92 protein-coding genes and 2 tRNA genes (2 of these 94 cut by a window edge) are annotated in these 115,343 nt (G+C 61.2%); 43 read left to right on the top strand and 51 right to left on the bottom strand.

Features of this window, described 5'->3' with window-relative positions:
* From HU730_RS10635 to HU730_RS10620, 4 genes are all read right to left on the bottom strand, one after another.
* Positions 1-754, bottom strand: partial view of an iron ABC transporter permease gene (locus HU730_RS10635; protein WP_186526794.1) — the start only. Its footprint begins 800 nt before the window's first position; 754 of the gene's 1,554 nt are visible here — the first part of the coding sequence; the start codon lies at positions 752-754; its stop codon lies beyond the left edge, outside the window.
* Entirely contained in the window at positions 754-1,779 is a 1,026-nt protein-coding gene (locus HU730_RS10630; RefSeq protein WP_034125652.1) for an extracellular solute-binding protein, read from the bottom strand. Before HU730_RS10630 ends, HU730_RS10635 begins: the two co-directional genes overlap by 1 nt.
* A 144-nt stretch (positions 1,780-1,923) precedes the next feature.
* Positions 1,924-2,010 (bottom strand) — tRNA-Leu (locus HU730_RS10625).
* A gap of 154 nt (positions 2,011-2,164) precedes the next feature.
* Positions 2,165-2,251: transfer RNA gene (locus HU730_RS10620), tRNA-Leu, on the bottom strand.
* A gap of 225 nt (positions 2,252-2,476) precedes the next feature.
* On the opposite strand from HU730_RS10620, the gene rnr reads away from it, so the two are divergent.
* From rnr to HU730_RS10545, 15 genes are all read left to right on the top strand, one after another.
* Entirely contained in the window at positions 2,477-5,104 is a 2,628-nt protein-coding gene (gene rnr / locus HU730_RS10615) for a ribonuclease R (protein ID WP_186527899.1), read from the top strand.
* The gene (rlmB, locus tag HU730_RS10610) at positions 5,101-5,862 is read left to right on the top strand and encodes a 23S rRNA (guanosine(2251)-2'-O)-methyltransferase RlmB (RefSeq protein ID WP_003188074.1); all 762 of its coding nucleotides are present in this window, start codon (positions 5,101-5,103) and stop codon (positions 5,860-5,862) included. Before rnr ends, rlmB begins: the two co-directional genes overlap by 4 nt.
* A 324-nt stretch (positions 5,863-6,186) precedes the next feature.
* Positions 6,187-6,609 (top strand): 30S ribosomal protein S6, encoded by a 423-nt coding sequence (gene rpsF / locus HU730_RS10605; RefSeq protein ID WP_003236224.1) that lies wholly within the window; start codon positions 6,187-6,189, stop codon positions 6,607-6,609.
* Between the two features lie 28 nt (positions 6,610-6,637).
* Positions 6,638-6,868, top strand: a complete 231-nt coding sequence (gene rpsR / locus HU730_RS10600; RefSeq protein WP_002551829.1) for a 30S ribosomal protein S18 — start codon at positions 6,638-6,640, stop codon at positions 6,866-6,868.
* A 36-nt stretch (positions 6,869-6,904) separates the two neighbouring features.
* The gene (locus HU730_RS10595) at positions 6,905-7,798 is read left to right on the top strand and encodes a hypothetical protein (RefSeq protein ID WP_034125655.1); all 894 of its coding nucleotides are present in this window, start codon (positions 6,905-6,907) and stop codon (positions 7,796-7,798) included.
* A gap of 18 nt (positions 7,799-7,816) precedes the next feature.
* Positions 7,817-8,263 (top strand): 50S ribosomal protein L9, encoded by a 447-nt coding sequence (gene rplI, locus HU730_RS10590; RefSeq protein WP_003171376.1) that lies wholly within the window; start codon positions 7,817-7,819, stop codon positions 8,261-8,263.
* Positions 8,264-8,373: 110 nt separating this feature from the next.
* A complete protein-coding gene (gene dnaB / locus HU730_RS10585; protein ID WP_003188079.1) occupies positions 8,374-9,771 on the top strand; it encodes a replicative DNA helicase in 1,398 nt (465 codons plus the stop codon).
* A gap of 184 nt (positions 9,772-9,955) precedes the next feature.
* Positions 9,956-12,259: a YgiQ family radical SAM protein gene (locus HU730_RS10580; RefSeq protein WP_034125867.1), complete on the top strand. Its 2,304-nt coding sequence runs from the start codon at positions 9,956-9,958 to the stop codon at positions 12,257-12,259.
* A gap of 202 nt (positions 12,260-12,461) precedes the next feature.
* The gene (locus HU730_RS10575) at positions 12,462-13,394 is read left to right on the top strand and encodes a hypothetical protein (protein ID WP_014716676.1); all 933 of its coding nucleotides are present in this window, start codon (positions 12,462-12,464) and stop codon (positions 13,392-13,394) included.
* Entirely contained in the window at positions 13,391-13,840 is a 450-nt protein-coding gene (locus tag HU730_RS10570) for a hypothetical protein (protein WP_186527414.1), read from the top strand. Before HU730_RS10575 ends, HU730_RS10570 begins: the two co-directional genes overlap by 4 nt.
* Positions 13,841-14,006: 166 nt before the next feature.
* Positions 14,007-14,927 carry a hypothetical protein gene (locus tag HU730_RS10565; protein ID WP_034125657.1) on the top strand — a complete coding sequence of 307 codons (921 nt, stop codon included), beginning with the start codon at positions 14,007-14,009 and terminating at the stop codon, positions 14,925-14,927.
* Positions 14,924-15,373, top strand: a complete 450-nt coding sequence (locus tag HU730_RS10560) for a hypothetical protein (protein ID WP_060764588.1) — start codon at positions 14,924-14,926, stop codon at positions 15,371-15,373. Before HU730_RS10565 ends, HU730_RS10560 begins: the two co-directional genes overlap by 4 nt.
* A gap of 187 nt (positions 15,374-15,560) precedes the next feature.
* Positions 15,561-18,851, top strand: a complete 3,291-nt coding sequence (locus HU730_RS10555; RefSeq protein WP_186527415.1) for a transglutaminase family protein — start codon at positions 15,561-15,563, stop codon at positions 18,849-18,851.
* A 194-nt stretch (positions 18,852-19,045) separates the two neighbouring features.
* Positions 19,046-21,532, top strand: a complete 2,487-nt coding sequence (locus HU730_RS10550; RefSeq protein ID WP_186527416.1) for a circularly permuted type 2 ATP-grasp protein — start codon at positions 19,046-19,048, stop codon at positions 21,530-21,532.
* Entirely contained in the window at positions 21,532-22,422 is an 891-nt protein-coding gene (locus HU730_RS10545; protein WP_054896366.1) for a transglutaminase family protein, read from the top strand. Before HU730_RS10550 ends, HU730_RS10545 begins: the two co-directional genes overlap by 1 nt.
* A gap of 131 nt (positions 22,423-22,553) precedes the next feature.
* Here the strand turns inward: HU730_RS10545 and HU730_RS10540 are convergent, their stop codons facing one another.
* Positions 22,554-22,736, bottom strand: coding sequence for a hypothetical protein (locus tag HU730_RS10540; RefSeq protein WP_034125662.1), 183 nt, complete (start codon positions 22,734-22,736; stop codon positions 22,554-22,556).
* A 333-nt stretch (positions 22,737-23,069) separates the two neighbouring features.
* Between HU730_RS10540 and azu the strand changes: the two genes are divergently transcribed.
* On the top strand, positions 23,070-23,516 hold the full coding sequence (azu, locus tag HU730_RS10535; RefSeq protein ID WP_003188091.1) for an azurin: 447 nt from the start codon (positions 23,070-23,072) through the stop codon (positions 23,514-23,516).
* A 136-nt stretch (positions 23,517-23,652) separates the two neighbouring features.
* Here azu and nadE read toward each other — a convergent pair whose 3' ends face one another.
* The 3 genes from nadE to HU730_RS10520 all read right to left on the bottom strand — a co-directional run bounded on the left by nadE (position 23,653) and on the right by HU730_RS10520 (position 26,737).
* A complete protein-coding gene (nadE, locus tag HU730_RS10530) occupies positions 23,653-24,480 on the bottom strand; it encodes an ammonia-dependent NAD(+) synthetase (protein WP_014716685.1) in 828 nt (275 codons plus the stop codon).
* Between the two features lie 3 nt (positions 24,481-24,483).
* The gene (gene pncB / locus HU730_RS10525) at positions 24,484-25,698 is read right to left on the bottom strand and encodes a nicotinate phosphoribosyltransferase (RefSeq protein WP_003188094.1); all 1,215 of its coding nucleotides are present in this window, start codon (positions 25,696-25,698) and stop codon (positions 24,484-24,486) included.
* 148 nt (positions 25,699-25,846) lie between these two features.
* Positions 25,847-26,737, bottom strand: coding sequence for a LysR substrate-binding domain-containing protein (locus HU730_RS10520; protein WP_186527417.1), 891 nt, complete (start codon positions 26,735-26,737; stop codon positions 25,847-25,849).
* Between the two features lie 153 nt (positions 26,738-26,890).
* Here HU730_RS10520 and HU730_RS10515 point away from each other — a divergent pair, with 153 nt between their 5' ends.
* From HU730_RS10515 to HU730_RS10475, 9 genes are all read left to right on the top strand, one after another.
* Positions 26,891-28,381 carry an aldehyde dehydrogenase family protein gene (locus HU730_RS10515; protein ID WP_019818294.1) on the top strand — a complete coding sequence of 497 codons (1,491 nt, stop codon included), beginning with the start codon at positions 26,891-26,893 and terminating at the stop codon, positions 28,379-28,381.
* Positions 28,382-28,525: 144 nt separating this feature from the next.
* The gene (locus tag HU730_RS10510) at positions 28,526-29,809 is read left to right on the top strand and encodes an FAD-binding oxidoreductase (protein WP_034125664.1); all 1,284 of its coding nucleotides are present in this window, start codon (positions 28,526-28,528) and stop codon (positions 29,807-29,809) included.
* A gap of 374 nt (positions 29,810-30,183) precedes the next feature.
* A complete protein-coding gene (locus tag HU730_RS10505) occupies positions 30,184-31,320 on the top strand; it encodes a branched-chain amino acid ABC transporter substrate-binding protein (RefSeq protein WP_057702608.1) in 1,137 nt (378 codons plus the stop codon).
* 284 nt (positions 31,321-31,604) lie between these two features.
* Entirely contained in the window at positions 31,605-32,519 is a 915-nt protein-coding gene (locus tag HU730_RS10500; RefSeq protein WP_034125666.1) for a branched-chain amino acid ABC transporter permease, read from the top strand.
* A gap of 2 nt (positions 32,520-32,521) precedes the next feature.
* Positions 32,522-33,799 (top strand): high-affinity branched-chain amino acid ABC transporter permease LivM, encoded by a 1,278-nt coding sequence (gene livM, locus HU730_RS10495; protein WP_003188100.1) that lies wholly within the window; start codon positions 32,522-32,524, stop codon positions 33,797-33,799.
* Positions 33,796-34,671, top strand: coding sequence for an ATP-binding cassette domain-containing protein (locus HU730_RS10490; RefSeq protein WP_186527418.1), 876 nt, complete (start codon positions 33,796-33,798; stop codon positions 34,669-34,671). Before livM ends, HU730_RS10490 begins: the two co-directional genes overlap by 4 nt.
* Positions 34,668-35,384 carry an ABC transporter ATP-binding protein gene (locus HU730_RS10485; protein ID WP_005784287.1) on the top strand — a complete coding sequence of 239 codons (717 nt, stop codon included), beginning with the start codon at positions 34,668-34,670 and terminating at the stop codon, positions 35,382-35,384. The genes HU730_RS10490 and HU730_RS10485 overlap by 4 nt, the downstream gene beginning before the upstream one ends.
* 823 nt (positions 35,385-36,207) lie before the next feature.
* The gene (locus HU730_RS10480; protein WP_034125868.1) at positions 36,208-36,975 is read left to right on the top strand and encodes an SDR family oxidoreductase; all 768 of its coding nucleotides are present in this window, start codon (positions 36,208-36,210) and stop codon (positions 36,973-36,975) included.
* Positions 36,976-37,204: 229 nt separating this feature from the next.
* Positions 37,205-38,110, top strand: coding sequence for a cation diffusion facilitator family transporter (locus tag HU730_RS10475; RefSeq protein WP_003188105.1), 906 nt, complete (start codon positions 37,205-37,207; stop codon positions 38,108-38,110).
* 109 nt (positions 38,111-38,219) lie between these two features.
* Here HU730_RS10475 and HU730_RS10470 read toward each other — a convergent pair whose 3' ends face one another.
* The 5 genes from HU730_RS10470 to ureE form a co-directional block, all read right to left on the bottom strand.
* Positions 38,220-39,329 carry an AGE family epimerase/isomerase gene (locus HU730_RS10470; RefSeq protein ID WP_186527419.1) on the bottom strand — a complete coding sequence of 370 codons (1,110 nt, stop codon included), beginning with the start codon at positions 39,327-39,329 and terminating at the stop codon, positions 38,220-38,222.
* A gap of 161 nt (positions 39,330-39,490) precedes the next feature.
* Positions 39,491-40,063, bottom strand: a complete 573-nt coding sequence (locus tag HU730_RS10465; protein WP_034125669.1) for a HupE/UreJ family protein — start codon at positions 40,061-40,063, stop codon at positions 39,491-39,493.
* A gap of 22 nt (positions 40,064-40,085) precedes the next feature.
* On the bottom strand, positions 40,086-40,700 hold the full coding sequence (gene ureG / locus HU730_RS10460; protein ID WP_003188109.1) for an urease accessory protein UreG: 615 nt from the start codon (positions 40,698-40,700) through the stop codon (positions 40,086-40,088).
* 14 nt (positions 40,701-40,714) lie between these two features.
* Positions 40,715-41,389: an urease accessory protein UreF gene (locus HU730_RS10455; protein ID WP_127880448.1), complete on the bottom strand. Its 675-nt coding sequence runs from the start codon at positions 41,387-41,389 to the stop codon at positions 40,715-40,717.
* On the bottom strand, positions 41,386-41,886 hold the full coding sequence (gene ureE, locus HU730_RS10450) for an urease accessory protein UreE (protein WP_054896372.1): 501 nt from the start codon (positions 41,884-41,886) through the stop codon (positions 41,386-41,388). The genes HU730_RS10455 and ureE overlap by 4 nt, the downstream gene beginning before the upstream one ends.
* A 340-nt stretch (positions 41,887-42,226) precedes the next feature.
* Here ureE and HU730_RS10445 point away from each other — a divergent pair, with 340 nt between their 5' ends.
* Complete coding sequence (locus HU730_RS10445; protein ID WP_034125672.1) at positions 42,227-42,733, top strand: C40 family peptidase; 507 nt, start codon at positions 42,227-42,229, stop codon at positions 42,731-42,733.
* Between the two features lie 5 nt (positions 42,734-42,738).
* Here HU730_RS10445 and HU730_RS10440 read toward each other — a convergent pair whose 3' ends face one another.
* Positions 42,739-43,371 carry a TetR family transcriptional regulator gene (locus tag HU730_RS10440; RefSeq protein WP_003188114.1) on the bottom strand — a complete coding sequence of 211 codons (633 nt, stop codon included), beginning with the start codon at positions 43,369-43,371 and terminating at the stop codon, positions 42,739-42,741.
* Between the two features lie 151 nt (positions 43,372-43,522).
* Positions 43,523-43,843 (bottom strand): hypothetical protein, encoded by a 321-nt coding sequence (locus HU730_RS10435; protein ID WP_003188116.1) that lies wholly within the window; start codon positions 43,841-43,843, stop codon positions 43,523-43,525.
* 357 nt (positions 43,844-44,200) lie between these two features.
* On the opposite strand from HU730_RS10435, the gene HU730_RS10430 reads away from it, so the two are divergent.
* Complete coding sequence (locus HU730_RS10430) at positions 44,201-46,267, top strand: AsmA family protein (RefSeq protein WP_034125673.1); 2,067 nt, start codon at positions 44,201-44,203, stop codon at positions 46,265-46,267.
* 113 nt (positions 46,268-46,380) lie between these two features.
* On the opposite strand, the gene HU730_RS10425 is transcribed toward HU730_RS10430, so the two are convergent.
* Positions 46,381-46,911: a ferritin-like domain-containing protein gene (locus tag HU730_RS10425; RefSeq protein ID WP_186527420.1), complete on the bottom strand. Its 531-nt coding sequence runs from the start codon at positions 46,909-46,911 to the stop codon at positions 46,381-46,383.
* A gap of 97 nt (positions 46,912-47,008) precedes the next feature.
* A complete protein-coding gene (locus HU730_RS10420) occupies positions 47,009-47,899 on the bottom strand; it encodes a DMT family transporter (RefSeq protein WP_034125675.1) in 891 nt (296 codons plus the stop codon).
* 98 nt (positions 47,900-47,997) lie between these two features.
* Here HU730_RS10420 and HU730_RS10415 point away from each other — a divergent pair, with 98 nt between their 5' ends.
* The 3 genes from HU730_RS10415 (at position 47,998) to HU730_RS10405 (ending at position 50,376) form a co-directional block, all read left to right on the top strand.
* Positions 47,998-48,786 (top strand): helix-turn-helix transcriptional regulator, encoded by a 789-nt coding sequence (locus tag HU730_RS10415; protein WP_034125676.1) that lies wholly within the window; start codon positions 47,998-48,000, stop codon positions 48,784-48,786.
* A 71-nt stretch (positions 48,787-48,857) separates the two neighbouring features.
* Complete coding sequence (locus tag HU730_RS10410; RefSeq protein WP_014716700.1) at positions 48,858-49,157, top strand: PsiF family protein; 300 nt, start codon at positions 48,858-48,860, stop codon at positions 49,155-49,157.
* A 205-nt stretch (positions 49,158-49,362) separates the two neighbouring features.
* Complete coding sequence (locus HU730_RS10405; RefSeq protein WP_186527421.1) at positions 49,363-50,376, top strand: AI-2E family transporter; 1,014 nt, start codon at positions 49,363-49,365, stop codon at positions 50,374-50,376.
* A gap of 620 nt (positions 50,377-50,996) precedes the next feature.
* On the opposite strand, the gene HU730_RS10400 is transcribed toward HU730_RS10405, so the two are convergent.
* Positions 50,997-52,265, bottom strand: coding sequence for an Hsp70 family protein (locus tag HU730_RS10400; RefSeq protein ID WP_054896375.1), 1,269 nt, complete (start codon positions 52,263-52,265; stop codon positions 50,997-50,999).
* A 158-nt stretch (positions 52,266-52,423) separates the two neighbouring features.
* Here HU730_RS10400 and HU730_RS10395 point away from each other — a divergent pair, with 158 nt between their 5' ends.
* From HU730_RS10395 to HU730_RS10385, 3 genes are all read left to right on the top strand, one after another.
* Positions 52,424-59,365, top strand: a complete 6,942-nt coding sequence (locus HU730_RS10395; RefSeq protein WP_186527422.1) for a DUF6543 domain-containing protein — start codon at positions 52,424-52,426, stop codon at positions 59,363-59,365.
* A gap of 230 nt (positions 59,366-59,595) precedes the next feature.
* Complete coding sequence (locus tag HU730_RS10390; protein ID WP_034126393.1) at positions 59,596-60,534, top strand: DnaJ C-terminal domain-containing protein; 939 nt, start codon at positions 59,596-59,598, stop codon at positions 60,532-60,534.
* A gap of 83 nt (positions 60,535-60,617) precedes the next feature.
* Positions 60,618-65,789: a DUF6543 domain-containing protein gene (locus HU730_RS10385; protein WP_186527423.1), complete on the top strand. Its 5,172-nt coding sequence runs from the start codon at positions 60,618-60,620 to the stop codon at positions 65,787-65,789.
* On the opposite strand, the gene ureC is transcribed toward HU730_RS10385, so the two are convergent.
* From ureC to cbiE, 18 genes are all read right to left on the bottom strand, one after another.
* Complete coding sequence (ureC, locus tag HU730_RS10380) at positions 65,786-67,486, bottom strand: urease subunit alpha (RefSeq protein ID WP_054896378.1); 1,701 nt, start codon at positions 67,484-67,486, stop codon at positions 65,786-65,788. The two genes, HU730_RS10385 and ureC, sit on opposite strands and share 4 nt — an antisense overlap.
* Before the next feature lie 170 nt (positions 67,487-67,656).
* A complete protein-coding gene (locus tag HU730_RS10375) occupies positions 67,657-67,962 on the bottom strand; it encodes an urease subunit beta (RefSeq protein WP_054896379.1) in 306 nt (101 codons plus the stop codon).
* The gene (locus tag HU730_RS10370) at positions 67,959-68,492 is read right to left on the bottom strand and encodes a GNAT family N-acetyltransferase (protein WP_186527424.1); all 534 of its coding nucleotides are present in this window, start codon (positions 68,490-68,492) and stop codon (positions 67,959-67,961) included. The genes HU730_RS10375 and HU730_RS10370 overlap by 4 nt, the downstream gene beginning before the upstream one ends.
* Before the next feature lie 5 nt (positions 68,493-68,497).
* Positions 68,498-69,010 carry a GNAT family N-acetyltransferase gene (locus HU730_RS10365; protein WP_054896381.1) on the bottom strand — a complete coding sequence of 171 codons (513 nt, stop codon included), beginning with the start codon at positions 69,008-69,010 and terminating at the stop codon, positions 68,498-68,500.
* 9 nt (positions 69,011-69,019) lie between these two features.
* Positions 69,020-69,322: an urease subunit gamma gene (gene ureA / locus HU730_RS10360; protein WP_003171437.1), complete on the bottom strand. Its 303-nt coding sequence runs from the start codon at positions 69,320-69,322 to the stop codon at positions 69,020-69,022.
* A 158-nt stretch (positions 69,323-69,480) separates the two neighbouring features.
* Positions 69,481-70,320 carry an urease accessory protein UreD gene (locus HU730_RS10355; protein WP_186527425.1) on the bottom strand — a complete coding sequence of 280 codons (840 nt, stop codon included), beginning with the start codon at positions 70,318-70,320 and terminating at the stop codon, positions 69,481-69,483.
* Positions 70,321-70,350: 30 nt separating this feature from the next.
* Complete coding sequence (gene urtE / locus HU730_RS10350) at positions 70,351-71,049, bottom strand: urea ABC transporter ATP-binding subunit UrtE (RefSeq protein WP_186527426.1); 699 nt, start codon at positions 71,047-71,049, stop codon at positions 70,351-70,353.
* Positions 71,050-71,196: 147 nt separating this feature from the next.
* A complete protein-coding gene (urtD, locus tag HU730_RS10345) occupies positions 71,197-72,030 on the bottom strand; it encodes an urea ABC transporter ATP-binding protein UrtD (RefSeq protein ID WP_014716710.1) in 834 nt (277 codons plus the stop codon).
* On the bottom strand, positions 72,027-73,094 hold the full coding sequence (urtC, locus tag HU730_RS10340) for an urea ABC transporter permease subunit UrtC (RefSeq protein WP_034126400.1): 1,068 nt from the start codon (positions 73,092-73,094) through the stop codon (positions 72,027-72,029). Before urtC ends, urtD begins: the two co-directional genes overlap by 4 nt.
* Positions 73,094-74,596, bottom strand: coding sequence for an urea ABC transporter permease subunit UrtB (gene urtB / locus HU730_RS10335; protein WP_060764605.1), 1,503 nt, complete (start codon positions 74,594-74,596; stop codon positions 73,094-73,096). The genes urtC and urtB overlap by 1 nt, the downstream gene beginning before the upstream one ends.
* 166 nt (positions 74,597-74,762) lie before the next feature.
* Positions 74,763-76,028 carry an urea ABC transporter substrate-binding protein gene (gene urtA / locus HU730_RS10330; protein ID WP_186527427.1) on the bottom strand — a complete coding sequence of 422 codons (1,266 nt, stop codon included), beginning with the start codon at positions 76,026-76,028 and terminating at the stop codon, positions 74,763-74,765.
* 193 nt (positions 76,029-76,221) lie between these two features.
* Positions 76,222-77,583: a PepSY domain-containing protein gene (locus HU730_RS10325; protein ID WP_057977768.1), complete on the bottom strand. Its 1,362-nt coding sequence runs from the start codon at positions 77,581-77,583 to the stop codon at positions 76,222-76,224.
* Between the two features lie 118 nt (positions 77,584-77,701).
* The gene (locus HU730_RS10320) at positions 77,702-79,762 is read right to left on the bottom strand and encodes a TonB-dependent copper receptor (protein WP_186527428.1); all 2,061 of its coding nucleotides are present in this window, start codon (positions 79,760-79,762) and stop codon (positions 77,702-77,704) included.
* 93 nt (positions 79,763-79,855) lie between these two features.
* A complete protein-coding gene (locus tag HU730_RS10315; RefSeq protein WP_072445925.1) occupies positions 79,856-80,254 on the bottom strand; it encodes a DUF2946 domain-containing protein in 399 nt (132 codons plus the stop codon).
* Between the two features lie 10 nt (positions 80,255-80,264).
* Complete coding sequence (locus tag HU730_RS10310) at positions 80,265-80,747, bottom strand: copper chaperone PCu(A)C (RefSeq protein ID WP_186527429.1); 483 nt, start codon at positions 80,745-80,747, stop codon at positions 80,265-80,267.
* A 47-nt stretch (positions 80,748-80,794) separates the two neighbouring features.
* Positions 80,795-81,187, bottom strand: coding sequence for a DUF2946 domain-containing protein (locus tag HU730_RS10305; RefSeq protein ID WP_034126406.1), 393 nt, complete (start codon positions 81,185-81,187; stop codon positions 80,795-80,797).
* Positions 81,188-81,611: 424 nt separating this feature from the next.
* Positions 81,612-82,331 (bottom strand): cobalt-precorrin-6A reductase, encoded by a 720-nt coding sequence (locus tag HU730_RS10300; RefSeq protein WP_034126407.1) that lies wholly within the window; start codon positions 82,329-82,331, stop codon positions 81,612-81,614.
* Positions 82,328-83,533 carry a precorrin-6y C5,15-methyltransferase (decarboxylating) subunit CbiE gene (cbiE, locus tag HU730_RS10295; RefSeq protein ID WP_186527430.1) on the bottom strand — a complete coding sequence of 402 codons (1,206 nt, stop codon included), beginning with the start codon at positions 83,531-83,533 and terminating at the stop codon, positions 82,328-82,330. Before cbiE ends, HU730_RS10300 begins: the two co-directional genes overlap by 4 nt.
* Positions 83,534-83,571: 38 nt before the next feature.
* On the opposite strand from cbiE, the gene cobG reads away from it, so the two are divergent.
* The 5 genes from cobG (at position 83,572) to HU730_RS10270 (ending at position 88,922) form a co-directional block, all read left to right on the top strand.
* A complete protein-coding gene (cobG, locus tag HU730_RS10290) occupies positions 83,572-84,918 on the top strand; it encodes a precorrin-3B synthase (RefSeq protein ID WP_186527431.1) in 1,347 nt (448 codons plus the stop codon).
* Positions 84,911-85,537 carry a precorrin-8X methylmutase gene (locus HU730_RS10285; protein WP_034126410.1) on the top strand — a complete coding sequence of 209 codons (627 nt, stop codon included), beginning with the start codon at positions 84,911-84,913 and terminating at the stop codon, positions 85,535-85,537. The genes cobG and HU730_RS10285 overlap by 8 nt, the downstream gene beginning before the upstream one ends.
* Entirely contained in the window at positions 85,537-86,268 is a 732-nt protein-coding gene (locus HU730_RS10280; RefSeq protein WP_003188163.1) for a precorrin-2 C(20)-methyltransferase, read from the top strand. Before HU730_RS10285 ends, HU730_RS10280 begins: the two co-directional genes overlap by 1 nt.
* A complete protein-coding gene (gene cobJ / locus HU730_RS10275) occupies positions 86,268-87,905 on the top strand; it encodes a precorrin-3B C(17)-methyltransferase (protein WP_186527432.1) in 1,638 nt (545 codons plus the stop codon). Before HU730_RS10280 ends, cobJ begins: the two co-directional genes overlap by 1 nt.
* Before the next feature lie 237 nt (positions 87,906-88,142).
* Complete coding sequence (locus HU730_RS10270; protein WP_054918794.1) at positions 88,143-88,922, top strand: hypothetical protein; 780 nt, start codon at positions 88,143-88,145, stop codon at positions 88,920-88,922.
* On the opposite strand, the gene HU730_RS10265 is transcribed toward HU730_RS10270, so the two are convergent.
* The 13 genes from HU730_RS10265 to HU730_RS10205 form a co-directional block, all read right to left on the bottom strand.
* Complete coding sequence (locus HU730_RS10265) at positions 88,919-89,515, bottom strand: MarC family protein (protein WP_003171467.1); 597 nt, start codon at positions 89,513-89,515, stop codon at positions 88,919-88,921. The genes HU730_RS10270 and HU730_RS10265 overlap by 4 nt on opposite strands.
* Before the next feature lie 936 nt (positions 89,516-90,451).
* Positions 90,452-93,226 carry a hybrid sensor histidine kinase/response regulator gene (locus HU730_RS10260; RefSeq protein WP_034126413.1) on the bottom strand — a complete coding sequence of 925 codons (2,775 nt, stop codon included), beginning with the start codon at positions 93,224-93,226 and terminating at the stop codon, positions 90,452-90,454.
* A gap of 116 nt (positions 93,227-93,342) precedes the next feature.
* Positions 93,343-94,635 (bottom strand): phosphoribosylamine--glycine ligase, encoded by a 1,293-nt coding sequence (gene purD, locus HU730_RS10255; RefSeq protein WP_014716727.1) that lies wholly within the window; start codon positions 94,633-94,635, stop codon positions 93,343-93,345.
* 129 nt (positions 94,636-94,764) lie between these two features.
* The gene (gene purH, locus HU730_RS10250) at positions 94,765-96,372 is read right to left on the bottom strand and encodes a bifunctional phosphoribosylaminoimidazolecarboxamide formyltransferase/IMP cyclohydrolase (protein WP_034126415.1); all 1,608 of its coding nucleotides are present in this window, start codon (positions 96,370-96,372) and stop codon (positions 94,765-94,767) included.
* Between the two features lie 82 nt (positions 96,373-96,454).
* The gene (fis, locus tag HU730_RS10245; protein ID WP_002555375.1) at positions 96,455-96,775 is read right to left on the bottom strand and encodes a DNA-binding transcriptional regulator Fis; all 321 of its coding nucleotides are present in this window, start codon (positions 96,773-96,775) and stop codon (positions 96,455-96,457) included.
* Positions 96,772-97,785: a tRNA dihydrouridine synthase DusB gene (dusB, locus tag HU730_RS10240; RefSeq protein WP_034126416.1), complete on the bottom strand. Its 1,014-nt coding sequence runs from the start codon at positions 97,783-97,785 to the stop codon at positions 96,772-96,774. Before dusB ends, fis begins: the two co-directional genes overlap by 4 nt.
* Before the next feature lie 185 nt (positions 97,786-97,970).
* Positions 97,971-99,218, bottom strand: coding sequence for a DUF3426 domain-containing protein (locus HU730_RS10235; protein WP_034126417.1), 1,248 nt, complete (start codon positions 99,216-99,218; stop codon positions 97,971-97,973).
* Between the two features lie 30 nt (positions 99,219-99,248).
* A complete protein-coding gene (gene prmA / locus HU730_RS10230; protein ID WP_186527433.1) occupies positions 99,249-100,127 on the bottom strand; it encodes a 50S ribosomal protein L11 methyltransferase in 879 nt (292 codons plus the stop codon).
* Positions 100,128-100,393: 266 nt separating this feature from the next.
* Positions 100,394-101,755 carry an acetyl-CoA carboxylase biotin carboxylase subunit gene (gene accC, locus HU730_RS10225; protein WP_003188188.1) on the bottom strand — a complete coding sequence of 454 codons (1,362 nt, stop codon included), beginning with the start codon at positions 101,753-101,755 and terminating at the stop codon, positions 100,394-100,396.
* Between the two features lie 17 nt (positions 101,756-101,772).
* The gene (gene accB, locus HU730_RS10220) at positions 101,773-102,237 is read right to left on the bottom strand and encodes an acetyl-CoA carboxylase biotin carboxyl carrier protein (protein ID WP_003188191.1); all 465 of its coding nucleotides are present in this window, start codon (positions 102,235-102,237) and stop codon (positions 101,773-101,775) included.
* 24 nt (positions 102,238-102,261) lie between these two features.
* Positions 102,262-102,717 (bottom strand): type II 3-dehydroquinate dehydratase, encoded by a 456-nt coding sequence (aroQ, locus tag HU730_RS10215; RefSeq protein ID WP_003188192.1) that lies wholly within the window; start codon positions 102,715-102,717, stop codon positions 102,262-102,264.
* Positions 102,718-103,021: 304 nt separating this feature from the next.
* Positions 103,022-104,983 carry a methyl-accepting chemotaxis protein gene (locus HU730_RS10210; protein ID WP_054918784.1) on the bottom strand — a complete coding sequence of 654 codons (1,962 nt, stop codon included), beginning with the start codon at positions 104,981-104,983 and terminating at the stop codon, positions 103,022-103,024.
* A 53-nt stretch (positions 104,984-105,036) separates the two neighbouring features.
* Positions 105,037-106,707, bottom strand: a complete 1,671-nt coding sequence (locus tag HU730_RS10205; RefSeq protein ID WP_034126420.1) for a PleD family two-component system response regulator — start codon at positions 106,705-106,707, stop codon at positions 105,037-105,039.
* A 298-nt stretch (positions 106,708-107,005) separates the two neighbouring features.
* On the opposite strand from HU730_RS10205, the gene HU730_RS10200 reads away from it, so the two are divergent.
* From HU730_RS10200 to speA, 4 genes are all read left to right on the top strand, one after another.
* A complete protein-coding gene (locus tag HU730_RS10200; RefSeq protein ID WP_105225602.1) occupies positions 107,006-108,073 on the top strand; it encodes a DUF2333 family protein in 1,068 nt (355 codons plus the stop codon).
* Between the two features lie 2 nt (positions 108,074-108,075).
* Positions 108,076-108,612 carry an NUDIX hydrolase gene (locus HU730_RS10195; RefSeq protein WP_034126422.1) on the top strand — a complete coding sequence of 179 codons (537 nt, stop codon included), beginning with the start codon at positions 108,076-108,078 and terminating at the stop codon, positions 108,610-108,612.
* A gap of 306 nt (positions 108,613-108,918) precedes the next feature.
* Entirely contained in the window at positions 108,919-109,290 is a 372-nt protein-coding gene (locus tag HU730_RS10190; protein WP_032893757.1) for a translation initiation factor Sui1, read from the top strand.
* Between the two features lie 142 nt (positions 109,291-109,432).
* Positions 109,433-111,346, top strand: coding sequence for an arginine decarboxylase (gene speA, locus HU730_RS10185; protein WP_034126423.1), 1,914 nt, complete (start codon positions 109,433-109,435; stop codon positions 111,344-111,346).
* A gap of 80 nt (positions 111,347-111,426) precedes the next feature.
* Here speA and HU730_RS10180 read toward each other — a convergent pair whose 3' ends face one another.
* On the bottom strand, positions 111,427-111,753 hold the full coding sequence (locus tag HU730_RS10180) for a hypothetical protein (protein ID WP_034126424.1): 327 nt from the start codon (positions 111,751-111,753) through the stop codon (positions 111,427-111,429).
* A gap of 100 nt (positions 111,754-111,853) precedes the next feature.
* A complete protein-coding gene (locus HU730_RS10175) occupies positions 111,854-113,200 on the bottom strand; it encodes an MATE family efflux transporter (RefSeq protein WP_186527434.1) in 1,347 nt (448 codons plus the stop codon).
* 299 nt (positions 113,201-113,499) lie between these two features.
* On the opposite strand from HU730_RS10175, the gene HU730_RS10170 reads away from it, so the two are divergent.
* On the top strand, positions 113,500-115,343 hold the start of the coding sequence (locus HU730_RS10170; protein ID WP_034126426.1) for an alpha-2-macroglobulin. Its footprint extends 3,052 nt past the window's final position; 1,844 of the gene's 4,896 nt are visible here — the first part of the coding sequence; its start codon is at positions 113,500-113,502; its stop codon lies beyond the right edge, outside the window.

Here is a 115,343-nt window from a genome sequence, read left to right as displayed (position 1 = left end):
CGCGTACGCGCAGTTCCAGCCATAGCAGGGTCAGGCACATCACCAGCAGCACTGCCGAGAGCATTGCCGCATTGGCATTGCTGAACTCCAGTTCGAACTGCTGGTAGATCGCGGTGGTGAAGGTCTGCAGCCCAATGATCGACAGCGCGCCGAATTCCACCAGCATGTGCAGTGCGATCAATAGTGAGCCGGCCAGCAGCGATGGCCACAGCAGCGGCAAGGTGATGCGAAAGAACACGCCCCAGCGGTTGAGCCCCAGCGTGCGGGCCGATTCTTCCAGGGAGGGGTCAAGATTGCGTAGCGTTGCCGCCACCGGCAGAAATACCAGCGGGTATTTGGACAGGCTCATCACCAGGATCGCGCCGCCAAGCCCCTCGAACTGGGCGCTCAGCGACACCCAGGTAAAACTGCTGACGAACGCCGGCACCGCAAACGGCAGGCACAGGATCACACCCCAGATGCGCCGCCCTGGCAGGTTGCTGCGTTCCAGCAGCCAGGCCAGGGACAGGCCGATCACGCCGCAGGTCAGGGTCACGCCGACCATCAGCGCCAGGGTGTTGCGCAGCAGTCCGAACACATAAGGTCGCCACAGTAGATGCACCGCCTCCGTCCAGCCCGCCTGCCAGGCTTTTAGCCCGACGTAGGCGAGCGGCAACAGGCTCAGGCCAACCAGCAACAGCACAGGTAGCAGCAGCCAGATCGACGGGCGTTTGCGACGGGGGATGAACCCCGCGACGGAAAGCGATGGGTTCATCAGTTCAGGCCAACGTCACGTTCCAGTTCCAGGGCTTCTTCGGCGTTGCCCAGGTCTGCGGGGGTGACCTTTGGTGGCTGCAGCTCGCTGAATGGCTTGAGGCCGCGGTTCGATTCCATGCCCTTGCGCAGCGGGTACTCGGCCGACGTGTTGGTGATCACGCGCTGGCCTTCTTCGCTGGCCATGAATGCCAGCAATTGCTGAGCTTCTTTGGGATGTTTGCTGGATTTGAGTGCGGCAGCGGAAGATACGGTGATCAGGCCGCCGGCATCGCCATCGGTGAAGTAGTGCAGTTGGGAATCCAGATTGGTTTTTTCCTTTTTCAGGGCAAACCAGTAGTAGTTGTTCACCAGCACGGTGGCCACTTCGCCTTTTTCCACGGCCTTGAGGGCGACCATATTGTTGCTGTACACCTTGCCGAAGGCGCGCAGGCCGGTCAGCCATTCTTCTGCGGCTTCGCGACCGTGCAGCTTGATGATCGCCACGGCTTGCTCCTGGAACGCGCCGCTGGTGGGAACGAAGCCGACTTTGCCTTGCCACTCGGGGCCGGCAAAATCCAGTACCGACTTGGGCAGGTCTTTTTCGGCAATCAGTTTGGGGTTGAAGGCTACGACGCGGGTGCGTGCGGTCACGCCCATCCAGTCGCCGTTTTTGCCCACGTAATCCTTGGGCAGTACATCGAGGGTGCTGGCATCGATTTTTGCCAACAGGCCTTGCTCGCCGAGTTTGTTCAGGGGCGGTGATTCTTCGGTGTAGATGACGTCGGCAGGGGAGCGCTCACCTTCTTCGACGACCTGGCTGGCCAGCTGGTTGCTGCTACCTTTGCGCACGTTGACGTGGATGCCGGTCTTGGCTTCGAAGGCCTTGGCGAGTTCATCGCCGACTTCTTTGTGTTGGCCGTTGTATAAGGTCAGGGAGACCTTGTCGGCAGAATGGGCGGCGGGCGAGAGCAGGGTCAGGCTGAGTAGGGTGAGGGTCAGGCCGCGCAGAAGGGATGTCTTGAGTCGATTGTCACGGATCATCATCCGAAGTGTTCCTCGCTTATGTGCAACAAATCATTGCAAGGATAAACGATAAATCTTCTCAAGTGCGGATGAGGGGAAAATCACTGGGGAAGTTTTCAAACCCCGGAAACGAAAAAACCCGCTTTCGCGGGTTTGATCTGAATTTGGTGCCCAGGAGAAGACTCGAACTTCCACGACCTTGCGATCACCAGCACCTGAAGCTGGCGTGTCTACCAATTTCACCACCTGGGCATTATCTAACAACGTTGCCGCTGTTGATGGGGCGAACTATACGGCGGGGCTTTTGATCTGTAAACCCCTGATTCGAAAAATATAAATCAATTTTTCCGTTAAAAATCAGAGGCCTGAAACGAAAAAACCCGCTTTCGCGGGTTTGATCTGAATTTGGTGCCCAGGAGAAGACTCGAACTTCCACGACCTTGCGATCACCAGCACCTGAAGCTGGCGTGTCTACCAATTTCACCACCTGGGCATTATCTGACAACGTTGCCGTCGTCGATGGCGCGCACTATACGGAGCGATATTTGAGCTGTAAACCCCTGCCATGAAAAAAGCCTGGAAAATTTCGCCAGTGGTCGTGCAAGGTGCGCGCCGGGGGCCGCAAAGGGCTTTTAAACGCTTGTTGATACCTGAAATTTCCCGTTTCAATACGCGTATGCCAAACTAACCCGCATATAGACAAGGTGAAAACTCTCTAATGGCCGATTGGCAGTCCCTCGATCCCGAGGCCGCTCGTGAAGCGGAAAAATATGAAAACCCTATTCCTAGCCGCGAACTGATCCTGGCGCACCTCGCCGATCGTGGTTCGCCTGCTAGCCGTGAGCAACTGGTTGAAGAATTCGGTCTGACCACCGAAGACCAGCTCGAAGCCCTGCGCCGCCGTCTGCGTGCGATGGAGCGCGATGCTCAATTGATCTACACCCGTCGTGGCACTTATGCGCCGGTCGACAAGCTGGACCTGATCCTGGGTCGCATTGCCGGCCACCGTGACGGCTTCGGCTTCCTGATCCCGGACGATGGCAGCGACGACCTGTTCATGAGCCCGGCGCAAATGCGTCTGGTGTTCGATGGCGACCGTGCCCTGGCGCGGGTTTCTGGCCTCGACCGCCGTGGTCGTCGTGAAGGCGTGATCGTCGAAGTGGTGTCCCGCGCCCACGAATCCATCGTCGGCCGTTACTTCGAAGAAGGCGGCATCGGCTTCGTTGTGCCGGATAACCCGAAGGTCCAGCAGGAAGTGCTGATCACCCCGGGCCGTAATGGCGCCGCCAAGGTCGGCCAGTTCGTCGAGGTGAAAATCACCCACTGGCCAACGGCGCGCTTCCAGCCCCAGGGCGATATCGTTGAAGTGGTCGGCAACTACATGGCGCCGGGCATGGAAATCGACGTTGCCTTGCGCACCTACGATATCCCTCACGTCTGGCCTGAGGCCGTGCTCAAGGAAGCCGCCAAGCTCAAGCCGGAAGTCGAAGAGAAAGACAAAGAAAAACGCATCGACCTGCGTCATCTGCCGTTTGTCACGATTGACGGTGAAGATGCCCGCGACTTCGACGACGCGGTCTACTGCGAAGCCAAGCCTGGCAAGCTTCGCCTGTTCTCCGGCGGCTGGAAGTTGTACGTCGCGATTGCCGACGTGTCCAGCTACGTGAAGATCGGTTCGGCCCTGGATAACGAAGCTCAGGTGCGCGGCAACTCCGTGTACTTCCCAGAGCGCGTGATCCCGATGCTGCCCGAGCAGCTGTCCAACGGCCTGTGCTCCCTGAACCCGAAAGTCGACCGTTTGGCCATGGTGTGCGAGATGACCATCTCCAAAACCGGCGAAATGACCGACTACCAGTTCTACGAAGCGGTGATCCACTCCCAGGCACGCCTGACCTACAACAAGGTCAGCACCATCCTGGAAACGCCGAAGACCAGCGAAGCCAAGGCCCTGCGTACCGAATACGCTGGCGTGGTCCCGCACCTCAAGCAGTTGTACTCGCTGTACAAGGTGTTGCTGGGTGCCCGTCATACCCGTGGCGCGATCGATTTCGAAACCCAGGAAACCCGCATTGTCTTCGGCTCCGAGCGCAAGATTGCGGCGATCACCCCGACCACCCGTAACGACGCGCACAAGCTGATCGAGGAGTGCATGCTGGCGGCCAACGTGGCCACTGCCGAGTTCCTCAAGAAGCACGAAATTCCTGCGTTGTACCGTGTGCACGACGGCCCGCCGCCGGAGCGCCTGGAAAAACTTCGCGCCTTCCTCGGCGAGCTCGGCCTGTCCCTGCACAAAGGCAAGGACGGTCCGACGCCGAAGGATTACCAGGCGCTGCTGGCCAGCATCAAGGACCGTCCGGATTACCACGTGATCCAGACCGTGATGCTGCGCTCGCTGAGCCAGGCGGTGTACAGCGCCGATAACCAGGGCCACTTCGGCCTGAATTACGAGGCGTACACCCACTTCACTTCGCCAATTCGCCGTTACCCGGACTTGCTCACGCACCGTGCGATCCGCAGCGTGATCCATTCCAAGCAGAACACCCCGCACGTCAAGCGCGCCGGTGCCATGACCATTCCGAAAGCACGGATCTACCCGTACGACGAAGCGGCTCTGGAACAACTGGGCGAGCAGTGCTCCATGAGCGAGCGCCGCGCCGACGAAGCCACCCGCGACGTGGTGAACTGGCTCAAGTGCGAGTTCATGAAGGATCGTGTAGGCGAGTCGTTCCCGGGTGTCATCACCGCCGTGACCGGTTTTGGCCTGTTCGTCGAGCTGACCGACATCTACGTCGAGGGCCTGGTGCACGTCACCGCCTTGCCGGGTGACTACTACCACTTCGATCCTGTGCATCACCGCCTGGCGGGCGAGCGCACCGGTCGTAGCTTCCGCTTGGGCGATACCGTTGAAGTGCAGGTCATGCGTGTCGACCTCGACGAGCGCAAGATCGACTTCGGCATGCCTGACAAGCCGGCTGAGCCTGCGGGTCGTAAAAAGCGTGGTGAAACCACAGCGCCTGCGTCCAAAGGCAAAGCGGCCACCGCAAAAACCACGGCCGAGCCTGCACCTGCCAAGGCTGGTCGTCGTTCTTCCGCCCAGGACAAGGCCCCTGAAGCCTACCGCCCAAGCGACGCGGCGGCGAAAAACGCCGAGCTGCGCAAGAGCCGCGAGTTGAAGCAGCAGTTGCTCAACGAAGCCAAAAGCGGTGGTAAAGCGGCGTCTGGGGGAAAGTCCCACGGGGCGGAAAAGCCGTCGAGCAAGCCAAGTAAACACCGTAAAGGCCCGCCAAAAGCGGGTTCGGCTCCCGCAAAAAGCGGCGGGTCGCGCAAACCTAAGGCCAAGTCATGAGTCTGGAAAAAATCTACGGCGTGCACGCCGTAGAAGCACTGCTGCGTCACCATCCCAAGCGCGTCAAGCAGGTGTGGTTGGCCGAAGGTCGCAGCGAGCCGCGCGTACAGGCGCTGGTCGAGTTGGCCACGCAGAATAAGGTTGCCATCGGCCAGGCCGAGCGTCGTGAAATGGACGTGTGGGTCGAAGGCGTTCACCAAGGTGTGGTGGCTGACGTCAGTCCGAGCCAGGTGTGGGGCGAGGCGATGCTCGACGAGCTGCTCGACCGTACCGAAGGTGCACCGTTGCTCTTGGTGCTGGACGGCGTGACCGACCCGCACAACCTCGGCGCCTGCCTGCGTTCGGCGGATGCTGCCGGTGCGCTGGCAGTGATCGTGCCCAAGGACAAGTCGGCGACCCTGACGCCGGTGGTGCGTAAAGTCGCCTGCGGTGCGGCGGAAGTGATTCCGCTGGTGGCCGTGACCAACCTGGCGCGTACCCTGGAGAAGCTCCAGCAGCGCGGCCTGTGGGTCGTGGGCACGGCGGGGGAGGCTGAGGTCAGCATTTATGACCAGGACCTTACCGGCCCTACCATCCTGATCATGGGCGCCGAAGGCAAAGGCATGCGCCGCCTGACCCGTGAGCATTGCGATTACCTGGTGCACCTGCCGATGGCTGGTAGTGTCAGCAGCCTCAATGTGTCGGTGGCGACGGGCGTGTGCCTGTTTGAAGCCCAGCGTCAGCGTGGTGCCAAGGCTAAGGCCAAGCCCAAGAAGTAATCACCATGTGGGGCTTGCCCCAATCCTGATGTAGGAGCGAGCTTGCTCGCGAAAAACGTCAACGATAACGCGGGCTTCCTGAATGAGCGCGGTGTCTGTGAGTTTTTCGCGAGCAAGCTCGCTCCTACATTTGTGTTTGTGGTGCTTGGGGTTGTTCAAATAATCACCAATTGCCTTGCGCCGCTTCTCCCCCTTCTCTACAATTGCGCCCCTTGCCTTCCTGGCAGGCACCGATGTGCCTCCCCTGCGGCAAGATCCATAAGTGTCATTCACTCCTTGTCTGACCGTTTTTGAGCGGCAGGCTACAACCCGTAAGGAGCATTCATGCGTCATTACGAAATCATCTTTTTGGTCCACCCGGATCAAAGCGAGCAAGTCGGCGGCATGGTTGAGCGTTACACCAAGCTGATCGAAGAAGACGGCGGCAAAATCCACCGTCTGGAAGATTGGGGCCGTCGTCAACTGGCCTACGCAATCAACAATGTTCACAAGGCTCACTACGTGATGCTGAACGTTGAGTGCACTGGCAAGGCCCTGGCCGAGCTGGAAGACAACTTCCGCTACAACGATGCTGTGATCCGTAACCTGGTCATCCGTCGCGAAGAAGCCGTTACTGGCCAATCCGAGATGCTCAAGGCTGAAGAAAACCGCAGTGAGCGCCGTGAGCGTCGCGACCGTCCTGAGCACGAAGGCGCTGATAGCGCTGATAGTGATGACAGCGACAACAGCGATAACGCTGACGAGTAATCCACGGACCTTTTAAGGAGCCTATCAAATGGCACGTTTCTTCCGTCGTCGTAAATTCTGCCGCTTCACCGCTGAAGACGTGAAAGAGATCGATTACAAAGATCTCAACACTCTGAAAGCCTACGTATCCGAGACCGGCAAAATCGTTCCAAGCCGTATCACCGGTACCAAAGCACGTTATCAGCGTCAGCTGGCCACCGCTATCAAGCGCGCCCGCTTCCTGGCCCTGCTGGCCTACACCGACAGCCACGGCCGCTGAGACCGGGCAGTCGACAAGTAGTAAGGGATTGAATGCATGCGCGCCTTAGCTGAGTTCATCATGCGCGGTCGCGTGCAGGCCACTCTGGTAGTGGCTGGATGTGCGGCATTGCCGTTGCTTTATTGGTTGGGTGCTGCCGCAGGTTGCCTTGTGCTACTGCGGCGCGGTTTGAAGGACGCCCTTGGCGTTCTTGCCCTGGGTTTGTTGCCGGCCTTGATCTGGTGGCTGCAAATGGGTGATCCACGGGTACTTCTGGTACTGCTGGGGTCATCGAGCCTTGCGTTGGTTTTGCGCGCAAGTGAGTCCTGGGTCCGCACGCTGCTGGTCAGCGTGGCATTGGGGTTGGTGTACTCAGTGATGCTTGGCGCGGCTTTCCGCCCGCAGATCGAGGCGCTGGCGCAGGAGATCGTCAAGATCCTGCCGTTGGCCCTCGGGGATCTCTACCAGCATTTGTCGGTAGATGAGCGAGCGCGGTTTGCGTCACTGATTGCCCCGGTCCTGACCGGCCTTATTGCGGCTTTGTTGCAGGTCGTCAGCGTGCTGAGCCTGATTCTTGGGCGTTATTGGCAGGCGTTGTTGTACAACCCGGGTGGTTTTGGTCGCGAGTTTCGCAGTATCAGAATCCCAGCGGGGCCGGCGATGTTGCTGCTGGCGTGCATGGTTGTCGGGCCGAACTTCGGCCCACAGATGGCCTTGCTGGCGCCGATTTGCAGTGTACCGCTGGTGTTTGCCGGGCTGGCCCTGATTCATGGGCTTGCCGCGCAAAAGCGACTGGCCAGGTTTTGGCTGGTGGGGTTGTACGTCACGCTGTTGCTGTTCATGCAGCTGATCTATCCGTTACTCGTGGTCTTGGCCATTGTTGACAGCCTGATTGATTTTCGCGGTCGTCTGGCGTCGAAAGACGCCGATAACGCGAACGGTGAAGGTTAAAAGTTAGAGGATTTTCACATGCAACTGATCCTTCTGGAAAAAGTCGCCAACCTGGGCAACCTGGGCGACAAAGTGAACGTTAAGGCCGGCTACGGTCGTAACTACCTGCTGCCATACGGCAAAGCCACCGCTGCAACCGCTGCCAACCTGGCTGCGTTTGAAGAGCGTCGTGCTGAGCTGGAAAAAGCCGCAGCAGACAAAAAAGCGTCGGCCGAAACTCGCGCTGCCCAACTGGCTGAGCTGGAAGTGACTATCACTGCCACCGCTGGTGACGAAGGCAAGCTGTTCGGTTCGATCGGTACCCACGACATCGCTGATGCACTGACCGCCTCCGGCGTTGAAGTGCAGAAGAGCGAAGTTCGTCTGCCGAACGGCACCATCCGCAACGTAGGCGAATTCGACGTAGCCGTGCACCTGCACGCCGAAGTTGAAGCCACCGTACGCGTTGTCGTGGTAGCAGCTTAAGTCGCACCTAACTGACTGGCACCTCGCGTGCCAGCCGGTTAACATCGGGCACGATCCTGTTTACAGGTCGTGCCTTTTGTTTTTCTACACACCCCAAATTCCAAGTGGCCATGAACGAAATCTCTGCTCCTGAGCAATACGATCTGCAAACCGCTGCCCTGAAGGTGCCGCCGCATTCCATCGAGGCCGAACAGGCCGTGCTCGGTGGCTTGATGCTGGACAACAACGCCTGGGAACGCGTGCTGGATCAAGTCTCGGACGGTGACTTCTATCGTCATGACCACCGCCTGATCTTCCGCGCCATCGCCAAGCTGGCCGACCAGAACTCACCGATCGACGTGGTAACCCTGGCCGAGCAGTTGGACAAGGAAGGCCAGACCTCCCAAGTGGGTGGCCTGGGCTACCTCGGTGAGCTGGCAAAAAACACGCCGTCCGTCGCCAACATCAAGGCGTATGCCCAGATCGTCCGCGAGCGCGCCACGTTGCGCCAGTTGATCGGCATCAGCACCGAAATCGCCGACAGCGCCTTCAACCCCGAAGGCCGCACCGCTGCCGAGATCCTTGACGAAGCCGAGCGCCAGATCTTCCAGATCGCCGAGGCCCGGCCGAAAACCGGCGGCCCGGTCAGCGTCAACGACCTGCTGACCAAAGCCATCGACCGCATCGACACCCTGTTCAACACCGATGCCGCGATTACCGGTATTTCCACCGGTTACACCGACCTCGACGAAAAGACCAGCGGCCTGCAGCCGTCCGACTTGATCATCGTCGCCGGTCGTCCGTCCATGGGTAAAACCACCTTTGCGATGAACCTGGTGGAAAACGCCGTTCTGCGTAGCGACAAGGCGGTACTGGTGTACTCCCTTGAGATGCCAGGTGAATCGCTGATCATGCGTATGCTCTCGTCGCTTGGCCGTATCGACCAGACCAAGGTACGTTCCGGCCAGCTTGAAGACGACGACTGGCCGCGCCTGACCTCAGCGGTCAACCTGCTCAACGACCGCAAGCTATTCATTGATGACACTGCGGGTATCAGCCCGTCCGAAATGCGCGCGCGTACCCGGCGCCTGGTGCGTGAGCATGGCGACATCGCCCTGATCATGATCGACTACCTGCAGTTGATGCAGATCCCCGGTTCCAGTGGCGACAACCGTACCAACGAGATTTCTGAAATCTCTCGTTCCTTGAAGGCCCTGGCCAAGGAATTCAACTGCCCGGTGGTGGCGTTGTCCCAGCTCAACCGTTCCCTGGAACAACGTCCCAACAAGCGTCCGGTGAACTCCGACTTGCGGGAATCCGGAGCGATCGAGCAGGACGCCGACGTGATCATGTTCGTGTACCGCGACGAGGTGTACCACCCCGAGACGGAACACAAGGGCATTGCCGAAATCATCATCGGCAAGCAGCGGAACGGCCCGATCGGGTTTATCCGGTTGGCGTTCATCGGCAAGTACACGCGTTTCGAGAACCTGGCGCCGGGTAGCTACAACTTCGACGACGACGAGTAGTTTCAAGCGCCTGTAATGGCCTCATCGCAGGCAAGCCAGCTCCCACATTTGGAATGCATTCCCCTGTGGGAGCTGGCTTGCCTGCGATGGGGCCACCACAATTCCGACTACTACCGTCGGAATTGGTCAAAATTTGTGCTATATTCCGCGCCCGCGATTTTTCATCTTCACACCGGTCACCGTCATGCAAACAGCCAAGCCGTTATTTGACTATCCCAAGTACTGGGCCGAATGTTTCGGTCCTGCGCCATTCCTGCCGATGAGCAGGGAGGAGATGGATCAGCTTGGCTGGGATTCGTGCGACATCATCATCGTCACCGGTGATGCCTATGTTGACCACCCATCGTTCGGCATGGCGATCATCGGCCGGCTGCTGGAGTCCCAGGGCTTTCGCGTCGGGATCATCGCGCAACCGAACTGGCAATCCAAAGACGACTTCATGAAGCTCGGCGAGCCGAACCTGTTCTTCGGCGTCGCGGCCGGCAACATGGACTCGATGATCAACCGCTACACCGCCGACAAGAAAATCCGCTCCGACGACGCCTATACCCCTGGCGGCATGGCTGGCAAACGCCCCGACCGTGCGAGCCTGGTGTACAGCCAGCGTTGCAAGGAAGCCTACAAGAACGTGCCGATCGTGCTTGGCGGCATCGAAGCTTCCCTGCGTCGTATCGCCCACTACGACTACTGGCAGGACCGCGTGCGCAACTCGATCCTGATCGACGCCACCGCCGATATCCTGCTGTACGGCAACGCCGAGCGGGCCATCGTCGAAGTTGCCCAGCGTTTGTCGTGGGGCCACAAGATCGAAGACATCACCGATGTGCGCGGTACCGCGTTCATCCGCCGTGATACGCCGGCCGGTTGGTACGAAGTGGATTCCACGCGCATCGACCGTCCGGGCAAGATCGACAAGATCATCAACCCGTACGTCAACACACAGGACACCCAGGCCTGCGCCATCGAGCAGGAAAAGGGGCCGGTGGATGATCCGGAAGAAGCCAAGGTTGTGCAGATCCTGGCCAGCCCGCGCATGACCCGTGACAAGACCGTGATCCGCCTGCCATCGGTGGAAAAAGTCCGCGGCGACGCGGTGCTCTATGCCCACGCCAACCGCGTGTTGCACCTGGAAACCAACCCAGGCAACGCCCGCGCCCTGGTGCAGAAGCACGGTGAAGTTGACGTGTGGTTCAACCCGCCGCCCATTCCGATGACTACCGAAGAAATGGACTACGTGTTCGGCATGCCTTATGCCCGCGTACCGCACCCGGCGTATGGCAAGGAGAAGATCCCGGCCTACGACATGATCCGTTTCTCGGTGAATATCATGCGTGGCTGCTTCGGCGGCTGCACCTTCTGCTCGATCACCGAGCACGAAGGCCGCATCATCCAGAACCGTTCCGAAGAGTCGATCATTCGCGAGATCGAAGAGATCCGCGACAAAGTGCCGGGCTTCACCGGCGTGATCTCCGACCTCGGCGGCCCGACGGCGAACATGTACCGCATCGCCTGCAAAAGCCCGGAAATCGAATCCGCGTGCCGCAAGCCGTCGTGCGTGTTCCCTGGCATCTGCCCGAACCTGAACACCGACCACTCGTCGTTGATCCAGCTGTACCGCAGCGCCCGTGCGTTGCCGGGTGTGAAGAAGATCCTGATCGCTTCCGGCCTGCGCTACGACCTGGCCGTCGAGTCGCCGGAATACGTCAAAGAGCTGGTCACCCACCACGTCGGTGGTTACCTCAAGATCGCCCCGGAACACACCGAGGAAGGTCCGCTCAACCAGATGATGAAGCCGGGCATTGGCAGCTATGACAAGTTCAAGCGCATGTTCGAGAAGTACACCAAGGAAGCGGGCAAGGAGCAGTACCTGATCCCGTACTTCATCGCGGCCCACCCGGGTACCACCGATGAAGACATGATGAACCTGGCCCTGTGGCTCAAGGGCAACGGCTTCCGTGCCGACCAGGTGCAGGCGTTCTACCCGTCGCCGATGGCCACCGCCACCGCGATGTACCACTCGGGCAAAAACCCGTTGCGCAAGGTCACCTACAAGAGCGACGCGGTGACCATCGTCAAGAGCGAGGAGCAGCGCCGCCTGCACAAGGCGTTCCTGCGTTACCACGACCCGAAGGGCTGGCCAATGCTGCGTGAAGCATTGACCCGCATGGGCCGTGCCGACCTGATCGGGTCGGGCAAGGACCAGTTGATCCCGCTGCACCAGCCGTCCACCGACAGCTACCAGAGCGCCCGGCGCAAGAACTCGACGCCGGCCGGCAGCCATAAGGTCGCCAAGGAAACCACCACCAGGATCCTCACCCAGCACACCGGCCTGCCACCCCGTGGCAGCGACGGCAGCAACCCGTGGGACAAGCGCGAGCAAGCCAAGGCTGCGGCCCAGGCGCGCAATAAGCAGGCGGCCAAAGAGCGCAGCGATGCGGCCAAGGGCAAGGGCGGCAAGCCTACGCGCAAGCCGGTTGTGCCGCGTTGATCGACGCCTGAAATGCAAAACGCCAGCCTCGTGCTGGCGTTTTGCTTTCTGGTCGGTGGTGAGTCTGTTTGGTAAGGTGGCGCCCATTAGATTGCTATCGCAGGCAAGCCAGCTCCCACACTTGGAATGCATTCCCCTGTGGGAGCTGGCTTGCCTGCGATGAGGCCGGTCTGGGCACTCTCGATTTCAAGGAAGAACACTTATGGGCAACCCCTTGCTCAACATCGGCATGGACTCCAACCGCTCCCAATTCATGGCGCGCCAGCGCATTGAGAGCCAGATCAACCTGCCGCGGCTGTTCGCCGTCATTGACGCCGACCCCAGCATCGTCGGCGCTGGCGTGGTGTACATCGACGCCGACTTCAACGTGATCACCCTGCGCGAATTCAAGCCCATCTGCAGCATCAAACCCAAGCGCGTCATTTTGCGCGAGGCGCAGAAGTACATCTCGCCGGCGCAGTTTGTCGAGCAGGTGAAGACCGACCCCCGTGAAGGGCGCCTCCAGAAGGAGGCCTTTGACATGGGGCTTTCCTGTGGGGCGGCGGTGATCGGCTGGATCGTGGTGTTCAGTGGCAGCGTCGCCGTACCGTTCACCGCCGGTGCCAGTGCTTTTGTGGTGGGTATCGGTGTCACGGCGGCGCTGGCCAGCAGCGCTCAGTGCGGGTTTGGCGTGGCCCGGACCTATAACGAGATCCTTGACCCAGATGCCAACGACCGCATGGACGACGCCCAGTGGTATGGCGCGGTGTCACCGATTCTCGATGCCGCGTCGTTGGTCGGGATCGGAACGGGAGCCTTCACCACATTAAGGCTGCTCAAGGCCAAAAAAGCCGCTGCGTTGGGCAAGAGCTGGTATGAATTGCTCAAGGGCTTGAATCGCCAGGAGCGCAAGAAGTTGACCCAGGAATTGCTCAGTCTCAAAGACCCAAGCCTGACCCCCAAGTTGCTCAAGTTGCAGCAGCGCGCCGGCACGTTGCCCAAGCGCTACAGCTCCACGGAAATTCGTCATGCCACGCTCACCCAGCTCAAGGACGCCTTGGGCGGCATGTTGGGTATCTGGGGCAGCTATCGAACCGGTCACGTTGGCTCGGCATCGACGCTTGCCATTGGCCTGTATGAGGAACTGACGGAATGAAGGGGTTTCCCGATAGGCGCAGTTTCCTTGCGCGTTATTTTCCGGTGTTCATGGGCACCATCTTCATGGCGATTTTCTCTGGTTCGGTGGCTGTGTCCACGGCGGGCGTAACCTATTTGCGCGGGGTTGAACCGTCGCTCAAGGCCAACTACTCCGGGGCTGCAATACTGGTGCTGGTAGCGGTACTGGTGTTTGGTAATGTGATGATTGCACGCGGGTACCCCTGGGCGACCCGGCTGGTGGCGGGCTATCTGGTGTGTTGCCTGCTGTTCGTTTTGCCGATGATTCAATACGGCCTCAATACCCTGGTGTACGGTTCGGCGGTGCTGTTTCCGCTGCTGGGTTTGCTGCTGCTCAACAGCAAGCGCCATCGTGAAATGCGCCAGCGGCTGCTCGAAATCCGCCATCTGCGCCAAGCGGCCATTGCGCAACGCAAAGCCCGTTGATTCTGTAGATTTATTGGCGGTGGGTGGCCTGTTTGTTAGGGTGGCGCCCATTAGATTGCTATCGCAGGCAAGCCAGCACCCACAGGGGAATGCATTTCAAGTGTGGGAGCTGGCTTGCCTGCGATGAGGCCGGTCGCGGCACTCTCAATTTCAAGGAAGAACACTTATGGGCAGCTCCTTGTTCAACATCGGCATGGATTCCAACCGCTCTCAATTTATGGCGCGCCAGCGTATCGAGAGCCTGATCAACCTGCCACGGCTGTTCGCCGCCATCGATGCAGACCCCGCCATTGTCGGTGCAGGTGTTGTGTATATCGATGCCGATTTCAACGTTGTCACCCTGCGCGAATTTCAGCCCATCTGCAGCATCGCACCCAAGCGTTTGATCCTGCGTGAGGCGCAGAAGTACATCGCGCCAACGCAATTCGCTCAGCAGGTGCAAGACAATCCGCGTGAGTCCCGCTTGGTGGGCGAAGCGGTCAATACCACGCTATCGTGTGCCGGCGCGGTTATCGGTTGGATCGTGGTGCTCAGTGGTTCCGTCGCAGTTCCGTTTTCGGCGGGGGCCAGTTCGGTGGTCGTGGCGCTCGGCTATACGGCCGCGGCAGCCAGTTCTGTGCAGTGCTTTGCCAGCGGCTATCGCACCGTCAATGAGATCCGCAACCCCGCGCGCAATGATCAGCTCGACAGTGAGGAGTGGTACCAATACACCATGATTGCCCTGGATGCGGCGTCGTTGGTTGGGGTGGGTTCATCGGCATTGGCAACGGTCAAGCTGGTGCGGCTGAATAAGGCCTCTACCGGGAAAAGTGTGAGAGAGGTGCTCAGGGGCCTGAATCGACAGGAGCGCGCCAAGTTGACCAAAGAGCTGCTGAGCATCAACGACCCACGCTTGACGTCCAAGATGATCAAGTTAAAGCAGTTGTCGGGCGAGTTGCCTAAGCGGTTCACGCCCACCGAGGTCAAGCATGCAACGGTCACGCAGATCAAGGACGCGTTGGGCGCAGCCATCGGTTTTACCGGTAGTGCGGTGTCAGGGAACGTACGCACAATTGCCATAGGTCTGTATGAGGAGGCCGAACAATGAACGAGCTGCCTAGCATTCGCAGTTTTCTGTCGACGTATTTCCCCGTCTTTATGGGGGCGATATTCGTCTGCATTTTCACCCTCGTGTTTGCGGTTCCGGTGTTCTTCGATAGCTATATGCCAAGCCTGTCCATGGCAGATAATGCCAAATACTCCTTCCTGGCGGGTATCGCACTCACGCTAGTCATTGTGCACTGCAATTTCATGATCGCACGCGGGCGTCCCCAATGGATTTGGCCGCTAGTGTTGCTGCTGGGGGTATGCTTTCTGGGTGTATTGCCAACACTCAATGATCAACCGAACGGGGTGGTATATGCCTTGAGCCTGGTGTTTCCATTAATTGGGCTACTGCTGTTCAACAGCAAACGCCACCGTGAAATGCGCCAGAAACTGGTCGAAGTCCGCCGCCTGCGCCAGGCCATGATTGCCCAACACAAACACCATTGATTGGGTAGATTCACCACCTGCCCTCAGCCCGGCGCTACAAATGTGTGCAGCGCCTGCACCATAGCCACAACGTTGGCGCTGTTTTGGTGCTGTACTGCACCGGGCCTGACGTTTTAGTGCAATGACTGCTGCTGTGGCATAAGTCTTGCGCGCGTTGTGCTTATGCCCTGGCTCGCAGGAGGCCGCCGTGTCGATTCATGTCGCGTTGCACCACGTTACGCATTACCGCTACGACCGTGCAGTTGAACTCGGCCCGCAGATCGTGCGGCTACGCCCGGCGGCCCATAGCCGTACGCGGATACTGTCCTACGCGCTGAAGGTGTTGCCCGAGCAGCATTTCATCAACTGGCAGCAAGACCCCCAGGGCAATTATCTGGCGCGCCTGGTGTTCCCGGAAAAGACTGACGAGTTGCGCATTGAGGTCGACCTGGTCGCCGAGATGGCGGTGTTCAATCCGTTCGATTTTTTCCTCGAGCCCTACGCCGAAAAAATCCCGTTCAGCTACGCCGCCGATGAGCAGCGCGAGCTGGCGCCGTATCTGGAAACCTTGCCGCTGACGCCAAGGTTGGCTGCGTACCTGGCCGGTATCGACCGCACGCCGCTGCCTGCTGTGGATTTCTTGGTCGGCCTCAACCAGCGCCTGGCCGCCGATATCGGTTACCTGATTCGCATGGAGCCGGGTGTGCAAACCCCGGAATTTACCCTGGAAAACGCGTCCGGCTCCTGCCGCGACTCGGCCTGGTTGTTGGTGCAATTGCTGCGCAACCTCGGGTTGGCGGCGCGATTTGTCTCTGGTTATCTGATTCAACTGACCGCCGACGTCAAAGCCCTCGACGGCCCGTCCGGTACCGAGGTGGACTTCACCGACCTGCACGCCTGGTGCGAAGTGTATCTGCCCGGCGCTGGCTGGATTGGCCTGGATGCCACGTCCGGGTTGTTCGCCGGTGAAGGGCATATCCCCTTGGCCTGCAGCCCCGATCCATCGTCTGCCGCGCCCATCAGTGGGTTGGTTGAGCCGTGCGAATGCGAGTTCACCCATGAGATGTCGGTGGAGCGCATCTGGGAAGCGCCACGGGTGACCAAGCCCTACACCGAAGAACAATGGTTGGCGATCCAGGCCCTGGGCCGGCAGATCGACGGCGACCTGCTCAAGGACGACGTACGCCTGACCATGGGCGGCGAGCCGACCTTCGTCTCTATTGACGACCCAGACGGCGCCGAATGGAACACCGCAGCCCTGGGCCCGGACAAGCGTCGCCTGTCGGCCGAGCTGTTCCAGCGCCTGCGCCAGCACTATGCGCCCAAGGGCCTGGTGCATTTCGGCCAAGGCAAGTGGTACCCCGGCGAGCAACTGCCGCGCTGGTCGCTCAATTGCTACTGGCGCCGCGACGGCGTGCCGATCTGGCACAACAGCGCACTGATCGCCGATGAGCAAGAAGACTACGGCGCCGATGGGGTGATGGCCGGGCGTTTCCTGGCCAGCGTCGCCGAGCGCCTGAAACTGCCGGCGCGCTTTGTGTTCCCGGCGTTCGAGGACAATTTCTACTACCTGTGGCGCGAAGGGGCGCTGCCCCAGAACGTCACCGCCCAGGACCCGCGCCTGAGCGACGACCTGGAGCGTGAGCGCCTGCGCAAAGTGTTCAGCCAGGGCCTGGATAAAGTCATCGGCCAGGTGCTGCCGCTGGCACGTACTGCGGCCAATGACCGCTGGCAGAGTGGGCGTTGGTACCTGCGCGACAACCATTGCCGGTTGGTGCCGGGTGATTCGCCGCTGGGTTACCGGCTGCCCTTGGCTTCCCAGCCCTGGGTGACGGCGGCTGAGTATCCGTTCATACACCCCACCGACCCGAACCAGGACCAGCCCGAGCTTCCCACTGCGGCGCAATTGCGCAGCCATGGCGAGCCGGCCCCGGACGACGAGCGTGTGCCCAAGGTCGACGAGTCCGCCGACTGGCTGACCCGTACCGCGCTGTGCGCCGAAGCACGGGAAGGCCGCCTGTACCTGTTTATGCCGCCGCTGGAGCGCATCGAGGATTACCTGGAGCTGGTGACTGCCATTGAGGCCACCGCCGAAGAGCTGCATTGCCCGGTACTGCTGGAGGGCTACGAGCCGCCAGCGGATACGCGCCTGAGCAATTTCCGGGTCACGCCAGATCCCGGTGTCATCGAGGTCAACGTACAGCCGTCCGCCACCTGGGACGAGTTGGTAGAACGCACCGAATTCCTCTACGAAGAGGCCCGGCAAACCCGCCTGACCACCGAGAAGTTCATGATCGATGGGCGCCATACCGGCACCGGTGGCGGTAACCACTTCGTACTGGGCGGTGCGACGCCCAAGGATTCGCCCTTCCTGCGCCGACCGGACCTGCTGCGCAGCCTGATCAGCTACTGGCACAACCACCCGTCGTTGTCCTATTTGTTCTCCGGACTGTTTATCGGCCCCACCTCCCAGGCGCCCAGGGTAGATGAGGCGCGCAACGATGCGCTGTATGAACTGGAAATCGCCTTCGCGCAGATGCCTGCACCGGGCGAGGAGTGCCCGCCGTGGTTGGTGGATCGCCTGTTGCGCAACCTGCTGATCGACGTGACGGGTAATACCCATCGCGCCGAATTCTGTATCGACAAACTTTACTCACCCGACGGCGCCACTGGCCGCCTGGGGCTGCTGGAACTGCGCGCCTTTGAAATGCCCCCCCATGCGCGCATGAGCCTGACCCAGCAGTTGTTGCTGCGGGCGCTGGTCGCGCGGTTCTGGCGCGAGCCCTATGCGCCGCCGAAGCTGGCGCGCTGGGGCACTGAACTGCATGACCGTTTCCTGTTGCCGCACTTTATCGAGCAGGACTTTGCCGACGTGATCGTCGAGCTGAACGCGGCTGGTTACCCGCTGCGTGCCGAATGGTTCGCGGCGCATCTGGAGTTCCGTTTCCCCAAGGTGGGCGACTACGCCGTCAGCGGTATCGAACTGGAACTGCGCCAGGCCTTGGAGCCTTGGCATGTGCTGGGCGAGGAGGGCGCAGTGGGTGGCACGGTGCGCTATGTGGATTCGTCCCTGGAGCGCCTGCAAGTGAAGTTGAGCGGGTTGCCACCGCAACGCTACCTGCTGACCTGCAATGGCGTGCCGGTGCCGCTGCAACCGACCGGCCGCGTCGGCGAGTTCGTGGCGGGCGTGCGTTACCGCGCCTGGCAACCGGCCAACTGCCTGCAACCGACCATCCCCGTGCATGCGCCGCTGGTATTTGACCTGCTCGACACCTGGATGCAGCGTTCGTTGGGCGGCTGCCAATACCATGTAGCGCACCCGGGCGGGCGCAATTACGACAGCCTGCCGGTGAATGCCAATGAGGCGGAGAGCCGGCGCATGGCGCGGTTTTTCCGCTTGGGGCATAGCCCGGGCAAGCTTGTGGTGCCGACTGTAACGGTAAACGATGAGTTGCCAATGACCCTGGATTTGCGGCGTTTCACAAAAAATAAGGAATGAACATGATCCAAGTGTGGGAGGGCTTTTGTGGCGAGGGAGCTTGCTCCCGCTGGGGTGCGAAGCGCCCCCAATAGCAGGCGACTGCTGCGCAGTCGAGCGGGAGCAAGCTCCCTCGCCACAACAAGCCAGCCCCCCACATTGGATCGTAGTGAATTTGAGTTAACCTGACTTCCCTTGCCTCTGCCGAGCGTTCCATGTCCGACTTGCTCGACCGTTACCCGCTCACCGCGGGCACCTATCACGAACTGCTGGACGCCAGCGGCGCGGTGCGTGCCCATTGGCGGCGCTTGTTCGATCACCTGCAACGCAGCACGCCCGCACAACTGGCCCAGCGCCGGGCGTTGTTGACGCGCCAGATCCAGGAAAACGGCGTGACCTACAACGTCTACGCCGACCCCAAGGGGGCCGACCGCCCCTGGGAGCTGGACCTGTTGCCCCATGTGCTGGCGGCCGAGGAGTGGCAGCAACTGTCGGCCGGCATCGCCCAGCGTGCGCGCCTGCTCAATGCGGTACTGGCCGACCTGTATGGCCCGCAGCGCTTGATCAAGGAAGGCTTGCTGCCCGCCGAACTGGTGTTCGGGCATAACAATTTTCTGTGGCCGTGCCAGGGCATTCAGCCGCCTGACGGGGCGTTCCTGCATCTGTACGCGGTCGACCTGGCGCGCACGCCGGATGGCCGCTGGTGGGTCACCGCCGACCGCACCCAAGCCCCGTCGGGCGCCGGCTACGCCCTGGAAAACCGCACCATCGTGTCCCGCGCCTTCCCGGACCTGTACCGGGATATGCAGGTGCAGCACCTCACCGGTTTCTTTCGCACGCTGCAGGAAACCCTGGCGCGTCAGGCCCCTGGCGATGACCAGCCGCCACTGATCGTGCTGCTCACGCCGGGGCGTTTCAACGAAAGCTATTTCGAACACCTGTACCTGGCGCGCCAGCTCGGCTACCCCTTGGTAGAGGGCGGCGACCTCACCGTGCGCGACAGCACCGTGTTCCTGAAAACCCTTAGCGGCCTGCGCCGGGTGCACGCGATCATGCGTCGCCTTGATGATGATTTCTGCGACCCGCTGGAGCTGCGCACCGACTCCGCGCTCGGCGTGCCGGGCCTGCTCGACGCCGTACGCCAAGGCAATGTGCTGGTGGCCAATGCCTTGGGCAGCGGCGTGCTGGAGTCCCCGGGGTTGCTGGGCTTTTTGCCCAAGATCAACGAGTTTTTGTTCGGTGAAGCCTTGATCCTGCCGTCGATTGCCACCTGGTGGTGCGGCGAAGCGCCGGTGCTTGCCGAAGCCTTGGAAAAACTCCCGGAGCTGCTGATCAAGCCGGCATTTCCCTCACAAAGTTTCGCCCCGGTGTTTGGTCGCGACCTTGACGACGAACAGCGCCAGGCCCTGGCTGAACGCATGCGTGCGCGGCCCTATGCCTATGTCGCTCAAGAGCTGGCGCAACTGTCTCAGGCGCCGGTATGGCACACCGTGGATGACCACCTGCAACACCGTGCCATTGGTATGCGTGTCTACGCCGTGGCCAGTGAAGACGGTTATCGGGTACTGCCCGGCGGCCTGACTCGCGTGGCGGCCGACGCCGATGCCGAGGTGGTGTCGATGCAGCGCGGCGGGGCGAGCAAGGACACCTGGGTACTCGGCGAACGTGTGCCGGGTGGCGAGCAGTGGCGCGCCCAACGCACCATTGGCGCCTATGACCTGGTGCGCCGCGATCCCTATCTGCCCTCGCGCGTGGTGGAAAACCTGTTCTGGTTCGGTCGTTACTGCGAGCGCTGCGACGACAGTGCGCGCTGGCTGCGCATTGTGCTGGCGCGGTATGTCGATGGCGACGATCCGCTGGCGTTGCAGGCCGCCGTCGAACTCGGCGAAAGCCTGCGCCTGTTGCCTGAGGAGGGCGAGCTGCCTGAGCGCCTGCTCGCCGCTTTGCTGGGTGATGACTGGCCTTCAAGTCTGCGCGCCAACCTGCAGCGTCTGCAGTGGGCGGCGTCCCAGGTGCGCGGCAAGTTGTCCAGGGAAAACTGGCAGGCCCTGGTGGAGCTGCAACGCGAAGCCATGGAACTGGAAAGCGACACTGCAGACTTTGGCGAGCTGCTCGACTTTCTCAACCGCCTGGTGATGTCCCTGGCGGCACTGTCCGGTTTTGCCCTGGACGACATGACCCGCGATGAAGGCTGGCGCTTCTTGATGATGGGTCGACGCATCGAGCGTCTGCAATTTCTGAGCAGTAGCCTTGCGGCGTTCCTGCGTGGCGTGGCGGTGTTCGATCAGGCCGGGCTGGAATGGTTGCTGGAGCTGGGCAACAGCAGCATCACCTACCGCTCGCGCTACCTGGCGGTGCCGCAGTTGATCCCGGTGCTCGACCTGCTGCTGTTCGACGAGCAGAACCCCCATGCGGTGCTGTTCCAGCTCAAGTTGGTGAGCCGCACCCTGCGCCGTCTCAATGATGATTTTGGCGTGCCCCGTGAAACCGGGCTGGCGCCGTTGGTCGAGCGCCTGGCGCGTTTTGACCTGGGCTGCCTGGAGGACGGCCTGTTTGGCGAAACCAGCGTGCGTGCCGCGCTGGACGGCCTGGCCGACTTGTTGCAAGCGGTGGCCGATGAAAGCGGGCAAGTGTCGGATCGCCTGGCGCTGCGCCATTTTGCCCACGTGGATGATGTCAGCCAGCAAACGGTGTCGGTGTAATGAGCGCGCGCTACCAGATTTTCCACGATACCCATTACCACTATGACAGCCCGGTGTCCCTGGCCCAGCAACTGGCGCACCTCTGGCCAAGGCCGTGCGCCTGGCAGAAGTGCACCTGGCAGCAGTTGGATATCAGCCCGGAACCCACCTCGCGCCGCGACGAACTGGACGTATTCGGCAACCCGATCACTCGCCTGGCGTTCGAACGGCCCCATGATGAATTGCTGGTGAACGCCGGGCTCACCGTGGAAGTGCTGGCGCGACCCGCTCTGGACTTCCAGCGGTCGCCGCCCTGGGACCACACCCGCGACAGCCTGACTTACAGCAGCCAGGCATTGAGCTCCGAACTGATCGAAGCCTGTCGTTATCGCTTCGAGTCGCCCTATGTCCATCTGAAGAAAACTTTCGTCGAGTTCTCCGAAAGCTGCTTCCCGCCCGGCGAGCCTTTACTGCTGGGCACGCAGGCATTGATGGAGAAGATCTTCAGCGAATTTACCTTCGATGCCGAAGCCACCCAGGTCGCCACGCCGCTGGTTGAAGTGCTGGAGCGCCGTCGCGGCGTGTGCCAGGACTTCGCTCACCTGATGCTTGCCTGCCTGCGTTCGCGGGGCCTGGCGGCGCGCTATATCAGCGGCTACCTGCTGACCCAGCCACCGCCCGGCCAGCCACGGCTGATTGGCGCGGATGCGTCCCATGCGTGGGTCTCGGTGTTTTGCCCGGTATCAGGCTGGGTGGATTTTGACCCGACCAACAATGTGCAGCCGGCGCTGGAGCACATCACCCTGGCCTGGGGCCGGGATTTCTCCGATGTGTCGCCGTTGCGTGGGGTGATTCTGGGGGGAGGCAGCCACGACCCGGAGGTGCGGGTGACGGTGATGCCGCTGGAGTGAAAAACGATCATTCCCACGCTCTGCGTGGGAATGCCTGCTGTGACGCTCTGCGTCACCCTTGCGCTGGCTTCAAGCCTGGTGCGGGACGCGGAGCGTCCGGGGCTGCATTCCCACGCGGAGCGTGGGAACGATCATTCAGTTGGGGCTTTCGGGGTTTCGGTCTCGTCAGGTGCCGCTTCACCTTCGGCATCCGGGTTCAGCGCGCCGGCTTCTTCCTCAGCAGCGGCTTTCTTGCGTTGCAGCTTTTCCTCTTTCTTCTGTTCCTTGGCCAAGTCTCTCTGACGTTTGGCGAAGGAGTAATTAGGTTTGGCCATGGGCGATCCTCTAGGGTCGAAGGTGAGGGTGGGCGGCGCGCAGCTGCCTCGGGTCGTCATGGTAGCAGCTTCGGGGGGGCGTTTGCTTTCACTTACCGCAGGCGTAGGCAGCCAGGAGGCCATTGAACAGGTGATTGAGGTGCATGGCATGAACTCCCGTGAGTGATGTGCCGATCATAATCAGGGTGCGGCAGTTTGGCTGGTTGATTGTGTTGATGAAGCTGATAGCCTAAAGTTGTATACAATCTGTTGATTCAGATCATAAGAACTCAAGCCTGATTGAGGCACCCTTACCGCAATCCGCGTTTTTAAAACCCTGCCTTGGAGATTCACATGTTTGCCAAACTCGTTGCTGTTTCCCTGCTGACTCTGGCGAGCGGCCAGTTGCTTGCTGCAGAGTGCAAGGTCACTGTCGACTCCACCGACCAAATGTCGTTCAACACTAAAGAAATCACCATCGACAAGAGCTGCAAGCAGTTCACCGTTGAGCTGACTCACTCGGGTAACCTGCCCAAGAACGTGATGGGCCATAACTGGGTGCTGACTACCGAAGCCAATATGCAACCGGTGGCAACCGACGGCATGGCTGCGGGGATCGACAAGGATTACCTGAAAGCCGGTGATGAGCGCATCATCGCCCACACCAAGATCATCGGTGCCGGCGAGAAAGACTCGGTGACCTTCGACGTCTCCAAGCTGAAGGCCGATGAGAAATACAGCTTCTTCTGCTCGTTCCCAGGCCACATCTCGATGATGAAAGGTGCTGTGGTCCTGAAGTAAGACCGCGTTACCGTTCATCGCAGGCAAGACGGCTCCCACATTCGACCGCATTCCCATGTTGGAATCCGGTCAAGTGTGGGAGCTGGCTTGCCTGCGATGGCGATCTGACAATCAATGCAAAACCATCGGGTTCACCTCAAGGCGCAAACGGCATCACCCGCTTGTGCTCAGTCTTGCGATAGGTCTCGCAGATAATCCTGAACGCCTCCTCACGCACCGGCTCCCCCTGCAGGAACGCATCGATCTCGGCATAGGTCACCCCATGTGACGCCTCGTCCGGCTTGCCCGGCGACAGGTCTTCGAGGTCAGCGGTCGGCACCTTCTCCACCAGCGATTCCGGCGCACCAAAGTGACGGGCAATGGCCCGCACCTGATGCTTCACCAGCCCGCTCAACGGTGCCAGATCGCACGCGCCATCACCGAACTTGGTATAGAAGCCCATCACCGCTTCCGCCGCATGGTCGGTGCCGATCACCAGGCCACCGGCCGCGCCAGCGATGGTGTACTGCGCCACCATACGCATGCGCGCCTTGGTGTTGCCCAGCACGAAGTCACGGGACGCCGCGGCCTTGCCTTCAAAGGCGGCCACTTCATTGGCCAGGGCTTTAACCGCCGGGCCGATGTTCACGGTGTGACGTTCATCCGGCTCGATAAAGTCCACCGAGGCCTGGGCGTCGTGCTCGTCGAACTGGGTTTCGTAGGGCAGGCGCACGGCGATAAAGCGGTACGCCTCATCGCCGGTGCTGGCGCGCAGTTCCTGCACCGCACGTTGGGCCAAGAGGCCTGCGGTCAGGGAGTCGACACCACCACTGATGCCGAGCACCAGGGTCTTGAGCCCGGAATTGCGCAGGCAGTCCTGGATAAAGGCCACGCGCCGGGCAACCTCGGCTTCGAGTGCGGCCTGGTCCTTGAACGGGGCTTGCACCTTGAGCTGTTGTGCAATCTCACGCTGTACGGCTTGCATGATTCACTCCTTGCTGGATAGGGCAGGTACTTTGAAAACGTGACGCAAATAGGCGACAAAATTCGGGTCGGTGCAATGGGTCTTGCCCGCTTCATCGGAGATCTTCGCGACGGGCTGGCCATTGCAGGCGGTCATTTTAAGCACGATGCTCATCGGTTCCACCCCTGGAATATCACAGGTCAGGTTGGTGCCGATGCCAAAGCTCACATTAATGCGACCGCGCAACGCCCGGAATATTTCCAAGGCTTTGGGCAATGTCAGACTGTCGGAGAACACCAGGGTCTTGCTCATCGGTTCGATGCCCAGCTTGTGGTAGTGAGCGATGGCTTTTTCTGCCCACTGGATCGGATCACCGGAGTCATGGCGCAGGCCGTCGAACAGCTTGGCGAAGTACAAGTCGAAGTCGCCGAGGAAGGCGTCGGTAGTGATGCAATCGGTGAGGGCGATACCCAGCAGGCCACGGTACTCGCGTACCCAGCAATCAAGGGCGGCGATCTGGCTGTCGATCAGGCGCGGGCCGAGTTGCTGGTGGGCCATGATCCACTCATGGGCCATGGTGCCCAGCGGCTTCATATCGAATTCGCGCGCCAGGTGCACGTTGCTGGTGCCGACAAAGCGCCCAGGGAAATCGTGCTTGAGCACGCTGACCACTTCCTCCTGCACCCGGTAGGAAAAACGCCGGCGCGTGCCGAAGTCCGCCACTTGCAGCTCCGACAGCTCATCGCTGCTGGCGTTGGCGGTCAACCAGTCGAACTTGCGATACAGCTGCTCGCGGGCCTGTTCAAGGATCACGGTCTGGTAGCGGTAGCGGTTACGCACCTCGCTGACGATGGCCAGCATTGGCACTTCAAACAGGATCACATGCAGCCACGGTCCGCGCAGGCGGATAAACAACTCGCCGTTCTCGATGCCGGTTTGCACATACCGCAGGTTGAAGCGAAACAGCCCGAGGAAGCGCAGAAAATCCGGTTTCATAAAACTGATGCGTTCCAGGAAACCCAATTGATCGGGGCTCAGGCTCAGCTCGGCGAGGCGCTCGATCTGGTAACGAATCTCCGCCAGGTAAGGGCGCAGGTCTTCACTGTTACGGCAACGAAACTCCCATTCAACTTCCACGTTCGGGTAGTTGTGCAGCACCGCCTGCATCATGGTCAGCTTGTAGAAGTCGGTGTCGAGCAGGTTCTGCACGATGCGATCGGCAAACACACTCTCGCTCATAACGGGAATCTCCAGACGGGTCGGCGATGGAGGCCGGCCTTTACGCACAATTGAGGAAGGGGGTTAGTGGCGCATAGACTTGTGGGGTTTTGCCAGTGATTTTTTCAGTAAGGCCACTGGCTTGCCTGCGATGGCGATTCTCCAGGCGCTAAAGCACCTGCTCCATCATCCACTTCACAAACTCGCGCACCTTGGGCACCTCCGCCGAATGCTCAGGATACGCCAGGTAGTAAGCATCCTGGCTTGGCATCGCATGTTGCCAGGGGATCACCAACTTGCCCTCGGCCAATTCCTCCTCCACCAGAAAACGCGGCAACAGCGCCACGCCGCATCCCACCTGCGCCGCACGAATACACATATAAAACGTGTCGAACCGCGGCCCATGGTAGCTGTGCTCGGTATGGAAACCCTGGCTGGCGAACCAGTCATGCCAGCCTTGGGGCCGTGACGCGTTTTGCAGCAGCACCAGCTCGCTCAGTTGTGTGGGGTCGGTGAAGGGCTGGGCGGGCAGGCTGTCGGGCGAACACACCGGTACCAGCTCTTCACTGAACAATTTCAGGCTCTCGGTGCCGGGGCGTGCGCCCTGGCCGAAATAGAACGCCATGTCGGCCTTGCCTTGCAGTAACTCGTCCGGCTCCTGTTCGTTGCACAGGTCCAGGTGGATCTGCGGGTGGCGCAAACGCCAACCCTTGAGGCGCGGCACCAGCCAGCGTGCGCCAAAAGTGTAGGGCGTGGACACGCGCAGCACTTCGGTTTCACCGCCGTAGGAGCGCAGGTAGTGGGTGGACATTTCCACTTGGGTGAGGATCTTGCGCACTTCCACCAGGTACAGGTCGCCCGCTGGAGTCATCTGCAAGCGGCGGCGCACGCGGCGAAACAGCAAGTGTTGTAACAGCTCTTCCAGCTGCGCTACTTGTTTGCTCACCGCGCTTTGGGTGAGGTTCAGTTCCTCGGCGGCGCGGGTGAAGCTCAGGTGGCGGGTGGCCGCTTCGAAACACTGCAGGGCGGTGATCGAGGGCAAATATCTTTTGTTCAGCACGGCATGCCTCTTTTTATTCTTTGCATGAATAAAGGGAATGATATCTCGCCTAATCGTCGTTTGTTGGCAAGTCTTGGGCCAGCTACAAATAGGCTCAGGATCGCCGTGCAAGCAGCGGCGCGATTTTTCTACGCAGATTTGAAGGAGTGACCCATGGTTGCCGCATTGCTTGATCGTCTCGGGGTAAACCCGGCGCTGTACCAGGCTGGGAAACAACCCGTGCATTCACCGATTGATGGCAGCCGTATCGGCAGCGTCCATTGGGAAGGTGCCGCCGAGGTGGAGCAACAGGTCAGTCGCGCCGAGCATGCATTCGAAGCCTGGCGCAAAGTGCCGGCGCCGCGACGTGGCGAGCTGGTGCGCCAGTTCGGCGACGTATTGCGCGAGTACAAGGCCGACCTGGGCGAACTCGTTTCCTGGGAGGCCGGCAAGATCACCCAGGAAGGTTTGGGTGAAGTGCAGGAAATGATCGACATCTGCGACTTCGCCGTCGGCCTGTCGCGCCAGTTGTACGGCTTGACCATCGCCTCCGAGCGCCCCGGCCACCATATGCGTGAAACCTGGCACCCGCTGGGCGTGGTCGGCGTGATCAGCGCCTTTAACTTCCCCGTGGCCGTGTGGGCGTGGAACACCGCGCTGGCCTTGGTGTGCGGCAACGCGGTGATCTGGAAACCGTCGGAAAAGACCCCGCTCACTGCACTGGCCTGCCAGGCCTTGTTCGAGCGCGTACTGAAAAAATTCGACGGCGCCCCCGAGTACCTCAGCCAAGTGATCATCGGCGGCCGCGACGCCGGCGCTGCGCTGGTGGATGACCCGCGCGTTGCCCTGATCAGCGCCACCGGCAGCACGCGTATGGGCCGTGAAGTGGCACCCAAAGTCGCCGCGCGTTTCGCCCGCAGCATCCTTGAGTTGGGCGGCAACAACGCGATGATCCTCGGCCCAAGCGCCGACCTGGACATGGCCGTGCGCGCCATCCTCTTCAGCGCGGTGGGCACCGCCGGCCAACGCTGCACCACCCTGCGCCGGCTGATCGCCCATGAGTCGGTCAAGGAAGAAATCGTCACCCGCCTCAAGGCCGCCTATTCCAAAGTGCGCATCGGCCACCCACTGGAAGGCAACCTGATCGGCCCGCTGATCGACAAGCACAGTTTCGACAACATGCAGGACGCCCTTGAGCAAGCCTTGAGCGAAGGCGGCAAAGTGTTCGGCGGCAAGCGCCAACTGCAAGACAAATTCCCCAACGCCTACTACGTATCGCCAGCCATCGTGGAAATGCCCGAGCAAAGCGACGTAGTGTGCAGCGAAACCTTCGCGCCGATTCTTTACGTGGTCGGCTACACCGACTTCGCCGAAGCCCTGCGCCTGAACAACGCCGTGCCACAAGGCTTGTCATCCTGCATCTTCACCACTGACGTGCGTGAAGCCGAGCAGTTCATGTCGGCGGTGGGCAGCGACTGTGGCATTGCCAACGTCAACATCGGCCCGAGCGGCGCGGAGATCGGTGGCGCGTTCGGGGGTGAAAAAGAAACCGGCGGCGGGCGTGAATCGGGCTCGGATGCGTGGCGCGGGTATATGCGCAGGCAGACCAATACCGTGAACTACTCGCTGGAGCTGCCTCTGGCACAAGGCATCACGTTCGACTGACCAGACTGATCGTTCCCACGCTCTGCGTGGGAACGCATTCTGTGACGCTCCGCGTCACGACAATGCGGACGCGGAGCGTCCAAGGCTACATTCCCACGCAGAGCGCGGGAACGAGCGGTGGTGAATTCATCCCGGAGTCTGGCAATGGCACTGCGCGAAACATGTTTATGGGAACACCTCACCCCAGGCCGGCCGGACCGGGCCACGCTCAAGGGCGCGGTCAAGGTGGATGTGTGCGTGATCGGCGCCGGCATCACCGGTTTGTCGGCGGCCATTCATTTGCTGGAACAGGGTAAAAGCGTCGCCGTACTGGAGGCCCATCGCACCGGCCACGGTGGTTCGGGGCGCAACGTCGGGCTGGTCAACGCCGGCCTGTGGATTCCACCGGACGAGATCGAGGCCGGTTTCGGCACGGCGGTGGGCAGCCAACTCAACCGCATGTTGGGTGCGGCGCCGTCCCTGGTGTTCAGCCTGATCGACAAGTACAACATCGACTGCCAATTGCGCCGTGAAGGCACCTTGCACATGGCGCACAACGCCCGTGGCGAGGCGGATTTGCGCAGCCGTGAGGAGCAGTGGAAACGCCGTGGCGCACCGGTTGAGTTACTCACCGGCCAGGCCTGCGAGCAGGCCACCGGTACCCGGAAAATCGCCGCCGCGTTGCTGGATCGGCGCGCCGGCACCTTGAACCCCATGGCCTACACCACTGGGTTGGCGAATGCCGCCGCAGCGTTGGGCGGGCAGTTGTTCGATCATTCCCCGGTCACCCAGCTTGAACGCCAAGGCGCCGATTGGTCGGTGCAGACCGCCGAGGGCGCGGTGCAGGCCGCGCAGGTGGTGATCGCCTCCAACGCCTACACCGAAGGCGAATGGACCGAACTGCGGCGTAACTTCTTCCCCGGCTATTACTATCAGGTGGCCTCGGCGCCGCTGACCGATGACGCGGCCAAGCAGATCCTCCCCGGCGGCCAGGGTTCGTGGGACACGCGCCAGGTCCTGAGCAGCATTCGCCGCGATGCCGATGGCCGCCTGTTGCTGGGCAGCCTGGGTAACGGCAACCAGAAACCGGCGTGGTTCCTCAAGGCGTGGGCCGATCGGGTGCAGCAACACTACTTCCCGTACCTCAAACCGGTGCAGTGGGAATACACCTGGACCGGCTGCATCGCATTCACTCCCGACCACTTGATGCGCCTGTTCGAACCGGCCCCCGGCCTGGTGGCGGTTACCGGTTATAACGGACGCGGGGTGACCACCGGCAGCGTGGTGGGCAAGGCGTTTGCCGACTACCTGTGTCACCAGGACACCCAAGCCTTGCCGATCCCTTTTACGCCCATGCAACCCTTGGCCGCGGTGGGCTTGCGCAGCTGCCTGTATGAAGCCGGCTTCTCGCTCTATCACGCCGGGCAATGCCTGAGGATCGTGATCTGATCAGCGAAATACCCCTCAAAAGCCTGCGTTTTCTTAGCAGGCTACCCATCTGTATTGGTGCAAGTCGTAGCAATCACGCACTGTAAATGTGCAGTTCCGTTACGCACATTGTTACAGCTGCAGGAACTGTCGTTTATGCCTGTGGTTGCAGGTGCGACCTGCCAGGGTTGTACTTTTTTGAAGTGTTGGTTGCACCTCTAGACGCTAGACGGTTGCACGTCCTGGCAAAAGGCGTCGAAACGCCTGTAATAACAATGACACCGTGTCTTTTTGAAGAATAAAAAAGTAATGGCACGCGGCTTGCTCTGAGCTTTCGGTGAAAGGTTTGAATGCAAGTTGTCGTGCCAAAAATCAAAAATATCGGAGCACCACTCATGTCCCAGACGTTTTACAAGAAAGGTTTTCTTGCCCTCGCCGTTGCTGCGGCGCTGGGTGTTTCTACGTTTGTTCAAGCTGATGTGAAAATTGGTGTGGCGGGCCCGATGACGGGTGCCAACGCCGCTTTCGGTGAGCAGTACATGAAGGGTGCCCAGGCGGCAGCCGACGTTATCAACAAGGCCGGCGGCATCAACGGCGAGCAGATCAAACTGGTGGCGGGCGATGACGCCTGCGAGCCCAAGCAGGCCGTGGCCGTGGCCAACCGCCTGGCCGACCAGGACAAAGTGATCGGTGTGGTCGGGCACTTCTGCTCATCCAACACCATCCCGGCGTCTGAGGTTTACGACGAAGCGGGCATCATCGCCATCACCCCAGGCTCCACCAACCCACAAGTGACCGAACGCGGCCTGGGCGCCATGTTCCGTATGTGCGGGCGTGACGACCAGCAAGGCATCGTCGCCGGCGACTACATCGTCGACGTGCTCAAGGGCAAGAAAGTCGCGGTGATCAACGACAAGGACACCTACGGCAAAGGCCTGGCCGACGCCACCGCCGCCCAGTTGACCAAGCGCGGCGTCAAGCCGGTGCTGGAAGAGGGCCTGACCCGAGGTGAGAAAGACTTCAGCGCCCTAGTCACCAAGATCCGCTCCCTGGGCGCCGACGTCGTGTACTTCGGCGGCCTGCATCCGGAAGCCGGCCCACTGGTGCGCCAGATCCGTGAAGCGGGCTTGAAAGACGTCAAGTTCATGTCCGATGACGGCGTGGTCACTGACGAACTGGTAGCCACCGCCGGCGGCGCGCAGTACGTCGATGGCGTGTACATGACCTTCGGCGCCGACCCGCGCCTGCTGCCGGACAGCAAGACGGTCGTGGAAGAGTTCCGCAAGAACGGCACCGAGCCTGAAGGCTACACCCTGTACGCCTACGCCTCGATCCAGGCCCTGGCCGCCGGCTTCAACGGTGCCAAGTCCAACAAGGGCGAAGACGCTGCCAAGTGGCTCAAGGCCAACCCGGTTAAAACCGTCATGGGCGAAAAAGCCTGGGATACCAAGGGCGACCTGAAAGTCTCTGACTACGTGGTTTACCAGTGGGACAAAGACGGCAAATACCATCAGCTGGAAAAGCAGAAGTAAGTACAAGCACCACGGGCCTAAGGTTAGGGGGGCTTGCTGTGGCGAGGGAGCTTGCTCCCGCTGGAGTGCGTAGCACTCCCAACCGCTTACCGAAATACATCTGATGTATCTCGATTGCCCAGTTTGGGGCTGCTTCGCAGCCCAGCGGGAGCAAGCTCCCTCGCCACATAAGCCAGCTCCCACAGAGGGCGTGGTTGCCTGCTCCATTGCAACAAACCTGTCTTTTCCTCCAGAAGCGCCGCACACCCACCGGTGTGCAGGTGCTCACCGCGTGAGATTGCGTTATGGATGGTATTTTCCTGCAGCAACTGGTCAACGGCCTGACCCTCGGGTCGGTCTATGGCCTGATCGCCATCGGCTACACAATGGTCTATGGCATCATTGGCATGATCAACTTCGCCCACGGCGAGGTTTATATGATTTCCGCTTACCTCGCGGCGATCAGTCTGGCACTGCTGGCTTACTTCGGCATCGAATCCTTCCCGCTGCTCATTCTCGGTACCTTGATCTTCACCGTGGTCGTCACCGGCGTGTACGGTTGGGTGATTGAGCGTGTCGCCTACAAACCCCTGCGTAACTCCACCCGCCTGGCACCGCTGATCAGCGCCATCGGTATCTCCCTGATCCTGCAGAATTACGCGCAGATCGCCCAGGGCGCCAAGCAACAAGGCATTCCCACCCTGCTGGCCGGCGCCTGGCGCGTCGATATCGGCACCGGGTTCGTGCAACTGACCTACACCAAAGTGTTCATCCTGGTCGCCGCTTTTGCCGGCATGGCCTTGCTCACCTACATCATCAAATACACCAAGCTCGGCCGCATGTGCCGCGCTACCCAGCAAGACCGCAAGATGGCCTCGATCCTGGGCATCAACACCGACCGCGTGATCTCCTACGTGTTTGTCATCGGTGCCGCCATGGCCGCCCTGGCCGGCGTGCTCATCACCCTCAACTACGGCACCTTCGACTTCTATGCCGGCTTCATCATCGGCATCAAGGCGTTTACCGCGGCGGTACTCGGCGGCATCGGCTCCCTGCCTGGGGCGATGCTGGGCGGGATCATCCTCGGTATCTCCGAGTCGCTGTTCGCGGGGTTGATCAACTCTGACTACAAAGACGTGTTCAGTTTCTCCCTGCTGGTGGTGATTCTGATTTTCCGTCCCCAGGGCCTGCTTGGTCGCCCACTCGTGGCGAAGGTGTAAACATGTCTGCTGCCAAATCCATTGATATCAAGAAAAGTGTGGTCGATACGGTACTCGCGGGGCTGATTTCGCTGATCGTTTTCGGCCCGATTGTCGGCGTGGTGCTCGACGGCTACAGCTTCAACCTGGAACCTGCGCGGGTTGCCGTGCTGGTCGCCATCGTGATGGCCGGGCGCTTTGCCCTCAGCCTTTTCCTGCAAACCCCCAAGGGCGTGAAGATCCTGCAGGGGTTCGAGAGCAGCGGCTCCGGCGTGCACGTGCTGCCACCGGATTACAAGTCGCGGCTGCGCTGGATCATCCCGGCGCTGATCGTGATCGCCATCGTGTTCCCGATCTTTGCCAACAAGTACCTGCTCACCGTGGTGATCCTCGGGCTGATCTACGTGTTGCTCGGCCTGGGCCTGAACATCGTGGTGGGCCTGGCGGGCCTGCTCGACCTGGGTTACGTGGCCTTCTACGCCATCGGTGCCTACGGCCTGGCGCTGGGTTATCAATACCTGGGCCTGGGCTTCTGGACGGTCCTGCCACTGGCGGCCATCGCGGCGGCGTTGGCGGGGTGCATACTCGGCTTCCCGGTGCTGCGAATGCACGGTGACTACCTGGCCATCGTGACCCTGGGTTTTGGTGAAATCATTCGCCTGGTGCTCAACAACTGGCTGTCGTTCACCGGTGGCCCCAACGGTATGCCCGTGCCGTCACCGACCTTTCTGGGCCTGGAGTTCGGCAAGCGTGCGAAGGATGGCGGCATTCCGTTTCACGAGTTTTTCGGCATCGATTACAACCCCAACATCAAGTTCATGTTCATCTACATCGTGCTGTTTCTGGTTGTGCTGGCCGTGCTGTACATCAAGCATCGCCTGACGCGCATGCCGGTCGGCCGCGCCTGGGAAGCCCTGCGCGAAGATGAAATCGCCTGCCGTTCCATGGGCCTGAACCATGTGCTGGTCAAACTCTCAGCCTTCACCATCGGCGCGTCCACCGCCGGTTTGGCCGGGGTGTTCTTTGCCAGCTACCAGGGCTTCGTCAACCCGTCGTCGTTTACCTTCTTCGAGTCGGCGTTGATCCTCGCCATTGTGGTGTTGGGCGGCATGGGCTCGACGGTTGGCGTGGTGATCGCAGCGTTCGTGTTGACCGTGGCGCCGGAACTGCTGCGTAGTTTTTCCGAGTACCGCGTGCTGCTGTTTGGGGTGTTGATGGTGGTGATGATGATCTGGCGACCGCGTGGCTTGATTCGGATTAGCCGTACCGGTGTGACGCCACGCAAAGGGGTAGCGCCATGAGCAAGGAAGTCGTGCTGTCTGTCGAACACCTGATGATGCACTTCGGTGGTATCAAAGCCTTGAGCGATGTAAGCCTCAAGGTTGAACGCAACTCGATCTTCGCCCTGATCGGCCCCAACGGCGCCGGCAAGACCACGGTGTTCAACTGCCTCACCGGCTTCTACAAAGCCAGTGGCGGCAAGATCGAGCTCAACGTGCGCGGCAAGCAAACCAACGTGATCCAACTGCTCGGCGAGCGCTTTGAGGTCACCGACTTCGTGTCGCCCAAAAGCTTCCTCAGCCGCGTTTACTACAAGATGTTCGGCGGCACCCACCTGGTGAACCGTGCCGGCCTGGCCCGCACTTTCCAGAACATTCGCCTGTTCAAGGAAATGTCGGTGCTGGAAAACCTGCTGGTGGCCCAGCACATGTGGGTCAACCGCAACATGCTTGCCGGCATCCTCAACACCAAGGGCTACCGCAAGGCCGAAAGCGATGCGCTGGACTGCGCGTTCTACTGGCTGGAAGTGGTCGACCTGGTGGACTGCGCCAACCGTCTGGCCGGCGAGCTCTCTTACGGCCAGCAGCGCCGCCTGGAGATCGCCCGCGCCATGTGCACGCGGCCGCAGATCATCTGCCTGGACGAACCAGCAGCGGGCCTCAACCCGCAGGAAACCGAAGCCCTCAGCGCGATGATTCGCCTGCTGCGCGACGAACACGACCTTACGGTGGTGCTGATCGAACACGACATGGGCATGGTGATGAGTATTTCCGACCACATTGTGGTGCTGGACCACGGCAACGTGATCGCCGAAGGCGGCCCGGATGCGATCCGCAACGACCCGAAAGTGATCGCCGCCTACCTGGGCGCGGACGAAGAGGAGCTGGTATGAGCGCACCTATCCTCGAAATGAAGGACCTGGACGTGTTCTACGGCCCGATCCAGGCCCTCAAAAAAGTCTCGCTGCACATCAACGAAGGCGAAACCGTCAGCCTGATCGGCTCCAATGGCGCGGGTAAGTCCACGTTGCTGATGTCGATCTTCGGTCAGCCTCGGGCCGAGTCGGGGCAGATCCTCTACAACGGCGTCGACATTACTCACAAGTCGTCCCACTACATCGCTTCCAACGGCATTGCGCAGTCGCCGGAAGGGCGGCGGGTGTTCCCCGACATGACCGTCGAGGAAAACCTGCTGATGGGCACCATCCCCATTGGCGACAAGTTCGCCAGCGAGGACATGCAACGCATGTTCGAGCTGTTCCCCAGGCTCAAGGAGCGGCGCAACCAGCGGGCGATGACCATGTCCGGTGGTGAGCAACAAATGCTCGCCATCGCCCGTGCGCTGATGAGCCGGCCCAAGCTGTTGTTGCTCGATGAGCCAAGCCTGGGGTTGGCGCCGATTGTGGTGAAGCAGATCTTTTCCACCCTGCGCGAGCTGGCGTCCACCGGGATGACCATTTTCCTGGTGGAACAGAACGCCAACCATGCGCTGCGCCTGTCGGACCGGGCGTATGTGATGGTCAATGGTGAGATTCGCCTGACAGGCACCGGCAAGGAGTTGCTGGTGAACGAGGAAGTGCGCAACGCGTACCTGGGCGGTCACTGACCTAAGATCCAGGCGCATCAACCCTGTGGGAACCGGGCCTTATGTGGGAGCCGGGCTTGCCCGCGATAGCATCACCTCGGTTTAGCTGACATACCGAGGTGGCCGCATCGCAGGCAAGCCAGCGCCCACCCAAAGCCGGTTCCCACATTTGTTTTTGCGATGTCAACAAGCCCTCCACCAAATTGTGGAAAACAAATCCAGCCCACCTCAAAAGCGCGACATATAGCCGCCGCAAATCCCTGTTTTGTCACAGTTTTGACTTGTCCCCATCCACTGTGGAACCGGCTGTGGGTAACGTGGGAGTAGCTGGCTGAAAGCCTTTAACCACGTGGCTTGTAGCGTGTTGGTTGTTTTTCGATCAGGGTGTTTTTCGCGACCGTCTCAAGGGTTTGTCAACCTGTTTAAAGACACAGGTATATGAACGAAATAAGTCCTTCCAGCCTGTGGATAAGTCTGTGACTAAACTCTGGAAAGACTTGCGCAGGGGCCGGAATGACTGGCCTGGAGCCATCGTTGTGTTTTTCTGCATTTGTCAGCGGCTACATAGGCGCTCGCCCAGGTCAAGCAAAAAACTTTATAAAACCGCCTGCAACCCTTGTACACAGCGGCTTTGAGCCGTTTGCACTTGCCCCCAAAGACTGTGGGCGCAGTTGTGGATAACCTGCGCGTATATGGCTGCAAGCTACGGTTTATAAGGCTTTGCGAGGATTGGTTAAAAAATGATCAGCCAGGCATGCGTGTGTGTGCACGGCGGTTGCCGCAAACGCGGCGTAAGGGCATTCTGCTGGCTGTTTTTTTCCCCGATGCCCGCAAGGAGAACACCATGTCCGACACGCTGTTTATCACTGGCGCTACTTCAGGTTTCGGCGAAGCCTGTGCCCGTCGCTTTGCCGAGGCCGGTTGGAAACTGGTGCTCACTGGTCGTCGTGCCGAGCGCTTGAACGCCTTGGTCGAAGAGCTTTCCAAGCAGACCGAAGTGCATGGCCTGGTGGTGGATGTGCGCGACCGCAAAGGCATGGAGGAGGCCATCGCCAACCTGCCGGCGTCGTTCGCCACGCTGCGCGGCCTGATCAACAACGCCGGCCTGGCCGTGGGCACCGACCCTGCGCCCAAGTGCGACCTCGACGATTGGGAAACCATGGTCGATACCAACATCAAGGGCCTGCTGACCACCACTAACCTGCTGTTGCCGCGCCTGATTGCCCATGGCCGCGGTGCCGGGATCATCAACCTGGGTTCCATCGCCGGTAACTACCCGTACCCGGGCAGCCACGTATACGGCGGTTCCAAGGCGTTCGTGAAGCAGTTTTCGCTGAACCTGCGCTGCGACTTGCAAGGCACCGGCGTGCGCGTGACCAATATCGAGCCGGGCTTGTGTGAAAGCGAGTTCTCCCTGGTGCGCTTCGGCGGTGACCAGGCGCGTTATGACGCCACCTACGCAGGTGCGGAACCGATCCAGCCGCAGGACATTGCCGATACGATTTTCTGGGTGATGAACACCCCGGCGCACGTGAACATCAACCGCCTGGAGTTGATGCCGGTGAGCCAGACCTGGGCTGGGTTTGCGATTGAGCGTGGGGCCAAGGGCTAAGCGCCTGCGCGACACACGCTGATTGTTCCCACGCTCCGCGTGGTAATGCCGCCGGGGGCGCTCTGCGCCCCGCTTTCTGCTGGTGACGCAGAGCGTCACGCGATGCGTTCCCACGCGGAGCGTGGGAACGATCAGTGGCGGCAAATCGGTCAAAATGCGGCATAAGGTACACTGCCCGCCTGAAAACCCCACCGCACCCAGCGGTTTAAAGGTTTTGACAGGAGGCAATGTGAGTAACCGAGGTGAGCAGGCACTGCTCAAACAATCGACTATCCTGATGTTCGCAGTCGCGATCGCAGGGATTGTCACGGGTGTGATATCAGGCGCCCAATCCATTCTGTTCGACGGCTTTTTCTCGCTGATCGCCACCGCCATCAAGGTGCTGATGCTGATCACGGCCAAGCTGATCGCCAAGAAAAGCAACGAGCGTTTCCAATTCGGCTATTGGCACCTGGAGCCGATGGTGCTGCTGATAGAGGGCAGTTTCCTGCTGTTGATCGCCATTTATGCGTTCCTCAATGGCGTGTTCGGCATTATCAATGGCGGGCGCGAAATCGAGTTGGGGCTGGTGATCATTTATGCGGCGGTATTTACCGTCGTGGAGTTCGCGTACTTCTTCTATGTGCGCTACCGCAATCGCACACTCAAATCGTCATTGATCCAGTTCGACAACATCAGCTGGCTGGTGGACGCGATGCTGTCGGTGGGCTTGCTGATCAGCTTCCTGGCGGCGCTGTTGCTCAAGTCCCAGGGCTATGGCGAGTGGGCGGTCTACGTGGACCCGTTGATCCTGATCCTGCTGGCCCTGAGCATGCTGGCGCCGGCGTTCAAGATCCTGCGCCCGGCGCTGCGCGAAGTGTTGGGGATCGCGCCGGATCACTTGGACGACAAGGTCCGCGAGGTGATGGACGCGGCGCAGGCCAAGCATGGTTTCGACGACTACGTGTCCTATGTGCAGAAGCACGGGCGGGCGCGGTTTATCGAGATTCATGTGGTGCTGCCAGCGGATTACCCGGTGGATAACGTCGCCACCCTCGATGGGCTGCGTGAAGAGATATCCACAGGGCTGGGGGCGGCGGATGCGGCGCGGTGGTTGACGATCAGTTTTACCGGGGATCGCAAGTGGATTGCATAAAGTCTGTTTGACCGGGGTGAGGCTATCGCAGGCAAGCCAGCTCCCACATTTAAATGTGCGAACACAATCAACTGTGGGAGCTGGCTTGCCTGCGATGGGGCCCTGCAGGTCAGCCCAGATGCTGGACCAAACCCTGATAGCAAGTCGCCAAATGATAGGGCGTAGTCGACGGCATATCACGTCGGCTCACCTTACCCTCGGCATCCAGGCATTCATGCCAACCCTTGGCATGCAAAAAGCGCTGTTGCAGCGCCTGCAACTGACGCTGCAGCATCGCCTCGCTGCCTGGCCGCAAAGTCAGTGCCCGCAGGTACTCCGCCTGAGCCCAGATCCGTTGGGTACCGTCGCGCACCGTGCCATCCAGCGCCAGCATGCCGCTGACCGCACCGCTTAATTTATCCACACCCTTTTGCTCGGCATAGGCAAATGCCCGTGTCAGCGACTCATGCAGTGCAGTGCCGCGCAGCACAGCTGAAGATTCCAGCAAAAAGAACCATTCGAACTGGTGCCCCGGCTCAAACCAGTTATCCACAGCGCCCAAAGGTTTCTCCATCATCACGCCGTGCTCGCGGTCGATGAAGCGTTGCTGCATGGCCGTCGCCAGTGCCAGCAGGGCCGCTTGTACCTGGGCGTCCTCACGCACCGCGAGGGTGGCGAGGAAGCCTTCAGCCAGGTGCATCAACGGGTTTTGCAACGGGCCGGAGTCGAGCGAGGCCCAGTTGCGCTCCAGTACGGCCTCGTACAAGCCGTCACCGGTGGCAAAGCGTTGGGCGACGACTTCCAGGGCAGCGCTGAGTACCGACTCGACCAACGGCTCACGCACCTTGGCCCAGTAATGGGCGCAGGCAAAGATAATGAAGGCGTGGGTGTAGAGGTCTTTGCGCTCGTCCAGCGGCTGGCCGGCGGGGTCGATGCTGTAGAACCAGCCACCGTGTTCGGCATCATGAAAGTGCCGTTGCAGGGAGCGAAACAGCGCAGCCGCACGTTCTTCGGCGAAAGCCGCGCCGGGTTCGCCGATCAGGCTGGCGAACAGGTACAACTGCCGGGCGCAAGCCATGGCGCGATAGCGCTGGGGGGGCAGTGGCTGGTGATCGGCATCCAGTGCCTCAAAGGGCAGTGCCAGGTCGGCATTCCAGCCCGGGCCTTGCCAGAGAGGCACGATCAGGTCATGGAAGTGCGTGAGCACAGGCGTCAGGGAAGAGGGGGAAGCGATGGGCATTGGCTGGCGTCGTCACGGCAGGGGTGTAGGCGCGCATGGTAGCAGGCTGATCGTTCCCACGCTCTGCGTGGGAATGCATTTTATGACGCTCTGCGTCATGCTTTGGGACGCAGAGCGTCCTAGGCTGCATTCCCACGCGGAGCGTGGGAACGATCTTTTCCTCAGCCCGCCAGCAACCACACCCCAGTCGCCGCCGAAGCAGCCCCGGCCACTCGCACCAAGGGTGCCGCAGCTGCCGGCAAAAAGCGCACCACTGCATAACCCGCAGCGTGCAACACGGCTGTTGCCCCCACGAACCCAGCCGCATACGCCCAAGGGCTGGTCATATCCGGCAGTTCCAGGCCATGGGCCACGCCGTGAAACAGCGCAAACAACGCCGTGGCGCCCACGGCCACGAACAGCGGCGGCCGGACCGCCAACGCTACCGCCAGGCCCAAGGCCAGCACCGATGCAGCAATCCCGCTTTCCAGCGCCGGCAATTGCAGCCCTTCGAAACCCAACACCCCGCCGATCAGCATGGTGCCGACAAAGGTGCACGGCAGCGCCCAACGCGCGGCGCCTTTTTGCTGGGCCGCCCAGAGGCCCACCGCAAGCATGGCCAGCAAGTGATCGAGGCCGCCCAAGGGGTGGCTGATACCGGCCACCAGGCCATTGTCGCCATGGCCCGGATGGGCGAAGGCCAAGGCAGGGGCGAGCAGCAGCGCGGCGGCGGCGAAAAGTCTGTTGAGTCTCATGGACAGGTTCCTTATAAGTTGATCAGGCGGCGGTCAGCAGGCCCTGGCGTTCGATGAAGGCGACGATGTCGTCCAGGCCGACCCCGGTCTTCTGGTTGCTGAACACAAAGGGTTTGCCGTTGCGCATGCGCTGGGTGTCGCTGTTCATCAGTTCCAGCGAGGCACCCACCAGCGGGGCCAGGTCAATCTTGTTGATCACCAGCAGGTCGGATTTGCAAATACCGGGCCCGCCCTTGCGCGGCAGTTTGTCGCCCGCAGAGACATCAATCACATAGATGGTCAGGTCCGACAGTTCCGGGCTGAAGGTGGCCGACAGGTTGTCGCCGCCGGACTCCACCAGAATCAGGTCCAGGCCGGGAAAACGGCGGTTGAGTTGGTCCACGGCCTCCAGGTTGATCGAGGCATCTTCGCGAATCGCCGTGTGTGGGCAGCCACCGGTTTCCACGCCGATGATGCGCTCCGGCGCCAGGGCCTGGTTACGCACCAGGAAGTCGGCGTCTTCACGGGTGTAGATGTCGTTGGTGACCACCGCCAGGTTGTAGCGATCGCGCAGCGCCAGGCACAGGGCCAGGGTCAGGGCGGTCTTGCCCGAGCCTACCGGGCCGCCGATACCGACGCGCAGGGGTTGTGTGTTCATGTGCTTCTCCAGAATCAGGAACGGAACAGGCGGCTGTACTGGCGCTCGTGGGCCATGCACGCCAGGGACAGGCCAAAAGCGGCGCTGCCCAAATGGTTAGGGTTAATGCGTTCGGCATCCTGCTGTGCTTGTTGCAGCAGCGGCAGCAGTTCGCTGGTCAACCGCTGGGCCGCTTGCTGGCCCAATGGCAGGGTTTTCATCAGTACCGCCAGTTGGTTTTCCAGCCAGCTCCATAGCCAGGCGGCAAGAGCATCGCCGGGGTTGATGTGCCAGGCGCGCGCGGCCAAGGCCCAGCCCAGGGCCAGATGCGGTTCGTCGCGTTGTGCAAGAAAATCACGGGCGCTGTCGTCCAGTTCCGGCAAGCCGTTGAGCAGTTGTTGCAGGGAATAGCCCATCTGACGACTCTCCTGATACAGCTCCCGGGTCTCACGGCTGGCGCGATGCTCGTCGCACCACTGCGCCAATTGGGCCCAGTCCTGTTCGACGGCTGCGCGGCAGTGGGCGAGCAGCAGCGGGGCTTCGAAACGCGCCAGGTTGAGCAGCAACTGGTCACTGATCCAGCGCCGGGCGCTCGCGGCATCCTGCACGCGGCCGTTGTCCACCGCCATTTCCAGGCCTTGGGAATAGCTGTAGCCGCCAATCGGCAGTTGCGGACTGGCCAGGCGCAGCAGCGCCCAGGCTGGGTTCATAGACGCACGCCGAACTGATGCAGCTTGGGCGCGTAGTTGAAGTCTTCATCACCATGCCGTGAATGATGATGGCCGCCGCCATAGGCGCCGTGCTCGGGTTGAAACGGCGCCTCGAGGGTCTGCGCATCGGCACCCAGTTGCTCGAGCATGGCCTTGAGCACGTAGTCATCGAGCAGGCGCAGCCAGCCGTCACCGACTTGCAGGGCCACATGGCGGTTGCCCAGGTGATAGGCGGCACGGGTGAGCTCGAAGGCGTTGCGGCAGGTGACGTGCAGCAGTTGTTCAGGGCGGGCGCATACCCGTACGACGCGTCCGTCTTCTGCCTGCAGGAATTCACCATCGTGCAAGGGCGGCTGGCCCCGCTCCAAAAACAGGCCGACGTCTTCACCGTCGGCACTGAAACAGCGCAGGCGGCTTTTGCTGCGGGCTTCGAAGTTGAGCAGCAACTCGGCGGCCCAGAGGGCTTGGGGGGCGATTCGGCGGTGTATCACCAGCATCAGAGAGCTTCCAACTGTGAGCGATGAAAGACCTAGAGCAAGGGGCTTGCCAATCACGGAATCGAGTAGGAATTCCCTGTAGTCAGGCAGGCATGCTGCTCAATAGGGCGTCGGATGATTTCCGCGCGTGTATCAATTTGGTGCGTGCCGAGGTTTATAGCACCGGGGAAGGGCATTCTGCGTTGATGGCGCCGCTCAGTTTGATGAAGTTTCTTTCATCTTTTTCTTTGTAGGTGTTTTTTAGGATTTTTCCTACGAGTCATCAGGATTTGGAGCTCATAAGATTACCTGCGGGTTCTTTAGGCTATGCGGCCTGTTTAATTCCACCGCGACGTTCATCATGCTTCGATCAATTTTTTGTGTATGCCTTGTCAGCCTGACCTGCTTTATTTCATCGGCAAAGGCCAATTTCCAACCCCGCGCCACCTTCAGCTCTTCGCTGCAAAGCATCAAGCCGGCCTCTATCGACGATGTCATTGACCGCGCCCATGAGTTGCTGGGTACGCCCTATAAGTGGGGCGGCACATCGGCAGAGCAGGGCTTCGATTGCAGTAGCTTCCTGGTGTACTTGTTCAAGACCCAAGCCAATATCCAGCTACCCCGCACCACTGCCGCCATGCACCGTTCATCGGCGACAACCATCAAACGCAGTGCTTTAAAGCCAGGGGATGCAGTGTTTTTCAAAGGCAACGGGCGGGGCCAGGTCAGCCATGTCGGCCTTTATATCGGCCAGGGCAAATTCATCCATTCGCCGCGTACCGGCAAAACCATCCGTATCGATTCATTGAGCAATAGCTACTGGAACAAGCACTACACCACCGCCAAACGGTTCCACACGGCGGGTTGATTGACTTACTCGGTGCTGCCCAGCCCTTGCCAATGTTTGAGGCCGATAAAGATAAAGCGCAGTTGCTGGGTGATTTTCGCCTGGGGCGTAAGGTGGGCCGGCAAGGCGTGGGCCGGTGGGTCGATGATATCGGGCAGGGTGGCGAACACACTCTTGACGATCAGGTCGGCCATCACGTGCAAACCTTCGGCATCCAAGTGCTGAAGTTTGGGCATCAGTGTCAGGTCGGCGGCCAGGTCGCGAGTGATGTCTTCGCGCAGGGCGGCGATGGCTTGGCGCACGGCCAGGCAGCCGCCGTACTGTTCGCGAGCCAGGAACAGGAACTGAGAGCGGTTAGCCGAAACCACATCGAGAAAGATGCGCACCGAGGCATCAATGATGCCGCCCATCACGAATTCGTTGTGGCGCACCAGGCGGATCGTGGCGCGAAAGGTCTGGCCGACCTCGCTTACCAGTACCAGCCCAAGTTGGTCCATGTCGGCGAAATGGCGATAGAAACCGGTGGGCACGATACCCGCGGTCTTGGCCACTTCGCGCAAACTCAGGCTGCCAAACCCACGGCCACACTCCATCAGATGGCGGGCTGCGTCCATCAGGGCGAGGCGGGTCTGTTGCTTCTGTTCGGCGCGGGGCAGCATGAGCGGATGAGCTTTGTCGGCAAGTACAGCGACGCACTCTAGCAAAAGCGCTTTGCCGGCGTCGAACTTGGCAGGGGCGGGGCGTGACGCGTCCTATATAAAAGCAAAAGCCCGATCGGCAGATCGGGCTTTTTTCTGGGCCACCACAGGCTTAGCTCTGTGCTTGATGCAGTTCTTGCAGACGGTCGGCACCGCCTTCAGCAACGCCTTCGGTGTAGGCGCGTTTGTTGGCTTGTTCAGCACCGCCTTCGACCAGACCTTTCTCTTGCAGGCGGTTGTAGCCATTTTCAGCTACGGCGCCTTTGGCGTAATCACGGTTTTCGTCTTCTTGCGAACCGCTGCGAGCCACGGTTTGGCTGGTTTGCACGGCTTGAGCTTTGTTCTGCGGGGTGGCCTGTTCGGCAGCTGGCAGGGCAAAAGCGCTGGAAGCCAGGACAGATAACAGAACGGTAGCGAGTAATTGGCGTTTCATGATGGTTGCTCCTAGGGAGGGCGATAAAGTGGGTACAGGGCTAATGTTACCCTTGATAAGTCGATATAAAAGTTCATAAACACAATGGTAATAATCAACAGAATTGATTGTTCTCACCGAAGGCTCTAGATCGAGCCTCTCAAGCCCGCGGCTTTGCACCGATGTGGGTATTTTCGACACGAACCTGAGTAACAATGGTGCGTCGTCGATGGGGAAAATTGTCTGGTTGATCAGGAAAATCGCTTTTTTCGGTTAAATCCGCGGTTGCGTTAAACCCCCAGGCACTTTGCCAGTCGTAGTCCTATAAGCTGTTTAAAAGGCTGTTGCCCAGCCAGTCGTATTCAGGAGTCCTGTGCAATGACGCGCACTCGTAAAATTCTCGCTTGGAGCTGCGCCAGCTTCGTTCTGTTGATTGCCATCGTGGTACTGGTGTTGGTGTTCTTCGACTGGAACCGCATCAAGCCGCCCCTCAATGCCAAGGTCTCCGAAGAACTGCATCGTCCGTTCGCCATCAACGGCAACCTCGCCGTGGTGTGGCAGCGTGAGCCCGATGAAGGCGGCTGGCGCGCCTGGGTGCCGTGGCCCCATGTGATTGCCGAAGACCTGACTCTGGGGAACCCCGATTGGTCGAAACAACCGCAGATGGTCACGCTCAAGAAGGTTGAGCTGCGCATTTCGCCCCTGGCCTTGCTGGTGCAGCGTGTGGTGATCCCGCGCATCGACCTCACCGAACCCAGTGCCCAGTTGCAGCGCCTGGCTGATGGCCGCGCCAACTGGACGTTCAAGTTCGACCCCAAGGACCCCAACGCCGAACCGTCCAATTGGGTGGTGGATATTGGCGCCATCGGCTTCGACAAAGGCCATGTGACACTTGACGATCAAAGCCTCAAGACCCAGTTGGATGTGATCATCGACCCGCTGGGCAAGCCGATTCCCTTCGGTGAAATCGTCGGCGATGCCGATGCCAAAAAAGCCCTGGAAAAAGGCTCGGCGCCCCAGGACTACGCGTTCGGCCTCAAGGTCAAAGGCCAGTACCACGGCCAGAAACTCGCGGGCACGGGCAAGATCGGTGGCTTGCTGGCCTTGCAGGACGCGGCCAAGCCGTTCCCGCTGCAAGCCCAAGTCAAGATCGCGGACACCAGCATCGCCCTGGCCGGCACCCTGACCGACCCGCTGAACCTCGGTGCCCTGGACCTGCGCCTGAAGCTTTCAGGCAGCAGCCTGGGCAACCTGTACCCGCTGACCGGCGTGACCCTGCCGGATTCGCCGGCCTATTCCACCGACGGCCACCTGATCGCCAAACTGCATGAGGCCAGCGGCGCCTCCTTCCGCTACGAGAACTTCAACGGCAAGATCGGCAACAGCGACATCCACGGCGACCTGGCCTATGTTGCCAGCCAGCCACGGCCCAAGCTCAGCGGCGCGCTGGTGTCCAACCAACTGCTGATGGATGACCTGGCGCCGCTGATTGGCGCAGATTCCAATGCCGAGCAAAAAGCCCGTGGCGGTGAAAGCAAGCAACCGGCGACCAAAGTGCTGCCGGTTGAAGAGTTCCGCACCGAACGCTGGCGTGAGATGGATGCCGATGTGGAGTTCACCGGCAAGCGTATCGTGCACAGTGCCGACTTGCCCTTTACCGACCTCTACACCCACCTGGTGCTCAACGACGGCCAACTGAGCCTTGAACCCCTGCGCTTTGGCGTGGCCGGTGGGAAGCTCGATGCGCAGATTCGCTTGAACGGCCGCACTACGCCGATGGAGGGCCGCGCCAAGCTGACGGCGCGCAACTTCAAGCTCAAGCAGTTGTTCCCGACTTTCGAACCGATGAAAACCAGCTTCGGTGAACTCAACGGCGATGCCGATATTTCCGGGCGCGGCAACTCGGTGGCGGCACTGTTGGGCACGTCCAACGGTGACCTGAAGATGCTCATCAACGATGGCGCCATCAGCCGAAGCCTGATGGAAATCGCAGGGCTCAACGTGGGCAACTACGTGGTGGGCCGTCTGTTCGGCGACGAGGAAGTGAAGATTAACTGCGCAGCGGCGGACTTCGGCATCAAGACGGGCCTGGCGACCACGCGGCTGTTTGTGTTCGATACCGAGAACGCGATCATCTACATCGACGGCACCGCGAATATGGCCACCGAGCAGTTGGACCTGACCATCACGCCGGAATCCAAGGGCTTTCGCCTGTTCTCCCTGCGTTCACCGCTTTACGTCAATGGACCTTTCATCAAGCCCAATGCTGGCGTGAAAGCCATTCCGTTGGCGCTACGCGGTGCGGGCATGGTCGCCCTCGGCGTGATCGCCGGGCCTGCTGCTGGCTTGCTCGCCTTGGTTGCCCCAAGCGGTGGCGAGCCCAATGAGTGCGCACCGTTGCTGCAACAGATGAAGGAAGGCAAGGCGCCCAAGACCGTGAAGTAACTGTGGGAGCGGGCTTGCCCGCGATAGCGGAGTATCAGTCAATGATTTATCAACTGATCCAGCGCTATCGCGGGCAAGCCCGCTCCCACAGGGGGATGTTGCGGTGTTAGTTATTACAGATCTTGCAGAATATCCGCCATATCGTCGGCGTGTTCTTCTTCCTGAGCCAGGATGTCTTCGAAGATGCGACGGGTAGTCGGGTCTTTGTCACCGATGTACTGGATGATCTCGCGGTAGCTGTCTACCGCGATCCGCTCGGCCACCAGGTCTTCGTAGACCATTTCCTTCAAGGTGTTGCCCGCCACGTATTGCGCATGGGAGTTTTTCGACAGCAGGTCGGGGTTGAACTCCGGCTCGCCGCCCAGTTGCACGATACGCTCGGCCAGTTTGTCAGCGTGCTCGGCTTCCTGGGTCGCATGTTCCAGGAACTCATCGGCAGACACGCTGGCCTTGAGGCCGTTGGCCATGAAGTAGTGACGCTTGTAGCGCAACACGCAGACCAGTTCGGTGGCCAGCGACTCGTTGAGCAGGCGGATGATTTCTTCGCGGTCGGCGTCATAGCCTTCGGTCACGGCGCCGTTTTCGACGTTCTGGCGGGCGCGGCTGCGCAGGGTTGCAACGTCAGTCAATCGTGCTTCAGTCATTTCAATCTCCTGGGGCTAATCCGGGTGTACGCCACGCTCTGCCGGCGTGATCGCTATTGGTTGTGAGTCCCGGGCCAGGCGAAAAGTTTTATCGGATTTAACAGGATGTGTCCTGAGGGCGTCTGACCGGTGTGGTCCAACGCTCTGACAGAATTACTCCACCCAGGGTCAGCAAGCCCCCCACCAGGTGATACAGCGCCAACTCTTCCTTCAGCACCACGGCTGCAATCAGCGCGGTAATCAAAGGCAGCAGGTTGAAAAACAGTGTGGTACGGCTTGGCCCCAGGGTCTTGACCGAGTGCATCCACGCCAGCGGTGCCAGCATCGAAGCCAGCAGGCAGGCATATAGCACCAGCGGAATATTCGCCCAGCCCAAACCGGCCTTGGCCGAGAACAGATACAGCGGCAGCAGCACCACCACCGCGACCAGCACCTGCAAATACAGCAGCACCAACGGCGGCAGGCGCAGTTGCCATTTTTTCAGCAGGGTGCTGTAGACCGCATAAGCCAGGGTCGCCACCAGCATCATGCCGTCGCCCAGGTTGACCCCATGTTGCAGCAACGCGCCCAGGCTGCCGGCCGACACGACCACTACCACGCCTGCGAACGACAGCACCGCGCCGGTCAGCGCGCCAAAGGTCAGGCGTTGGCCGAGGCTGATAATCGCGGCGGTCAACGCCATCAGTGGCATCAGCGAGAGGATGATGCCCATGTTGGTGGCACTGGTCAGCGTTGCGGCGTAGTAGGCCAGGCTTTGATACACCGCCATGCCGAGTACGCCGAGGATAAAGATCTTGCCCAGGTTGGGGCGGATCTGCGGCCAGTGGGCGATCACCGGCTTGAGCATGAACGGCGTGAACAGCAACGCAGCGAACAGCCAGCGGTAAAAGCCGATTTCAGCCGGGAAAATCGAGCCCACGGCCAATTTGTTGACCACGGTGTTGCCGGCCCAGATAAAGATAGCCAGCAGCGGATACGCGTATTGCATTGAAAAGAAACCCAGTGTGTTGACGAGGCAGGATTATCCTCTGTCTGGATCGAAGCCTATACTGCGATCCAGACAACTAAGCGTTGAATCCAGACAATATGTCCCGACATACCGTGCGCCTGCCCGATTTTGCCCGCCTGCCAAGCCCGGTGTACTTTCGGTATTCCGATTTTGCCCCGGACACCGAATGCACCCCGCACCAGCACACCTGGGGCTCGCTGGATTACTCGGCCAGCGGTGTGATGCGCATGGAAGTGGCGGGCAATCGCTTCATGTCGCCACCGCAATACGCGGTGTGGGTGCCGCCGCATACCGAGCACAGCTCCTACAATGCCGAGGCGATTGTCTACCACTCCGTAGGGCTGGCGCCGCAGCTGTGCGAGCAGTTGCCACAGCAGCCTTGCACGCTGGCGATCAGCGACATTCTCAAGGCGATCCTCAAGGATTTCGCCCTGCGCGATGTCAATGCACCGCGCACCGACGCCGACATCCGCCTGGCCCAGGTGCTGGTGGACCAGCTCAGGCAGGCGCCGGTCCACGACTGCTTCCTGCCCTACGCCCGCCACCCGGGATTGCTTGGGGTCTTGGAGGGCATGCAGGCAGAGCCGGGAGACAACCGGCCACTGGCGCAATGGGCCGAGCAGGTGCATGTGAGCGAGCGCACCCTGGCGCGCCAGTTTGTGCGCGAGCTGGGCATGAGCTTTGGCGAATGGCGCCAGCGCCTGCGCTACCTGGCGGCCATCGAGGCACTGGACAGCGACCGCAGTGTGCAACACGTGGCGTTTGATCTGGGCTACAGCACCGCCTCGGCGTTTATCGCCATGTTCCAACGCCACGCCGGCTGTACGCCGGAGCAATACCGGCGGGCGAATATTCGTGGCCGGTGAAGTTGTAACAGGTTTTGACTACACTGCGCTGTAGGCCGTGCCCGTCGGCACGGTAACAGGGAGAAAACTCCATGAAGATGCTGCGTATTCCGTTGTTGATGATGGGCCTGCTGATGTGTGCCCAGGGTTTTGCCGCCACTGCCCAGCAGAACAAAATGACCACCTGCAATGCCGAGGCCACCACCAAGACGCTCAAGGGCGATGACCGTAAGGCCTTCATGAAGACCTGCCTGTCGGCACCTGCCGCCAACGACGCCAAGACCCTGACCCCGCAGCAGCAGAAGATGAAAGACTGCAATGCGTCGGCGAAAACCAAGGCGTTGACCGGTGATGCGCGCAAGACATTCATGAGCACCTGCCTCAAGGGCTGATCCCGAGTTCACGAATGCTGCAGAACCCCTGTGGGAGCTGGCTTGCCTGCGATTGCGTCGCCTCGGTATGACGGATACACCGAGGTGCCCGTATCGCAGGCAAGCCAGCTCCCACACCTGATCGTATTCACAGCACCCGCTCTCGCTTGATTCCCTCAAGGCTGGCAGACTGCCCATCCTTCAACGCCGTTTGTTTTGAGGCTGTATGCCAACGTTTTCTCAGCGTCATGTGTTGTTGCTGTCCAGCTACATCATCATTTTCGGCGGGTTGCTGCTGGTACTGCCGCTGAAATTGCTGCCCAGCCTGCTGGCCGGCCTGTTGGTCTATGAACTGGTCAACATGCTCACCCCTCAACTGCAACGCCTGATCGAAGGCCGGCGCGCGCGTTGGCTGGCGGTGGCCTTGCTGGGCACCTTGATCGTCAGCGTGTTGGCCTTGATCTTCGCTGGCGCCATCAGCTTCCTGCTCCACGAAGCGGAAAACCCGGGGGCTTCCCTGGACAAATTCATGGGCGTGGTCGACCGCGCGCGCGGTCAATTACCGCCGTCCATCGACGCCTATTTGCCCACCAGCGCCGCGGAGTTTCGCGTGGCCATTGGCGATTGGCTAAGCAAGCACTTGAGCGAACTGCAACTGGTCGGCAAAGACGCCGCCCACATGTTCGTCACCTTGCTGATCGGCATGGTGCTGGGTGCGATCATCGCCTTGCAGCGCGTGCCCGACCTGACCAAGCGCAAACCCTTGGCCGCCGCGCTGTTCGACCGCCTGCACCTGCTGGTCCAGGCGTTTCGCAATATCGTGTTCGCCCAGATCAAGATCGCCGCGCTCAACACCGCCTTCACCGCGGTGTTCCTGGCAGTGGTGCTGCCTTTATGTGGCATTCACCTGCCGTTGACCAAGACCCTGATCGTGCTGACCTTTCTGCTCGGTCTGCTGCCAGTGATTGGCAACCTGATCTCCAACACCCTGATCACCATCGTGGCGCTGTCGCTGTCGATCTGGGTGGCGGTGGCGGCACTGGGGTATTTGATCGTGATCCACAAGGTCGAGTACTTCCTCAACGCGCGAATCGTCGGTGGGCAGATCAGTGCCAAGTCATGGGAGTTGTTGTTGGCGATGCTGGTGTTTGAGGCAGCGTTCGGCCTGCCGGGGGTGGTGGCGGGGCCGATTTACTATGCCTATCTGAAAAGCGAGCTGAAGCTGGGTGGGATGGTTTAAGCCTTGTGTCGCCTGGGCTGACGCCATCGCGGGCAAGCCCGCTCCCACGTTGAAATGCGATCACCTGGGGGAGCTGGCTTGCCTGCGATGACGGCCTGCAGCCGAAGCCTATCTACCTGACACAACCCGATCAAATTGTGGGAGCTGGCTTGCCTGCGATGACGGCCTCACAGCCGGCCCCTATCTATCTGACGCCCCGCGATCAAACTGTGGGAGCGGGCTTGCTCGCGAAGGCGGCCTGACTGCCGACCGGGATGTTGGATTTGACCGCGTACATATCCGTTATTTAGGTAACGGCCACTTAGGGTTCCGCCCTGACGGCGGCTCACTTTTGAAAAGCGCAAAAGTAAGCAAAACGCTCTTGCCCCACCACTCGGCACCTCGCTTGGGCTCGGTGTGCCCGTAATTCGCCAGCGATTTGGGGGGCCGCCGCCACGCGCCATCCATGGCGCGGGGCGGCTAAACCGGCATCCCTGCCGGTTTACCCCCCAAATCCCTGTCGAATTCCGGCCAGCGTGGTTTAACGGGGCGCCTAAGATCAAAAGCAGATCAAGATCAAAAGCGGCTCGCTTCGCATCGTGGTTACCGTCAAGTGGGCGCGCCACGGTGTCAGCTACAACTCAGCAACCGTAGCGCTTGCTCGCCTCAATCGCCAAACCACTGCCAATACTGCCGAAGATATTGCCTTCCACATGCCGCGCATTCGGCAGCATTGCAGAGATGCTGTGGCGCAGCGCCGGGATGCCGCTGGAGCCGCCGGTAAAGAACACCGTGTCCACCTGCGCCACGCTCACCGAGGCGTCGTTGAGCAACTGCGTGACGCTGCCGCGTACACGTTCCAGCAAGCTGTCGATGGACGACTCGAACAGTGCGCGGCTCAGGTCTACGCTCAGGCCCGCTTCGATGCGGTCCAGCGGCACGTGGCGGCTGTCTTGATGGGTGAGCTGGATCTTGGTTTCTTCCACTTCCATGGCAAGCCAGTGCCCGGCGCGCTGTTCGATCAGTTTGAACAGGCGGTCGATGCCGCCGGTGTCTTCGATGTCGTAGCGCATGCTGCCCAGGGCCAGCTGGGATTTTTGCGAGTACACCGAGTTGATGGTGTGCCAGGTGGCCAGGTTCATGTGGTGGCTGGTGGGCATGTAGGCGCCGCTCTTCATGCGGCTGCCGTAGCCGAACAGCGGCATCATGCCTTGCAGGCTGAGCTGTTTGTCGAAGTCGGTACCGCCGATGTGCACGCCGCCGGTGGCGAGGATGTCGCTCTGGCGATTGTCGTTGTGACGACGATCCGGCGACAGGCGCACCAGGGAGAAGTCGGAGGTACCACCGCCGATATCGACGATCAACACCAGCTCTTCTTTCTCGATCGTCGACTCATAGTCGAACGCCGCTGCAATCGGTTCGTACTGGAACGAGATGTCCTTGAAGCCGATTTTGCGCGCCACATCCACCAGGGTGTTTTCCGCTTCCTGGTCGGCCATCGGGTCGTCATCGACGAAGAATACCGGGCGGCCCAGTACCACTTCTTCGAATTCACGACCGGCGTTGGCTTCGGCGCGGCTCTTGAGTTGGCCGATAAACAGTGCCAGCAGGTCGGTGAAGGGCATTGCAGTGCCGAGCACGCTCGTGTCGTGCTTGATCAGCTTGGAACCCAGCAGGCTCTTGAGCGAGCGCATCAGGCGGCCTTCGTAGTTCTCCAGGTATTCGTGCAGCGCCAGGCGACCATATACCGGGCGGCGCTCCTCGAAGTTGAAGAACACCACTGACGGCAGGGTGATCTTGTCGTCCTCCAGCGCGATCAGCGTCTCCTCGCCGGGGCGGATCCAGCCGACGGTGGAGTTGGACGTGCCGAAGTCGATGCCGCAGGCACGGGCTGGAGATTCGTTTTTCATGTCTTACAGGTTCCGGGCAAAAAACGGCCGCGCAGTGTATGTCACTCGCGAGCGGATGCGTAGACCGGCGATCCGTAAATTCGCGCTATATAGCTACGTCTTGAACCGGCAGGGGCTTGGTTAGGCTCGGGTTTTACTGCCCTCACGGACGAATCGCTATGCCTGATGCAACCTTCAACGCCGACCTGCGCGGCGTGCATTACGACTTTCTCAAACAACGCGTGCCGAACTGGTTCATGGAAGGCTCGCCGCAACGCCAGCAAGAGCTAGGCACGCACGAGATGGATATTCCTGCCTGGTACCTGGCCGCCACTCACCAAGACAAAACCACTCTGGCTGCCCGGCACACGCGCTTTCGCGAAACGCTCAATGCGATTGAAGAGCACCTGGGCCAGATTGAAGACGTCCTGGCCTTCGCCGAACAGCCGCTCAAAGAGGCGATCAAGAAAGAGTTCAACCTGGAACTGGATGTGCGCAATGTATTTTTCGTGCGCAAATACGGCTCAAAAGGTGCTCGCGATGACTTCTACGGTGCCTTTGTTTTCGAGCAGCAAAACGACCCGTCACTGAGCTACAGGTATCGCGGCATTTCCCTATTGGAAGCGGCCCTGGCCAATTTCGAGGCCGATGAAGAGCAGCCGTCGTCGTGCACCGATTGCCAACTGATCACCACCTTCAACCTAGAAAACCCCCACATCATTGCGACCTTCGCGGCCGTCCATGCACAGGCGGTGGCGATCACGCCCCATGCTTTCGCCAGGCTTTGCCGCACATTGGACCTTGGCGCGCTTTATCAGGCGCATATCAAGGCCATTGTAGAGCCCCAGGACGCGGATGAACGCCAGGCGCTTGAACAGCTGTTGGAAGAGCATCAACGCGAGCAGTTGGCACTGTGCATCGATATTGCCCGGTTGCAAAGCACCGGAACGCTCAGTGCCGACGCCTGCCAGATGCTCCAGAATGTGGTCACGGGCTCCGCCACGCCGAAACTGGCCGGGAAGCCTGTGACATACACCGCGCTCAACGTGTTCGACAGTGTATTGGTGGGGCCGCTGCTGATCGGCCCTGATCGGCAAAACACCAACCGCCCCGAGCCTCTGGTGGTGTACATCCCCGGCGACCCGCAACAGCCCCTCAAGGAGTATGCGTCCAGTGGCGAATTCATGGCCGACTTGCGTACCCGTCTGCACAGCGCATCGTACCGGCGCTTCTTCAGCCGCTTTGTGCCGGTGCGCGAACAAGGCGGGTTCTTCACCCGGTTCAACCGTCTGTACCAGCCTGCCAGTAACGGCAATGGCGGCGCGGACTACCCGTTGCGCACGCCGTTGGCGCGCTTGCCTATGCAAGAGTTCGCCCTTGCCGGTGAGCTGTGGCAGCGCAGTCGCCAGGCGCATATCAGCAAGATCCTGAGCGATGCACGCGCAGTGGCCGTGCCCACCGAAGACGAGGACCGCAAGGCCCGGCTCGAACGCCTGGAAGGCTTTTTCGAGGCGGCCGTCAGCGTATTCAATCTCGCCGCGTTCGTGGTGCCGGGGCTCGGCCCGATCATGTTGGCCGTGGGCGCATCGCAGATGTGCTACGAAGTATTTGAAGGCATCGAGGCCTACGATCAAGGGGAGCCCCGCCAGATGTGGGCGCATTTTGCATCGGTAGCCCTGAACGTAGCGTTCATCGCCACCGGGTCCAAGGTGCTGCCCGCCGTCAAATGGCAAAGCGCAGTGGATCACCTCAAACCGGTGACGCTGCCCACGGGCAAGCAGGTACTGTGGAACCCCGACCTCAGGCCCTATGCCTCTACCACCAAACCGGCGCCAGAGGTCAAGCCCAATACGTTGGGCCTGTACGATCATGCCGGTCAGCAATGGGTGTCGTTTGAGGATACGCATTACCAGGTCAAGCAAGACCCGAGCGGCCAGTACCGTATTCAGCACCCGACTCGCCCCGACGCCTATGCGCCGGAGTTGGAACACAACCATAACGGGGTGTGGACTCATGAGCTGGAAGAACCGCTGACCTGGGACGAGCCCACCTTGCTCAAGCGCCTCGGGCTGGTCGAGCAGGCGGAGCCGTTGCGTATCAGCGGCGTCGAAACTGACGCTCTGCGCCAGGTTGCGGTCGATCATGAACCCTTGCCGCTGTTGCTTGACGACACCATCAAGCGCTTCGAGCTGCATCAGCAATTGACCACCTTTGTCGAGCAAATCAAAAGCAGCGACCCGCTGGTCTACCAGAAGGCCGAGCCTGCACTGCAATTTGACCTGCTTCAACGCCGTGGCCTGCTGCCTGATGGCGTAGCGCTGAAAGTCATCGGCCCAACGGGCGAGGTCGTGTGGGAAAGCGCCGATGCGTCACCCTTATTGCCCAAGCGCGTGATGGTGTTGACCGAGACCGCCATGGCCCAGGGCCGTTTACTCAGGGAGTTGCTGTACACCTTGCAAGGCGTCGACCCACAGCTCAAGGAATTCCCCGGCAGCCCCGAAGAGTCACTGGACGTTCGCGCCGCCAAGCTGCGCCAGTACCTTGGCGATGCCGTTGATAGCCTCAAAGGACCGCTGCTGGAGGAGCGTTACCGTGCGTTGAACCCAACGCCTGACGCCGATGTGCAACGCGTGCTGGATACCTACCCGGCTTTGCCGACGCTGGCCGCCGAGCGCTTGCTGCAAGGCGCCGCAGTGGATGAGCTGACCGCTTTTCGCAGCAGCGGGCGCCTGCCTGACCGGTTGGCCACGCAGGCTCAATGGTGCGCGCAGGAAACCCGCGTGGCGCGCGCCTACGAAGGGCTGCACTTGGACACACAGACCCACCTCGACAGTCAGCGCCTGGCCTTGCGCACCCTGGAAACCCTGCCGGGCTGGCACCGTGGCTCGCGGGTGGAGTTGCGTCAGTATTCGGCGGAGGGCACGCTGATGGATGCCATCGGCTCCCCCGACTTCCCGCACAAGCGCAGCCTGATACTGCTGGACAGCGGTGAGTTCCAGGCAACCATGCCCGGCGATTTCTACAGCGCCATCTGGGAGCAACTCGCGCCCGATGAGCGTCAGCGTCTCGGGTTGGGCAGCGCGGTCGAATTGAAGCAGGCGATTCAACGCAACCCTCTTTCGCGCCAGGCGTTGCGCACGGTGCTGGAGGACTACCCGCTGCGCAAGCCCGAGTACGATCCGATGGTCCGCTTGATGGGCGGCGCTCCGGGCTTTCGGCATATGGCAAGGGTGGCGGCTAATGTGCTGCGCTCTCCAGCAGAGCGGGTACGCCGGTTGTATCCATCATTCACTGAGGAGCAAGTCACAGCGTTTATTCAGTCGCTGGGCGAAGATGTCCCAGGCGGGTTGGCCAGTCGTGAGCTGGAATACCACCACCTGAAAAAATCCTTGAAAGCGTGGGCTCGCTCCAGAGGGCCACATGCCCTGGCGTACTACAGCGCCGAATGGCGTGTGAGTGATGCAATCAAACGCTGCTGGCGTCGCGAGACCGGAAGCCAGTTGAATATCCGTCGTTCAAAAGACGAGATTCGTTGGGTGGATTTGCCGCCGCTGAAGGCCGACTTCAGTCATGTCCAGGAAGTGGCGTTATCGGGGCTCACATGGAAGGGGCACTCCAGCTCGTTGTTCCTAGAAAATTTCACGCATATCAAGAGCCTGAGCATCACTGGTGCCGAGTTGGTCGAGTTGCCGGCGGTGATCGGCGATATGAAGCAGCTCACGTCGTTGAAACTGCCCTCCAATGAACTGAAACTGAGCGAGCGTAGCGCGGCAAGCTTGAGCGCTCTGGATGCCTTGCAAGTGCTGGATCTTTCGGAAAATCCGCTGGGTACATTGCCTGATTTCGGCGGTATGCCGCATTTGAGAGCGCTGAATCTATCTTTCACCCGAATCGAGCGTTGGCCTTCGGGGTTGAGGACGCAGACTGGGCTGGAGCGCGTCGACTTACGTCACAATCGACTGCTGCAGGTACCGCAGGACAATCTTGTTCCGCCGGCAGATCAACTGGAAACGATCGTGCGGATCAATAACGTCACCTTGCTTGATGGCAATCGCTTCCCACACGATTACTGGGAAACATTCGATAAGTATTGGCAGGACGTGAACCAGTCACGCCCCGACCTTGTGTCAGGCGCTCTCGATGGCGCCTTTGACAGCAGAAACCCACGCCTGGAAATGGTGCAGCACATGTACCCCGAGTATTCCCTGCAAAAGGCCCGGGAGCTTGTCTGGAGCTGGGGCGAAGGCGCCGATACCGAGCTGGACCGGCGCTGGCAGGAGTTTTCTGTGCTGCTCAGGCAGTTGAACGCATGGGCATTTTCAGGCGGCGGCGAGCGCCAGCGCTATGTGCGCGTGGGGGAGCGCGCCACCGATGCTGCGTCACTGCGCGATCGCAACCTGGCGCACAACCGCATCATGCGCTGCTGGCGCCGTGAAACCCCGCAACAGCTCACCAACGACGGCGAGCCCTTCGGCCTGGAGCTGGACCTCAGCGGCCTGACGCTGCCAAGCCTGCCCGACCTGGATGCGGACTTCAGTCACGTAGGCTCACTCAAGCTGAGCAACATGAACCTCAGTACTTCGCCTGAGGGGTTCCTCGCTCGCCATCAGGGCGTACGCTGGCTGGACATGTCGCGCAACCAGTTGCGCGAGTTGCCGCCGGCGCTGGGGCAGATGCATGGCCTGACCCGGCTGTCGTTGCAAAATAACCAGATACGCCTGAACCCGGAGTCGGCTGCGATGCTGGCGTCGCGCAGCACCCTCAGAGCCTTGATCCTCAATTCAAACCCCCTTGATATCGCGCCGGATTTCAGCCAGATGACGGATTTGCGTTCGCTGGGGATGGGCAACACCCATATTGAAACCTTTCCCACCGGGCTGGGGGCGCAGCCCAGCCTGGATGCGGTGTACCTGAGGGGCAGTCGGATTTCAACGCTGCCCGATGCGCTGATTGCCCCCTCGGACGAGGCGTTGGCGCAATCCCTGCGGGTAACCAGCGTCACTGACCTGGGCCTGAACCCCTTGTCCGCCGAAACTCAGGCGCGAATCGCCGATTACAACCGTCGGCTTACCGACCCGGAGCGAGCGGCCAACAGGTTGGTGCGCAGCACTCTGGAGGTGGCTGTGCCGCAGGCCGTTACTGGCGACTCAGCGCCGTTTCAGCGCTGGGCCAGAGGGTTGTCAACGCAGCAGCTTGCCCAGCGCCAAAGCCAATGGTCCACCCTGCGTGCACTGCCAGGCTCGGACGGTTTTTTCGACATGCTCAGAGACCTGAACGTGGCGCCCGCTGAATATGAGGATGTGCAGCAGCGGGTGTGGGAGGTGATCGACGCGATTGCCAGCCACAGCGCCGAGTCGGAGCAGCTGCGCAAGGAGATGTTCGAATGGGCGGGCCAGGCGACGTGTTGCGACCGTGCCGCGTTGACCTTCGGTAATCTGGAAATCCTGCTGATGACCAGCAATGCCAAGGCCCAGGCGTTGGATTCGACTCAGGGCGCCGCGCTGGTGAAGCTGTCCAGGGGCTTGTTCCGTCTGGAGGAAGTGGAAAAGATCGCCCTTACGGATATCGACCAGCGCCGGACTGCGATTAATAGCCGCGAAGACCTGACGGCGACGCAGAAGGCTGACGCTCTAAGGGCTCTGGAAGAAGTGGAAATCAGGCTGGCCTATCGTTACGGCCTTAAAGAGCGGCTTGACTTGCCTGGCCAGGCGCAGCAGACCAGGTTCATTCGTTTCGGCAACGTCAGCCAGGCGATGCTGGATGCTGCGTACGATAAGGTGATCGGCCTGGATAATTCGGTGCATGAGTTTCAAGCCATGCTCGCCAGGGAATTCTGGCAAGACTACATCGCGAACAAATACCGCTCGCGGTTCGAGGCGCAGAACCAACCCCATCACGAACAAATGAATGCGTTGTTGCGCGATTTCGAGTCCGGTGCAATCTCCAAGGCGGTGTTCGACGGTGAGGCCGAAGCACTGCAGGGGCAGTTTGCAATCGAAGAAGCACAGCTGATTCAAACCCTGTCCCGCGATGAAGTGGCGCAGGCGTTGATGCCCTCTGCGAGCCTTGAAGTGTTGGTGGAGCCTGTGGGTCAGGAGCTGCAACTGTCTGAGGCTAAAGCCATCGATTTCAACGGCAAACAGTATTTTGTCGCGAGCATGCCGGATGCGGGCGATGGCGAGCATTACATCTTGCGGGTGCAGGCACCCCAGAACCCGTTGGCGCTGGTCAGCAGTGGGGTGGTAGCCAAGCCCGATATCCATGGGGTCTGGAAGCGCAGGGGTTTGGCGGGTGGGATGAAGCCGCAGGGCTCCGACGATGAGTTTTTCGACGCGTCGGAGTCCATGCCGGTAACGCCCTACACGGCGGAGGAACTGCGCCATATGCGTCGCGATATCCACTTTACGGCCAGCCCCAATCGCATCGGCAGTTATAACCGTGCCAATAACGGCAAATACCCGCTCAGGGACTATCAAGGCCGGGCGATCCGCATTCGCGAATTGGAGCAAGCGGTCACGATAGATCCCGGTGTGCGCTACACCTCGGAGCAGATCAAGCCCTACATTCAATTTCAGGGCTATGAGCAGGTGGGCGCACGCTATGAAGAGAAACTCCAGCTACGTTCGTTTACGGCCCAGGACATGAAAGCGCCCGGTGAAAGCGCGTTGATAGGCCAGGCCATGGTGGTTGCCAACCGGCGTATCGCCAAGGGCGAAATCGTCGGCGTGTACGGCGGAACGGTATTGCCCATGGGGATCTTCGGACCCAGCGGGCAGACGTACACCATGAGGGTAGGAAGCAAGGAGGTCGCGCGGGGCAATACCCTGGTGGAAGAGCCGATCCACCTGTCGGGGGATAATATTATTTCCAGAATCAATACCCTCTTCGAGTATGACGCCCAGGGCAAACCGTTGCGCCAGGCCCCCAGTGGCTACAACGTTGAAGCGGTGGGCTTCAATGTCGAGGCAGACAGGTGGATGGGGGTAGGGGAGGGTGCGCGAACCAAACGCGAGAATTTGATACTGACGGCGGTATTTGCCACTGAAGACATTGCAGCGGGCGCCGAGCTGCGCATGGATTATCAGTACACTGAGGGGGCAATAAAAAACCTGTTCGCTTGATCCTACCCGAGTAAGTAACGGGTCTGTCGTCGTAAATAGCCATATCCCATCTTGAAAGGGCGGGTTTTGCCCCAATCTTGTGGGCATATCCAGGCGGTACACAGTGATTGCACTGACCCTGTGTGCCGCCGATTAACTTATGACGCGCCCTGACATCAATTCCCAGGCTGCCAGCCATGGCGTGCCGTGTGGCGGGCTGCGCGATATCGATAACGGATGGTGATGCCCCCATGGATTTCAAAGACTACTACAAGATTCTCGGTGTCGAGCCCACGGCTGATGACAAAGAGATCAAGTCGGCTTATCGCAAGCTGGCGCGCAAATATCACCCGGACGTCAGCAAGGAAAAGGACGCCGAAGCCAAGTTCAAGGATGCGTCCGAGGCCTATGAAGCGCTTAAAAGCGCCGACAAGCGCGCCGAATACGACGAACTGCGCAAGTACGGCCAGCATGGCCAGCCGTTCCAGGGCCCACCGGGCTGGCAGAGCCGTGGCGGCTTTGGTGGTGGCCAGGACGCGGGCGACTTTTCGGACTTTTTCAGTTCGATCTTCGGCTCGCGTGGTGATGCTTTCGGTGGCGGCCAGCGCCGTCCTACCGGGCGCAAGGGCCAGGATGTGGAGATGCAGCTCACGGTCTCCCTGGAGGAAACCCTGTCCACCGAGTCCAAGCAGATCAGCTTCCAGGTGCCGCAATACGATGCCTCCGGTCGGCATGTGAGCAACACCACCAAAAGCCTGAACGTGAAGATCCCGGCCGGTGTGGCCGATGGCGAGCGCATTCGCCTCAAGGCCCAGGGCGCGCCGGGCATTGGCGGCGGGGCCAATGGTGATTTGTACCTGATCATCAAGTTTGCGCCCCACCCGAGGTTCGAAGTGGACGGCGAAAACCTGATCATCAACCTGCCACTGGCACCCTGGGAGTTGGCGCTGGGCACGGAAGTGGCCGTGCCGACCCTCACCGGCAAGATCAACCTCAAGGTGCCTGCCGGTAGCCAGAACGGCCAACGTATGCGCGCCAAGGGCCATGGTTTGCTGAACAAGGCCGGGCAACGTGGCTACCTGTTCATCCAGCTCAAGGCCGTCATGCCCAAGGCGGCGGATGATGAGGTCAAGGCATTGTGGGAGGCCCTGGCGCAAAAGGCTGCGTTCAACCCGCGCGAGCAGTTCTGAACGGGTCATTGATTTAGTTAGCGCCAGCCGCAAAAACGGCGTGCCTAGGATGACAACCTCTTCCAAGAAAAGGTTGTCATCCCATGCCGGACTTTCAGGTCACCGACCCCGTCACCCCGCTTCCTGGTGAGCAGGGCCAACATTACGAACTGATCAAACAGGCGATCCCTACTTGCCTGGTCAACAGTTCGCCCTCCCGTCGCAAGGCCCTCAAAGACACGCCGCCAGCCATTCCCCGCTGGTATGACGCTGCTTCCCAGGCGCACAAAGATCAGCTCAAAGTGTTGCTGGACGCCCGTTGCGAGTCGCTCAACGAACTGGAGAAAACCTTCAGTCACATACACTCGGAGCAAGCGTTTGCCCAACCCTTGTTGGAAGCCAAGCTAAAGGCTATCGGCCACGAGCTGGACGTCAATCAAACCTGGTTGCGCCTGTATGTACCGGTGGAAGATGCCTTTGGCGTAAAGACCAGTGGCTTCAGGGTCAAAACGTTCTCCCTGCTGCACGCTGCCCTTGGCAACTTTGAGCAACGCGAGACTCGAGAGGGCTATTTCGACAGTGCCTCAGGTTTCATCACCCAACCGGACGTGCGCGATCATTTCGAGCGCCACACCACGACCCTGAAGATTCATGCGTTCACCCAGCTTTGCCGAGAACTGGACCTGGGCAAGCAGTACCAGGCTCACCTCAAGGCGCAGTTGAAACCTGACGACGCCGAGTCCCAGGCCGAACTGCGCGAGCGTTATGTCCGGCACCAGAAAGCCGCCTTCAAGGCGGCAGCGTACCTGGCGTTGCTCAAGGGCGACATTGGTGACAGCGACCACGCCTTGCTGATGCGTGTGGCGGCCGGGGAAAAACACATTCTCAGCGACGGCAAGCCCATCGTGTATCGCAGCCTGAGCCTGATGAACCTGCACCTGCATGATTGCCTGGTCATCGACGCTTGCGCCAAGCCTGGCTACACCTGCTGGGTCATCGTTTATATTCCCGATGACCCCGACCATCCCATCAAGCGTTATGACACCTTCAATGACTTCAGCACTGCATTGACCGAGCGCCTGAGCGCGAAAACCACCCAGGAAGCTGACCGCTCTCAAGGCTGGAGGGCTACGCCGAACCAGCATTTTTTTGCCCGGTTCGTTGCCGACAAAGACCGCGCCTACTACTACAAACGGCTGACCGAACTGGTGCTGGACGCACCTCCCCAGCCGTTTGGCGCACAGGCCTTGCGATCGGAATGGGGGCGCCTGCTCACTTCTCCGTCCTTTGCCACGCCTTCGACACTGGGCGAACCACATCCCTACGTGCGCGTGCATGCCACTGCCCCTGAATTCAACATTCGCGCCCACACCCTGACGGACCTATGGCAAGTTGCAGACCTGTGGACCTATCGCCTGGGCAGCCTGCGTGCCCGCCTGTTCGAGAATGCGCGGCATCGTGCGGTGAGCACCGCCGATGTCGATGAGGCCTCGCGCTCACTGCGCGCCGCGCATTACATGAGCATTGGCCTGTTCGGTCTCAACCTGGTGGCCATGGCGGTGCCACCGCTTGGCGTGCTGATGGCCGTGGCGATGGCCGGGCAAATGCTCTACGAAGTCATCGAAGGTGCCATCGAGCTGAGCGAAGGCGATCGCGAAGAGGGCTGGGCGCACATCACCGACGTGGTGGAAAACCTGGCGACGCTGGCGGTGCAGGCAGCCGTGGTGCACTTCACCGTGTCGCCGTTTATCGAGCAGCTCAAGGCCGTCACTCTCCCCAGTGGCAAGACTCGGCTGTGGAAACCCGACTTGTCGACCTATGAGCACACCGCGTCCCTACCTTCAGTGGCGGCGGATGAGCAAGGCCTGCACCGGCACAATGGCCAGACCGTGCTGCCATTGGAGGGTAAACGCTATGCCGTGCAACAAGACCCGCTGACCGAGCAATACCGCATCCTCCATCCCACGCGCGCCGAGGCCTATCAACCGATATTGAAGAGCAACGGCGCTGGCCTCTGGAACCATGAAGTGGAACGCCCGCACACCTGGGAAGGCGCCACGTTGATGCGGCGATTGGGCCCGGTGACGGAGGGCTTCAGTGAGGCCGAGTTGGAGCAGGTGCGCAGCGTTGCGGCGGTGAGTGAGGACGTGCTGCGCCGCGTGCATGTGGAAGGCGAGCCGGTACCGGCGATCCTGCTCGACACCCTGCGCCAGTTCAGGGCGTATCGCGATGCGGTGAGCGTCGCCGAGGGTATTCGCCAGGGCTCGCTCAGCAGCGCACTGTGCAGCTATGCCGCATCCCTGGCGGTGGAGTTGCCTGGATGGCCAGCGAGCAAGGCGATCGAGGCATTTTCCGGCACCGAGTTGAGCGGGCCGTCGATCAAATACGGTAATCAGCAGGCTGCGGCGGCGGACACCGTGCAGGTCCACCGCGCCGAATTGATGAGCGGCCAGTTGCCCATACGCATTATCGAAGCGTTCAGCGAACCTCAGCGCGATGCTCTGGTGGGCAGTTACACCGCCCGCACACCCGAGGCGAGAACCGCGGCCCTGCAATTGAAACTCGAACAAAGGGCCATCGAGGTGCGCGAGCGGTTGATGAAGAGTATTTACGTCGAGCAGCAGCCACTCTCCGACACCGCGATTATGCTGATCCAGCGTGACTTCAGCGGTGTGCCGACGATTTTGGCGCGCGAAGTGCTGGCGGACGCGACGCCGACCGAGCGCGACACGATGAGCCGCGCCAAGCGCATTCCCCTGCGCCTCGCTGAAAAGGCGCGCCGGGCGCAGCAGCAAATGCGCCTGACCCTCGCGTATGAAGGCTTGTACCTCGATGCGTTGGCCGGCCCAGACACCGAAACCCTGGCCCTCCACACACTGCCGGCGCTGCCCGGCTGGTCGGACAATCTGCGCCTGGAAGTGCGCGAGGGTCGGTTTGAAGGCCCATTGCGTGCCAGTTTTGGCCCTCAGGAGGCGAGCAATCGCAAGGTCCTGGCACGTACGGAGGATGGACGTTATCAAGCCTTTGATGAGCGCGGTCAGGATCTGCATGGCCTCAATGGTTTCTATGGCGCCTTGCAGCACGCGTTGACCGACGCCCATCGCAACGCGATTGGCCTGCCCCATGTCGGCCAGGGTGAGCAATTGAAGGGGTTGATCCAGCAACATGCATTAGGCCGAGCACCGTTGCGCAAAGCCTTGGGCATGTCGCCGGAAAAGCTGCCGTTTTTTCGACCGCCGAGCGTGTTGCCGGGCGAGCGTCGCGGCTATCCATTGAGCGGGCGCGGTGGCACTGAGTGGGAAAAAATCACACGCGAGCGGGTCCGCAGCCTGTACCCGGAAATCACCCGGGACGAAATGCTCGCCCTGATCAACGAGCGCGGCGCGCTGGATCTGAGCTGGCTGCGTGCGTTGGAGCAAGAGTACAAGACCCTGCAGGCCACCTTGCACAACTGGCTGAGCACACCGCCCCAGGGCATGGAGGCGTTCGGTGACCAGCAACGCCAGGTGCTGAGGGCCAGGCGCAAGATTTATACGGCGCTGGATGACGCCTGGAGAAAGGTTGGCCCACGGCACTACGATCGAAATGGGCGCCTCTTGGGGCAGAAAATCGAATGGTTGGAAGAGGACCTGGCGCAGCAGCTCCGAACCTTGCCCGCACTGACTGCAAACTTCGACCATGTCAGCTACTTGGGCATTGTGGGAACCGAAGGCTCGCAGCTGACGGATGCGGATGTGCAGCCACTGCTCGCCAACTTTCGCGGTCTGCGTCGATTAGGGATCGAGGCCGCTCAACTGACACGCCTGCCGTCAGCCATCGAACAGATGCCGCATTTGCAGCGGTTGCATTTGGGCGGTAACAGTATTGTCCTTACGCCTGAAGACGTCTTGCGTTTGAAAGATCGGGTGCATCTCAAAGAGTTATTTTTGGAAATGAACCCACTCGGCTTGCCACCGGATGTCGGGCGCATGCCGCGCTTACATACCTTGCTGCTCAATGAAACAAGCCTGGTGGAGTGGCCTGGCAGTGTGTTCCGTGTGCCCAGGCCGGAAGACTTCATTCTGGATATGCGGCAGAACCCGATAGCGCGGATTCCCGAGTTCGCGCCGGGCTCGGATAAGGCATTGATTGTGGCGAAAACCTTCCTCACCCGTGAAACGCTGACGCCTGAACTGCTTGCTCAATTCAAGCGGTACATCGAGGCTGCCGGCCGGGATCCGGATCGCCAATTGCCGAAAAGGGGCGCGCGCGACAGCGAGCAGTGGAAAACCGGTTATTCGGCGCAGGAATGGCCCTCCAGGCAAGTGTTATGGGACATGCTTGAAGGTTCGTTTGGCTCTGAGGGCTTTTTCAATGTTCTTCGTGCCGTCAGAAACTCCGGGGACTCGACAGTCGGGGGCGGCGTATGGTTGTCGGAACTGACCGCCAAGGTCTGGCGCATACTCGAGGCGATGGGCGAAGACGCCGAATTGCGCGAGCAGTTGTTCCTGATGGCCCGGGACCCTGCAGCCTGCGTGGACGCCGGAGCCCAGATGTTCAATGCGATGGGCGTTGCCGTGCTGCATTGGTCGGCGTACTTCAGCGAGGACGTGGCCTCCGTGCGCAAAACTGTCTTCAACCTGGCCAGGGGCAAGTGGCGGCTCGATGAGTTGGGCCGTATCGCCCATGAGCGCGTGTCCCAACTGCAGGCCGACGACGTCAAGTTTCCGGAGTACGACGCGAAAGGCGTACGCGTCGATCATTACGATGCCCACGGCAATTTGATCGCCGATATCGACGAAGTCGAGATCTACCTGGCGTACACAACGCCATTGGCAACCCGTCTGGACCTGCCCTGGCAATCGCGGAGCATGATGTTCCACGAGGAATATGTGACAGAGCCCATGGTCGAGGCGGCATTCAACCGCGTACAGCTACTGGACCAAGGCGAGCTGCTGCGTGGCAACCTGCTGGAGCAACCGATGTGGACCGACTTTCTGCAGCGGGCTCATCGAGCTGACTACGCGTCGATTGCCGCAAAGTTCGATGCACTGATTGACTATCAGGCCGCGCAGGAACAATGGGCCGCCGCAGCCAACCTCCCTGAGAGCGCGAGGCAGGCCCTGCGCCAAACCATCAGCCGGTTGGCCCAGCGCCTGGGCCGACCGGCTTCGCAAAGTGAACCGGGGCAACTGATGTCCCAGCAAGACTACGACGACACCTTTGGCCGCATCAATGCCGAACTGATCACCTTGAACCAGACACTGACCGATCAAGCGATCAGCGCCATCCTCTAGAACAGGAAGTACCGCTGGGCCATCGGCAACACCTCGGCCGGTTCGCACCACAGCAACTGACCGTCAGCCTTGACCTGATAGGTTTGCGGGTCCACCTCGATATCCGGCAGGTAATCGTTGTGGATCAGGTCGGTTTTCTGCACGTCGCGGCAACCCTTGACCACCGCGATCTGCTTCTTCAGGCCCAGGGCCTCGGGCAGTCCGGCCGCCTGCGCGGCCTGGCTGATAAACGTCAGGCTGGTGGCGTGCAGGGAGCTGCCGAAGCTGGCGAACATAGGGCGGTAATGCACCGGCTGCGGCGTCGGGATCGAGGCGTTGGCGTCGCCCATCAGGCTCGAAGCAATGGCGCCGCCCTTGAGGATCAGCGTGGGCTTGATGCCGAAAAACGCCGGGCGCCACAGCACCAGGTCGGCCCATTTGCCGACTTCGATGGAACCGACGATATGGCTGATACCGTGGGTGATCGCCGGGTTGATGGTGTACTTGGCGATGTAGCGTTTGGCGCGGAAGTTATCGTTGCCCACGCCGTCGCCCGGCAGGGGGCCACGCTGTTTTTTCATCTTGTCGGCGGTCTGCCAGGTGCGCGTGATCACTTCGCCGACACGGCCCATGGCCTGGCTGTCGGAGCTGATCATCGAGAACGCGCCGAGGTCGTGCAGGATGTCTTCGGCGGCGATGGTTTCGCGGCGGATGCGGCTTTCGGCGAAGGCCACGTCTTCGGCAATGCTTGGGTCCAGGTGGTGACACACCATCAACATGTCCAGGTGTTCGTCGATGGTATTACGCGTGAACGGCCGCGTCGGGTTGGTGGAGCTGGGCAGTACATTGGGGAAGCCGCAGGCCTTGATGATGTCCGGTGCATGGCCGCCACCGGCACCTTCGGTGTGGTACGTGTGGATGGTGCGGCCCTTGAGCGCTGCGAGGGTGGTTTCGACAAAGCCCGACTCATTGAGGGTGTCACTGTGGATCGCCACCTGCACGTCGTAGGCATCGGCGACGCTCAGGCAGTTGTCGATGCTCGCGGGTGTGGTGCCCCAGTCTTCATGTAGCTTCAAGCCGATAGCACCGGCCTTGACCTGCTCGATCAGCGGCTCGGGCAAACTGGCGTTGCCCTTGCCGGTAAAGCCAATGTTCATCGGGAACGAATCGCTGGCCTGCAGCATCCGCGCAAGGTGCCACGGGCCGGAAGTGCAGGTGGTGGCGTTGGTGCCGGTGGCCGGCCCCGTGCCGCCGCCGATCATGGTGGTGACGCCGCTGGTCAGGGCCTCTTCGATCTGCTGTGGGCAAATGAAATGCACGTGGGAGTCGATGCCGCCGGCGGTGAGGATCATGCCTTCACCGGCAATCACTTCGGTGCTGGCGCCGATGGCCATGGTCACGCCGGGCTGGATGTCCGGGTTGCCGGCTTTGCCAATCGCGTGGATGCGGCCATTCTTCAAGCCGACGTCGGCCTTGACGATGCCCCAGTGGTCGATGATCAATGCGTTGGTGATCAGCGTGTCGACCACTTCATGGGCGAGCAATTGGCTCTGGCCCTGGCCGTCACGGATCACCTTGCCGCCGCCGAATTTGACCTCTTCGCCGTAGACGGTGAAGTCCTGCTCGACTTCGACGAACAGTTCGGTGTCGGCCAGGCGCACCTTGTCACCGACGGTGGGGCCGTACATGTCGGCGTAGGCTTGTCTGGATATCTTCATGGGTGTGTCCTCGATCGTTCCCACGTTCTGCGTGGGAATGCATCCTGTGACGCTTTGCGTCACGACGTAAAGAGCGGACGCAGAGCGTCCCTGGCGGCGTTCCCACGCGGAGCGTGGGAACGATCTAATTGCATTCCAACGGTGGGAGCGGGCTCGCCTGCGATGAGGCCCTAAAGGTCGCCCATGACTCGCCCTGCAAACCCAAATACCCGCCTTGCACCACTCAACTCCACCAACTCCACCTCCCGACGTTGCCCCGGCTCAAACCGCACCGCCGTGCCCGCCGGAATATTAAGGCGCATGCCACGGCTGGCCGCGCGGTCGAATTCCAGCGCGTCATTGGTCTCGAAAAAGTGGTAATGCGAGCCCACCTGGATCGGCCGGTCGCCGCTGTTGGCTACGCCGAGGATGAGGGTGCGGCGGCCGACATTCAGTTCGATCTCGCCAGGCTGGATCTGATATTCACCAGGAATCATGCAGGTTGCCCCAGGGTCTTGTAGTAGATGGCGGTCGGGCTGTAGCGCCCGTCCGGGCTTTGGCAATAGTCGGGCAGTTCACCGAGCTTGGTGTAGCGCAGCGACTGGTAAAAGGCTTCGGCGCCGGAGCCGGCCTCGGTGTCCAGGTACAGCAGGCCACGCTTGTGCTGGCGCGCGGCGAGTTCCAGGGTATTCATCAATTGCTGGCCCAGGCCATGGCGACGGGCGCTGCTGTGCACCAGCAACTTTTGCACCTCGGCGCGGTTCAGGCCGTTGGCTTTCTGGCACAACGCCAATTGCACGCTGGCGATCACCTGCTCGTCGCGTACCACTATCCACAGCAGCAGGCTGGTGTCCTCGACGCCGGCTTGCACGCCGCTCAGGTAGTCCCGGGCCTGGGCCTCATCGAAGTCGGCCATGAAGCCCACCGAAGCGCCGTGCTGCACCGCGTCCAGCAACAGCTCGATCAAGCCCCGGCGGTAATGGGCAAAGCTTTCAGCATTGACTCGACGCAGTTGTGCAGCGCTCATCGATCTCACTCCTGGGGCGGTTCGGCGCCCGGATTCAACGTCAGTTGCATAAAGGTCAGGTCCAGCCAGCGGCCGAACTTGATGCCCACTTGCGGCATTTGCCCGGTAGTCACGAAACCCAGGCGCTCATGCAGGCGGATCGAGGCCAGGTTGCCGCTTTCGATGGCGGCGACCATGACGTGCTTGCCGCAGCTGCGGGCGCGCTCGATCAGGGCCTGCATCAGGCGCGGGCCGAGGCCTTTGCCGCGCTGGTCATTGCGCACGTATACCGAGTGTTCGACGCTGTAGCGGAAGCCTTCGAAGGGGCGCCAGTCGCCGAATGAGGCGTAGCCGGTGACTTCGTCGTTGTCCACCGTGACCAGGATCGGGTACTGCTGGGCCTGGCGCGCACTGAACCAGGCCTGGCGGTTGGCCAGGTCCACCGGTTGCTCGTTCCAGATCGCCGTGGTGTTCAACACCGCGTCGTTGTAGATGGCGCGGATCGCCGGCAGGTCGTGTTCGGTTGCATCACGAATCATGGCTGCGCCTCAGGCAATGGGCTGGTGGACGGTGACCAGCTTGGTGCCGTCGGGGAACGTGGCTTCCACCTGGATATCCGGGATCATTTCCGGGATACCTTCCATAACCTGTTCGCGGCTGAGCAGGGTGGTGCCGTAGTGCATCAGGTCGGCCACGGTGCGGCCATCGCGGGCGCCTTCCATCAGGGCGGCGGAGATATAGGCGATGGTCTCCGGGTAGTTGAGCTTCACTCCGCGTGCCAGGCGCCGTTCGGCGACCAGGCCTGCGGTGAAGATCAGCAGTTTGTCTTTTTCCCGTGGGGTCAGGTCCATGGTTCAGTCCGTAGTAAGGCAGTTAAAAAGACGAGCGCTCACCCCTGTAGAAGCGAGCTTGCTCGCGAAAAACCCGAGGGCGCCGCGTGCATTCAGGATGCCCGCGTTATCGTTAACGATTTTCGCGAGCAAGCTCGCTCCTACAAAAGGGCGCATCTTCATGTGCTCCAGATTCTTGGTGCGACTGCTTCACGCCCAAACAGCGCCGGACGTAAAAGCCGCCATAAATCAATCAACCACCCCCGCGCCAGCAGCGCTTCACTGGTCAAACAGCGCGCCACCAGTAAGCCAGGCAATTGGGTCAAATCCCCGCGCACCGCGTGGGGCAGTGAGCGGCATTGCTCAAGCAGTTCAGGGTCGATCTCGCCGGTCACCAGCAACGTGGCAAACACCGGTTGCCCATCCAGCCCGATAGGCGAATCCAGCAATCCATCGGCGCCCACAATGCGCTGGCGCTCATGCCAGAGCAACTGGCCGTCGCGGCGAATGTCCAGGTGCGATTGAAAGTGGCCAAGGTCGAACCGTTCGCCACTGGCCGGGCGGCCCAGAGCGACCACATCCCAGTAGAACAACCGCGCATCGCCCGACAGCTCCACTCGCGTGGTCAGTTCGGCCTGGGCGGCGCTGAATACGATGGTTTCCTGGGGCAGCCATTCCAGCGTCGCGCCGGCCTCGACGGTCAACTTGACGTGTTGAAACGCCGGGCCGCTGGCGCGGTACCACTTGGCGGCGCCGGGGCTGGTCAGTTGTGCCCAGGCACCCGTGCCCACATGGGCGCTGATGTCCAGGCGATCGCCACCGGCAATCCCGCCGGGCGGATGCACGATGATGTGCTGGCATACCTCGGGGCCTTCGGCGTACAGGTGTTTTTGCACCCGCAGCGGGCCAAGGTGGCGGCGCAGCACCGGGCGCGTGGTGTCATTGACACGCGCGTAGCCGAGTTCCAGCTCGGCGTGCCAGCTGGGCGTGAACAGGGCAGGGGTAACGGGCAGGTTCATGGCGTGTGCTTATCGTTAGGAGGCTACAGATTAGATGGTTACCAGCCCACGCACACCCTCGCGTTCCATATTTTCACCACGGCCCTGCTGCACGATTTCGCCACGGGACATCACCAGGTACTGGTCAGCCAGTTCAGCGGCAAAGTCATAGAACTGCTCCACCAACAGGATCGCCATATCGCCGCGCTCCGCGAGCTTCTTGATCACAGCGCCGATTTCCTTGATCACCGACGGCTGGATGCCTTCGGTGGGCTCATCGAGAATCAACAGGCGCGGGCGGCTCGCCAGGGCACGGCCAATCGCCAACTGCTGCTGCTGCCCGCCGGACAAGTCGCCGCCACGTCGATGCTTCATTTGCAGCAACACCGGGAACAGTTCGTAGATGAAGGCTGGCACCTCTTTGGCTTCGGAACCGGGGAAACGTGACAGTCCCATCAGCAGGTTTTCTTCTACGGTCAGCCGCCCGAATATCTCCCGGCCCTGGGGCACGTAGGCGATGCCGGCATGTACGCGCTGGTGCGGCTTGAAGCCGGTGATGGCCCTGCCTTCCCAGTTCACTGCGCCCTCCTTGGCCGGCAGCAGGCCCATCAGGCACTTGAGCAGGGTGGTCTTGCCCACGCCGTTACGCCCGAGCAGGCAGGTGACTTCGCCGATCTTCACGTCAAAAGACAGCCCACGCAGGATGTGGCTACCGCCGTAGTACTGGTGCAGCTTGTCGATTTGCAGCATGTTCGATTCTCCTCAATGATCGTTCCCACGCTCTGCGTGGGAATGCATCCCGTGACGCTCTGCGTCACCGTTGCTCAGCGGGACGCGGAGCGTCCAGCGTGGCATTCCCACGCGGAGCGTGGGAACGATCAGCCGTTCGTGTCAGCGTTAGCGGCCGAGGTAAACCTCGATCACCCGCTCGTTTTCCTGCACCTGTTCCAGCGACCCTTCGGCCAGCACGCTGCCCTGGTGCAACACCGTCACGTGGTCGGCAATCGAGCCGACAAACCCCATGTCATGTTCCACCACCATCAACGAGTGCTTGCCGGCCAGGCGCTTGAACAGCTCGGCGGTGAATTCGGTTTCGGCATCGGTCATGCCTGCTACCGGTTCATCCAGCAGCAACAGTTGCGGGTCTTGCATCAGCAACATGCCGATTTCCAGAAACTGCTTCTGGCCGTGGGACAGCAAACCGGCGGGGCGATGCACCGAGGCGGTTAGACGGATGGTGTCGAGCACTTCCTCGATGCGGTCCTTCTGTTCCCCGTTCAGGCGCGCCCGCAGGCTGGCCCACACCGACTTGTCGGTCTTCTGCGCCAGCTCCAGGTTTTCGAACACGCTCAAGGCTTCGAACACCGTAGGCTTCTGGAACTTGCGCCCGATGCCGGCCTGGGCGATCTGCACTTCGCTCATGCGGGTCAGGTCCAGGGTTTCGCCAAACCAGGCCTTGCCGTGGCTGGGCCGGGTCTTGCCGGTGATCACGTCCATCAGCGTGGTCTTGCCCGCGCCGTTGGGCCCGATAATGCAGCGCAACTCGCCCACGCCGATGTACAGGTTCAGGTCGTTGAGGGCCTTGAAACCGTCGAAGCTGACGCTGATATCTTCCAGGGTCAGAATGGTGCCGTGCCGGGTGTTGAGCCCTTTGCCCGCGACCTGGCCGATGCCAATCGCATCGCGGCCGCTGCCTGCGTCGAAAATTGGTTCAAGCATGACGTTCCTCATTTCTTCAGCAGGCCGATAACGCCCTTGGGCAGGTACAGGGTGACGATGATGAACAGCGCGCCCAGGAAGAACAGCCAGTACTCGGGAAAGGCCACGGTAAACCAGCTCTTCATGCCATTGACCACACCAGCGCCGAGCAACGGCCCGATCAACGTGCCACGCCCGCCCAGCGCTACCCACACAGCGGCTTCGATGGAGTTGGTCGGTGACATTTCGCTGGGGTTGATGATGCCCACCTGCGGCACATACAGCGCACCGGCAAGGCCGCACAACACTGCGCTCAACACCCACACGAACAGTTTGAAACCGCGTGGGTCGTAGCCGCAGAACATCAGGCGGTTCTCGGCATCCCGCAGGGCGGTGAGCACTCGGCCGAACTTGCTTTTCGCCAGGCGCCAGCCGATGTAGAGGCTGGCCACCAGCAACAGCACCGTGGCGAAAAACAACACCGCCCGGGTGCCCGGTTCAGTGATGCCAAAACCTAAGATGCTGCGGAAGTTGGTAAAGCCGTTGTTGCCGCCGAACCCGGTCTCGTTGCGAAAGAACAACAGCATCCCCGCGAACGTCAGGGCCTGAGTCATGATCGAGAAATACACGCCCTTGATCCGCGAGCGGAAGGCGAAGAAACCGAACACCAAGGCCAGCACACCGGGGGCCAGTACCACCAGGCACAACGCCCACAGGAAGTGGTCGGTGCCGGCCCAGTACCAGGGCAATTCGGTCCAGGACAAAAAGGTCATGAACGCCGGCAACTCGCTGCCTGCCGCCTGGCGCATCAAGTACATGCCCATGGCGTAGCCGCCCAGGGCGAAGAACAAACCGTGGCCCAGGGACAACATCCCGGCGTAACCCCACACCAGGTCCAGCGCCAGGGCGACGATGGCGTAACAGAGAATCTTGCCCACCAGGGTCAAGGTGTAGGCCGACACATGCAGCGGGTTGTCCGCAGACAATAACGAACACAGGGGCAACGCCAGCAGCAGGAGCAGGATGACTGCACCGACTGCAATCGTGACTTTGGGGCCGGCTTTTTGCGTGGCCGTAAGCATTAATGGCTGGTTCATCAGTCGATCACCCGTCCTTTCAGTGCGAAGAGTCCTTGCGGGCGTTTCTGGATAAACAGAATGATCAGCGCGAGGATCAGGATCTTGCCGAGCACGGCGCCGATCTGGGGTTCGAGGATTTTGTTGGCGATCCCTAAGCCAAAGGCGGCCATGACACTGCCGGCCAACTGGCCGACGCCGCCGAGCACCACCACCAGGAACGAGTCGATGATGTAGCTCTGGCCCAGGTCCGGGCCGACGTTTCCGATCTGGCTCAGCGCCACGCCGCCCAAACCTGCGATACCGGAGCCGAGGCCAAAGGCGAGCATGTCCACGCGCCCGGTGGGCACGCCGCAGCAGGCGGCCATGTTGCGGTTCTGGGTGACGGCGCGCACGTTCAGACCCAGGCGCGTCTTGTTCAGCAGCAGCCAGGTGAGCACCACCACGAACAGCGCGAAGGCAATGATCACGATGCGGTTGTACGGCAGCACCAGGTTGGGCAGTACCTGGATGCCGCCAGACAGCCAGGCCGGGTTAGACACTTCGACGTTCTGCGCGCCGAATACCAGACGCACCAGCTGGATCAGCATCAGGCTGATGCCCCAGGTGGCGAGCAGAGTTTCCAGGGGGCGGCCATACAGGTGGCGAATCACCGTACGTTCCAGCGCCATGCCGATGGCCGCAGTGACAAAAAACGCCACCGGCAACGCGATCAACGGGTAGAACTCGATGGCCTGGGGCACATAGCGCTGCATCATCAATTGCACCACATAGGTGGAGTAGGCGCCGAGCATCAGCATCTCGCCGTGGGCCATGTTGATCACGCCGAGCAGGCCGAAGGTGATCGCCAGGCCCAGGGCCGCCAGCAGCAGGATCGAGCCCAGGGACATGCCGCTGAACGCCTGGCCGAGGATCTCACCCATCATCAGTTTGCGTTTGACCTGGGCCAGGCTGGTCTCAGCGGCGGTGTGTACGGCGGCGTCGGCTTCCACGCCTGGCGCCAGCAGCGCCTCTAGGCGCGTGCGGGCCAGCGGGTCGCCGGTGCTGCCGAGCAAGCGCACGGCCGCCAGGCGCACCACCGGGTCGGGGTCGACCAGTTGCAGGTTGGCCAGGGCCAGGCTGAGGGCGCTGTGCACCTGCTCATCCGTCTCGGCGGCGACCTGCTGGTCGAGGAATTTAAGTTGTGCAGGCACCGCGCTTTTTTGCAGGGTGCGCGCTGCGTCCAGGCGCACCTTGGGGTCGGCGGCGAGCAGTTGCTGGCTGGCTTGCACGTTATTGATCAAACCGCGCAGGCGGTTGTTCAGGCGCACGGTCTTGGTTTCACCGTTGAGCGTGAGTTGGCCTTGCTCAAGGGCATCCACCAACTCGATACGCGTTGGGTCGGGGTGGGCGGCCCAGTCCTGCAGGAGTTTGGCTTGCTGCACCGGGTTGGCGGCAAGGAAGTCTTCGGCGTCGCTGGCGTGTGCGCCAAAGGGCAGCACCAGCAGCACGGCGAGGATGAGGCGGTGGAGGGCAGTGGGCATATAAAAATGTCCTGGTCATGCGGGGACAGTGTGGGAGCAGGCTGTGTGTAAGAGCTGGCTTGCCTGCGATGGCATCGCTGCGGTGTGTCAGGCACACCGAGTTGTTTGCATCGCAGGCAAGCCAGCTCCCACAGTGACCATGTCCCACATTCGAGCCGTGGGGGCGTTAGTTGCTCTTCACGGCATAGTCCGGTTTTTTGTCATTGCCCGGAATGTAAGGGCTCCACGGCTGTGCACGAATCGGCGCTTCGGTCTGCCACACCACCGAGAACTGCCCGTCGGCCTGGATCTCACCGATCATCACCGGCTTGTGCAGGTGGTGGTTGGTCTTGTCCATGGTCAGGGTGAAGCCCGACGGCGCGGCGAAGGTCTGGCCGCCCAGGGCTTCACGCACTTTGTCGACGTCAGTGGACTTGGCTTTTTCCGCCGCCTGCGCCCACATATGGATGCCCACATAGGTGGCTTCCATCGGGTCGTTGGTCACGGCTTTGTCGGCGCCCGGCAGGTTGTGTTTCTTGGCGTAGGCTTTCCAGTCGGCCACGAACTTCTGGTTCACCGGGTTCTCCACCGACTGGAAGTAGTTCCAGGCCGCGAGGTTGCCCACCAGCGGCTTGGTGTCGATGCCGCGCAGTTCTTCTTCACCCACCGAGAACGCCACCACCGGTACCTCGGTGGCTTTCAAGCCCTGGTTGGCCAGTTCTTTGTAGAAGGGCACGTTGGAGTCGCCGTTCACGGTGGAGACCACCGCGGTCTTGCCACCGGCGGAGAACTTCTTGATGTTGGCGACGATGGTCTGGTAATCGGCGTGGCCGAACGGGGTGTAGACCTCCTCGATGTCTTTATCCGCCACGCCTTTGGAATGCAGGTACGAGCGCAGGATCTTGTTGGTGGTGCGCGGGTACACGTAGTCGGTGCCGAGCAGGAAGAAACGCTTGGCGCTGCCGCCTTCTTCGCTCATCAGGTATTCCACCGCCGGGATCGCCTGCTGGTTCGGGGCCGCACCGGTATAGAACACGTTGGGCGACATCTCTTCGCCTTCGTACTGCACCGGATAGAACAGCAAGCCGTTGAGTTCTTCGAACACCGGCAGTACGGATTTACGCGACACCGAGGTCCAGCAGCCGAACACCACGGCCACCTTGTCCTGGGTCAACAGTTGCCGACCTTTCTCGGCGAACAGCGGCCAGTTGGACGCCGGGTCCACCACCACCGGTTCGAGCATCTTGCCGTTCACCCCGCCCTTGGCGTTGATCTCGTCGATGGTCATCAGCGCCATGTCTTTGAGCGAGGTTTCGGAGATCGCCATGGTCCCGGACAGCGAGTGCAGGATGCCGACCTTGATGGTCTCGGCGGCCTGGACGGTCCAGGTCAAACCCATGGCGGCAATGGATGCCGACAAAGTGAAAGCCTTGATCAAGCTGCGACGCTTCATGGTGCGATCTCCGTGTACCGATAATTGTTGTGGGGCAGATACACAGGGCTTTGCAAAGGCTGTGCCTGCTACACCAGACACGGTTTACCGGCGGGTTCGGGAGGTAAAGCCGCTCCGTGGCGCACCAGGTTGGCGCCACGGAGGCCGTTGAGTGCACGGCAGGCTTCAAAAGAGGGCGTTGCGCGACAATGCTTCAGGCGGTTGCGCTGATGCGTGACAGCAACAAGCGATCCAGCGCCCACACCAGGACCAACGAAGCCCCTACCAACGGGAAAATGATCGCCAGCCCGAGCATGATCGCCATCGCGGTTTTCCACTTGGGCAGGTCATGGCGCAGCGGCGGCACACCTAGCCCGCCTTGTGGCCGGCGCTTCCACCAGATCACCACGCCGCTGACCGCGCTGAGCAGAATCATCAGGCAGATCACCAGCACGATCAGTTGGTTGACCCAGCCGAACATCTTGCCCTCGTGCAGCATCACGCCGGTTTCGGTGGCGCGTGCGACCAGGTTGTAATGATCCCAACGTACATCGGCCAGGACCTTGCCGGTGTACTGGTCCACGTGCAGGGTGGCGTCGTTGCGCGGGTCGTCGGCGAACACCGCGACGGTGAATACACCAGTGGCGGTGGTGGGGAAGGTAATGCTGTAGCCGGGCTCGACCTTGCGTGCGTTGGCCAGGTCGACCACCTGTTGCAGACGCACCGTGGGTGCGGCCGGGCCTGCGTGCATTGCGCCGTGATTCATATGCTCGGCGTGGTCGCCGGACATTGGCATCGGCGTGTTTTCCAGGGCCCAGGGCACGGTCTGCTGGGTGGCGGTGTTGAGCACACGGGCCTGCTGGTCGGACTGCGGCACGCTGTTCCACATCGCGGCTGGGAAGGTGTTCCACAGGTCGGCGTATTGCTTGCCCCAGAACCCGGTCCAGGTCATGCCGCTGAGCAGCATCACCAGCAGGAACGCCGCGCCCCAGAAGCCGGCGACAGCGTGCAGGTCACGCCAGAACACCCGACCACGGGTATTGAAGCGAGGCCACAGAATGCCTGCAGATGACTTGCCCCGCGGCCACCACAGGTACAGGCCGGACACCACCAGCATCACGCCCCAGCCGGCGGCGAGTTCGATCAGGCGATCGCCGACGGTGCCGATCATCAGTTCGCCGTGCAGGGCGCGGACGATGGCTTGCAGGTTGTTGTTTGCGTCCTGCTCACCGAGGACGGTGCCGCGGTAGGGGTCGATGAACACCGTCACTTCGTGGGCATCGTTGCGCATCACGAACTGCGCGCTGCGAGTGGCGTCGGCAGGGGGCAGGTATTTGCTGATCGCGGCGTGGGGGTAGGCGGCCTGGGCGCGCTGCAGTTGCTCGTCGGCGCTCAGCGCGTGTTCGGCGGCGGGCACGGTGAGCAGGTGGCCGTACATCAGCGGGTCGAGCTGGGGTTTGAACAGGTAGATGATGCCGGTGAGGGCCAGCAGCACCATGAAGGGGGCGACGAAGAGGCCGGCGTAAAAGTGCCAGCGCCAGGCCAGGTTATAGAAGGAAATTTTTTGTGTGGTCATCGGGTGCTCCGCATAAGGCTTTTAATTTTTCTTGGTCTGTTACGCCGTCATCGCAGGCAAGCCAGCTCCCACATGGGGCTGTATTGCACCTGTGGGAGCTGGCTTGCCTGCGATGCTTTTAGAAGCTCATGTCCACCTTGGTCCAGAGCGTACGCCCCGGCTCCTTGATGGCCTGCGGGTCGTTGGTTGGGTAACCGAAGCCTGCGTTACCGGCCAGATTCAGATGCTCGGCATAAGCCTTGCCGAACAGGTTGTCGACCCCGGTACTGACCTTGAAGTGCTTGTTGATGCGGTATGCCGCGTTCAGCGAGAACACGCCGAAGCCGCCGCTCTTGTCGTAGTCCTTGCCGACCACGTTGCCTTTGTTCGGGTCGATACGGTGCTGCGCTGCAACCACCCTCCACAACGCACCAGCGCTCCAATCGTCTTCGCTGTAGGTCAGGCCCAGGCGCGTGTCCAGCGGTGGCATTTGTGGCAGGACCTTGCCGTCGCTGCTGTTCTTGCCCCAGGCATAGGCGAGGCTGGCGTCGGCTTTCCAGTGTTGGCTCAGCTTGTACGCTGCGCCCACTTCGCCGCCCATGATACGTGCGTCCACATTGCGCGCCTGGGAGGTGGTGCCCATCATGCCGGGCCTGTAGTCGAACAGGATGAAGTCGCGCACCTGGCCGACATAGCCCGACACCCAGGCTTCCAGGTCGGCGCTCTTGTACTGGGCACCGAAGTCGAGCTGGGTGGTTTTTTCGGGCTTCACGCCGTCGAAAGCATTCACCGAACCGCCCGCGCCGGTGTTGGGGGAAAACAGTTCCCAGTAATCCGGGAAACGTTCCGCGTGGCCCAGGCCGGCATACAGCGTGGCAGGGGTGTCAGCCAGGTCGTGCTCATAGCGCACAAAGCCCGAGGGCAATGTATCGGCGCGGGTGTCGCCGGCAGTCGGGTTCGGGCGCGACATCATTCCCGAGCCGGTGCGTTGGCGGAAGTCCCTGGCCGAGGCGCGGTCCAAGCGCGCGCCGGTGATCAGGCGATCGTTGTCGGCGGCGTACCAGGTCAATTCACCGAACACGCCATAGTTGTGGAAGTTGGCGTCCTTGTTGCGCGGCAAATCCTTATACGTGTCGATGCCCATGCTGCTGCGCGCACGGTGTTCATTGGTCTGTGCATCCAGGCCGCTGATCAATTGCACATCCGCCCAGCGCCAGGTGGCCTTGATGCGTGCGCCAAGGGTGCGGCGGTCGACGTTGGACGCCATGGGGCCCGCCATCATGCCGGTGCCCGAAGGGACACGCAGGCTGTAGTTGTCCATCACATGGTCGGCGTAGTTGTAGTAGACCTGGGCCTCGACCTTATCCAGCACCTCGCCGATATTGGATTTCTCGAAACGCAGCCCCAGGCTTTCGCGCAGGAACTGCGAGCCGTCCATGCCGCGACCGGCGTAGCGCGCTTCACCATCGCCACGCCCGGCGGTGAGTTCCAGCAGGGTGTCGGCGTCGGGCGTGAAGCCCACAGCCACGTCACCGTTCCACTTGTCATAGCGCGAGGCGACGGTGTCGTTGTTACCGTCCTTGTAATCGTCGGCGTGGGCCTGGTTGCCGATCACGCGCACATAGCCCAATGGGCCGCCGGCAGCAGCATCGATGACCTTGTCGAAACGCCCGTTGGAACCGGCCAATACGCTGGCGTTGACCCGCGTGCCCAGCTCGCCGAATTGCTCCGGCTCACGCTCGAACAGGATGGTGCCCGCCGACGCTCCCGGGCCCCAGAGCACGGTTTGCGGGCCTTTGATCACGGTGAGCTTGTCGTAGGTTTCCGGCGAAATATACGAAGTTGGCGCATCCATGCGCCCCGGGCAGGCGCCGAGCATCATGCCGCCGTTGGTGAGGATATTCAGGCGCGAGCCGAACATGCCGCGCAGCACCGGGTCGCCGTTGGTGCCGCCGTTGCGCACCAGGGCGAAGCCGGGGATGGTCTTGAGGTAGTCGCCGCCATCGCTGGCGGGCACCGGTTGGCGAGGGTCTTTGGGGTTGGTGACCACGGTCAGCGGTGAGCTGGGGGCGATCGCGGTGATGACGGTAGGGCTCAGCTCATGCTCGTCGGCGTAAGCGTGGGCAGCCAATAGTGCGCCGCATAAGGCGGTGAGCAGGGCAGTACTTCCCAAACGGGTGTCAGCAGAAAACCTGGACATGACAAATTCCATCAATCAATCGTAAACAACACGGCCAGCAGCCTGCGGCTGTCTGTCTAAAGTCGGCCGGGGTGAAGTAACGCGGTGAAGGGCTTACGAAACGATGGGCGGCGCGCGGCTGCGGGCGCCGGGGAAGATGCTCTGCCGGGCATGGCCCAGGCGCGTGGCGGGGGTGAGGGCGTTGGCGGGCGGCGGGGTGCCGAGGGTTACGTAGGAGACGCTGCCGGGCAGGGCCGGGCAACTGAACAGCAAGCTGCAATAGCCGCATTTTTCCCAGAGAACATGATGCTCGTCGGGGGCTTTGCTGTGCTGCGCAGGTTCACCATGGCAGTTGGGCATGTCCATGGTCATGGACATGCTGGCGTGATGATCCATCGGCATCGCTTGGGAAATCAGCGGACCGATAAAAATCATCAGCATGGCGAACAGGCTGATCCAACTGCCGCGCATCAGGCGGCGGTGGGGAGACAACCTGGCGCGAGGGGCGCCCATCGGGTTTGGCTTACTGGGTGTGCATATGCTCGTGGCCGGCCATTGGCGGCGCTTTGTGCACCGACACTTGCACCTCGACCTTGCCGGCTTTTTCGAAGGTCAGGGTCAGCGGGAATTGCTTGCCGTCGGCCAGCAGGCTGCGGTCTTTGAGGCCCAGCAGCATGACGTGATAGGCCATCGGCGCGAAGGTCAGTTCACCCTTGGCCGGTACGGCGACGCTGGGCACTTGTTGCATCTTCATCAAATCGCCTTGCATTACGTGCTCATGCAGCTCGGCTTTTTCGGCAACGCTGGTTTCAACGCTGAGCAGGCGATCCGGGGCCGCCCCGGTGTTATGAATTACAAAGTAGGCGGCGACGGTAGGCGCATTCGGTGGCAACTCCTGAGACCAGGGGTCGCTCACCAGCAAATCGCCGGCCTTGTAGTCTTCGGCATTGGCAGCACTGAACACCGGCAGCAGCAACGCAGCCAGAAGCAGGGAAGATTTAAGCATGGCAGTTCTCCAGAACGGTTCTAAACGCAGTTCACTTGCGAAGAAGATCAGACCGTTGGAGAAGCGCGGGGGTTAAGGCTCGGCCATTGCTGGCGCGGGGTTGGATTGCGCAATAAGCGCGGCGGCAAGTTCTGCACCGCCTCGAAGCGCGTCACATACAACTGCGGCACATGCCCCGGCAACGCCACCAACGGCGCAGAACCCGAGCAACACCAGCAATGCTGCATGGCGGAGTGATCGTCCGGCGGTGCGGGAATTTCCAGCTTGCCCAGGGCAATCGCCTTGAGGCTCGCGCCATTGGACGAACAGAACCCGCCCCACATCAGACGCTTGACCGGGTCATCGGTCTGCTGCATTGCACTGGCCAACGGCATGGCAAACGCATTGAACAGCACTGCAAGGCAGGCGATCCAGGCAATTGCAAAGCGTTGACGGGCCATGGCGGATAATCCGTAGGGTTAAACGATCAGGCGGGTATTTAGCCTGATCGGGGGGGATAAGTAAAAAGGGCGGGTGTGGTTTGGTGTCGCAGTGTTGGGTTTGAGGATAGACGAGAACGGCCGCTTGCCAATTTTGCAGAAAGGACGCGGCGCACCAGGCGGGCTGATCGTTCCCACGCTCTGCGTGGGAATGCCGCGTTGGACGCTCTGCGTCCGCTTTTAAAGCCGTGACGCGGAGCGTCACAGGATGCATTCCCACGCGGAGCGTGGGAACGATCAAGTCAGGTATAGGGCTTTTTCCAGCCAATGGTTGCGCAGTTGATTGAGCTAGCGCCTTGGCTGGCTGATCTACTACCGTCATTTGATAACGCAATTCCAAAGTGTGGGAGCGAGCAAGCACGCTCCCACATTGGATAGGTGGTGTTTAGAAAAGAGTGATTGCTTGTAGCAACGCCGGCACTGCTGTGAACTCTCGATCTACGGCAGCCAACACCGGCCGCTTCAACACCAACACCGGCACCCCACGCTCACGCGCCACTTCCAGCTTTGGCTCGGTGGCGGTGCTGCCGCTGTTCTTGCTGATCAGCACATCAATCCGCCGTTCTTCGAATAACGCCCGCTCGTCCTTGATGATGAACGGTCCGCGTGCGCCGATCACCTCACAGCGCTCGTTGCCGGGATACACATCCAGCGCGCGCAAGGTCCAGAACTGCTCGGCGGGGATTTCGTCGAGGTGCTGCAAGGGTTCGCGACCCAAGGTGAACAGAGGGCGCTTGAAGGGTTTGAGCGCTTCGGCCAGTTCGGCCCAGTCGGCGACCTCGCGCCAATCATCCCCCGGCTGCGGCTGCCAGGCTGGGCGTCGCAATGCCCAGCAAGGCACATCGCTCAATTGCGCCGCTTGGGCCGCGTTTTGGCTGATCTGCGCCGCATACGGATGGGTGGCGTCAATGATCAGGCTGATACGTTCGTCACGAATAAACTGCGCTAACCCTTCAGCACCTCCGTAACCCCCGACACGAACCTTGCAGTTCAGGTCGGTTGGTACGCGGCCCACGCCGGCCAGGCTGTAGATATGCTGCGGCCCCAGGGTACGGGCGATGGCCAGCGCTTCCGTGACCCCGCCCAGTAATAGAATCCTTTTCATAGCAGCTTGATCACTTCCAGCAACGTGATCGGCAGCGCCTGGCGCCAGGTATCGAACTCGCCCAGGGGCTGCGCCTGGGCCACGTGGATGCGGGTCAGTTCACCGCCATGCTCGGCGCGCCAGTTCATCAAGGTCATTTCGCTTTGCAGGGTCACGGCATTGGCAACCAGGCGGCCACCGGGGCGCAGGTGTTGCCAGCAAGTGTCGAGCACGCCGTCGCGGGTGACGCCGCCGCCGATAAAGATGGCGTCCGGCGTTTCCAGGCCGCTTAACGCCTCCGGCGCCTTGCCGCGAATCAGTTGCAGGCCGGGCACGCCGAGGGCGTCGCGGTTGTGTTCGATCAGGCTTTGTCGGCCTGCGTCGGCTTCGATCGCGAAGGCGCGACAGCTGGGATGGGTGCGCATCCATTCAATACCGATGGAGCCACTGCCCGCGCCTACGTCCCATAACAGTTCGCCCGGCATGGGCGCGAGGCGGGCGAGGGTCATGGCGCGCACATCGCGTTTGGTCAGTTGGCCATCGTGTTTGAAGGCCGAGTCCGGCAAGCCGGCAAGACGCGACAGACGCGGTGCGTTCGCATCCGCCAGGCAGTCGATGGCGACCAGGTTCAAATCGGCAACCGCCGTGTGCTCCCACGCTTGCGCGTGCCCGTCGATACGCCGTTCAGCCGGGCCGCCCAAGTGTTCAAACACACTGATGCGGCTGGAGCCAAAACCACGTTCGACCAACAACGCGGCAATCAAAGCGGGGCTGCTAGCGTCATTGCTCAACACCAACAAGCGCACGCCACTGGCCAGATGCGCATTAAGTGCCGCCACCGGACGAGCCACCACGGATAACGTCATCACCTCCTGCAACGGCCAGCCCAGGCGCGCCGCCGCCAGGGATACCGACGATGGCGCGGGCAAAATCAACAACTCTTCAGCTGGCACTTGCCGCGCCAGGCTGGCGCCGACGCCATAGAACATCGGATCGCCACTGGCCAGAACGCACACGGGCTCCCCGCGCCGCGACAACACTGGCTCCAGGGAAAACGGGCTCGGCCACACCTGGCGTTCGCCACGAATACACACCGGCAACAGGTCCAACTGGCGTTGGCCGCCTATAATCCGTGTGGCGCGCAACAGGGCATGCCGGGCATTTCTGCCCAGGCCTTTGAAGCCGTCTTCACCGATGCCTACAACCGTCAGCCAGGGCGACATATCAATTCCTTGAACGACATCCGACGGGCAGGCTTTTCATGCCGCCGGACAAAGCAGGCATAATACCGCGCCTTTACCCGTCAACCGGTAGCCCCGTGAACCCAACGCCCGCTGTGAATACCTTGCGCCCCTCGGCTTGTCCGGGGTTGCTGCGTATTGTCCAGGCGTTGGACGGTGGCATTTGCCGAGTCAAATTGGCGGGCGGCGCGATCACTGCCGCCCAGGCCCACGCCTTGGCGGACGCGGCCCAGGCGTATGCGGGCGGGGTGATTGAGGCGACCAACCGCGCCAACCTGCAGATCCGCGGCATCGGCGCCGAGCAGGAGGCGTTGATCGCCCGACTACTGGCGGCGGGCCTGGGCCCCAGCAACGCGGGCGGTGACGACGTGCGCAACCTGATGCTCAGCCCCAGCGCTGGCATTGACCCGCAGATGCTGTTCGACACCCGCCCGCTGGCCGCGCAGATCCTCGCCACCCTGGAGAACCATCCGCGTTTCCATGAACTGTCGGCCAAGTTCGCGGTGCAACTCGATGGCGGCGAAGACCTGGCGATGCTCGAGCATCACCACGACCTGTGGTTGTCGGCCTTCGTACGCCATGGCGAAACCCTGCTCGCGTTCGGCCTGGCCGGCTGTCCGGGCCTGGATGCGCCCCTGGCCGCCGTGCCTTTGAACCAGGGGCATGGGTTGGTCGTGGCCGTGCTGGAAGCGTTTCTGGACCTCGCCACCCCAGAACAAACGCGCATGCGCCATTTGTCTGTGGATAACGTGCTGAACCATTTGCGCTTGCCGTTGCTGCCAGCCGACGGCTTCATACGCCCGCCCAGCGACGCGTGGCTCCAGGTGGGCACTTATCCACAAGTGCAAAAGAATCAGTTCTACGTCGCCGCCCTCGCGCCATTGGGCCGCCTGAACCCGGCGATGCTCAAGGGCGCCGCACAACTGGCCAGTGACTATGGGGACGGCACCTTGCGCTTTACCCCCTGGCAAGGCGTGCTGGTGCCCAACGTCGAAAAGCCTCACGCCGTGACCGAGCGCCTGGCGCAACTGGGCTTTATCTGCTCGCTCGGCCACCCGCTGGCGCGCATGATTGCCTGCACCGGTTCCAGCGGCTGCGCGAAAGGCCTGGCCGACACCAAGGCCGACGCCGTGCAACTGGCCGCTCTGCAACCGGGCGTTGAGGTGCATCTGTCCGGCTGCCTGCGCTCCTGCGCTGCCGCGCACACCGCGCCAGTCACCTTGCTGGCGGTGAGCCCCGGCCACTACGACCTCTATTTCCGCGATGCAGCCCAGCCTGGTTTTGGCCGGCTGCACGCGCGCACTCTTTCCATTGAAGCGGCGGGCGCCCTGTTGCGCGCTCGTCCACGGAGCAACACCGATGATTGATTACATCCGCGACGGTCAGGAGATCTATCGCAACTCCTTCGCCATTATTCGCGCGGAAGCCAAGTTGGACCGCATCCCGGCCGATTTGGAAAAACTCGCGGTGCGGGTGATCCATGCGTGCGGCATGGTCGAGGCCATCGACGGTCTGCAGTTTTCCGAAGGTGCGGGCAAGGCCGGGCGCGATGCGCTGGCCGCTGGTGCGCCGATTCTGTGCGATGCGCGGATGGTGTCCGAAGGCGTGACCCGCGCACGCCTGCCAGCCAATAACCCAGTGATCTGCACCCTGCGCGACGACAGCGTGCCGGAGCTGGCGCGGGAGTTGGGCAACACCCGTTCGGCCGCCGCCCTTGAACTGTGGCGCCCGCACCTAGAAGGCAGTGTGGTGGTGATCGGCAACGCGCCGACCGCGTTGTTCTATCTGTTGGAAATGCTCGATGCCGGCGCGCCGAAGCCGGCGTTGATCCTGGGTTTCCCGGTGGGCTTTGTCGGCGCCGCCGAATCCAAGGCCATGCTCGCCGCTGATAGTCGCGGGGTGCCGTTCGTGATCATGCAAGGTCGCCTGGGCGGCAGCGCCATGGCTGCTGCCGCCGTCAATGCCCTGGCCACGGAGGTCGAATAATGCAGGTGCGCGGACGTTTGATCGGCCTGGGCGTCGGCCCCGGTGACCCGGAACTGATTACCCTCAAAGCCCTGCGCCTGCTGCGTGAATCGCCGGTGGTGGCGTACTTCGTGGCCAAAGGCAAGAAGGGCAACGCCTTCGGCATCATCGAGGACCACCTGGTGCCGCAACAGACCCTGATGCCGCTGGTGTACCCGGTGACCACCGAAGTGCTGCCGGCGCCGCTGTCCTACGAGCAGGTGATCAGCGACTTCTACGACAATGCCAGCCTCGACGTGGCCGCGCACCTGGACGCGGGCCGCGACGTGGCGGTGATCTGCGAAGGTGACCCGTTTTTCTACGGCTCCTACATGTACCTGCATGACCGCCTGGCCGAGCGCTATGAGGCCCAGGTGATTCCAGGTGTGTGCTCGATGCTCGGTGGTGCCTCGGTGCTCGGCGCACCGTTGGTGTATCGCAACCAGAGCTTGTCGGTGCTCTCGGGCGTATTGCCCCATGAGGACCTCAAGCGCCGCCTGGCGGATGCCGATGCCGCAGTGATCATGAAGCTGGGGCGCAACTTCCCGAAAGTGCGCCAGGTGTTGGAAGAGTTGGGTCTGGCCGAGCGGGCGTTGTACGTGGAACGCGCGACCATGGCCAACCAGAAGATCGTGCCGCTGGATCAGGTGGAGCCGATGTCGTCGCCGTATTTCTCGCTGATCATCGTGCCCGGTGAACGGTGGCAAGGTTGATGACCCCGGCGATTGTGATTCTGGGCCAAGGCAGCCTGGCGACTGCGCGCAGGCTCCAGCAGGTTTACCCCGGCGCGTTGATCCACGGTTTGGCCACACGGGTTGAGGGGGCAGACCGCAGCTACAGCGAGTTCGGCGCGACCTTGCGTCAGCTTTATCAGCAGGGCACGCCACTGATTGCCCTGTGCGCCGCGGGCATTGTGATTCGCACCCTGGCACCGTTGCTGCTGGAAAAGGGCGAAGAACCCGCCGTGCTGGCCGTGGCTGAAGACGGCAGCGCTGTGGTGCCGTTGCTCGGTGGCCTGGGGGGCGTAAACCTCATGGCGCGCGATATTGCGGCAGCGCTCGGCGTGTCCGCCGCCATCACCACCAGCGGCGAGTTGCGTTTTGGCACCTGCCTGCTCAACCCGCCGGCGGGCTATCAACTGGCCGACATCGAACTGGGCAAACGCTTTGTCTGCGACCTTCTGGCCGGCGAAAGCGTGCGCATTGAAGGCGCGGCGCCATGGCTGGAGGACGCTAACCTGCCTCAGGATCAACAGGCGCGCCTGGCGATTCATGTGGGCAGTGCCGAGCGCACACCGGCAGCCAACGAGTTGCTGATTTACCCGCAGAATGTCTACGCCACCTGCCGGCCGGGTGCGCAGTTGGCCGAGCGTGTGCGCCAAGCGCTGCATGAGGCGGGGGTCGCGGTGCAATCCCTGGCTTGCCTGCTGGCCAGCGACCTGCAGATGGCTGACGCGTCCTTGCATGAAGCCGCGTCGGCCTTGGGTGTACCGCTGCGTTTTGCCGTACTGGAACCCGTTGCGGACATCAGTATCACCGTGGCCGAGCAGCCCTTGGATCTGTCACAGGTTGGGCGTCCCCGCGGGCGTCTGGCGGTGATTGGCCTGGGCCCCGGCGCTGCTGAATTGATGGTGCCGGCGGTGAAGGCGGAACTGGCGCGTTGCACCGATGTGCTGGGGTATGAAACCTACGTGCGCATGGCCGGGCCGTTCCGGGACGACCAAGTGCAACACTGCACTGACAACCGCGAAGAAATGCAGCGCGCCCGCCACGCCTTCGAGCTAGCCGCGCAAGGCCGCTCGGTGGTGGTGGTGTCCTCTGGTGACCCAGGTGTATTCGCCATGGCCGCAGCGGTGATCGAGGCGCTGCACGAGTCCAGCGAGCCGGCCTGGCATCAGGTCGACCTGGAAATCCTGCCGGGGGTTTCCGCTTCGCTGGCCACCGCTGCCCAGGCGGGCGCGCCGCTGGGGCATGATTTCTGTGTGATGTCGCTGTCGGATAATCTCAAGCCCTGGGCGATCATCGAAAAACGCCTGGACCTAGCTTCCCAGGCCGACCTGGCCTTGGCGTTCTACAACCCGATCTCCAGGTCGCGGCCTTGGCAACTGGGACGCGCCCTGGAGATCGTCGCGCTGCATCGCACGCCGCAGACGCCGGTGGTGCTGGGCCGTGACATCGGTCGTCCAGGCCAGACGCTGCGCATCACTACCTTGGGGCAACTGACGCCCGAGCAGGTGGACATGCGCACCATGGTGCTGATCGGTTCATCCACCACCTGTGTGTTCCCGCGCGCGGGTGGCGGCGAGTGGGTGTACACACCACGTTGGTATGGCGACAAACCCAGCTCCTGAAAACAGCCCCGTTGGCCGCCGGAAAGCTCCGGATAACCCAGAGATTCCCCTGGCGTTGTTCGGAGCTTTTTCTTTTTTATGCGATGAAAACCGCACGCCTGCCCGCCGCGCCTTGTCATTGCTGGACGCTGGTTTTGGGCGGGGCAGTCCAAGGGATGTTTATCGCATGGAAACCCCGATGCTCCCTGGACTAGGGTGGAAGCAAGCCCCATGTGGGGTGCTTGTGGAGAACAGAAAATGGAGCGACGTCACAGAAGGATCAACAGTAAAAAAAGGCGCAAGTTGATTGCCGCCTACAAATTGCCGGGCGCACCTGCCAGGCAGGCCGCTTGCGCGCTGGATAGCGACGATGATTGCAATGCGGCCGTGGTCAACAACGGGGTGATTTCATTTGCCGAAGGCTTGTCGGCGTTGAACCGCGAATACGTACGCAAAAGCTATCTGCTGGCCAGCAGTTATGTGAGCGATGTGCTGAACGTCCAGCGGGGCAGCGAGGCGTGGTACGAGGAATTTATCAAGGTAATGGTCAGCCTGGGGTGGCTGCCGCTGCGCAGTCGCTTTGAACGGGTCTCGCGTGCGGGCAAGGGCCTGACGGTGCAACTGGCGGCGCTGAATATCATCGCCTCGATGCTGACGTCGACGGCGCTGTTCGGGCCACTGCTTAGCGCCTTGCCCAAGCTGGCCGCCGATGCGCTGGATGCATTGAAGCGTCAGCCAGCGTCTTTCGAGCTGTTCAAGCGCAATTGCGCGGTGCATGAGGGCGGCGATTTCGGCCTGGCCTCCTGCGCTGAAACAGACGGCGAGTTGATCATGGTGCTGGTGACCTACAGCACCCATGGTGTGGATAAACAGGTGGGCCTGCCCTTCCTGGAGTGGGATAGCTCCTCGTTCGAGGCCTTCAGCGGGCAGACTTGCCTGGTGCTCAATACCTCTATGGTCAACGAGAAAACCATCCAACTGATGCGCGAAAGCGCCGGTGACAAAGTGGAAATGGCTATCGCCAAATACCGGATCTAGGGCACCAGGTAGCCGCGTACCCCGGTAAAAATGATTTGCGCGGCCAGGGCGCAGACGAACAGGCCCATCAACCGGCTGACAATCTGCAAGCCCTGGTCGCCGAGAATGCGTTCGATACGGTTGGACAGGTACAGCACCACGCCCACCGTCAGGCTGGCCAGGGCAATACTGAGGATGGCGGTAAGCTTGTCGTCCCAGTGTGGTTGGCTGACGCCCATCACCAGCAAGGCGCCGATGGTGCCGGGGCCGACGGTGAGAGGGATGGTCAGCGGCACGATGGTCACGTCCTGCTGCACGTTGTCGGTCTGCACCGCCGACTTGCCCTGGGCCATGCCCAGGGCGGAGATAAACAACACGCTGCCGGCGCCGATACGGAACGCGTCGACGGTAATGCCGAACACACTGAAAATCACCCGGCCAAACAGGTAGAGCAGCACGCTCGATACCAGGGTGGCCAGTGCAACTTTCCACGCCAGGCGTCGACGCTCCTTGCTGGAGTAGCCACGGGTCAGGCTGATAAAGCAGGACAGCACAAAGAACGGGCTGTAGAGCACCAGCATCTTCAGGTAAACGCTGAATAACACATGGAGCATGAGGGCGGCTCGCGGGCGGGGAAGTGTGGAGGAGTCTATCCGACACAGATCAAATGTGGGAGCTGGCTTGCCTGCGATAGCGGTGGGTGTGATCGTTCCCACGCTCTGCGTGGGAATGCATCCAGTGACGCTCTGCGTCGCGTTCAAGCAGGACGCGGAGCGTCCCGGGCGGCATTCCCACGCGGAGCGTGGGAACGATCATCAGGAAAGGGTGCTGTGCTCAGGGCGCTGTTAGCGCTGCGCCACCCAGTAGTCCACCAGCTCGCGCAACTGCGATCAAATGTGGGAGCTGGCTTGCCTGCGATAGCGGTGGGTGTGATCGTTCCCACGCTCTGCGTGGGAATACATCCAGTGACGCTCTGCGTCGCGTTCAAGCAGGACGCGGAGCGTCCCGGGCGGCATTCCCACGCGGAGCGTGGGAACGATCATCAGGAAAGGGGGCTGTGCTCAGGGCGCTGTTGGCGCTGCGCCACCCAGTAGTCCACCAGCTCGCGCATCTGCGACAGTCCACCGGCTTGGCTATACGCCCGTCCATGCCTGCCTGACTTCCCATGCCCGCAGTTGCTGCGTGGCGGTGAAGCCATCAAGGCTGGCTGATCATTCCCACGCTCTGCGTGGGAATGCATTCAGTGACGCTCTGCGTCGCGTTCAAGCAGGACGCGGAGCGTCCCGGGCAGCGTTCCCACGCGGAGCGTGGGAACGATCATCAGAACGCTGAATAACACATGGAGCATGGGGGCGGCTCGCGGGCGGGGAAAGTGTGGAGGAGTCTATCCGACACAGATCAAATGTGAGAGCTGGCTTGCCTGCGATAGTGGTGGGTGTGATCGTTCCCACGCTCTGCGTGGGAATGCATCCAGTGACGCTCTGCGTCGCGTTCAAGCAGGACGCGGAGCGTCCCGGGCGGCATTCCCACGCGGAGCGTGGGAACGATCATCAGGAAAGGGTGCTGTGCTCAGGGCGCTGTTGGCGCTGCGCCACCCAGTAGTCCACCAGCTCGCGCAGCTGCGACAGTTCCACCGGCTTGGCCATATGCCCGTCCATGCCTGCCTGGCGTGCGCGTTCTTTGTGTTCCGACAGGATATGCGCGGTGAGCGCCACCACTGGCGTGCGCACGCGTTGGTGGCTGACTTCCCATGCCCGCAGTTGCTGTGTGGCGGAGAAGCCATCGAGAATCGGCATTTCGCAGTCCATCAATACCAGGTCATAGCGCTGGGCTTTCATCGCTTGCAGCGCTTCTTCGCCGTTGCTGGCGGTGTCCGGGTCGAGATTGAGCTTGCCGAGCATGCCACGAATCACTTTGGTGGAAATGCTGTTGTCTTCGGCTACCAGGATGCGGAAATCGCTGGGCACGGTCATGGCTGCCGGTGCGCTGGGGGCCGGGCGTGCCACGGGGGCGCCTTTGCTGCGCTGGGCCAGTTCATCGGCCAGGGTGGTCTTGAGGGTGTAGCCAGCCACCGGTTTGGCGAGGATGCGCTTGATCCCGCAGTTGCGCGCAATGATCTTGCTCGGTGCGTTACTGATTCCGGTGAGCATGATCAGCAGGATGTCGTGGTTCAGGCTCGGGTCTTCCTTGATTTTCGCCGCCAGTTGCATGCCGGTCATGCCGGGCATGTTCTGGTCCAGCAGTACCACGTCGAAATAATCACGCAGGTGCGCCTTGGTGCGCAGCAGCGCCAGGGCCTCCTTGCCCGAAGGCACGGCGCTGACGTTCAGGCCCCAGGCCGTGCATTGTTGCACCAGGACTTTGCGGCAGGTGTCGTTGTCGTCCACCACCAGCACGCGGGCGTCCTTGAGCGGGCCGTCGAGGTCGCTGGTCGGGTGTTCCAGGCGTTCCGGGTCCAGCGGCAGGGTCAGCCACAGGGTACTGCCCTGGTGGCTCCCACTCTTGACGCCGAACTCGCCGTTCATCAACAAGATCAGCTGGCGTGCGATGACCAAGCCCAAGTGGCCGCTCAAGCGCGTCGCCGAAAGGAAGTTCTTGCTGTGCAGTTCGCTGTGCAGCAGGGCGTCGCGTTCGGCAGCTTCCATGGGCACGCCGCTGTCTTGCACGGCAATGCGCAGGCGTGGCTTGGTGCTGCGCTCATCCAGGGCGACAACGATCAGCACTTCGCCTTCATCGGTTTTGTGCAGGGCGTTTTCCAGAAGGCTCAGTAAAGCCTGGCGCAGTCGCGTCGGGTCACCGCTGATCACTCGTGGTACCTGGGGTTGGATAAAGCTGATCAGCTCGACATTCTGTTGCTCGGCCTTGGCGCGGAAGATGCTCAGGCAGTCGTCGATCAATGCATTGAGATCGAACTGCACATCATCGAGTTCGATCTGCCCGGATTCGAGCTTGGAAATGTCGAGAATCTCGTTGATCAGGGTGAGCAACTCATTACCGGCGCTGTGGATGGTCTGCACATAGTCGCGTTGCTTCACCGACAACGGCGTGCCCAGCAGCAACTCGGTCATGCCCAGCACACCGTTCATGGGCGTGCGGATTTCGTGGCTGATCTTCGCCAGGAACTCGGCTTTGGCGGCGATTTCGGCATTGCTGGCCGCCAGGTCGCGGCTCAGGCTGAAACGGGTTTCGACAATGGCGCGCTGGCGCTCGCCGAGGGCCAGGCTCATCAGCAGGCCACTGAGGCAGATAAAGCTCAACAGGGTGACGATCAGCCCCTGTGGCGCCACCAGGGTAAGGCCGAGCAGTGCGGGCAGAATGATCAGCGTGCCGATGTTGAATACCACCATGGCCGCCACGAACAAGCGCGCCGGGCGGTAGCCTTTTTGCCAGTGATAGGCCGAGACAAACAGCATGCTCAGGCCCGCCAGCGCGACCAGGGCATAGGTGATGATGTTCAGCGGCAAGGTGTTGACGAACAACAGGAGCAGGCCGCACAGGATGATCAGCAGGATGTCGGCCATCAACACTTTGTTCAGCGGGTGCGGGCCCAGGGGCATGAAGAAGCGGTAGGCGAACATCAGCCCGCAGGGTGCGGTCAGCAGCAGGGCCAGGTAGGCACCGGGGGTCTGGATTGCGTGCCAGTTCGGCAGCCATGGCCCCACCAGGTTGAGCAACAGCGCCAGGCTGAGCATCAACAGGAACTCGCACGCGGCCAGCCACAGGCTGCTGCGCGAGCGGTGGTAGGCGAAGCGCGTGAGGTTGTGCAGGATCAGCATCGACAGCACGCCGAACAGCAGGCCGTAGATCAGCGTCTGGTTCTGGTTGGCGGCGGCCAGCACCGCTGGTTCCAGGGTGATGTAAGGGCGCAGCTCGTGTTCCGAGACCAGGCGCAGGTATACCTCCAGTGGCCGTTGGCTCTGAGGCATCGGCAGCATGAAGTCACTGCTGGGCAACGAGCGCTCAGCCTGGGGTTGGCGTGTGCCGGTGGTTTGTTGCTCCACCAGGGTGTCGCCGTCCAGCACATAGAGGCTCAGGCTGGAGAGGTCCGGGGCGAACACCCGCAGCACTTGTTCGTGCTTGCCGGGCTGCAACCTGAAACGCACCCACAACGCACCGTCTGGCTGCGCGGCGGTGATCCGGTCCAGTTCGATGGGGCTGAATTGATTGGTATAGCGGGCGGAACGGATATCGCTCAGTTGCAGGTCGGCCTGTTCATCAAGCAATACTGCCCAGCCACTGCCTTGCGCAGCGGCCTGGGCCGGTAGCAAGCAGAGCAGGGTCAGCAGACTGATTGTGAAACCTATGGCGATCCTGAGCCAGCGCACGGCGAAATCCCTTCGGTAGGTGGATGCACGGGTTAACTATGCGCGGGGCAACAGGGTACGGCAAGGGCCAAAGGCCCTTACCTAACCGAACGGATAGCTACTGCAAGTGTAGCTGCTCAGTTGTTCTCACCGCGTTCGCGGGCAATGGCACGGTAGCCAATGTCGGTGCGGTAGAAGCAGCCCTTCCAGTCGATTTTCGCCGCCAGTTTGTATGCCTGTTGTTGCGCGGCATCGACACTGGCACCCATCGCGGTGGCGCACAACACGCGGCCACCGGCGGTTACAACTTTGCCGTCCTTGAGCGCGGTGCCTGCATGGAACACCTTGCCTTCCAGCGCAGCGGCGGCGTCGAGGCCTTCGATCACATCGCCCTTGGCGTAGTCGGCGGGGTAGCCACCGGCCGCCAGCACAATCCCAACGCTAGGTCGTGGGTCCCACTGCGCTTCGACCTTGTCCAGGGCCTGGGCGAGGGCGGCTTCCACCAGCAGCACCAGGCTCGATTGCAGGCGCAGCATCACCGGTTGGGTTTCCGGATCGCCGAAGCGGCAGTTGAACTCGATGACTTTGGGGTTACCGGCTTTGTCGATCATCAGGCCGGCATAGAGGAAACCGGTGTACACGTTGCCTTCATCCGCCATGCCGCGCACGGTTGGCCAGATCACCAGGTCCATGACGCGCTGGTGGACGTCGGCGGTGACAACAGGCGCCGGGGAGTAGGCACCCATGCCGCCGGTGTTCGGGCCGCTGTCGCCGTTGCCGACGCGCTTGTGGTCCTGGCTGGTGGCCATCGGCAATACGTTCTTGCCGTCGACCATCACGATAAAGCTGGCTTCCTCGCCGTCGAGGAACTCCTCGATGACTACGCGTGAACCGGCGTCACCAAAGGCATTGCCGGCGAGCATGTCGCGCACGGCGTCTTCGGCTTCCTGCAGGGTCATGGCGACGATCACGCCTTTGCCGGCAGCCAGGCCATCGGCCTTGATCACGATCGGTGCGCCTTTCTCACGCAGGTAAGCCAGGGCCGGTTCGATCTCGGTGAAGTTCTGGTAGTCGGCCGTCGGGATCTTGTGGCGAGCCAGGAAGTCCTTGGTAAAGGCTTTCGAGCCTTCCAGCTGGGCGGCGCCAGCGGTAGGGCCAAAGCAATCCAGGCCACGGCTGCGGAACAGATCGACGACGCCTGCTACCAGTGGCACTTCCGGGCCGACGATGGTCAGGGAAACATTCTTCTCGGCAAAATCTGCCAACTGCTCCAGGGCCAGCACGTCGATGGCGACGTTTTCACACTTGGCTTCGATGGCGGTGCCGGCGTTGCCGGGAGCAACGAAGACTTTCTGCACGCGTGGGTCCTGGGCTACTTTCCAGGCCAGGGCGTGTTCACGGCCACCGCTGCCAATGATCAAAACATTCATTTCAAAAACCTCGTTAACTTGATCGTTCCCACGCTCTGCGTGGTAATGCTACTTGTGACGCTCTGCGTCACGCTTTGGAACGCAGAGCGTCCCGGACTGCATTCCCACGCGGAGCGTGGGAACGATCAATCAGTGGCGGAAGTGGCGCATGCCGGTGAAGACCATCGCAATGCCAGCTTCATCAGCGGCGGCGATGACTTCTGCATCACGCATCGAACCGCCCGGTTGGATCACGGCGGTCACGCCAGCTTTCGCGGCGTTGTCCAGGCCGTCACGGAACGGGAAGAACGCATCGGAAGCCATCACCGAGCCCACCACCTGCAAACCGGCATGTTCAGCCTTGATCGCGGCGATACGTGCCGAGTTCACGCGGCTCATCTGGCCAGCGCCGACACCGATGGTCTGGCGGTTCTTGGCGTAGACGATGGCGTTGGACTTGACGTATTTGGCCACTTTCCAGGCGAAGATCAGGTCGTTGATCTCTTGCTCGGTCGGCGCGCGCTTGGTCACGACTTTCAGGTCATCGCTGCCGATCATGCCGATGTCGCGGCTTTGTACCAGCAGGCCGCCATTGACGCGCTTGTAGTCCCAGGCCGCGGCGCGGTCTGCCGACCACTCGCCACAGGCCAGCAGGCGCACGTTGGCTTTGGCGGCGACGATGGCGCGGGCTTCTTCGCTGACGCTTGGGGCGATGATCACTTCGACGAACTGACGCTCGACGATGGCCTTGGCGGTCTCGGCATCCAGTTCGCGGTTGAAGGCAATGATGCCGCCGAATGCGGATTCGGTGTCGGTGGCGTAGGCCAGTTCGTACGCCTGGCGGATACCGCCTTCAGCGTCCGGGCTGACGGCCACGCCGCACGGGTTGGCGTGCTTGACGATCACGCAGGCCGGCTTGACGAAGCTCTTTACGCATTCCAGCGCGGCGTCAGTGTCGGCCACGTTGTTGTAGGAGAGTTCTTTGCCTTGCAGTTGAGTAGCGGTGGCGATGCCCACTTCGGCCGGCTTGGCTTCCACGTAGAACGCCGCACTCTGGTGCGGGTTCTCACCGTAGCGCATTTCCTGGGCCTTGATGAACTGGCTGTTGAAGGTGCGCGGGAACTGGCTGCGACCTTCTGTGCTCAGGGTGTCAGCCGCTTGGTTCACGGTGCCCATGTAGTTGGCGATCATGCCGTCATAGGCGGCGGTGTGTTCGAACGCCTTGAGCATCAGGTCGAAGCGCTGGGCGTAGGTCAGGCCGCCGGCCTTGAGGTTTTCCAGGACGTTGGCGTAGTCGCTGGCATTGACCACGATGGCCACGTCCTTATGGTTCTTGGCCGCCGAGCGCACCATGGTCGGGCCGCCGATATCGATGTTTTCGATGGCGGTCGGCAGGTCGCAGCCTGGCTTGTTGATGGTGGCTTCGAACGGGTAGAGGTTAACGGCCACCAGGTCGATCGGCTTGATGCCGTGCTCGGTCATGATGGCGTCGTCAATGCCGCGACGGCCGAGGATGCCGCCGTGAATTTTCGGGTGCAGGGTCTTGACGCGACCGTCCATCATTTCTGCGAAACCGGTGTAGTCCGCGACTTCTACTGCGGCCACGCCGTTGTCCTGCAGCAGTTTGAAGGTCCCGCCCGTGGAGAGGATTTCCACACCCAGGGCTTCCAGCTCCCGGGCAAATTCGAGGATCCCGGTCTTGTCGGAAACACTGATCAAGGCACGGCGGATCGGCAGGCGGGTGGTCTGGTCGGTCATCTCAATTTCCATCAAAAGCAAAGGAAGTCAGCAAAAAAGGCGACCGGTTTTACGCGGGCGCCTTTCTGGTTTGATTGAATGCTTACAGCAAATCGTACTGCTTGAGCTTTTTGCGCAAGGTGCCACGGTTGAGGCCCAGCAGCTCACTGGCTTTGGTCTGGTTGCCCTTGACGTAGTTCATCACGCTTTCGAGCAAGGGCGCCTCGACTTCGGAGAGCACCAGGTTGTACACATCCGTGACGGAAGCGCCCTCAAGGTGGGCGAAATAATTGTGCAGCGCCTTCTCGACACTCCCGCGAAGGGTCTGGCCTTCTTCGCTCGGCGTGTTGAGGTGCTGTTTCAAATTGACATTGTCGCTCACGGGTGTTGTTCCACTCACTAAAGTCTCGGTCATCATCGTCATGCGGCCACCCCTTCTCCATCCCCTGTTCCCAGGCTCTTGTCGCGTCCGGCGAAGAACTCACGAACGGTGGCGACCTGTGCCTGCGTTTCATCCAAACGATTGAACTGAGCGCGGAATTCCTTGGCGCCCGGCAAGGTGGCGAGATACCAGCCGACATGCTTGCGAGCAATGCGTACTCCCATCACGTCCCCATAAAAGGCGTGCAGGGCGGCCAGATGCTCTAGCAGAATACGTTCCACCTCGACCAACTCTGGTGCCGGCAAGACTTCACCGGTACGCAGGAAATGCTCGATTTCACGAAAAATCCACGGCCGCCCCTGGGCGGCCCGGCCAATCAACAAGCCATCGGCACCGGTCGCGTGCAGCACGCGCCGGGCTTTCTCGGCACTGTCGATGTCGCCATTGGCAAAGACGGGCATCGACACGGCCTGCTTGATCGCGGCAATGGTGTCGTACTCGGCTTCACCGGTATAAAGGTCGGCGCGGGTACGGCCATGCACCGCCAGCGCTGTAATGCCTGCCTGTTCAGCGATCTTCGCCACCGTCAGGCCATTCTTGTTGTCCCGGTCCCAACCGGTACGAATCTTCAGGGTCACCGGCACATCCACTGCACCAACAACGGCCTGCAGGATCTCGGCGACCAACTGCTCATCTTTCAACAGTGCGGAACCGGCGGCCTTGTTGCAAACCTTCTTGGCCGGGCAGCCCATGTTGATGTCGATGATCTGTGCACCCAGCTCCACATTGGCCCGGGCTGCATCCGCCAGCATCTGCGCATCGCCCCCGGCGATCTGCACCGAGCGTGGCTCGGGATCACCTTCGTGGATCATGCGCATCCGCGACTTGCGGGTGTTCCACAGACTCATGTCGCTGGTAACCATTTCAGAGACTACTAGACCCGCGCCCAAACGCTTGCACAGCTGACGAAAGGGCTGGTCGGTGACACCCGCCATCGGGGCGAGGATCAAGCCGTTTTGCAATGTGTATGGGCCGATGCGTACCGCCGACATAGGACTTCCCTGTTGTGGGGCCGGATCATTAGAGTTCGAAAAAGGGTTGGCATGATACCCGCTCTCGATGACTGGTTAAAGGCTGAATTGGATAAAATCTGAACAGTTACTTTTTTATCGCCATCGGTTTGGTTGACGGCGGTCAAGTCAATAATCCGCCGTCAAACCTCGGTGGGCACGCCGTTTTACTCGGGCGAGTGGAAGCTCAGGCTGTAGTTCACGGCTCTATTGCCCGGATCAAGAATGTCCAGGGAGATGTGGATAGGCGTCTGCGAGGGCATTTCGCTGACGCCAGCCAACTCGCCGCTGAGGTATTCGGCGGGCTTGAAGCGACGACTGGCAATCAGGCTGCCGTTCAAGTCCGCAAAGCGCAACTCCAGCAGCGGGAAGGGCTGGGAGAAGGTCGCACGGTTATAGATGATGGCATCGACCACCAGCGCCCCGGCGAATTCGGGGTGGCTGCGCACCACCAGATTGCTGCTCTTTATGTGAGTAATGTCGACCCGCGATGGCACGGTGCACCCCAGTTTCGGGCATAGCGCCTGGAACCAGGGACGGTAGGCGTCCTGGCGGGCCAGGTCGTCGAATTGGTAGGCGATGTACTGGCCGGCCAGACCGGCAGCGGCGAGTACCACCAACAATATCCAGACCAGACGGCGACCCCAGCTTGACGGACGCTTCTGCGCATACAGGTGCAGGGGGTCGTCTTCCAGGTCCTGGAGTAACTCGTCGTGTACACCAGCCTCCGTTCGCGCGCGCTTGCGGCGCGGCTGTGCGCGGTCTTCGGGTTCAGGCTCATCGTGCTCGTCGCGGGTGGGTGTCAGCGGCGGGTCGAGGTCGTCATCCACGGTAGTGGCGTGCAGAGCTGGTTCGTCATCGAGTTCGTCGACGTGGGCCGACATGGACGGTTCGGTGCGCTGTTTGGACGCAGGTGCCTTAACCGGCTCGGGCTCTTCTTCTGGTGCCTGGGCGCGCTCTTGGGGTGGCTCACTGAACAGGCTGGCCGCCCACTTTTCTTCCTCGGCCTTGACCGTATCGCGGCTGGCGCTGAAGGACTCTTCCTTTTGCCGGCGGTCGGCACCTGGCTGGCGACGTTCCGCACCCAAGGCCTGGGTATGTTGGATCTCGCGACGTTCCAGCTTGGCCAGTTCCTTGTCCAGGTTATCCAGGTCCAGCTCTTCGGCCGTCCACTGTTTCTGGCTGATGGCCCGTGGTGGCTCGGGAGGTGCTTCGCCAATCGGTTCGGGGGTTGTCGGCGCTTCAGGTTCCGGCGCAGACGCCTGGGCACGTTGCTCCAGCAACTGGCGAGCGGCGTTGAACACTTGCAGGCACGAGCCGCAACGCACCACGCCGCGGGCCACGCTCAATTGAGCGTGGTTGACGCGAAAGCGCGATTGGCAATGTGGGCACTGGGTGACGAAACTGTCGGTCATGCGGCCATCCGATTCAGGCAAGCGCTCATTCTAGCGCCGACGACCGCTGATGCGTACCCAGCCATCACAGTTGGCGATCGGGTCCAGCTCGAAGTCTTTGGCGTAGGCCGCAGCCACGTCTTCACCTTGCTCGGCGAGGATGCCCGACAGCGCCAGGCGCCCGCCCGGCTTGACCAGGCTCGACAGTTGCGGCGCCAGCGACACCAGTGGCCCGGCGAGGATATTGGCCACCAGCACATCGGCCTGAACCTGGGGCAGGTCCTCAGGCAGGTAGAGTGGGAATTTGCCTTCGGCAATGTTGTTGCGCCCGGCGTTATCGCGGGAGGCTTCCAGGGCCTGCACGTCGATATCGGTGCCCACGGCCTCCTTGGCGCCCAACAGCAGGGCGGCGATGGCCAGGATCCCCGAGCCGCAACCAAAGTCCAGTACGTTGCTGTCGGTCAGGTCCTGGCCGTCCAGCCATTCCAGGCACAGGGCGGTGGTCGGGTGCGTGCCGGTACCGAACGCAAGGCCCGGGTCCAGCAGCAGGTTGACGGCGTCTGGCTCGGGCGCGGCGTGCCAGCTTGGCACGATCCACAGGCGCTGGCCGAAACGCATGGGCTGGAAGTTATCCATCCAGCTGCGTTCCCAGTCCTGGTCTTCGATGACTTCGCTGTGATGCTCGGGCAGCGGGCTGCCGGTGAGCAGTTCCATATGGGCCAGCACGGCAGCGGCGTCGGTGCCGTCTTCGAACAGGGCCAGCAAGTGGGTGTGGGACCACAGCGGCGTGGTATTGAGTTCCGGCTCGAAGATCGGCTGGTCTTCGGCGTCCATGAAGGTCACCGACACGGCACCCACTTCGAGGAACGCGTCTTCGTAGGTTTCGGCTTGTTCTGGGCTGATGGCGAGACGGACTTGCAGCCAAGGCATGGCGGGCACCTTTGAAAAAAATGAATGTGCGGCGGGCAGGCCGCGAAAGCGCGCAAGTTTACGCGAGAGCAAGCCAGAAGACGACTGCGCCGACGATCGTTCCCACGCTCGGCGTGGGAATGCCGCCTCGGACGCTCCGCGTCCGTTGTTAAGGCGTGGCGCGGAGCGCCACAAGAGGCGTTCCCACGCCGAGAGTGGGAACGATCAGGGGTCGGTGGCCCATAAACAACAAAACCGCCCGAAGGCGGCTTTGTTGGGTGGAGCACTTACTGGTTGGCCAGCTTGTGTTCCAGGTAGTGAATGTTCACACCACCTTCGCAGAAGCCTTCATCACGAACCAGATCCCGATGCAGCGGGATGTTGGTCTTGATGCCGTCGACCACGATTTCGTCCAGGGCGTTGCGCATACGGGCCATGGCCTCGTCGCGAGTGGCACCCCAGGTGATCAGCTTGCCGATCAGCGAGTCGTAGTTGGACGGAACCTTGTAGCCGCTGTACAGGTGCGAATCCACACGTACGCCGTTGCCGCCGGGCGCGTGGAAATGCTTGACCAGGCCAGGGCTTGGGATAAAGGTTTTCGGGTCTTCGGCGTTGATGCGGCACTCCAGGGAGTGGCCGTGCATCTTCACGTCGTCCTGGGTGAAGGACAGCACGTTACCGGCTGCGATGCTCAGCATTTCCTTGACGATGTCGATACCGGTGACCATCTCCGATACCGGGTGCTCTACCTGCACACGAGTGTTCATCTCGATGAAGTAGAAGCGGCCGTTTTCGTAGAGGAACTCGAAGGTACCGGCGCCACGGTAGTTGATGTCGATGCACGCCTTGACGCAACGCGCCAGTACTTCCTGGCGGGCTTTCTCGTCCAGGCCCGGTGCCGGGGCTTCTTCCAGTACCTTCTGGTGGCGACGTTGCAGCGAGCAATCGCGATCACCCAGGTGGATGGCGTGGCCCTGTCCGTCGGACAGTACCTGGACTTCCACGTGACGTGGGTTGGTCAGGTACTTCTCCAGGTAGACCATCGGGTTGCCGAACCAGGCGCCCGCTTCGGAGCGGGTCTGCTTGGCGGCTTCGATCAGGTCTTCTTCCTTGTGCACCACGCGCATGCCGCGACCACCACCGCCACCGGCGGCCTTGATGATCACCGGGTAGCCGACTTCGCGACCAATGCGCAGAGCGGTTTCCTCGTCTTCAGGCAGTGGGCCATCGGAGCCTGGAACGGTTGGCACGCCGGCCGCGATCATGGCGTCCTTGGCCGAGACCTTGTCGCCCATCAGGCGAATGGTTTCGGCTTTCGGGCCGATGAAGGCAAACCCGGATTTTTCCACTTGTTCGGCGAAGTCGGCGTTTTCCGCGAGGAAGCCGTAGCCCGGGTGGATGCCATCGGCGCCGGTCACTTCTGCCGCGGCGATGATATTCGAGACTTTCAGGTACGAGTTCGTGGCCAGTGGCGGGCCGATGCAGATGCTTTCGTCCGCCAGTTTCACGTGCATCAATTCGGTATCGGCCGTCGAGTAAACAGCGACGGTCTTGATGCCCTCTTCCTTACAGGCGCGCAGGATACGCAGCGCGATCTCGCCGCGGTTGGCGATCAGGACTTTTTGCAGTTTCTTCGCAGGTTTCAACATCGAAGGCGCTCCGCGGTTCAAACGATGGTGAACAGCGGCTGGTCGTACTCAACCGGCTGACCGTTTTCTACCAGGATGGATTCAATGACGCCGGCTTTTTCCGCGGTGATGTGGTTCATCATCTTCATCGCTTCAACGATGCAGATGGTGTCGCCCACTTTCACGGTCTTGCCCACTTCAACGAAGGCTGGCGAGGTCGGTGCCGGGGTGCGGTAGAAAGTACCGACCATTGGCGACTTGACCACGAAGCCGTTCAGCGCAGGAGCGGCTGGGGCGGCAGGTGCAGCGGCGGCGGCAGGTGCGGCAGCCGGAGCTGCAGCGGCTGGAGCCGGTGCTTGCATCTGTGGCGCGTAGAACTGTTGGGCCGGGGTCTTGCTGTGACGGCTGATCCGTACGGACTCTTCGCCTTCCTTGATTTCCAGCTCGTCGATACCGGATTCTTCCAGCAGTTCGATCAGTTTCTTAACTTTACGGATATCCATGAATCATCAACTCCCAAGGGTCGGTCAGGGGCGTTTAGCCTGTTCTTCAATGTGTTCCAGGGCGGCCTCCAGGGCCAGTCGGTAACCGCTGGCGCCAAGGCCGCAGATCACTCCTACCGCTACGTCGGAGAAGTAAGAGTGATGGCGGAAAGCTTCGCGTTTGTGCACGTTCGATAAATGCACTTCGATGAATGGGATGCTCACCGCCAGCAGCGCGTCACGTAATGCAACGCTTGTGTGCGTAAAAGCGGCGGGATTGATCAGAATAAAGTCCACGCCTTCGCCGCGCGCGGCATGGATGCGATCAATCAATTCATACTCGGCATTGCTTTGCAGGTAGAGCAAATGGTGGCCGGCTTCACGGGCCCGCTTTTCCAGGTCGAGGTTGATCTGGTCCAGGGTCACTGCCCCGTAGACGCCCGGTTCGCGGGTGCCAAGCAGGTTCAGGTTGGGTCCGTGAAGAACCAGTAAGGTCGCCATTGGCTGTTCCTTGTTATTGGTGTGGGTGCGTCAGAACCCGGCGACTATGCCGCAAAGCCTTTGTGACTGTCCAGTTCTATGCAGTAGCCGGCACGATTAGCGAGGATTGCGCAAAATTTGTGACTGGGAGACGGCATTTGGTCAGTGTGGGAGCTGATCGCACCCACGCTCCTCGTGGGCACGCATCCAGTGACGCTCTGCGTCACGGCTTTAAAGCGGGACGCGGAGCGTCTGGGGCGACATTCCCACGCGGAGCGTGGGAACGATCAGCCACATTGCGGTCTTCATAGAGGGCCGGATCGGGTTAGACGCGGAAGGCTTGCACGGCGGTAGTCAGTTGCCCACCCAGTACCAGCAGGTGCTCGCCCTGGCTACGGCCCTGGCCAATACGCAGCAAATTATCCTCACCCAATTGATGAATCCGCTCACTGTTGTCGCGTATCTCGCTCACGGCGCCACTCTGCTGCGCGGTCACATCGGCAATGCGTACGGCGGTATCCGAGATGGTCTGGATCGCCCCGACGATTTCATCCAGCGCGCCATCCGCCGCCTGGGCCTGCTGGGCGGTGGCTTCGGCGTGTTCGACCTGGGCGCGCATGCCTTCTACCGACTGGTGCGCGGCGCTTTGCAGGCCGGCGATCAGGCCCTGGATTTCGGCGGTGGCGCCGGCAGTACGCTGGGCCAGGGAGCGCACTTCGTCGGCTACCACGGCGAAACCACGTCCGGCTTCACCGGCGCGGGCGGCTTCGATAGCGGCGTTGAGCGCCAGCAGGTTGGTCTGGTCGGCAATCGAGCGAATCACCGTGAGCACGCCGCCGATGGTGGCGGACTCTTCGGCAAGTTTCTCGATCATCTGCGCGTTTTGCTGCACTTCGCCTACCAGCGCATGCAGCCCGGTGAGGCTCAGGCCGATAACGCGCTGGCCTTGCTCCACGGCTTGGCCTGCACTGCGACTGGCCCCGGCGGCCTGGCTGGCATCCCCGGCGACTTGCTGGATGGTGGCTTCCAGCTCGCCCAGGGAATCACGGATTTGCGCGGTGTCGCCGGCCTGGCGCTCGGCTCCGTCGTGCAGGCCGCTGCTCAGTTCGGCCAGGGCGCGGCTGCTGCCTGCCACTTCTTCGGCATTGCCACGGATGGTGCCGACCAGATCCACCAGGTAGGCGCGCAGGCGGTTAAGGGAGGCCTCGATATCGTGCAGTTCACGGTTGGTCTTGCCCAGGGCAATCGGTTGGCTGAAGTCGCCTTCGGCCCAGGTCGACAAGGCGGGTGCCAGGTTGGTCAGCACGCGCGCCAGGCGGCGTTGCAGGGTATCGATCAGCAATGCGATCAGCAGGATCAGACCAATCATCACCCCCTGCATCACACGCACTTCACCCTGAATCTTCGCGTGTTGCGCGCGCACCACGGGTTCCAGGCCGGCGATGGCCTGTTGTACGTTGGTGATTTTAAGGTGGGTGCTGGCGGCGAGATCGGCGCGTTGCTGGATCTGTTCACGGGTGCGTTGGAGTTCGGCGGGGTAGCGGGTCAACAGGCTGTTGAGTTCGCGTTTGAGGTCGACGCCGGTGTCCTGGGCTTCGGTTTTTTCGGTATTTTCCAGGCCCATCAACGCGGAAAAATCATCGGTGTGGGATTCAGCGCTGGCCTTTATTCCCAATAAGGGCAGCTGCGCAAGCAGGTCGGCCTGAGTGCGCAGGTTGGTCACTTCCCGCTCGACATCCGCGGCCAACTCGGCGCGCCCGCTGCTGACTAGCTTGTCGCGGGCCAGGGACAGTTTGCCCAGGTGCTGTGAGGCTGCGAGCAATGGCGACATATAATGCGCTGCCTCCGCGGAATTGACACCGCTGGCGTACTGGCTCAATTGTTCCAGGTTCGCGCCCAGTTCACGCTCGGCTTGCAGCAACAGGGCTTGCGGGTCGCCAGCCAATTTACCGGCGGCCAACAGGTCGGTCTTGCTGAAAGTCTCCAGGTCCATGAGGCTGGGGCGCAGGTTTTGCGCCAAGTCGGGCGGCAGTTCGCCCAGCTGAAGCTGCAGGCTTTCCAGGCTCTGGGTTGCACTGCTCAGGCGCAGGGCATCGCCGCTGGCTAAGTAGTCCTCGATGTTACGGGCAGCCTGGTTTTGAAAGACCTGGGACAACCCGAGGTAGCGCTCCATCAACAAGTACGGACGCTCCAGCGCCCGTTGCGACCACCACAGTGTCGCCCCGAGGGCCAGGCACACAGCCACCAGCAGAAGGGTATTGAGATTGGTCAGCAGCTTCAGGCGCATGCGGGGTTTCAACCGACGGCAAGAGATAAGCGCCTGAATTTATTGCGTTTGTATTACAGCGTTATGACCGAATCGGTGGATTCTGGTGAAAAGATGGCACTTTGCTTTGATGTGCGAGCGGCTTGCACGCGATTACGTCCGGCGTCCTTGGCGCGGTACAGCGCTTCGTCAGCCTGGGCGGCCATCATCAAGCTGTCGGAACCGTCGCACAGCTCCACCAGGCCGGCGCTGAAGGTGCACCACAAATCCTGCGGTTGGGCGGGGTAGTGGATTTCTGCAAAGCGCCGACGAATGTCGTCCAGCACTTTGCAGGCCGATTCCAGGTCGGTGTCGGGCATCACGATGGCGAACTCTTCACCGCCGTAGCGGCCGATGTAATCGGTCTTGCGCAAACGCTGCTTCAGAAACAGTGCCAGGCTCTTGATCACCCGGTCGCCCATGGGGTGGCCGTGGCTGTCATTGACGCGCTTGAAGTGGTCGATATCGAGCATGGCAAAGCTCAACGGCTTGTTCTCGCGGCGTGCGCGGAAGCTGCAATCTTCGAGCAGTTGCAGGATATGCGTGTGGTTGTACAGCCCGGTCAGGCTGTCGCGCACCATCCGTGCCTTCAAGTTGCGCGCACGTGACGCACGGTTGCGCACAGTGGTGATCAGGTGACGCGGCTTGATCGGTTTGGTGAGGAAATCGTCACCGCCCTCGCTCATCGCATCCAGCTGTTTATCCAGGTCGTCCTCGGCCGACAGGTAAATGATCGGCACACTGACGTAGCGGTCGTTGTGGCGAATCACCTTGGCCAGTTCGGTGCCGGTACAGGCAGGCATGTACATGTCGAGGATGATCAGGTCGGGCTGGAAATCCGCCAGCTCGGCCATGGCCTGGATCGGTTCGGTCAATGTGCGGGTGACAATGCCGGCACTGTTGAGCAGGCGTTCGGTGTGCAGCGCCTGGGCCCGCGAGTCGTCGATGATCAGCACTTTGTACGGTTCGTACTGGGCCGCGCAGGTTAGCACTTCGATCTTTTCCAGCAGGCTTGAGGCCTCTAGGGTGCCGGTCAGGAACTCTTCGCCGCCGGCGCGTACGGCGGCCAGGCGTGTCGGGGTGTCGGTTTCGTGCAGGCTGAAAAACAACAGCGGCAGCTTTTGCTCCAGGCCCTCCTGGGCCTCTGCCGCGAGCTTCAGGCCCAGGCCCGTGCCGCAGAAGTCCACGTCCATCACGATCGCTGACGGCAAACGCTCGGCCATGGACGCGCGAAAGGCGGCGACGCTGTCCAGGGCGTGGGCGCCCATGCCGAAGAACTCCAACTGCTTGGCCAGGCGTTCGGCGCGGTCATGGTCGGCCAGCATCACATAGATCGGCTTGCGCATCGGCGGCAGGAAGGTTTGCTCCAGCTGATCGCCCTGGCGCAGGCCGGTGCGGGACAGGCGTTGCATCAAGCGGTTGAGCTCGGTGATCAGTTGGCTGCTCAGACGGCCACGGTTCTCGTCCACAGCCTGCAAGGATTGACTGATATGCCGTGCCAGTTGTGTGTGTTCGGGCTGTTCGAAGCGTTCGGCGAAGCGTTGCAGGCGCAGGTTGGCTTCGCTGAGTTCGGAAAAGTCGGCGTTCGACCACTCGCTGCGTTGCAGGCGCTGCCAGATCTCAAGAATTTGACGTGCCTGATGAATTACCCGCTGGGCAAAGTGCTGCTTGAGACGCTCGCGGCTGGGGTCTTCTGACTCGGTCATATCCTGACTACTGTGAGGGTGCATGCTGAGGTCGACTGATGGCTCTATGCTAGCACCTCTTTTCTGATAGATGAGTGTCATACGTCAATTAAGTCTGCGTGCCTGCCATTCAGTTATTGACCAGTGGGTCGCGCAGCGTAAATCGCGTGCATCCTTTATAGTCCAAGCGCGCTGGTGCGCCACTTTCGTGTAAAAGCCCCGCACCGATGGGCACGATGGGGTAGGGTTGTGGTCGGAATGTCTGAACGCACCCGGACAATTGACGTGCATGAACTCAAGTGATTGAAAGGATATCGCCATGCTGGACTGGAAAAACCGCGAAGGCAGTGCCAAAGGCCCCGCCCCTGAGCCCAAGTCGGCCAACCGCAGCTATTTTCGCAACCTGCTGATGAGCCGGGCGTTGCTCAGCATCATCGGCTTGTACCTGCTGGTCACCGGTGGCCTGGGTTGGTACTGGAGCCAAGAGCCGGCGCTGTTTCCGGTGCAGCAAAATGCCCAGCTTGCCGCCGAGAAGGAAGGCAAGCAGATGGTGGTGGGTTACACCACCGTCGAAACCCTCAAGACCGTGGTTGGCACCTTGCTGAACAAGCCAGGCGGCTACATCTCCAACGACCGTTTCCCGCCAGGCTTGTGGATGGACAACATGCCGAGCTGGGAATACGGCGTGCTGGTGCAGGTGCGTGACCTCACCCGTGCCCTGCGTAAAGACTTCGCCCGCTCCCAGTCGCAGTCGGCTGAAGACGCTGACTTGGCCAAGGCCGAGCCGCGCTTCAACTTCGACAACAAGAGTTGGGTGCTGCCATCCAGTGAGTCGGAATACCAGGAAGGCATCAATTCCTTGAGCCGCTACGAAGCGCGCCTGTCTGACCCGAACCAGCGCGGCGCGCTTTTTTATGCGCGTGCCGACAACCTCAACAACTGGCTGGGCGATGTGGCCACACGTTTGGGCTCGCTGTCCCAGCGTCTGTCCGCCAGCGTGGGCCGGGTCAAGTTGAACACTGCGCTGAAAACCGAGACGCTGGCGCCGGGTGAAGTGCCGCAGGTCGATGAAGAAGTGGTGGAAACCCCATGGATGCAGATCGACAACGTGTTCTACGAAGCGCGCGGCCAGGCATGGGCGCTGTCCCATCTGCTGCGTGCCATCGAAGTCGATTTTGCCGACGTACTGGCCAAGAAAAACGCCACGGTCAGCGTGCGCCAGATCATTCGTGAGCTGGAGGCCTCGCAGGAGCCGGTATGGAGTCCTATGATTCTTAACGGCAGTGGCTTCGGCGTACTGGCGAACCATTCGCTGGTGATGGCCAACTATATTTCCCGGGCAAACGCTGCAGTGATCGACTTGCGTCAGCTCCTCAACCAGGGTTGATGATGGACGCTACTCAAAAGGAGGCCGCACACCGAGCGGCCTCCGACGCTGAACTGATCTGCTGGGTCGACGAGCAGGACCACCTGCTCGGTCACTTGGTCAGGTCCGACCTGCGCCAGCGCGGCTTGATCGGTCGTTGCACGTTTATCTTCCTGTTCAATTCCAAAGGCGAGCTGTGTGTGCATCGGCGCACGCTGAGCAAAGCCCTGTACCCGGGGTTCTGGGATACGGCGGCGGGCGGGATGGTGGCGGCGGGAGAAAGCTATGCCCTGTCGGCACAGCGGGAATTGGCGGAAGAGCTGGGCGTGAGTGGCGTGGAGTTGGTCGAGCACGATCATTTTTACTTTGAAGATGGCGACAGCCGCCTGTGGTGTACGTCCTACTCTGCTGTATGGGACGGCCCACTGTGTTTGCAGCCTGAAGAGGTCATGGAAGCGCGTTTTCTATCCATTGAAACGGTGCTTGCAGAGGCCGAGCAAAAGTCTTATTGCCCGGACGCCCAAGAGGGCTTGCGGCGGTATCTCGCCTCACGTCGCTAAAGTTGTATAAATTGGCGCCATTTGGCTCTTAGCAACTTGGCTTTTTGCCGTTACACTGCGCGCCTTTTCACCCGAACCGCTATTGTTTCACCCTGTAGGAGCGAGCTTGCTCGCGAAAAACGCCAAGACACCGCGTGCTGGCTGAATGCCCGCGTTATCGTTGACGATCTTCGCGAGCAAGCTCGCTCCTACAGTGGTGGTGGCCTTGACGGTTCGGTAGCGCTGCCCCTGCCTGAGTGGGGCTTCGCGGTCGGTCACCGCCTTGTGCGGCGCCGATCAGTCTTCATCCTCCCAAGAGGATTGCCGGTGGCCAAAAAAGCCGCATCCTTCGCCGCCCTTGGTGGCCTGGTATTTTCCACCGACGCAGGTCGACACTGCCCGGACTGTCGTCAGCCCGTGGATTCGTGCACCTGCAAACAGACCCTGATCCCCGAAGGCGACGGTATTGCCCGCGTGCGTCGCGAGAGCAAAGGCCGTGGCGGCAAGACGGTGACCACTATCACCGGCGTGCCCCTGGCTGAAGACGCCCTGAAGGAATTGGCCACCTCGCTGAAAAAGCGCTGTGGCACCGGTGGCGCGTTGAAAGACGGGGTTATCGAGATTCAGGGCGATCACGTCGAGTTGCTGTTGGCCGAGCTGATCAAGCTCGGGTACAAGGCCAAGAAGTCCGGCGGCTGAAAGCCTCTTCCCAACCTGTGGCTAAACTCTGTCCTGCCAGTGGGGTCTACTTCCCTTGCAGGCAAATCGTCATTTTCATTCTTTAGACTGCGCCAGCCTCCGCGAGAGGTGGCGCCTTCGCCTTCATTTATAGGGGACTTCGATGTCCGTACGACGCACACGCAAAGACGATGGCAGCCAATGGACAGTTGCGGACAGCCGCAGTGTTTACGGGATTCGCCATTGGGGGGCCGGGTATTTCGCGATCAATGAAGCCGGTCGCGTAGAAGTCCGTCCGAACGGCCCGAACAGCACGCCCGTCGACCTGTACGAGCAAGTCGATGAGTTGCGCAAAAGCGGCCTGTCGTTGCCGCTGTTGGTGCGCTTCCCCGATATCCTGCAAGACCGCGTGCGCCAATTGACCGGTGCCTTCGATGCCAACATCGAGCGCCTGGAATACCAGAGCAAGTACACCGCGCTGTACCCGATCAAGGTGAACCAGCAGGAAGCGGTGATCGAGAACATCATTGCCACCCAGAACGTTTCCATCGGCCTGGAAGCCGGCTCCAAGCCTGAGCTGCTGGCCGTGCTGGCCCTGGCGCCGAAGGGCGGCACCATCGTCTGCAACGGTTACAAAGACCGTGAGTTCATCCGCCTGGCGCTGATGGGCCAGAAGCTCGGCCACAACGTGTTCATCGTGATCGAGAAAGAGTCCGAGGTGGGGCTGGTGATCGAAGAGGCGGCGAGCCTCAAGGTCAAGCCGCAGGTGGGCCTGCGTGTGCGCCTGTCGTCCCTGGCATCGAGCAAGTGGGCGGACACCGGTGGCGAGAAATCCAAATTCGGTCTGTCGGCAGCCCAGTTGCTGTCAGTGGTCGAGCGCTTCCGCGCAGCCGGCCTGGACCAGGGCATCCGCCTGCTGCACTTCCATATGGGCTCGCAGATTGCCAACCTGGCCGACTACCAGCACGGGTTCAAGGAAGCCATTCGTTACTACGGCGAGCTGCGCAACCTCGGCCTGCCGGTGGACCACATCGACGTTGGCGGTGGCCTGGGCGTGGACTACGACGGCACGCACTCGCGCAACGCCAGTTCGATCAACTACGACATGGACGACTACGCCGGCGTGGTAGTGGGCATGCTCAAGGAATTCTGCGACGCGCAGAGCCTGCCGCACCCGAACATCTTCTCCGAAAGCGGCCGCTCCCTGACCGCTCACCACGCCATGCTGGTGGTGCAGGTGACGGACGTCGAGAAGCACAACGACGAAATCCCAACCATCGAAAACAAGGAAAGCCTGCCGGAAACCGTGCAATGGCTGGTGGACCTGCTGGGCCCGACCGACATCGAGATGGTCACCGAAACCTACTGGCGCGCCACCCACTACATGAGCGACGTGGCCACCCAGTACGCCGACGGCAAGCTGACCTTGGCCGAAAAAGCCCTGGCCGAACAGTGCTACTTCGCGGTGTGCCGCCGCCTGCACAACTCGTTGAAAGCCCGCCAGCGCTCGCACCGCCAGGTGTTGGACGAACTCAACGACAAGCTGGCCGACAAGTACATCTGCAACTTCTCTGTATTCCAGAGCTTGCCGGATACGTGGGCCATCGGTCAGGTCTTGCCGATCCTGCCGCTGCACCGCCTCGACGAAGAGCCGCTGCGCCGCGCCGTGCTGCAAGACCTGACCTGCGACTCCGACGGCAAGATCAAGCAATACGTCGACGAGCAGAGCATCGAAACCAGCCTGCCGGTTCACGGCTTGAACGAAGGCGAGGACTACCTGCTGGGTATCTTCCTGGTCGGCGCCTATCAGGAAATCTTGGGCGACATGCACAACCTGTTCGGTGACACCGACTCGGTGAACATCTACCAGCGTGAAGACGGTTCGGTGTACAGCGCCGGGATCGAGACTCACGACACCATCGAAGACATGCTGCGCTATGTGCACTTGTCGCCGGAAGAGTTGATGACGCACTACCGCGACAAGTGCGCGAGCGCGAAGATCTCGGCGTCCGAGCGTACCCAGTTCCTGGATGCGTTGCGTCTTGGGTTGACTCGTTCTTCTTACTTGTCTTCTTGAGTCGTGCGGCCTCACCGGAACTGAGCGAGTGTTCGTTTAGTTCCTGTGAGGCCGGCCGCATTGGCACGACGTTGATCAAGTCACCTTACGAGCAAGCATTGCGTCACTGGGCATTTGCTCTCTGAGTGAGCGTTGAGGGCTATCTGCGTTATTGTGCCCTGACTGTTGAGGCGCGACAGGAGCACCTCTTTTCCATCGATTGTCAGGTCCTTTGATTCGCCTTTGGTGATTCTGTGCTGTTCAGTCCCATGTATCACCACGAGTGTGTACTCACCGGCCATTTGATTCTCCACCCGCAGTGTCCCGGCCGGCTGCGCTGTTGAGTTCGATGGCGCCGTGCAGCCTGCGGTAGTCAGCGTGGCGATTACCCAAAGGGTGACGATGCCTGTTTGTCGTTTGATATTCATAGCGATTTTCCTTGGCGTAAGCAGGGGAGGTTGCCCACCGCTATTCAACGCTTGAAAAATCGGCTTGTAACCTGTCAGAAGTAACAGGTAGGGGCTCGTGTCAGCGGGTATCGCTCAGCCAGCGATTCTGCGTGCTCAGCCACCAGGCAATCGCCCCCAGGATCAAGCTGCGTACCGCCATGAATAGCAAAAAAGTTATCCACAGTCCGTGGTTGCCCAAGCCCTGCAAGGCCCAGGCAATCGGCAGTACCAGCATCACCGTCAGCAACATCCCATCGCGCATTTCCCGCGCCCGCGTTGCACCGATAAACAGCCCATCGAGCAAATAACTCCACACCGCAATCAACGGCAATACCGCGAGGTAGGGCAGGTAGATATCGGCGGTTTCGCGCACGCTGGGGATATCGGTTTGCATGGCGATGAACAGATGGCCGCCGAAGGCGAACAGCAGGGCGAAACCCACGCTGGCGATCAGCGACCAACCACAGGCAACCACCAATGACCGCCGTAACGCTTGCCGGTCACGTGCGCCGATGGCGTGGCCGCACAGAGCCTCGACCGCGTGAGCCAGGCCATCCAGGGCATGTGCCGTCAGTAACAGCCCATTGAGCAGCAAGGCATTGGCTGCAACTGTGGCATCTCCCAGCCTTGCGCCTTGCACCGTGATCATGAAAAACACCGACTGCAACGCCAGGCTGCGGATAAAAATGTCGCGGTTGACCGCCAGCAACGGGCGCCAGCTTTGCCACAATTTCAAGGCGGCCCAAGCGATATGCCCAGGATAGGCGCGCAGGGCTTTTTGCGTAAGCGCCAGGCCGAGCAGGGCGCCGGTCCACTCTGCGATCACCGAGGCTCGGGCGGAGCCGACCACGCCCCAGTCCAGCCCGAGGACGAACCATAGGTTAAGCGCGATGTTGACCAGGTTGGTGGTCAGCAAAATCGCCAATGGCGCTCGTGCATTCTGGGTGCCGAGGAACCAGCCGACCAGTGCATAACTGGCGAGAGCGGCGGGCAGGCCGAACAGGCGGGTGTGGAAAAACTCGCGGGTAAGTTGGTTCAGTTCGGGCGAGGGCTGCATCCATTCCAGGGCCAGATGGCTCAGGGGAATGCCCACGGTACCCAGTAACATCGCCAGCCCCAGCGCCAACAGCAAGCCTTGCAACAGGATTTGCCGCAACGCTGCACCATCGTTACGCCCGGCGGCCTGGGCGGCGAACCCGGTGGAGCCCATGCGCAGGAAACCCATGGCCCAGGCGAGGAAGGTATACAGGCTGGCGCCGACAGCCACGGCACCCAGTTGGTGGGCGTGGGGCAGGTGGCCGATGACCATGCTGTCCACCAGAGCCACCAAGGGCACTGAGATATTCGACAGGATCATCGGCGCGGCCAGGGCCCAGACGCGGCGATGGGTAGGGCGGTGGCGCCAGTCGGTCAGCAGGGCGGTCATGAAGGCTCCTTGGTGGAGCGGCATTGTAACCGTCAACCCGCCACACAGCAGAACCAATGTGGGAGCTGGCTTGCCTGCGATAGCAGTGGGTCAGCCAGTGAAGATATCGGCTGAAAGACCGCTATCGCAGGCAAGCCAGCTCCCACCGTTTGATCTCCAGTGGCTGTGGGATTTGGCTTGGCTTCATGCCCACCTAGAACCAACCGCCCCTCCGTCGGTCAATGTGACCGGCGCCGCAGCAGCTTGGTCGGCGCTGATATATAGTTCACCCCTCGGTTCCCTCTGACTATGAGTGCCCCATGCTTAACAAAGGACTGTTCCTGGCCTGCGCGCTGGCCCTGCTGAGCGCTTGCGATTCTTCCGATAAACCCGCTGCACCGCCTGCGCCCACCGTGGCGGCAGCGCCGAAGCCGGTGAAAGCGGCGGTGGACGTGGCAGCGTTGAAGCAACGCTATGCCGGGCGTGAGCTGAGCGTGGTGGATGTGTCCGAGGTGCAGTTGGATGGGGCCAGCACGCTGTCGGTGAGTTTTTCCATTCCGCTGGACCCCGATCAGAAATTCGCCGACAAGCTGCACCTGGTAGACAGCAAGTCCGGCAAGGTCGATGGCGCCTGGGAACTGTCCGATAACCTGATGGAATTGCGCCTGCGCCACCTTGAACCGCAGCGCAAATTGGTGCTGACCGTGGACGCCGGGGTGAAGGCGGTCAACGGCAACACCCTCGCCGCCGAATACAGCGCCCGCCTGGAAACCCGCGACCTGCAAGCCACCGTCGGCTTCGCCAGCCGTGGCACCCTGTTGCCGACGCGCCTGGCCGAGGGCCTGCCGGTGATCGCGTTGAATGTCGACAAGATCGACGTGGAATTCTTTCGGATCAAACCCGAATCCCTGCCGTCGTTCCTTGCGCAGTGGGGGCGTAATACCAGCCTGCAAAGCTATGAGTCCCGTGAACTGCTGCCAATGGCCGAACTGGTGTACGGCGGGCGTTTCGACCTGAACCCGGCGCGCAATACCCGCGAAACCCTGTTGCTACCGATTGCCGGCCTCAAGCAGTTGCAGCAGCCGGGCGTGTACCTGGCGGTGATGCGCGCTTCGGGCACCTACAACTATTCGCAACCGGCCACCCTGTTCACCTTGAGTGATATCGGCCTGTCGGTGCACCGCTACGCCAATCGCCTGGATGTGTTTACCCAGGCCCTGGAAGGCGGCAAGGCACTCAACGGCGTCGAACTGGAAATCCTCGATGCCGAAGGCCGCGTGCTCGGCCAGGGCAAGACCGAAGACGGTGGCCACGCCGAGTTGCCGCTGCCGAAAAAAGCCCAGGTGTTACTGGCCAAGCAGGGCGAGCAAACCAGCCTGCTGCGCCTGGACAGCGCCGCGCTGGATTTGGCGGAGTTCGATATCGGTGGGCAACCGTCCCACCCGTTGCAGTTCTTTGTGTTCGGCCCGCGTGATTTGTATCGCCCCGGCGAAACCGTGCTGCTCAACGCGCTGTTGCGTGACAAGGATGGCAAGGCGGTGAAGCCTCAGCCGGTGAGCGTCGAAGTGCGGCGCCCGGATGAACAGGTGAGCCGCAAGTTCGTGTGGGAGGCCGACGCGTCGGGCCTGTATCAATACCCGTTGCAGCTGGCTGGCGAGGCGCCGACCGGGCGCTGGCAGTTGGTGTTCGACCTCGGTGACGGCAAGCCGCAACTCTATGAATTTCTCGTCGAAGACTTTCTGCCCGAACGCCTGGCGCTGGAACTCAAGGGCAGTGACACGGCGTTGAGCCCGGCGGATAACCCGGTCATCCAGGTCAACGGTCGTTACCTCTACGGCGCGCCCGCCTCCGGTAACCGCGTCAGTGGCCAGGTGTACGTGCGGCCACTGCGTGAGGCGGTCAAATCCCTGCCGGGCTACCAGTTCGGTTCCGTCACTGAAGAAGAGCTGAGCCAGGATTTCGAACTGGACGAAAGCGTACTCGATGCCAATGGCGAGCAAGCGCTGACCCTGGAAAGCAAGTGGGCCGAGGCCAAGTCGCCGTTGCAACTGATTGTGCAAGCCAGCCTGCAGGAGTCCGGCGGTCGGCCGATCACCCGGCGCCTGGTGCAGCCGATCTGGCCGGCCGAGCAATTGCCGGGCCTGCGTGGCCTGTTTGACGGCAA

This window comes from Pseudomonas sp. SWRI22, assembly GCF_014268395.2.
GTDB lineage: Bacteria > Pseudomonadota > Gammaproteobacteria > Pseudomonadales > Pseudomonadaceae > Aquipseudomonas > Aquipseudomonas paracarnis.
Note: the sequence above shows the minus strand (reverse complement) of the source record. Positions and strands in the feature narration are given on the sequence as shown.

Coding starts and splice junctions, on each gene's coding strand:
- HU730_RS10630 (WP_034125652.1), bottom strand. CDS start 1,779: ATGATGATCCGTGACAATCGACTCAAGACATCCCTTCTGCGCGGCCTG.
- rnr (WP_186527899.1), top strand. CDS start 2,477: ATGGCCGATTGGCAGTCCCTCGATCCCGAGGCCGCTCGTGAAGCGGAA.
- rlmB (WP_003188074.1), top strand. CDS start 5,101: ATGAGTCTGGAAAAAATCTACGGCGTGCACGCCGTAGAAGCACTGCTG.
- rpsF (WP_003236224.1), top strand. CDS start 6,187: ATGCGTCATTACGAAATCATCTTTTTGGTCCACCCGGATCAAAGCGAG.
- rpsR (WP_002551829.1), top strand. CDS start 6,638: ATGGCACGTTTCTTCCGTCGTCGTAAATTCTGCCGCTTCACCGCTGAA.
- HU730_RS10595 (WP_034125655.1), top strand. CDS start 6,905: ATGCGCGCCTTAGCTGAGTTCATCATGCGCGGTCGCGTGCAGGCCACT.
- rplI (WP_003171376.1), top strand. CDS start 7,817: ATGCAACTGATCCTTCTGGAAAAAGTCGCCAACCTGGGCAACCTGGGC.
- dnaB (WP_003188079.1), top strand. CDS start 8,374: ATGAACGAAATCTCTGCTCCTGAGCAATACGATCTGCAAACCGCTGCC.
- HU730_RS10580 (WP_034125867.1), top strand. CDS start 9,956: ATGCAAACAGCCAAGCCGTTATTTGACTATCCCAAGTACTGGGCCGAA.
- HU730_RS10575 (WP_014716676.1), top strand. CDS start 12,462: ATGGGCAACCCCTTGCTCAACATCGGCATGGACTCCAACCGCTCCCAA.
- HU730_RS10570 (WP_186527414.1), top strand. CDS start 13,391: ATGAAGGGGTTTCCCGATAGGCGCAGTTTCCTTGCGCGTTATTTTCCG.
- HU730_RS10565 (WP_034125657.1), top strand. CDS start 14,007: ATGGGCAGCTCCTTGTTCAACATCGGCATGGATTCCAACCGCTCTCAA.
- HU730_RS10560 (WP_060764588.1), top strand. CDS start 14,924: ATGAACGAGCTGCCTAGCATTCGCAGTTTTCTGTCGACGTATTTCCCC.
- HU730_RS10550 (WP_186527416.1), top strand. CDS start 19,046: ATGTCCGACTTGCTCGACCGTTACCCGCTCACCGCGGGCACCTATCAC.
- HU730_RS10545 (WP_054896366.1), top strand. CDS start 21,532: ATGAGCGCGCGCTACCAGATTTTCCACGATACCCATTACCACTATGAC.
- HU730_RS10540 (WP_034125662.1), bottom strand. CDS start 22,736: ATGGCCAAACCTAATTACTCCTTCGCCAAACGTCAGAGAGACTTGGCC.
- azu (WP_003188091.1), top strand. CDS start 23,070: ATGTTTGCCAAACTCGTTGCTGTTTCCCTGCTGACTCTGGCGAGCGGC.
- nadE (WP_014716685.1), bottom strand. CDS start 24,480: ATGCAAGCCGTACAGCGTGAGATTGCACAACAGCTCAAGGTGCAAGCC.
- pncB (WP_003188094.1), bottom strand. CDS start 25,698: ATGAGCGAGAGTGTGTTTGCCGATCGCATCGTGCAGAACCTGCTCGAC.
- HU730_RS10515 (WP_019818294.1), top strand. CDS start 26,891: ATGGTTGCCGCATTGCTTGATCGTCTCGGGGTAAACCCGGCGCTGTAC.
- HU730_RS10510 (WP_034125664.1), top strand. CDS start 28,526: ATGGCACTGCGCGAAACATGTTTATGGGAACACCTCACCCCAGGCCGG.
- HU730_RS10505 (WP_057702608.1), top strand. CDS start 30,184: ATGTCCCAGACGTTTTACAAGAAAGGTTTTCTTGCCCTCGCCGTTGCT.
- HU730_RS10500 (WP_034125666.1), top strand. CDS start 31,605: ATGGATGGTATTTTCCTGCAGCAACTGGTCAACGGCCTGACCCTCGGG.
- livM (WP_003188100.1), top strand. CDS start 32,522: ATGTCTGCTGCCAAATCCATTGATATCAAGAAAAGTGTGGTCGATACG.
- HU730_RS10490 (WP_186527418.1), top strand. CDS start 33,796: ATGAGCAAGGAAGTCGTGCTGTCTGTCGAACACCTGATGATGCACTTC.
- HU730_RS10485 (WP_005784287.1), top strand. CDS start 34,668: ATGAGCGCACCTATCCTCGAAATGAAGGACCTGGACGTGTTCTACGGC.
- HU730_RS10480 (WP_034125868.1), top strand. CDS start 36,208: ATGTCCGACACGCTGTTTATCACTGGCGCTACTTCAGGTTTCGGCGAA.
- HU730_RS10470 (WP_186527419.1), bottom strand. CDS start 39,329: ATGCCCATCGCTTCCCCCTCTTCCCTGACGCCTGTGCTCACGCACTTC.
- HU730_RS10465 (WP_034125669.1), bottom strand. CDS start 40,063: ATGAGACTCAACAGACTTTTCGCCGCCGCCGCGCTGCTGCTCGCCCCT.
- ureG (WP_003188109.1), bottom strand. CDS start 40,700: ATGAACACACAACCCCTGCGCGTCGGTATCGGCGGCCCGGTAGGCTCG.
- HU730_RS10455 (WP_127880448.1), bottom strand. CDS start 41,389: ATGAACCCAGCCTGGGCGCTGCTGCGCCTGGCCAGTCCGCAACTGCCG.
- ureE (WP_054896372.1), bottom strand. CDS start 41,886: ATGCTGGTGATACACCGCCGAATCGCCCCCCAAGCCCTCTGGGCCGCC.
- HU730_RS10445 (WP_034125672.1), top strand. CDS start 42,227: ATGCTTCGATCAATTTTTTGTGTATGCCTTGTCAGCCTGACCTGCTTT.
- HU730_RS10440 (WP_003188114.1), bottom strand. CDS start 43,371: ATGCTGCCCCGCGCCGAACAGAAGCAACAGACCCGCCTCGCCCTGATG.
- HU730_RS10435 (WP_003188116.1), bottom strand. CDS start 43,843: ATGAAACGCCAATTACTCGCTACCGTTCTGTTATCTGTCCTGGCTTCC.
- HU730_RS10430 (WP_034125673.1), top strand. CDS start 44,201: ATGACGCGCACTCGTAAAATTCTCGCTTGGAGCTGCGCCAGCTTCGTT.
- HU730_RS10425 (WP_186527420.1), bottom strand. CDS start 46,911: ATGACTGAAGCACGATTGACTGACGTTGCAACCCTGCGCAGCCGCGCC.
- HU730_RS10420 (WP_034125675.1), bottom strand. CDS start 47,899: ATGCAATACGCGTATCCGCTGCTGGCTATCTTTATCTGGGCCGGCAAC.
- HU730_RS10415 (WP_034125676.1), top strand. CDS start 47,998: ATGTCCCGACATACCGTGCGCCTGCCCGATTTTGCCCGCCTGCCAAGC.
- HU730_RS10410 (WP_014716700.1), top strand. CDS start 48,858: ATGAAGATGCTGCGTATTCCGTTGTTGATGATGGGCCTGCTGATGTGT.
- HU730_RS10405 (WP_186527421.1), top strand. CDS start 49,363: ATGCCAACGTTTTCTCAGCGTCATGTGTTGTTGCTGTCCAGCTACATC.
- HU730_RS10400 (WP_054896375.1), bottom strand. CDS start 52,265: ATGAAAAACGAATCTCCAGCCCGTGCCTGCGGCATCGACTTCGGCACG.
- HU730_RS10395 (WP_186527422.1), top strand. CDS start 52,424: ATGCCTGATGCAACCTTCAACGCCGACCTGCGCGGCGTGCATTACGAC.
- HU730_RS10390 (WP_034126393.1), top strand. CDS start 59,596: ATGGATTTCAAAGACTACTACAAGATTCTCGGTGTCGAGCCCACGGCT.
- HU730_RS10385 (WP_186527423.1), top strand. CDS start 60,618: ATGCCGGACTTTCAGGTCACCGACCCCGTCACCCCGCTTCCTGGTGAG.
- ureC (WP_054896378.1), bottom strand. CDS start 67,486: ATGAAGATATCCAGACAAGCCTACGCCGACATGTACGGCCCCACCGTC.
- HU730_RS10375 (WP_054896379.1), bottom strand. CDS start 67,962: ATGATTCCTGGTGAATATCAGATCCAGCCTGGCGAGATCGAACTGAAT.
- HU730_RS10370 (WP_186527424.1), bottom strand. CDS start 68,492: ATGAGCGCTGCACAACTGCGTCGAGTCAATGCTGAAAGCTTTGCCCAT.
- HU730_RS10365 (WP_054896381.1), bottom strand. CDS start 69,010: ATGATTCGTGATGCAACCGAACACGACCTGCCGGCGATCCGCGCCATC.
- ureA (WP_003171437.1), bottom strand. CDS start 69,322: ATGGACCTGACCCCACGGGAAAAAGACAAACTGCTGATCTTCACCGCA.
- HU730_RS10355 (WP_186527425.1), bottom strand. CDS start 70,320: ATGAACCTGCCCGTTACCCCTGCCCTGTTCACGCCCAGCTGGCACGCC.
- urtE (WP_186527426.1), bottom strand. CDS start 71,049: ATGCTGCAAATCGACAAGCTGCACCAGTACTACGGCGGTAGCCACATC.
- urtD (WP_014716710.1), bottom strand. CDS start 72,030: ATGAGGAACGTCATGCTTGAACCAATTTTCGACGCAGGCAGCGGCCGC.
- urtC (WP_034126400.1), bottom strand. CDS start 73,094: ATGAACCAGCCATTAATGCTTACGGCCACGCAAAAAGCCGGCCCCAAA.
- urtB (WP_060764605.1), bottom strand. CDS start 74,596: ATGCCCACTGCCCTCCACCGCCTCATCCTCGCCGTGCTGCTGGTGCTG.
- urtA (WP_186527427.1), bottom strand. CDS start 76,028: ATGAAGCGTCGCAGCTTGATCAAGGCTTTCACTTTGTCGGCATCCATT.
- HU730_RS10325 (WP_057977768.1), bottom strand. CDS start 77,583: ATGACCACACAAAAAATTTCCTTCTATAACCTGGCCTGGCGCTGGCAC.
- HU730_RS10320 (WP_186527428.1), bottom strand. CDS start 79,762: ATGTCCAGGTTTTCTGCTGACACCCGTTTGGGAAGTACTGCCCTGCTC.
- HU730_RS10315 (WP_072445925.1), bottom strand. CDS start 80,254: ATGGGCGCCCCTCGCGCCAGGTTGTCTCCCCACCGCCGCCTGATGCGC.
- HU730_RS10310 (WP_186527429.1), bottom strand. CDS start 80,747: ATGCTTAAATCTTCCCTGCTTCTGGCTGCGTTGCTGCTGCCGGTGTTC.
- HU730_RS10305 (WP_034126406.1), bottom strand. CDS start 81,187: ATGGCCCGTCAACGCTTTGCAATTGCCTGGATCGCCTGCCTTGCAGTG.
- HU730_RS10300 (WP_034126407.1), bottom strand. CDS start 82,331: ATGAAAAGGATTCTATTACTGGGCGGGGTCACGGAAGCGCTGGCCATC.
- cbiE (WP_186527430.1), bottom strand. CDS start 83,533: ATGTCGCCCTGGCTGACGGTTGTAGGCATCGGTGAAGACGGCTTCAAA.
- cobG (WP_186527431.1), top strand. CDS start 83,572: ATGCCGCCGGACAAAGCAGGCATAATACCGCGCCTTTACCCGTCAACC.
- HU730_RS10285 (WP_034126410.1), top strand. CDS start 84,911: ATGATTGATTACATCCGCGACGGTCAGGAGATCTATCGCAACTCCTTC.
- HU730_RS10280 (WP_003188163.1), top strand. CDS start 85,537: ATGCAGGTGCGCGGACGTTTGATCGGCCTGGGCGTCGGCCCCGGTGAC.
- cobJ (WP_186527432.1), top strand. CDS start 86,268: ATGACCCCGGCGATTGTGATTCTGGGCCAAGGCAGCCTGGCGACTGCG.
- HU730_RS10270 (WP_054918794.1), top strand. CDS start 88,143: ATGGAGCGACGTCACAGAAGGATCAACAGTAAAAAAAGGCGCAAGTTG.
- HU730_RS10265 (WP_003171467.1), bottom strand. CDS start 89,515: ATGCTCCATGTGTTATTCAGCGTTTACCTGAAGATGCTGGTGCTCTAC.
- purD (WP_014716727.1), bottom strand. CDS start 94,635: ATGAATGTTTTGATCATTGGCAGCGGTGGCCGTGAACACGCCCTGGCC.
- purH (WP_034126415.1), bottom strand. CDS start 96,372: ATGACCGACCAGACCACCCGCCTGCCGATCCGCCGTGCCTTGATCAGT.
- fis (WP_002555375.1), bottom strand. CDS start 96,775: ATGACGATGATGACCGAGACTTTAGTGAGTGGAACAACACCCGTGAGC.
- dusB (WP_034126416.1), bottom strand. CDS start 97,785: ATGTCGGCGGTACGCATCGGCCCATACACATTGCAAAACGGCTTGATC.
- HU730_RS10235 (WP_034126417.1), bottom strand. CDS start 99,218: ATGACCGACAGTTTCGTCACCCAGTGCCCACATTGCCAATCGCGCTTT.
- prmA (WP_186527433.1), bottom strand. CDS start 100,127: ATGCCTTGGCTGCAAGTCCGTCTCGCCATCAGCCCAGAACAAGCCGAA.
- accC (WP_003188188.1), bottom strand. CDS start 101,755: ATGTTGAAACCTGCGAAGAAACTGCAAAAAGTCCTGATCGCCAACCGC.
- accB (WP_003188191.1), bottom strand. CDS start 102,237: ATGGATATCCGTAAAGTTAAGAAACTGATCGAACTGCTGGAAGAATCC.
- aroQ (WP_003188192.1), bottom strand. CDS start 102,717: ATGGCGACCTTACTGGTTCTTCACGGACCCAACCTGAACCTGCTTGGC.
- HU730_RS10210 (WP_054918784.1), bottom strand. CDS start 104,983: ATGCGCCTGAAGCTGCTGACCAATCTCAATACCCTTCTGCTGGTGGCT.
- HU730_RS10205 (WP_034126420.1), bottom strand. CDS start 106,707: ATGACCGAGTCAGAAGACCCCAGCCGCGAGCGTCTCAAGCAGCACTTT.
- HU730_RS10200 (WP_105225602.1), top strand. CDS start 107,006: ATGCTGGACTGGAAAAACCGCGAAGGCAGTGCCAAAGGCCCCGCCCCT.
- HU730_RS10195 (WP_034126422.1), top strand. CDS start 108,076: ATGGACGCTACTCAAAAGGAGGCCGCACACCGAGCGGCCTCCGACGCT.
- speA (WP_034126423.1), top strand. CDS start 109,433: ATGTCCGTACGACGCACACGCAAAGACGATGGCAGCCAATGGACAGTT.
- HU730_RS10180 (WP_034126424.1), bottom strand. CDS start 111,753: ATGAATATCAAACGACAAACAGGCATCGTCACCCTTTGGGTAATCGCC.
- HU730_RS10175 (WP_186527434.1), bottom strand. CDS start 113,200: ATGACCGCCCTGCTGACCGACTGGCGCCACCGCCCTACCCATCGCCGC.